Origin of the sequence: Pseudalkalibacillus berkeleyi, from assembly GCF_021608225.1 — a bacterium.
Lineage (GTDB): Bacteria > Bacillota > Bacilli > Bacillales > Fictibacillaceae > Pseudalkalibacillus > Pseudalkalibacillus berkeleyi.
The window spans coordinates 1-115,343 of record NZ_JAKIJS010000001.1; the positions used below are offsets into that span (position 1 = coordinate 1).

Genomic DNA, 115,343 nt, shown 5'->3' on the forward strand with positions numbered 1-115,343 from the left:
TAAGCATGAAGCCCCCCTCAAGATGAGATTTCCCATCGCGTTAAGCGAGTAAGATCCCTCAGAGATGATGAGGTTGATAGGTCTGGTGTGGAAGCATGGCGACATGTGGAGCTGACAGATACTAATCGATCGAGGACTTAACCAAAATATTGATCGCTGACTAAGTTCGTCACGTCCTGTGACAACGTCAGCACTAGCACATCCTGTGCGTCGTGTTTTCAAGAGTAAGTTATCTAGTTTTGAGGGAATAGATTCCTCAACTAAATAAAGATTTGTCAGAATCAAGAGGTTCGAGGAAGCAAGTGAACGATCACCGGAGTGTACTTTCTTGTACATGAGGATGAGAGTGAACGCAGCTGACAAAGAAACTCGAAGGTTATCACAAATCGTAGTCTGGTGACGATAGCGAAGAGGTCACACCCGTTCCCATGCCGAACACGGAAGTTAAGCTCTTCAGCGTCAATGGTAATTGGGGGCTTCCCCCTGTGAGAGTAGAACGTCGCCGGGCAATTTTTTTCTTCGATCCACAGTAGCTCAGTGGTAGAGCTATCGGCTGTTAACCGATCGGTCGCAGGTTCGAGTCCTGCCTGTGGAGCCATGGAGAGCTGTCCGAGAGGTCGAAGGAGCACGATTGGAAATCGTGTGTGCGGTTTAAACCCGTACCGAGGGTTCGAATCCCTCGCTCTCCGCCATAACACAGCTTTACATAACTTATATCGGCCCCTTGGTCAAGTGGTTAAGACACCGCCCTTTCACGGCGGTAACACGGGTTCGAATCCCGTAGGGGTCACCATTTCATATCGGAGGATTAGCTCAGCTGGGAGAGCACCTGCCTTACAAGCAGGGGGTCGGCGGTTCGAACCCGTCATCCTCCACCATTTATACTTTATACCGTCGCGGGGTGGAGCAGTCTGGTAGCTCGTCGGGCTCATAACCCGAAGGTCATAGGTTCAAATCCTATCCCCGCAACCAAAATAATTCATTGAACAACGTCGAATCGACATTCTATCAATGAATATCTGGAGTACCCGTGAGGGTGCAACCAATTTAAAACTTACTACGTCGATCAAACATCGTAGCTAGTTTTAGACCGTAGTACCTTTAGGTGCAACCAATTTAAGTTCATTGTACTACGTCGAGATTACATCTTGCTCAATGAACATATGGAGTACCCGGAAGGGTGCAACCAAATTAACTTTCAAGATGGACCCGTGGTGTAGGGGTTAACATGCCTGCCTGTCACGCAGGAGATCGCCGGTTCAAATCCGGTCGGGTCCGCCATCTTGGCTCGATAGCTCAGTCGGTAGAGCAGAGGACTGAAAATCCTCGTGTCGGCGGTTCGATTCCGTCTCGAGCCACCATTTTTATGCTGGCCTAGCTCAATTGGTAGAGCAAGGAGCATATCCTCTAGGATTTAGCTGCGACTTGTCTCGACGCAGCAAGCATCATAGCAACACATGTAGAGGAAGAGACACAAATGGATATACTTCTTATAACAACGCTGGCCTAGCTCAATTGGTAGAGCAACTGACTTGTAATCAGTAGGTTGGGGGTTCAAGTCCTCTGGCCAGCACCATTGATCTTTTAGGAAGAGATTGGTTTTAAAACCTGAAATTAGGGCTTGAAACAAAACTAAATCTGTACTAAAATATTAATTGTCTCTTTGGAGGGGTAGCGAAGTGGCTAAACGCGGCGGACTGTAAATCCGCTCCCTCCGGGTTCGGCGGTTCGAATCCGTCCCCCTCCACCATTGAGATAGGGGTATAGTTTAACGGTAGAACAGAGGTCTCCAAAACCTCCAGTGTGGGTTCGATTCCTACTACCCCTGCCATTAAACATTAGAAGTAAGATTTTTATGGCGGTTGTGGCGAAGTGGTTAACGCACCGGATTGTGATTCCGGCATTCGTGGGTTCAATTCCCATCAGCCGCCCCATCTAAATATTGGGCTATAGCCAAGCGGTAAGGCAACGGATTTTGATTCCGTCATGCGTTGGTTCGAATCCAGCTAGCCCAGCCATTTAAGCGGAAGTAGTTCAGTGGTAGAACACCACCTTGCCAAGGTGGGGGTCGCGAGTTCGAATCTCGTCTTCCGCTCCATTTTTATAATTAGAACTGCCGAAAGTGGTACTCCAAATTTTAGTGCACGCATAAGATAGAGTACGGCGGCATAGCCAAGTGGTAAGGCACGGGTCTGCAAAACCCTTATCCCCCGGTTCGAATCCGGGTGCCGCCTCCATTTAAACTACCCAGCCGGGGTGGTGGAATTGGCAGACACACAGGACTTAAAATCCTGCGGTAAGTGATTACCGTGCCGGTTCAAGTCCGGCCCTCGGCACCATACATTTTCTTTTATAGTAGTACCAAAATGCCGGTGTGGCGGAATTGGCAGACGCGCACGACTCAAAATCGTGTTCCTCACGGAGTGTCGGTTCGACCCCGACCACCGGTACCATTACATAAGATATTTAGACATTCACTTTTGTGGATGTCTTTTTTGTTGTACATACATTCTTGTTTTTGTGTAATCCTAAACCTGCATTGTTGTTTGATAGAAATAATGGAGGGATCAAAGTTGGAGTTAGCAAAAGATCTACTCATCCTACTCGGAAGAGTCGTCACCATTCTTCCCTTACTCTTAGTGGTTGCTTTGTTCATGGGAAAAAGGTCCATAGGTGAGCTTCCTGTTTTTGATTTATTGATTTTGTTAACATTAGGGTCTGTTGTCGGTGCGGATATTGCAGAGCCTGACGTCGTACATATTCATACCATTGCAGCGATTATTTTGATAGGCCTCCTTCAGAAACTTGTTGCCATATGGAAGATTAAGAATCGGAAGTTCGGTAAGCTAGTTACGTTTGAACCTACAGTCGTCATTCAAGATGGATCGTTCATTATTGAAAACCTTAAAAATATGCAATATTCCATCGACAATATCCTTCTTATGTTACGAGAGAAGGATGTGTTTGATATCACACACGTGAAGCTAGGTATCATTGAAGCGAATGGACAATTGACAGTACTGAGAAAACCTGAGAAATCTCCAGTCACCATAGAGGATTTAAAACTCAATAAGCCCTATGTTGATCTAGCTTACCCGTTAATTGTTGAAGGTAAGTTGTATCATGACGTGTTAAATGCCGTTTCGGTCAATGAGAAGTGGTTAAGGTTAAAACTTGAAGACCTTGGAATTACAGATTATGATGATGTGTTTTTCGCGTCGGTTGATGAACAGAAGAATTTACACGTGTCATTGAAATCACTAAATGCAAAAAGTGCTCCGCCAATCTATCATTGATCAAACGTTTCGTTTCAAATATACAAGGGTATATCTAAAGTACAGATAACAAAGGAGGAAGAAACAAACATGATGTATTTATTAGCACTTTTACTTCCACCTCTTGCAGTTCTATTTTCTGGTAGTAAAACACAAACGTTGATTAATATAGTCTTGACGCTCATTGGTTGGCTGCCAGGTGTAATTCATGCGTTTTTCGTTATTCACCAGAAAGGTTCTGTTAGTAAAGGGAGCATAGCGTAATAAAAAAACCTCCATTTTGGAGGTTTTGAGTACATAATTTTTGAACGCTCGACTTATAATGATAGAAACTTGATTAACGCAGTGCTTCGTTTAAAGAAACGAAGTGTTGCGTTTTTATTTTTATACGTTAAGTATAAATTTTCAGATTAAGGCTCACATTGCGCCAAGGCTTGGTTTTGCCAAGTTTTCTTTACTTGATGATTTTATATTCTGATGAGCCTCCATGAACTTGAATAAACATCTTTCCAATCGCATGTAGCATTTCATTCGCCTCTTCATCAGGTAAGGATGGCTGAAAATAAACAACATGAAGCGCATGCTTCGTCTCTTCAGTAACCATCGAACGTTTAGAATCTACGATAGGACTGCCGAATGCACCTTTATCATCCTTTGTAAGGATCTTTCCGCTCATATCCAGCTCTCGGCCATTGATTCCTTCGTACGAGTCCTCTTGTGTGCCTATGTCCACTAGAACGTCTCCTGATAGCTTAGAGACGTCATATATTCCGAGTGGTATTTGATACTGCAATGAGAAAAAGTTGTTTGTATCCACCGCAGAATGGATTGAACCTAGTTGTGAGCCTTTATAGACACGGCGAAGCAAAGCTTCTGAAGATGGTCTGTATCTTGATGGATCTGTACCGACTTTCTTGAAAATTTGTCGCCACTCTTGGATGGGTTGGATTTCTGAAATGGGTTGGTCATCTGCATCGAGCATTAAGGATTCTTGAAATAACTGTAATCTTCCTGCTAACATTTTAGGTGGCTCGGCTACAGTGATATCATGATAATGAATGGTTCCAACCTTGAATTCAGGAACCATTTGTTTAAGTTTTTCTGAAATGGTGATGTTCATCCATGTCACCTCAATGATATGTATTTTTTCTTAGTGTACCATAATAGATTTTGCAACAGAAAAAGGAGTGCTTGTGTACATGAATAAGCTAAGAGATATTCTAAAGCGTATAGATGGTAAGGGATATAAAGCGTATAAAGACATTCGTGGACAGTACAGTTTCCATGACTTTTCACTACATTTAGATTATATACAGGGAGATCCCTTTGCTTCACCATCAAAAATCCGACTAGAAGTACCAAAATCAAGGACGATATTAAAGCAAGATTGGGAATCGACAGACACTCGTAAAATCAGAATAGAGGATACAGTTGCGAGAAGTGTTGCAAATGCAATCCGTCACATAGACGCACGGGCTGGAGGATCAGGTAAAAGTGGAGTGATTTCTATTGATCGACCGGCTCAGGAAGTACTCCAACGCACAGCTGTCCAGCTAACGGAAAAATCAGTGATTATTTGTCTTTCTGTTGGACTACCTGCTCAAGGGAGAAAAGTGCTAGGGAAGCAAGCAGAGAAGATGTTATTGACGATTATCCCTCAAATTTTACAAGACTCGATATTTTCGATGAAAGAAAAGACATTAGTAGAAGCAGTTGAATTGTGTGATCAGCAAGATGCGATTCGTGATTATATGAAAGAGAATAACCTTATTACTTTCATTGGGAATGGTTCTGTTCTTCCGAGGGAAAGTGGAATCAGTGACCGGCCACTCAAATCGCGTGATGTAGTCGCATTTGAAGCACCTCAGTCACTTACTATTTCAATTCCAGTCCCACATAGACAGGAACCTTTAAAAGGAATGGGCATTCAAAAAGGCATCACGTTAATTGTTGGTGGCGGTTATCACGGAAAGAGTACGGTTCTAGAGGCGGTTGAACGAGGCGTCTATAATCATATTAGTGGGGATGGAAGAGAATTCGTGCTAACCGATCCTCAAGCTATGAAAATACGTTCCGAAGATGGAAGAAAAATTACGAACGTGGACATATCACCGTTCATTCAGAACCTTCCATTTGGTAAGGCAACCAAAAACTTCACATCTGAAGATGCTAGTGGGAGTACATCTCAGGCAGCTACGATTATAGAGTCGCTTGAGGCTAGAGCGAGTACGTTGTTGATTGATGAAGATACAAGCGCAACGAACTTTATGATTCGTGATGAGCGAATGCAACAACTCGTTGCAAAGGAAAAAGAGCCGATTACGCCATTTATTGATAAAGTGAAGCAACTTCACGAAGAGCATGATGTGTCTACGGTTCTTGTGATGGGCGGTTCGGGAGATTATTTTGATGTGGCTGATACGGTGATTTTAATGGATCAATATCGTCCATGGGACGTGACATGTGAAGCAAAAGATATCGCTAGGAAATCCAAGACCCATAGAGAAAGGGAAGGCGGGAATTTATTTGGAACGATTCAGACAAGAAAACCGCAAGTAAGTAGCCTGGATAGCAGAAAAGGTAAGCGATCAAAAGTTGCTGCTAGAGGACTTCACACAATCCAGTATGGTACGACTGATCTCAAATTGGATTTTGTCGAACAATTAGTTGATGCGAGTCAGACGAGAGCTATAGCTGAAATCATTCATTTCATAGAGAAAAACAAATGGCTTGGATCCCTTTCAATCGATGAATTGCTTGATCGCGTCATATTGCAACTAAACGAGAAGGGCCTTGCTTCATTTACAGAATTTCCTAACCAGCATCCTGGTGACTTGGCGCGGCCCCGTATGTTAGAATTAGCTTCAGCATTGAACCGATTACGGACGTTAAAGATAGAACAGTAAAAAACACTGTATGTATTGATGGGATAACTTATTTATTGATTTTCATAGAAATTTGCGACACTCCTCGAAAATGAAATTCGCATTTTCTTCGTGCGTTGTATCGCTTCCAAAGCATTCCTTGTCCTGCGGATCGGCCACGGAAATGGAGTGAATTTAGAAGAAGTCAATAAGATCAATTAAAAGCTTTTTAAAGAAAGGGGGTCAAACGGTGACAGGTGCCCAGTTAAAAGAAAAAGTAGTTGCATATAGTAAATCAATTGGCATTGATAAAATTGGATTTACGACTGCCGACCCGTTCGTAGAGTTGAAAGAACGTTTACGCACACAACAAGAACTCGGTTTTCAATCAGGCTTTGAAGAGGCTGACATCGAAAAGCGAACGGAGCCGGAGTTATTATTGCCAAAAGCACGATCGATTATATCAATCGCGCTTGCTTACCCATCCAAAATGAAAGATGCGCCTAGAAGCACGAAGGAAGACCGTCGGGGAATTTTCTGTCGTGCATCATGGGGGAGAGACTATCATGATGTATTACGGGAACGCATGAACAAACTGCAACAATATATCCTTGAGCTGGATCCAGAAGCGAAGGTCGTTTCTATGGTGGATACAGGTGAACTATCTGATCGTGCAGTCGCAGAACGGGCAGGGATTGGCTGGAGCGGCAAAAATTGCGCAACCATAACACCTGAGTTTGGCTCCTACGTTTACTTAGGCGAATTGATTACAACAATCCCTTTTCCCCCTGATCAACCGATTTCAGATCAATGTGGGACTTGTAACAAGTGTGTGGATGCCTGTCCAACAGGAGCACTAGTTACAGGGGGGCAGTTAGACTCTAATAAATGTATTGCCTTTTTAACACAGACAAAAGGCTTTTTACCTGAACAATATAGAGAAAAGCTTGGAAATCGTCTATATGGCTGTGATACATGCCAACAAGTGTGTCCTGAAAACAAAGGGATGGATTTTCATCATCATGCTGAAATGGAGCCAGATCCTGAACTTGCAAAACCGAAACTCAAACCACTTCTAACCATTAGAAATCGCGAGTTTAAAGAAAAGTTCGGTCCTGTTTCAGGTTCTTGGAGAGGGAAAAAGCCTATCCAGAGAAACGCGATTATTGCTTTAGGAAACTTTAAAGACGAAACAGCTTTACCTGAATTAATCTATGTCTTAACGGAAGATCCACGTCCGGTCATTCGTGGGACAGCGGCTTGGGCACTCGGTAAAATAAAGGGTAGCCAAGCAGAAAATGCGCTTAAACAGGCGAAAGAGAGAGAAAAGGACAAAGATGTACTAGATGAAATAAATAGAAGCCTTAAAATGGTGGAAAATCAAGCTATATCGTAATGGTTTTATATATATACGTTAAGTATGATAATGCAAAAGGGTTAAAGAAGGGATAAAATGGAGACGACACTTAATATACAATACGGGGAAATAGAAAGTCCTGTTGGTCCCCTTACAATACTCAAAACTGAAAAAGGTTTATGTCGAATACAATTCGGATCTGCTGAGGAACATTTTCCGTTGATCAAAGCTTGGTTGAAGAAGCTTGGATTAAAGACTGATTTAGTTTTTAATCAAAGTGCGGTTGAGCCGATTGGAAAGCAGATTAACGAATACTTTGCCCGGGAGCGTAAATCTTTTGATCTTCCACTTGATCTTTTCGGAACACCTTTTCAGAAACAAGTGTGGGAGGGACTTAGTAATATTCCTTATGGCGAAACGTATTCGTATAAGGATGTTGCAACAATGATTGGCTCACCCAAGGCTGTAAGGGCTATTGGGAATGCGAATAATAAAAATCCGGTTCCGATTGTCATTCCATGTCACCGTGTGATTGGTAGTAACGGTGCCTTGGTCGGATATGGCGGTGGACTTGATAAGAAGGAAGTATTATTAAATTTAGAACAACAACAGACTAAAATTTGTTTGTGATGCCACAATTCCATAAATATTAGAGCTAAATCATAGCATCATCTACAGTGCTCAAATTGTACAGAGCATTCGGAAGTAAGCACTTTGGCGTACGAAATGATATTTTCCGATCGAAAACATCGCATATCGCGGTGTTTTTTCCTTTTTGAGTAATTTTTTTAACTTTTTCTATGTTTATGATCGCTTCCTAAATGAGAATATAGCGTTTATCTAGAAAAATACAATATTATCTAGAAAAAACGAGGTTTATTTAGAATTACGCAAAAGTATCTAGAAAAATACGAATTTATCTAGAATTCCCACTCGTCAGTCACGAGAGTAACTCCCTTTGAATCCTTGTCTTTTTGAACGCCTCTTTGAGTTCTTTTTTTATGTTCATAACATAAATATGGAAGGAGAATGAGGGAGGGGGTTGTTGAATGGATTGGCTCACAATACTACAGCAATATATAGAAGAACACAATGCCTCCTACACGACCGATATCACAGGTGACAAACGAATAACTACACCGGAAAGCAATGCTATTATACGTAGAGCAAGAAGCATGAAAGATCGGAATGCGGTCATTGTTAATGCTCAAGTAAAAGCGAAGATTGTTGATCGAACGACAGAAGCGGATAAAGAGATCATCACTTATTGGATTCAACGTTCTTACTTAATCAAGCAGACGTTGAAATTTTATGTGGAAGAGTGTCTCGAAAAGAGAAAAGCAACGATTAAAGAAAACGAGATTATTAAAGATGAGTCTGCAATAACGGAAGGATTCACTGGAATCAATCTACCTGAAAGAGAGAGGGATGAAGAGGTTGTTCCGATGCCTCGTTATCGTTATAACAGGCTGGAGGCCGTTAAATATGCGGAGCGTTGGTGGAATTCGCATAATCCTGTCTATAAATTGTTTGAAAATGATTGTACAAACTTCATATCACAATGCTTGCATGCAGGCGGAGCGCCAATGAGAGGATATCCGAATCGTTCAAAGGGATGGTGGTACCGTAGTAATAATTGGAGTTATAGTTGGTCAGTTGCCAACACGATGCGTTGGTATTTAAGTGGGTCTAAGCAGGGTTTGCGAGGGGAAGAGGTAAGAGCTCCTGAGCTTCTCATTCCTGGAGATGTCATATGTTATGATTTTGATGGCGATGGTCGTTGGCAGCATAATACGATTGTCGTTGCAAAAGATGAGATGGGAATGCCGCTTGTCAATGCTCATACGCATAATAGTCGAATGCGGTACTGGGATTACACCGATTCTACAGCATACACACCTGAGATTAAATATAAATTCTTTAAAATTGTTGATGGTTAATTAATCAGCTCTAGAATATTCGAACGATTAAAGCATCTTTTCAAGGTGCTTTTTTTTAGTTGCACGAGCACTCACTTTTTCTAGTATGTTTCGTCAGGTGAAGTGTAAATAAGGACATGCTATAATAGATAAGGTTTTATTAGTTTTGTATAAGAGGTGAATGAAATTGTCAGTACATATCGTATTGTTCCAGCCGGAGATTCCAGCTAACACAGGTAACATTGCAAGAACGTGTGCAGCTACAGATACAACTTTACATTTAATTCGTCCTTTAGGGTTTTCTACAGATGATAAGATGCTGAGGAGAGCAGGATTGGACTATTGGGAATTTGTAAAAGTTGAATATTATGATTCAATAGACGAGTTCTTCGAGAAGACAGAAGGACAGTATTTCTATTTGACGAAATACGGTAAGAAGCCACATACGACGTTTGACTACAGTAATCCAGAAGAGAATTACTATTTTGTATTTGGTAGGGAAACGAACGGTCTTCCAGATGAAATCATCGAAAATAATATGGACCGTTGTTTGCGCATACCTATGACGAATAACGTCCGTTCCTTAAACCTTTCTAACACAGCTGCCATTCTTGTATACGAAGCACTAAGACAACAAGATTATTTGCATTTAAAGTAAATAAAAAAACGACTGATTCCTAAGAATGAGTCGTTTTTTTATAATGTCCTTTGTGGTATGTAAACCACTGTTATTTTTTTGTACCTGGACGATCATTATATCCAGCTGTGAAAATTGCTACCAAAAAGGCTAAAATAACACCTAAAATGAGGACAAAGGTCATATAGCATCCCCCTTTAGAGAATAGTATGTCCATACATACATCCCATTATAGCAAATCATACAGAAATGTGTATGAAAAAGTGTGACAAAAATGTAATAATAGATAAATAATATGATTTTTTTGGGAGTTTAGCATGCTTGGGAAAAATACATACTTAACGGGTTATTTTCCGTTATTTTCAATCATTATATTTAGCGCTGCATTTGGTTATTATGGTGAGTCTTATTTAATTGTACAATTAAAGCGGTTAGGGATTTATCGGGGAATGACTGAATTGTTTTCAGAAGTGCAAGTTCAAATGGCAATGTGGTTCATTTGTACGTTGTTATTTTTCATGTTGTTTGCTGCTTTAAAATTGATTTCGGATACCTTATTTGAACTCTCTTTGTTCTTCTTTTCGAAAGAAAGTGAAGGGGACACATTAAACAGGGTTCGTTCTGGTACTTTAATTTTCCTTTTAGGTAGTTTAGGGTCAATATTCTTGATTAAGACTACGATCCTTTTACCTTCTTTATTTTTATTATCATGTTTTATCTACTTTTTTTATTTCGTCTATAAAGCCAGTGCAGCTTTAACAACGAGTGGGATGTTCGGTCTTATTTTCATGCACCTACTGTTTTGGGTATGCTTTGTAATGGGTGTTGTGTATTCAGTATTGAAAGTATATGAGGCTCTTATGTCAGGTTTACTGCCGGCATAAACAAAGGCAGACTTGGATAGCTCAGTCTGCCTTTTACTATCTAATCATTAAGATCTGCTTCTTCAACAATATATTTGATTTTCTCTAAGTCGGCTACTGAATAAAGGTTCGTCTTATTTTGTATTTCTTTAATAAAAAACGCGTAAAGCTCATTTCTATCGTTTATAAGGTGTAGCTGCTCTTGGGTTGAAAAGTTGATGAGATGATGATCAGGGTGGGCGAAATAAAGTAAATTGTTAATGGTAATGTTTTCAACCTGATCTTTGAGCAAGTTATTCAGTTTACTCGTAGCAACATTGAGATTTTTAGTCGGCTCATCATGCATTAAGGCCCTTAACTCGTTTTGTTTATTCTTTTCGAATACGAATGTCTTTTCAGCTTCACTATGCAAGGCAGGGTAGAAAGTATCTATGATGAACGAAAATTCTTTGGCTTTCTCCTTTGTCAATCCGTAAAGTATGTTTCCTTGCCAATCCTTCGTGTCAATAATGTAGATGCCTTTGTTTAGTAAGACAATATGAGCGATTTTTGTAGATTGAATGTCTCCATCCACGGATTGATAGGGAATGAATACATTAGGAAGAATCATCATTTGTAAAGGCTTGATGACATCATTTTCTACGAGCTCATTTTTGATTTCGAGTAAGGTTTTATACGTATTTACCTCAAGTTCATCACGAGAGAATCTTTTAACACTGTCGATGTATTCTTTGTAATCGTTAATTTGTTCCTCATAATCTCCTTTAACTTCCTCAAGCTTTTCCTTATTTTCTTGTTTTAATTGATTTTCAGTTTTCGCTAAGCTAATCGCAGCTTCTTTTTGATATTGGTCGATTAATCTATCGTATTCTTTATGCTTCTTCTTAAGATAGTAGACAAGCCAAACGCCTGCACATATTAATAAAATGAAAGCCGAAAATAATAAAATCTCCATAAAGACTCCTTTCCACACTCACAGATATCTTTTATACATTTCGATTGATTTACCTGAGTTAAGGACGTATAACATACATTGGCTTGTATCTATAGTATAAAAAAGCCACAACATCACATAGGTGCATGATGTGGCTTGAGACATGGTCGTAGAGTCTTACACTTCTTAAGGGGTGATATTCTCCATGACTTGTTTCCATATTTTCAAATGTAGCGCAGATCTTTGAATGTGTGGAATTGGTGCTGGTTGGTCTTTGCCGACCCAAATGCCGGCTGTATATCTATCCGTTATGCCTACGAACCATAAGTCCTTCACATCATTGGTTGTTCCAGTTTTCCCACCTATAAATGAAGTATGCAGTACGTTGGCTTGACGTCCAGTACCGCTCGTCATCACGGAATTAAGTAGCGTTCTCATGCTGTCATTCGTTTGTTTTGACCATACGGGCTGGGATTGATCTTCCCACTGATACAATTCGTTACCGTCTAAAGAGAGGACTTGTTTAATGGCTCTCGATGGTTTATATTGTCCATTGTTACTGAACGTCGAGTAAGCATTCGTCAGTTCAACAGGTGAAACGCCGTGTGTAAATCCCCCAAGAACAGCCGAAATATTTCTGTCCTTTGGGAGAACTCTTTGAAAGTCGAATGGGCTTAAATAATGAAAAGCTTTTTCAACGCCAACTCTATCGACCATTCTAACTGCAGCTGTATTAATGGATTGACTGATGGCTTTGCGAATTGAAACATTGCTGTATTTGGCATTCCCGGAGTTCTTTGGACAATAACTTGGTTTGCAGTAAGGAGCAGCGCTTATTGGAATGCTGAGCGGCGTTTTCGTTTCGTTCAGGAATGGTGCAAAAGCGAGCAATGGTTTGATCGTCGAACCAGGCTGTCGATAAGCTTGATAGGCTCTATTAAATTCATTTGCCTCCATATCTCGACCACCGACGATTGCATTGATCTGATGGTTGTTGTGATCTAAGATAACAAATGCTCCTTCAACGCTAGTAGGTATTCGTTTGATGCCTTTCAAAGCTTCGTTTTGCATCTTTTGGTCAAAGTGTGTTTCGATTTTCACACCTTTTTCATAAATCAAATTCATGACTAATTGATCAACCTGCTTGTTGAGTTCCGCTTTTTCAGCTTCAGTAGAAGCGTCCTTGTAGTTTTTATCGAATGGTTCTGAGCTTTTAACGAGTGCTTTCAGTTCATGAATGACATAAGACGTGTAATCTGGATAGCGGTATTGTGCCTTTTGGATGTTCAATTTGATTTTTTCTTGGCGTGCTTGCTCGTAATCGCTTTTGTTTATGTATTTGTTCTCAAGCATCTTTTTCAGGACATGTTGTTGCCGGACAATAGCGGCATCCATATGTTTAATCGGTTCATACTGATTGGGATTGTTAGGAATCCCCGTTAATAGAGCGATTTCCGCTAGCGTTAATTTCTGAACGGACTTTCCGAAATAGTACTGGCTGGCTGTTTCTATTCCATAAACACCATTACCGAAATAGATTGCATTACTGTAGAGCTCAATGATTTTTTCCTTCGAGTATTTTTTCTCAAGTCGGTATGAATAGAAGGCTTCATTCAGTTTTCTTTTATACGTTTTCGTATGGGTTAAATATAAATTTCTTGCTAGCTGTTGGGTGATTGTACTACCGCCTTGATCTGTTGATTGGGAACGTGCATTGACGATCAATGACCGTACTATGGCAGACCCGTCTATACCTGTGTGTTCGAAGAAATGCTGATCTTCAACGGCGATAAAGGCATTAATAACACTAGAAGGTATTTCCTCAAAGGGGATATAAGTACGTTGTTCAGGACCATATAACGTCGCAAATGTTGATCCGTCTTTTGCATGAATTGTCGTACTTTGGGTGAGTTCCGTTGAGTCAATTGGTACGTGCTGCTTAATCATATCTGCTGGATTTTCTACTTGCTGAAGAGCAGTCCATACATTATCTGAAAACAAATATACCCCTAGAAATAAACAAATTGTCAGGAGATAACCTGCTATAAGTTTCAAATCATATCCTATCCTTCTCTTGAATAATTTTCTCTGTCTCGCGTTCATAAAAGCTAGTCCTAGCTCACTTTCCTACATTTTACCATGTATGAGTAGGATTCAGTTTAAAAGAACATCGAATGTATGTGAGTGTCCGGGCATAGGATGTATTACATGTACGATTATTCCTTGGAGGGGGTACTCATGGATATTTTAGGTAAATTGCAACAGTTTCGTGAAGAAGAGAAAAGATTGGTTTGGGAAGGTACCTTCGCTGAATATTTGGAGATTTTACGAGAGCGTCCTGAAGTTGCTCAATCTGCCCATTCTCGTGTTTATAATATGATTAAAAGCCATGGAATTGAAGAAGTAAATGGGAAGAAACGTTTCAATTTCTTTTCAGATCAGATCTTCGGGCTAGAAGATTCAGTAGAGCGACTTGTAGAGGAATACTTTCACCCATCTGCAAAACGATTAGATGTCCGGAAACGGATTTTGCTGTTGATGGGTCCTGTCAGCGGAGGTAAATCGACAATTGTAACGATGTTGAAACGGGGGTTGGAAGCCTATTCTAAAACCGATGAAGGAGCTGTTTATGCAATAAAAGGCTGTCCTATGCATGAAGATCCATTGCATCTCATTCCGCATAATATGCGCGAGGAATTCCGTGAAGAGTATGGTATTCGAGTAGAGGGATCTTTGTCACCTCTGAATATGATGCGACTGCAAGACGAATATGATGGTCGAATTGAAGATGTCATCGTTGAAAGAATCTTTTTCAGTGAAGATAAACGTACTGGAATTGGAACGTTCAGTCCTTCTGATCCGAAATCACAGGATATTGCAGATTTGACCGGCAGTATTGACTTTTCAACCATAGCTGAATTCGGGTCTGAATCAGATCCGCGCGCATATCGATTTGATGGAGAATTGAATAAAGCAAACCGAGGGATGATGGAATTCCAGGAAATGTTGAAGTGTGATGAGAAATTCTTATGGCACTTACTATCACTCACTCAGGAAGGGAATTTCAAAGCAGGTAGATTCGCTTTAATCAGTGCAGATGAATTAATTGTCGCTCATACGAATGAAGCTGAGTACAAGTCATTCATCTCGAATAAGAAAAATGAAGCGCTACACTCAAGGATTATTGTCATGCCGATTCCGTATAACTTGATGGTCACCCAGGAAGAAAATATATATGAAAAGATGATCAACGACAGTGACATAGGTGAAATTCATATTGCACCGCATGCTTTAAGGGTTGCTGCGATTTTCTCGGTCCTAACAAGATTGAAAGAATCAAATAAGCAAGGCGTAGATGTCGTAAAGAAGATGCGTCTATATGATGGAGAAAACGTTGAGGGGTTCAATTCTGCTGACGTGGAGGAATTGAAGAAAGAGTTTAATGATGAAGGGATGAGCGGGATTGATCCGCGGTATGTCATCAACCGAATATCATCTGCTATCATTCGTAAAGAAGTACCTGCAATTAGTCCACTTGACGTGTTGAGGTCCTTGAAGGATGGGCTTGATCAGCACGCTTCTATATCAAAAGAAGATCGCGAAAAGTACATCAATTTCATATCAGTAGCTCGTAAAGAGTATGATGATATCGCTAAGAAAGAAGTGCAAAAGGCATTCGTATACTCTTATGAAGAGTCTGCGAAAACATTGATGGATAACTATCTAGATAATGTCGAAGCCTATTGTAATAAGAATAAACTTCGTGATCCACTGACTGGTGATGAAATGAATCCAGACGAAAAACTGATGCGTTCAATCGAAGAACAAATCGGAATATCGGAAAATGCGAAGAAAGCATTCCGAGAAGAGATACTCATCCGTATTTCCGCATATGCTCGAAAAGGAAAGAAGTTCGATTACAAATCACATGAGCGGTTAAGAGAAGCGATTCAGAAGAAGCTATTCGCTGATCTTAAGGATGTTGTGAAGATCACAACATCTACTAAGACGCCAGATGAATCTCAACTTAAGAAAGTGAATGAGGTTATCGCTCGACTAATCGATGAGCATGGATATAACTCTATATCAGCAAACGAGCTCCTTCGATATGTTGGCAGCTTACTTAACAGATAAAGAATAAAAAAATGAAAAAAATGTCTAGGGGCTGTCCAGAAAGTCAGTGAACACTGACCTTCTGGCAGCCCCTTGTTAAATATAGATATTGATTTCTTAGAAGTACACTCCCCTTTTGATTGGTGAGAAGAGACAATGAAGCGTACAGTTCCCTATGAACTGACACCCAAACGACATAATGAGAACTTTTTAACAAAAGTTTAATCTCTTGAATACTTGCGAGGAAATTGTATAAAATGGTAGATTAAACATATCAAAGAAAAAGGGTGTGTAAGTTTACATGACCAAAACAAAGAATAGTTTTTGGGAATGGGTTAAAGCAATCGGTATTGCACTTTTGATTGCAATCGTCGTCCGTCACTTTCTTTTTACAAACTATGTGGTATTTGGTGAATCCATGATGCCGACCATTCAGGAAGGCAATCGTTTAATTGTAAATAAAATCAACTATGATATTTCTGATCCGAACAGATTTGATCTGATTGTTTTCAAAGCTAATGAAGAGGAAGATTACATTAAACGAGTGATCGGCCTTCCAGGTGACAAAATTGAATACCGGAATGATAAATTATTTATTAATGACAAAAAAGTCGAAGAGCAGTATTTAGAACGTTTTCGTGAAGAGATCCAACAGGGATCTCAACTTACCGGAGATTTCACTTTAAAAGATATTACCAAGAGGGAGAGGGTTCCTGAGGGAACAGTCTTCGTATTAGGTGATAACAGACTTCACAGTATCGACAGCCGTCATATCGGATTTGTTCCGATGGAAAATATCGTGGGTGAAGTGAACCTGAGGTACTGGCCAATGTCAGAGTTCAAATTGATTAAGTAAGGTTTATAGTATGAATATATTGGGAATCGATAATTCCAAGAGGTGGTAATCATGACAAAGAACAAAGGTGAAGATCCAAAGAACAGTTCAATGGTCAATGATGAAAAGGAATTAAGAGAACACAGCAAAGTGATGGAGAATGTATCATCGAATGAAGAAGTAAAGAAAAGCGGAAAAACGCCAGATCCTGTGCAGCATGAACAGGAAGCAGACGATAAAGACAACGGATAAATGATGAAGAAGCTTGCCGAGTGGCAAGTTTCTTTTTTTTGAAACTTTTCCCTTTTTCTTTCGTAAATTAATTATAGAGAAGATAGAAGGGGGAGTATTAATGTTTCTGATTTTGGGATTCGTTATGTTGAGTTTAGTGGCGCTATTTGTCTTCTTATACTTTTTCGCTCCACATTCTGAAATGATGCATGCATTCAAAACTACGAAAAGCTTTGTGATTGCTCAAGTTATCCTTGTTTCTTTTGCTGCTTATTTAATTGGTGCTCATTTCAACGGACTCCATGAAGACAATTGGCGAACAAGTGGGATCTATCCAATTACACTAAATGCTGAACCCGTAATTTACACAGGAAGCAAATCTAGTGTAGGACTCGTACTAGAGAAGAAGCCAAAAGCGGGGGAAGCTTTCGATAGTAATATCATCACATGGACTGCTTATGATGATGTGACCGTAGAAGCTACGAAAAAATGGGGTGGCGTGGACCCGATTGAAAAAGAATTAGGATCCAAAACGAATGATCAAGTACCGTATACTTATCCTATCTCCATAACATTTCCTAAAGATGGGACATGGAAATTAAAGGTATTTTCCGATGGCACCCCAATTAAAACAATCATAATAGATGTAAAATAGTTGAAAGACGACCTAACGTTAACGGGTCGTCTTTTTCTATTTAGAAACTTTTTCATTACAAATCTCTTGAATAGCGCGGAACTTTTGAGACAAGCACCTTTTTGTTCGAATTTAATGGCAATTCTGAACATTTACTGCATAGGATAGAGTAATCCCCAAAAGTGAACGTGCTATCTCATTATTTGGGGAAAATAAATAAGGAGGGGAATCATATATGACCGTCAACAAAAAAGGAAACTTCGTCGTGTCACAGGAGAACTGGTCCCTCCACCGTAAAGGTTATCAAGACCAACAGCGACACATGGAAAAAGTACAAGAAGCATTAAAGAACAATTTACCGGACTTAATTAGCGAAGAAAGTATTATTCTTTCTAACGGTCACGATGTCATTAAAATTCCGATCCGTTCCCTGGATGAATATAAAATCCGCTACAATTACGATAAATCTAAACATGTCGGGCAGGGAGACGGAGACAGCCAGGTAGGCGATGTCATTGCGCGTGATGGAAATGCCAGTGGAAAGAAAGGAAAGGGCAAAGGGAAAAAAGCAGGCGATCAAGCAGGCGATGATTACTACGAAGCTGAGGTATCACTTCTAGAACTTGAAGAATTACTATTTAAAGAGCTAGAGCTTCCTAACTTGCAGCAGAAGGAACAGGAAAATATTATTCGAGAAAAAGTCGAATTTAACGATGTCCGCAAAACTGGATTGATGGGGAATATTGATAAGAAGAAAACCATTTTGACTGCATACAAGCGAAATGCATTAAAAGGTGATCCAGCCATTACACCAATTTATCCAGAAGATCTTCGGTTCAAAACGTGGAATCAAACTGAAAAACCTGAATCTAAAGCAGTCGTTCTTGCGATGATGGATACATCAGGGTCAATGGGAATCTGGGAAAAGTATATGGCAAGAAGCTTCTTCTTTTGGATGACACGTTTTCTCCGTTCAAAATATGAAACAGTAGAAATTGAATTTATTGCACATCATACAGAAGCCAAAGTTGTTACGGAAGAAGACTTTTTTTCTAAAGGGGAAAGTGGTGGAACAATTTGTTCTTCGGCGTATCGAAAAGCGTTAGAATTAATTGACAATAAGTATCCACCTAGTCGCTATAACATATACCCATTCCACTTCTCTGATGGTGATAACCTTACGAGTGATAATGCTCGATGTATCAAGCTAGTTCAACAAATCATGGATGTATCGAACATGTTTGGTTATGGTGAAGTGAATCCATACAATAGACATTCAACCTTGATGAGTGTTTACAAGAACATCAATAACCCTAAGTTCTACCATTATATTCTAAAAGAAAAACGAGATGTGTATCATTCGATGAGAAGCTTTTTTAACAAAGGCGAAAAGGAAATGGCATAAGCCAGACTAACCCTTCATCAATGGATGGAGGGATTTTTATGGAAAAATAATCTCCCGAAGCTTACATAAACTAAGGAAAATTCGTATCGGGAGGTTCATGAAGAAGAATGCGACAATTGGTTCTTATTTTTTGTATACTTGTTCTATTTCCACAACCGGCTGAAGCGCTTTGGAAAACGAACCTCGAGCTACATGTGATTGATGTAGGACAAGCAGATTGTATTTATATTGAGACCTCAAATGGTAAACACATTCTTATTGATTCCGGGGATGAACATGATGGAAAGAAGGTCGTTTCTTACCTGCAAAAGCGCGGAATTGAGCGGATCGACTATCTTATCGCCACACATCCCCATCATGACCACATCGGAAGTATGGAAGATATCTTTCAATCCTTTGAGATTGAGCGTGTCTATATGCCAGATATTATGTACCATACGCGGTACTACAAACGGATGGTACAATCGATTGCCAATTCAGGTGTCGATCAATTTGTAGCCAAAGCTGGTGTGAAAATCAAGCTAGCGAGGAATATTTCAATGGAGTTTGTTGCACCAGGAAAGAAACGGTATAAATCTTTAAACGACTATTCTGCTGTCGTTCGTCTTCAACATGGAAAGAACTCATTTCTGTTAATGGCGGATGCTGGAGTCATATCAGAGAATGAATTAATTAAAAAGTTGGATGATGAAAAAGTGGATGTCTTGAAAGTTGCGCATCATGGTGCAAACACAGGGACAGGTCACGCACTTTTAAAGAAAATCAAACCTGATTACGCAATCATCTCTGTTGGGAGGAAGAACAAATACGGATACCCATCAAAAGATGTCCTGAATCGCCTTAAATCAAATGATATTCAAGTGTACAGGACAGATAAATTAGGAACGATTATTTCAAAAAGTGATGGGAAGTCTGTAAAGTTTTTTACAGAAGTACCTCAATCATGATTGGGTGATTTCCGAACAACATAAATTGCTTTTACGATATGTTTATTTAATGCCGTTCTCATGAATGTTTGATTATATAATCGAAAAATGATCTCGCGTTTCTCGGGTGTGGTTATGTAACGAGCAGGGATGCTGTTTAACGTGAGCGCAATAATATCGTTTGTACAGGTTTGACAGCGGCACACGGTTTGATAATCTGGGCTGTTTAACGTCACAGTAACGAGGGTGGGTATAATCTCCTCAAGGACGTTGAAATATGGTTTCGACATTCTTCCACCTCATAGGGTCAATTGATTTTATGTTCAAGCTTAATTGTATTTGAACTCGTGTGAAATTGAAATAGGTAGAAACGTTGAAAATAAAGGAAAAATAATCTTTCGGATCACCGGCTAAACTATGGGAGAAAGGAGGATATGCTTACTATGAATGAACAACAACAATTACGTTCGATCATGTCCAATAACATCGCTTCTGTAACTCCTCAGCAATCGTTGAAGGAGGCTGCAGCTTTAATGAGTCAATATAATATCGGTTCCCTACCTGTTGTAGAGAATGGCCAAGTTAGAGGGATTATCACGGACCGTGACATTACGTTGCGATCAACTGCCCAAGGCTTAGACGGGAATACTCAGGTGGGACAGTGTATGTCTAATAACCTCATCACGGGTAATCCGAATATGAGTGCTCAAGAAGCTGCGCAGCTTATGTCTCAAAATCAAGTGCGCCGATTACCGGTTGTTGAAAACAATCAAGTCGTCGGAATGGTATCATTGGGTGATTTAGCTACAAAAGATGGAGATCCTAATGACGCTGGACAAGCACTATCAAGCATTTCCAATCCTTCCAATCCAAACGCACAACAATAACACAGGAAAGCGCCTGTCCGCAGGCGCTTTTTTACATAAATGCTTTCAAGTATAAGTGCGATTAGGGTTCTGGCGGCGTTAATAGGCTCTATCCTCTCTCAAAATAGGAGAAACGCCGATATGAGGGTAAGATAGGTGCTCTAACCTCTCTCAAAATAGGAGAAACGCTGAAATGAGGGTAAGATAGGTGCTCTATCCTCTCTCAAAATAGGAGAAACGCTGAAATGAGGGTAAGATAAGTGCTCTATCCTCTCTCAAAATAGGAGAAACGCTGAAATGAGGGTAAGATAGGTGCTCTATCCTCTCTCAAAATAGGAGAAACGCTGAAATGGGGGTAAGATAAGTGCTCTATCCTCTCTCAAAATAGGGGAAACGCTGATATGAGGGTAAGATAAGTGCTCTATCCTCTCTCAAAATAGGGGAAACGCTGAAATGAGGGTAAGATAGGCGCACTATCCTCCCCGAAAAAAGGAGAAGCGCAGATATGAGGGTAAGATAAGCGCTCTACCTGGCTACGTTACACTTGCAAGTCGACAAGATTTCTTTACACTTATGTCTGATCTCTTTTCAGCAGGAAAGTAACTCGACGTAGTGGAAAAGTGTAGGAACAAGTATAAGCGCATCTAAGTCTCTGGCTACGTTACACTTGCCAGTCGACAAGATTTCTTTATATAGATATAGTGGGGGTAGTATAATCTGTTCGAAGGGGATGTATAGTGAAAATGATAAAAGCAGTTGTGTTTGATTTTGATGGAACGATTTTAGATACGGAGTCATGCGAGTATAACGTATTACAAAAGATTTATAAGGAGCATGGTGCAGAACTCCCAATTGAAGTTTGGGGCGAATGTATTGGAACACATTCTACATACTTTGATGCACATGAATATTTAGAAGAACAAATCGGTAAGAAACTGGACAGGGATACGATTAAGCAGCAAAGACTGGATATTTTCCAAGAACTCATAAAAGATCGAGAAGCTCTGCCCGGTGTAATGGAATATCTAGAGGCAGCCAAGCAATTAGGATTGAAGATCGGCTTGGCTTCAAGTTCTTCATATAAGTGGGTTTCAAAACATATCAAAAACTTAGGTATAGAACACTATTTTGAGTGTATTAAAACGTCTGATGATGTAGAAACCGTCAAACCAGACCCTACACTTTTCCTGAAAGCTGTTGAATGCTTAGGTGTAAAGCCTGAGGAATCAATTGCTTTTGAAGACTCAGTTAATGGCGCAAAGGCGGCAAAACGTGCTGGTCTTCATACAGTCGTTATTCCGAATTTGGTGACCCAACACCTTACCTTTGAGGAATATGATTTAAAGCTTGAATCATTAGCTGAATTAGAATTACAAGAGATGATTAATCAGTTTACAAAGCAATAGGGAAAGGGAATATGAACATTACGGGTATCAATCATATTACGTTGAACGTGAGAAGTCTTAAAGAGTCGCTTGCTTTTTATGAAGACATTCTTCTTATGAAACGAGTTCATTTGGGTAGAACTGATGCGTATTTGGAGAGCGGTACCGCTTGGATTTGTCTCCTTGAAAAGGGGAAGGATGAGAAGGACGATTTTAGTTCGAAATTAGGACTAGATCATTTTGCATTTTCGATTGATGAGAAAGGCTTTCATGAAGTAGTACGCCGACTTCATATAAATGAAGTTCAGATTGTTCGGGGACCTGTTGAACGTGGCGGTGGGCTCGTTGTTAATTTCCTCGATCCAAATGGCATTCAACTTGAATTGAACACTTCTGATTTACACACACGGATGAAACACTGGCAGTAAGGAAGGTGGTAGCAGTATGTCATCTATTGATGAATCAAAATTTGAAAAGAAGATTATACTTCGAAACATTGAAGAAAAAGATATTGATGAACTTCTTGCCCTTCAAAAAATCTGTTTTCCAAATATGGACCCTTGGAAAAGAGAACATCTAGAAAGTCATTTAGATGTTTTCCCTGAAGGACAATTTTGTGTTGAATATGATGGACAAATTATAGGGTCATGCTCAAGTTTAATTGTTAACTTTGATGAATATGATGAAAAGCATACTTGGGATGAGATAACGGATGAAGGATATATCACCAATCATGATCCAGAAGGATACAACTTATATGGGATTGAAGTGATGGTACATCCAGATTTCAGAAGAATGAAGATAGGCCGTCGCTTATATGAAGCTCGGAAGGAAATGGCGGAAAAATTAAATCTAAAGAGTATCATTATCGGTGGACGTATACCGAATTACCATAAGTATGCGGATCAAATGACACCTAGAGAATATGTGAAAGAGGTTGTACACCATAACATATACGATCCTGTATTAACATTTCAGTTGATGAACGGTTTTACATTGATGAGGATCAATCAAGAGTACTTACCTGATGATAAAGCTTCTAATGCACATGCAACCCTAATGGAATGGAACAATATCGACTATAGAGCTACCTCTAAACGTCACTTCAAAACGTCATTCCCTGTCCGTATTACGACCATTCAGTATATGATGAGACAAATCCATTCGTTTGATGAGTTTGCGAATCAAGTGGAGTACTATACTGATGTCGCTTCTGACTACGGATCTGATTTCGTCGTATTCCCTGAAATCTTTACGACGCAATTGATGAGCTATCTTGATGAGAAGAGTCCAAGTCAAGCCGTGCGTAGACTCACGCAATATACAGAAGACTATATTGAACTGTTTACTGAATTTGCTGTCCGTTACAACGTGAACATAATCGGAGGCTCGCACTTTGTTGAAGAAGAAGGGAAGATATACAATATCGCTTATCTTTTCCGACGAGATGGTACGATTGAGAAGCAGTATAAGCTTCACATAACGCCAAACGAACGTAAATGGTGGGGTGTCAGTCCAGGTGACAAAGTGAATGTATTTGATACAGATTGTGGTAAAATCGCAATTTTGATTTGTTATGATATCGAGTTTCCAGAGCTCTCAAGATATGTGACAGACAAAGGTGCAAGGATTATCTTCACGCCATTCTGTACAGATGACAGACAAGGATACCTAAGAGTTCGGTATTGTTCCCAAGCTCGAGCAGTTGAGAACCAAGTGTATACTGTCTTATCAGGGACAGTAGGGAATCTACCACAAACTGAAAACATGGACGTTCAATACGCACAGTCGGGTATTTTCACACCATCCGACTTCACCTTCCCTAGGGATGGGATCATCGGAGAATGTAATCCCAACATCGAAACGCTCGTTGTGGGGGATGTCGATTTAGAGATTCTTCGAAGACATAGAAGATCTGGTAGTGTTATGCAACTCCGAGATCGAAGACGTGACTTATACGAAGTGAATATGAAAAAACAAGATGAACAATAATTCTACATGAGGAAAGACAGGCATTCGACCTGTCTTTCTTTTTCTACTTTATTTTCCGGGGAATAGTGACAGATCTTGTATGCATAAAATGTAAAAAGGGGATTTCGACAGTATTATGGTTGTATACGATCAACATCAGACGAATGATTTGAAGGATACAGTATGATGTTGTTGAAAATAATACAAAGTACGAGAACAGTGGTTGAAAACGTGGAATTCTTATACAATAAGGAAGTGTAGAGTTTTTATTTATAGGAGGAAATTATGAGTTGGAAAAATAGTTACGAACGATGGAATACGTATGACCAATTAGATGAAGAGCTAAAAGACCAGCTTCTTGCTATCAAGGGCCAAGAAGAAAAGCTTGAAGATTGCTTTTATAAAACATTAGAATTCGGAACCGGAGGAATGCGTGGGGAGATTGGCCCGGGTACGAACCGTATGAACAAGTATACGATTCGTAAAGCATCTGAGGGTTTGGCACGATACATAGAACAATTTGGCGAAGAAGCGAAGCATCGAGGTGTTGTCATCGCGTATGATTCTCGTCATAAATCTCCAGAGTTTGCGATGGAAGCCGCGAGAACACTTGGTAGTCATGGCATTCAGACGTATGTGTTTGATGAGCTACGACCTACGCCTGAGCTTTCGTTTGCTGTTAGATATTTGCATGCCTTTTCAGGCATCGTCATAACGGCGAGCCACAATCCACCGGAATACAACGGATTTAAGGTTTATGGAAATGATGGTGGCCAACTACCTCCGAAAGCAGCGAACGAAGTGATCGATTGTGTGAATCAAGTGGAAAATGAGCTGGACATCCATATCGCAACTGAGGAAGAATTAAAGGAATCAGGGCTGTTAACGATCATTGGCGATCAGATCGACCGTGCCTACAATCAACAACTTGTGGGGATTTCAGTCAATTCCGATTTGATAAAAGAACAAAGTGATTTGAAAATTGTCTTTACACCGTTGCACGGGACAGCGAATAAGCCAGTTCGAGCTGGTTTGGAAGCACTTGGATTTAACAACGTGACAGTTGTGCGTGAACAAGAGTTACCTGATCCTGAATTCTCAACAGTTAAATCTCCAAACCCTGAGGAGCATGCTGCATTTGAACTCGCGATTCAATATGGAGAGAAGGAGAATGCAGATCTTCTCATTGCAACAGATCCGGATGCTGATCGTGTAGGGATTGCAGTGAAAAATGAAGAGGGCAAATATGTCGTCCTTACAGGTAATCAAACGGGTGCGCTTATGCTGAACTATTTGTTGAGCCAAAAGAAAGCAAATGGAAACCTTCCTGACAATGGTGTCGTCCTTAAAACGATTGTCACCTCTGAAATTGGCCGAACAATTGCTTCTAAGTACGGTCTTCGTACAGTAGATACATTGACTGGGTTCAAATTTATTGGTGAAAAGATGAAGGAATATGAAGAAACGGGTGAACACACTTTCTTATTTGGATATGAAGAAAGTTATGGTTATTTGATCGGGGATTTCGTTCGTGATAAAGATGCTGTCCAAGCGTGCTTAATGGCTGCAGAAGTTGCTGCTTATTACAAATCAAAAGGGAAAACACTTTATCAAGGGTTACTTGAAATTTTTGATGAATACGGATATTACCAAGAGGGATTGGAATCATTGACACTCAAAGGGAAGAAAGGGGCAGAAGAAATACAAGAAATTCTTGCAACTTTCCGTTCACAAGCACCATCTGACTTTGGGGGAATTCCAGTTTCAATGGTTGAAGATTACTTAAGCTATGAAAGATTGATCGTAAAAACAACTGAAACTGAAGAAATCACATTACCACCATCAAATGTCATTAAATACATTCTTGAAGATGGATCGTGGATTTGTTTACGCCCATCTGGGACTGAACCTAAAATCAAGTTCTACTTCGGCGTTCAGGCTTCTTCATTACAAAAGAGCCAAGAGATTTTAGCGACGTTAAAAGAAGACGTTATGGATAAAGTAAATCATATTAGAGCATAAAAATAGGGATTGACCGATTATGGTCAATCCTCTTTAATATGTTCACAGATTGTAGAGACATTTTCTATTTTGTTTTGAAGAGGTTTCGTTTTGATTTAATCTTACCTGTTCCTTTACAATTTGGGCATGTTTTGTTTTTTGCGAAAGGGAGGAAGGAAGAGAGTGTTCCTGTTCCTTTGCATTTCCGGCAAAGTACGAATATCGCCATCTTCGTCTCCTTTCTCACCTTATTCATTACTATCATTCTATGTTGAAAAGGCTTATCTTAAACGTCTATAAAGGAGGACACTATAAATGGTACAAGCAATATTATTTATCATAGCAGGGCTCGCTGAAATTGGAGGGGGTTATTTATTCTGGTTATGGCTAAGAGAGGGTGGTCCATACTGGTTTGGGATCATTGGAGGGCTCGTTCTGATTGTCTATGGTGTGGTCCCTACCTTTCAGACCTTTCCTACATTCGGACGAGTATTTGCAGCTTATGGAGGGGTATTCATTGTGCTCGCTCTATTATGGGGTTGGTTAGTCGATAAAGAAACACCGGATCGGTTTGATATTCTTGGAGGGATGATCTGTTTAATCGGAGTCTCAGTCATGCTCTGGGCACCGAGAATGAATTAAATAGCCGGTTGTGTGCGTTTTGTTATCGTGATGAAGGTCGTGGTGATGCCGACAGCAATAATTGTAATCAAGGAATAAACAAAAGACTCTCCTCCTAGAAGGAGACCACCACAAATAATGACGATACCATCTATGAGGAAAATTATAATGCCGACGTTCAAGTTGGTCAATTTGGAGATAATTAAAGCGAGTAAATCAGTCCCTCCTGTACTCGTATCTTGTTGTAGCATTATACCGATACCTGTCCCAACAAGAAATCCACCAATCAATGCGCACAAAAGTAGCGGTGGGTGTGTCCAATGACGAATCGGCGAAAATGCATCAATAAAAAAAGAAGAGATCAGCATGCCATGAAGACTATTATAAAAGTATGAGCGATGATAAAACCAAGCGAGCCCATAGAGCGGTAGACTTAAAATGATAATGACGAGACCCGGTTGGAATCCCCAAGTATAATTGGCGATTAGGCTAATTCCGATCATTCCCCCATCGAGAAGATGGTGGGGGGCTAATAAACCGTTGATACCCACACCTATGAAAATGCTCCCGATCAGGATTGCATTCCACTTTTTCATATGAACCTCTCCCCATACTTTCACTCATATACTAAACTATATGTACAAGTTATCAGTGATATGAGAAAGGATAGTTTAATGAATATTCGGATTAGACATGCAAACAAGAATGACCTGTCCGCTATGCTAGAGATTTATAATGAAGTCGTTCTCAACTCGCCTGCTACGTTCGACCTTGTTGAACAGTCACTAGAAAGTCGGGAACAATGGTTTAAACAATTTGATGAGCAGTATCCAATTATAGTGGCTGAGCAAGCTGAAGAGATACTCGGTTATTCATGCTTGACGAAGTTCCGCCCTAAACCTGCATATGCATCAACAGTTGAGGACTCTATATACATAAAAAGTAAGGCAAGAGGTCACGGTGTTGGATCAATGCTATTAGAAAAATTAATTAATGAAGCTAAGAAAAACAATCATCATTCCATAATCGCTGTGATTGCGAATGATGAACGCTCTAGTGTTCAACTTCATGAGAAATTCGGATATGAAAAGACCGGATTGATTAAGGAAGCTGGCTACAAATTTGATCGGTGGCACGACATTCATTTCTATCAGTTGATATTGGAATATAAATAATAAAGTGAGAGAAGATGGGCGCAGTTAAAAGGTGAGAGTAAACTTGGCAAGAGAGGATGTAAATATAGTAATCCTGTTCATGTTTTCCCATAAGAAAAAGCTCAGCATAATTGCTGAGCTTTCATTTTATCGAATCTGTCCAGTTCCTGTCATTTGGTACTTCACTGTTGTTAGTGCTGGTAATCCCATTGGACCACGTGCATGTAGTTTCTGGGTTGAAATACCGATTTCTGCACCAAATCCGAGTGCACTACCATCAGTAAATCGAGTAGAAGCATTGTGGTAAACAGCTGCTGCGTCAACAAGTCCTAAGAATGTTTTCGCTGCAGTATGGTCTTCCGTAACAATCGCTTCAGAGTGCTTCGTACCATACGTTTCAATATGCTCAACAGCTTCTGTTACGTCAGTGACTGTTTTTACAGCGATATGCTTTGAAAGATACTCGTTCGCCCAGTCTTCTTCTCCAGCAGGGATTGCACCAGGAAGAATAGAGACTGCATATTCATCACCATGTGGTGTAATATCATGTTCGTTAAACGTAGCGATCAATTGGTCTTTATTCGCATCTAGCCATTCTTTATGAATGATGACCGTTTCTGCAGCGTTACAAACGGCTGGACGATCTGTCTTAGCATTGACTAGAATGTTGAGAGCTTTCTCAACATCAGCTGCTTTATCAATATAGATGTGGCAGTTACCAACACCTGTCTCAAGCACAGGTACAGTAGCGTTATTGACTACCGCTTGAATCAATGAACCACCCCCACGTGGAATGAGTACATCGATATGCTCTTTCATTGTAAATAGTTCTTGTGTAGCAGAACGATCAGTACTTGCGATAAATTGTACGGCATCCTTAGGAATCTTCGTCTTTTCTAAACCACGGTGCATGACTTCAACAATTACCTGGTTTGAAGAAAGGGCAGAAGAACCACCTTTCAAGACGATTGCATTACCAGATTTCAAAGCAAGACCTGTTGCATCTACTGTTACATTTGGGCGTGCCTCATAAATCATACCGATTACACCTAGAGGAACGGTAACTTGTTGTACATTTAGACCGTTCTCAAGATTCCAGTCAGACTTTACAAGTCCAGTCGGGTCTTCTAAGTCTGCGACTTCTCGTAGCCCTTGTGCGAATTCATAAATTCGTTCCTTCGAAAGTGACAAGCGATCCATGAAAGCTTCGTCATAACCTTTCTCACGGCCTTTATTTAAATCTTTTTCGTTTGCTTGTAGAATCGTTTCATACTCTGCTTCTAACACTGATGCTACAGTGTGTAGAGCTTCGTTCTTATCTTCAGTAGAAAGCATGGACAGAGTCTTTGCTGCTTTCTTTGCATCTATTGCTTGCTGTTCAACGTTTGTTTTTTCAGCTGTTAACGTCATCAAATCCCTCCAGTAATTGTTGTCGTTCAATGTGCTAATCTTCCAGCTGTTCTATTGTTATACACCTACAGGTACGGCAACATCTAAGTGACAAACAAGATCTTCACTTTCAACCGCTGCTTCTTGGAAATCCTGTAGTTTAATTTCTTTTTGATTAATCAATCGCTTCAATTCGTTTGATGAATAGTTCATCACACCAAGACCGATATCTTCACCACTAATGTTCTTAATGCGTACGACAGCTCCTTTATCAAAGCGTCCGGTTACACTATGAACATCAAGTGGGGCTAAGCTCTTGTTATCTTCTTGTATAGAAGCGCCTGTTAAGTCGTTAATGGTTATTTCACCTTCAGGACCTGAATTAAATGCAATCCATTGTCTCTTTTGATTCAGGTTTTCATTTTCTTCTTTAGGATCAAAGTAAGTGCCAGTAGCTTCGTGATTTACAGCGTCATATACAATATTTGGTGTGCTAGCTTTTCCTAGGAATGAAGAGATTCCAGATGCTAGAGAAATCTTGAACGCATCAATCTTGGATTTCATTCCACCTGTACCGACTGCACTACCTGGATCTCCAGCTACGGCTTCGATTTCAGGCGTAATTTCGTGCACCTGATCGAGAAGCTGAGCATTTTCATTCTTTCTAGGGTCGTCGTCGTATAATCCATCAATATCTGATAATATAATCAGTTGATCAGCGTTGACTAAGCCTGCAACTTTTGCAGATAAAGTATCGTTATCACCGAACTTTAAGAAATCCATCGTGATCGTGTCGTTTTCGTTCACAATTGGTATGATGCCACGTTCGAGTAGCACGGTTAATGTACTACGTGCATTGTTGTAACGATTCTCATCTGAAAAGTCATCACGTGTTATTAAGATTTGTGATCCAACATAACCGTGAGAGATGAATAGATCTGAGTAAGTTTCAATTAGAAGTCCTTGTCCGATTGAAGCTGCCGCTTGCTTTTCCGGCAAAGTATCAGGTCTTGAGATAAAGCCGAGCTTACGATATCCAGCTGCTACTGCTCCAGAGGATACAAGCAAGACTTCATGCCCATCATCTTTTAAACGTACGACTTCGTCGACGAGCTTTTCAATTTTTCTACGACTCAATTCTCCATGTAAGCTTGTTAATGAACTGCTTCCTATTTTTATGATAATTCGTTTTTTATCCATATCAGGTGTCACATTCACTCCTATTATGTTGCGTTTTTTTGTTGGTTAATTAAATTTATTTATAATTACTTTTGTTCAGCAAATACTTTTTCAAGCTCTTCACGCATTTCTTTCGAACGTGAAGCAGCTCCTTTAACGGCTTCTGCAATTGCTTCGCCACCGCCGTGTTCATCTAGTGCGTCTAATCCTGCTGCTGTTGTTCCATTCGGTGATGTTACATTTTTGCGAAGCTGAGTTGGCGTTTCTTCACGCTCAAGCATCATTGTTGCTGCGCCTAAGATCGTTTGTGCTCCAATTTTGCGAGCCATTTCACGATCCATGCCACCTTCAACCCCAGCTTGCTCAATGTGTTCCATCAAGTTGTAGAAGTAAGCAGGACCACTACCAGCGATACCAGTAAAGATATCCATCTGACTTTCTTCAATAATGTAAGCTTCACCAATACAATTCATCAACTCTTTTGTAAACACCACTTGATCCATAGATACATGGTGTCCAGGTGAAATAGCAGTTGCAGATTCTCTAAGCATGCTAGAAGTGTTCGGCATGACGCGAATCACTTGTTGACCATCATTTAGTTTTTCTTCCATATAAGCTGTAGAAATACCAGCTAGTACGGAAATGAGAACTTGTTCTGGTCTAAGTCTGTCTTTTAAATCTTCCATTACAGTGTCGATATCTTTCGGCTTCATCGCAAGAATGAAAACATCAATTTGTTCAAAATTCAATTCATCTTTTTTTATCGCTTCAATTCCATATTTCACTTTCATATCATTTAAACGTTCTTGGTTACTACGGTTCGTAACAATGATTTGTTCAGGAGCTAATTTCCCTGATTCAACGATTCCTGAAATCATTGCTTCTGCCATATTACCAGCGCCTAAAAAGGCAACACGTTGTTTTAACAAAGTAACCTCTCCTTTGAATACCGTCCTTATTTCAACGTTTTTAATCGTAACATTCAGGCAAATTAATTCAACAATATAGACCAAATAGTCCGAATAAGGTCGAAAAACCCTAAGTAAGCGTTTACATTACCTTTTATATGTTTCACATCCGTTCTAAGGAAGTGTCATCTTGTCTGAGGAGGGTATACGAAGACTGGAAATCACAGAATTTCGTAATGTCTAATTAATCAGAAAATTTAGTCATGTCAATGGGTTGAGGACATGCTTGTTTGGACAATCGATCATTAAGAACGATGTTTTGTGCATTCCACTCATGAAAAGGGAAATCAGACATACATTGTCTTATATAGAGTTAAAATTAGGAGGGGCCGGAATGAGCATTGAAGAACAAAAAGAGTTAATTAACGCGATTCATGAAATTACGGAGATTGCTGAGGGGTTCGGTCTTGACTTTTATGAAATGAGATATGAGATTTGTCCATCTGACATCATTTATACATTCGGAGCATACGGAATGCCAACTCGATTTGCACATTGGAGCTTTGGTAAGCAATTTCATAAAATGAAGCTGCAATACGATCTTGGATTAAGTAAAATCTATGAACTGGTCATCAATTCAGATCCTTGTTATGCCTTTTTGTTGGACAGCAATACATTGATTCAGAACAAACTAATCATTGCCCATGTTCTTGCGCATTGTGATTTCTTTAAAAACAACGTCCGTTTTTCGAATACTCGCAGGGACATGGTTGAAAGTATGACATCGACAGCTGAACGGATCGCACATTACGAACGCTTACATGGAAAGAAGGAAGTCGAACATTTTCTAGATGCGATTCTTTCCATTCAAGAACATATAGATCCGTCCATTATGAGACCGAAACTCAACTATCAATTTGAAGATCAAGAAGAAGAACTTGAAAAGAAACCAACGCCTTATGATGATTTATGGTCCATAGACCAAAGAGGAGAAAAGAAAGACGATCAAAGAACGGTAAAGCGCAAAATTCCACCTCACCCTGAAAAAGACCTTCTATTATTTATAGAAGAATACGGACGTGAGCTAGAGGAGTGGCAACGTGATATCCTGTCCATGATGCGTGAGGAAATGCTTTATTTTTGGCCTCAATTAGAAACGAAAATCATGAATGAGGGCTGGGCATCTTTCTGGCATGCTAGAATCCTCCGTGAAATGGATTTATCGACAGATGAGGTCATAGAATTTGCTAAATTGAATGCTGGCGTTGTCCAACCTTCGCGTACTTCAATTAATCCTTATTATTTAGGATTGAAAATTTTCGAAGACATAGAAGAATGCTATAACAATCCTTCAGAAGAATTGAAGAAACAAGGCGTCAAAAAAGGTGATGGAAGAGAGAAGATTTTTGAAGTACGAGAAATTGAGTCAGACATTTCATTCATCCGGAATTATTTGACGAAGGACTTATGTGATAAGGAAGACCTTTATTTATTCCAAAAGCAAGGGAAGGATTATCGTATTACAACGAAACAGTGTGATGAAGTACGGGATCAACTCATCAGCAGTCGGGTGAATGGTGGATTCCCATACATTACCGTGAACGATGGAGACTATTTGAAAAATGGCGAGCTCTATTTGGTCCATCATTTTGAAGATGTTGAACTAGACCTTAAATACCTAGAAAAAGTTCTTCCTTATATATATGACCTATGGGGTAGAGCAGTACACATGGAAACGCAAATAGAAGGCAAACACGTTGCCTACACCTATGACGGCAAAGGCATACACAAAAGGAACTTATAGGGTCATGGGGACAGGTACCTCGTCCCACTTTAATAAGAGAGTGACATTTACTAGTCACTCTCTTTTTGTTTTTAAAACAATTTGCATTTATGTAAACGTTGAATTAATATGTTTATAAATAAGTAATCAAATTATCGGAGGGTTTGTTTTGGATTATCAAGAAGATCGATTTTGGGATGCTAGTAGTGAAGATTTGAAACGAGGTTATACATATGAACATGAAACTGAGCAATTTACTTGTCTGATATGTGGTAAAGCATTTCAAAAAGGAATCATCTATAAATGGACAGAAGACATGTTGATGGAAGCAGAGAAAGCCATTAAACAACATATAAAGGATGAACATGGCTCCGTACTTGAGTATTTGCTGACTATGAATAAGAAATACACAGGACTTACCGAAGTCCAGCGGACGCTGTTATCTTGTTTTAAAGATGGTCAAAGCGATAAAGAAATTGCAAAACAACTAGATGTTGGCAGCACGTCAACTATCAGAACGCATCGTTTCAAACTGAAGGAGAAAGAAAAACAGGCTAAGGTGTTTTTAGCGATCATGGACTTGTTGAAGAAGACAGACCAACAAGATGATCTCGTACAAATACATAAGGGGGCTACGCAAGTGGACGAAAGGTATGCAATAACAACCAAGGAACGTGAAAAAGTTTTGAACACATATTTTAATAAGGGTGTGGATGGTCCATTAACTAAATTTCCTAGTAAGGAAAAAAGGAAAATCATTGTCCTTCAACAAATCATTCGTCGGTTTGATTCCGACAATAAGTACACAGAAATGGAAGTTAATGAGGTTTTGAAACCGATTATTGATGACTTTGTTACCGTCCGACGATACCTAATTGAATATGGATTCCTTGATCGAAGTAAAGACTGTAGCGAATACTGGGTTAAAAAGTAATAATTAGGTCAAATGTTAATTATGGGTCAAGGGACCTGTCCCCCTGACCCACTAAATTGTAAAAAAATTTTAAAAATAGGCAAAAGTCTATTGCCAAATGGAAACTGTTGGTATAAACTTTTAAAGGAATTAATAAATTATGAAAAAAGGAGGTAGCGTCATGCAAAACTACATTGTTCTTTCTCTGAAACAAGATATCATCGTTTCGACCGCATACAACTTCATAAAGCATGGCGTGGACCGATAGGCACCTCTATATCTATTTTTACTTTTTATTTGTGTTGATCCAGCTCACGCCACCAAACGCGTGAGCTTTTTATATTTCTTTTGTCCGAAAACCAAGGAAGAAGTATGCCGCTTACGAGTGGCATACTTTTTTATTTTTCTGGAGGACAGTTTGATCGTATCAAACTTTCTATAAATCATTTTAAAAGAGGAGTTTTGCAGATGATTATTTATTTCAAAAACAATGTACACAAGATGGATCGGATGGAAGGCGGCTGACAAAGCAAACCAAACAAGGGACAGCAGGAAAGGGGATAAAGCATGTTTACAGTATTATTTAAACTAGGTTGGTTTTTTAAGAAGCATTGGAAACGGTACACCATCGCAATTATTCTTCTACAAATCGTTAATGTAATGGAAGTCATCCCACCTAAGTTAATCGGGATGGCCATTGACGAAATGTCGATTGGTTCATTGACGGCTGAAAGGTTATTTCAATTTATCGGCATTTACGTAGTGTTATTAATAGCGAACTATGGCATCAACTTCGTATGGATGTCTCAATTATTTGGCGGTGCATTCTTAGTTGAACGAACGATGCGTTCAAGTTTCATGCGTCATCTATTGAAAATGACCCCAACATTTTATGAGAAAAACAGAACGGGAGACTTGATGGCTAGGGCAACGAATGACTTGAAAGCCATCTCGATGACCGCAGGATTTGGGATCTTAACGTTAATCGATTCTACATTTTTCCTCATTACGATATTATTCGTGATGGGTTTCATGATCAGCTGGAAGTTAACGCTAGCGGCATTATTACCGCTACCGATTATGGCCATTCTTATGAACAGATATGGCAAGCTGATGCATAAACGATTTACGACGGCACAGGACTCATTCGGGGATTTGAATGACCAAGTGCTAGAATCCGTTTCTGGGGTGCGCGTCATCCGTGCATATGTACAAGAAAAAGAAGACCATAAACGATTTGAGAATTTAGCGCACGACGTTTATAAGAAGAACATTTCTGTTGCGCGTGTCGATTCACTATTCGAGCCGACGATTAAAGTACTCGTTGGCATCAGTTATATGATTGGTCTTGGATACGGTGCATACCTCGTCTTTCATAAAGCGATTACGCTAGGAGAATTAATTTCATTTAACGTATATCTCGGAATGTTGATCTGGCCGATGTTTGCGATTGGTGAATTAATCAATATCATGCAGCGTGGTAACGCCTCTTTGGACCGTGTCAATAATACGTTGGACTATGAACCGGATGTGAAGGACAAAGAAACGACAACACCGGTTGCAAAAGCGAAGGAAATTAAATTTGAAGAGGTAACATTTAAATACCCGAGCTCTCAAGTGGATAACTTAAAAGACGTTTCTTTTACGTTAAATAGAGGGCAAACACTCGGGATTGTAGGGAAGACAGGAAGCGGAAAGACGACATTAATTAAGCAACTGCTAAGAGAATATCCAGTAGGTGATGGGAAGATTACCATTTCCGGAGTGCCTATTGAAGATATTCCGATTTCTCAGCTACATGGCTGGTTGGGCTATGTGCCTCAGCAACAAGTTCTTTTCTCTCGTTCAGTTAAAGAGAACATTACTTTTGGTGTAAACGAGACATCCCAAAAGCGATTAAATGATGTGGTCGACTTATCATCACTGACAAATGACATTGAGAATCTTCCACAAGGGATGAAAACACTAGTAGGCGAGAAGGGTGTCGCCTTATCGGGTGGACAGAAGCAACGCATTTCCATTGCACGCGCACTTCTCGTCAATCCGGAAATTCTTTTGTTGGACGATGCGATGTCTGCTGTAGATGGTAAGACAGAAGCTAAGATTATTGAAAGTATCCGAAACGAACGATCAGGTAAAACGACGTTGATCACGACGCATCGATTGTCAGCTGTACAACATGCGGACTGGATTCTCGTAATGGATGAAGGTCATGTGATTGAAGAGGGTACACATGAACAACTATTGGAAAACGGAGGCTGGTACAAGGAACAGTACGATAGACAGCAATTAGAAGACGGCCTCTCAGAAGGTGTGGTGTAATTATGAACGTAGGAAAACGATTATTTCAATATGCATTAATCTATAAAAAAATGATTATCTTCGCCCTTGCGATGTTGACGGTAGCGGTTGCTGCTGAGTTGACGGGGCCTTTCATAGCAAAGAAAATGATCGATAACCATATTCTTGGAATTGAAAAGCCATGGATCCAAGTCGAAGGTCCCGGTGAAGATACCGTAGAGTACAAAGGCAATCACTATATACGAACCGAGTATTTTGATGGTGATGCCTCAGAGTACCCTGAAGTAAGAATTCTTCAAGTGAAACGAGATTACTTTTTTATAAATGAAAGTGTTGAGTTCGATGGAAAGCGTTCACTCGATGGTAACAACATTGTAATTGAAAAAGGGGATAGAAAGGCAGTGCATCCAGCAGAAGAATTATCTGGTGATCAGCTGCTTGGTTTCTATCAGCCTGAAGTCAAATGGCTCATATACTTGAGTGCCTTTTATCTTGGACTACTTGTGATTTCGGCCTTCTTTACGTATTGGCAAAAATACGTACTACAAAAATCTGCAAATGGAATCATTCAACATATGAGGACGGACGTTTTCGGACAGATTCAAAGACTTCCGGTGAATTATTTTGATAACTTACCTGCAGGGAAGGTCGTATCTAGAATCACGAATGATACGGAAGCGATTCGAGAATTGTACGTCACGGTTTTGGCTCAATTTTTCACTGGGATCATTTATATATTCGGGATCTTGACGGCGCTCTTCCTATTAGATGTCCGATTAGCAATGATCTGTTCAATCATTATTCCGATTATGTTTGTTTGGATTATCATGTACCGTAAATATGCGTCCAAGTATAATCATCTTATTCGCCAGCGATTGAGTGATTTGAACGCGATGATTAATGAATCCATTCAAGGGATGCCAATTATTCAAGCGTTTCGAAGACAAGATAAGACAACTGAGGAATTTGAAACGATTAACCAGGAGTATTTTCAATACCGCAATAAGCTGCTGAGTTTGGATGCGTTGATGTCACACAATCTAGTAGGTTTGCTGCGTAACATTGCGTTTGTAACCTTGATCTGGTACTTCGGTGGTGCGTCACTTACTGCGACAACTGTGGTTTCCATAGGGGTTTTGTACGCATTTGTCGATTATTTAAACCGATTGTTTCAGCCGATTATGGGAATTGTGACACAGCTTGCGAACTTAGAACAGGCACTCGTTTCGGGTGAGCGTGTATTTCGACTTCTTGACCGTGAAGGTGAAGATGTTTCGGATACAACCGTTCCTCGTTATGAAGGGAATGTCGTGTTCGATGATGTCACTTTCGCTTATAAAGAAGACGATTATGTGCTGAAAAATATTTCATTTGAAGCAAAACAAGGTGAAACAGTCGCACTCGTAGGCCATACCGGTTCAGGTAAAAGCTCCATCATGAACTTGTTGTTCCGTTTCTATGATATTGAACACGGAAAAATTATGATTGATGGTCAAGATATTCAGAAGATGACTCGACAGGACTTGCGAAAGCATATGGGGATTGTCCTTCAGGATCCATTCCTTTTTACAGGAACACTTGCTACAAATGTTAGTTTAGATGACCCAACGATTAGTCGAGAGACGGTTGAAAAAGCACTTCGCGATGTGGGAGCAGAGCCGTTCATTCAGCAACTTCCGAACGGATATGATGAACCCGTCATCGAAAAGGGGAGCACGTTATCTGCTGGTCAACGGCAATTAATTTCATTTGCCCGAGCACTCGCTTATAATCCGTCTATATTGATTTTAGATGAAGCGACAGCCAACATTGATACTGAAACAGAGGCGATAATTCAGAAAGCATTGGACGTCTTGAAGGAAGGACGTACAACGTTTATCATTGCTCATCGTTTATCTACAATTAAAAGCGCGGATCAAATTTTAGTGCTCGACCGTGGTCAAATTGTCGAACGAGGATCACATGACGAGTTAATGAAGGCAAAAGGAAAGTATTTTCAAATGTATCAATTACAGCAAGGATCCAAACAATCACAAGCTGTATGAAATGAAAATGAATAGAAGAGAGGACTGTCTAGGAAATCAGTAATCACTGATTTTCAGACAGTCTTTTTTCATGGTTGGAGTAGTAGATATGTACTAAATTCCCCAAGAGAGAAGCAAAGTTCCACAAGTGAGAGCAGAAGTTCCTCGAATGAAGAGCAAAACCTCAGAAACGAACTGAAAATCATTTAAAATTCTCCAAATACCTATCTTCATCACCCGCTAGACTCTTTAATACAACATAAAAGGTGAAATCGCGAACTAAAGCGAATATAGAGATGTATGAACAATCATGTACATACAATGAAGTAAGCTATAGTTGATGAGATTGAGGGGGGATTTCATGAAAAAGAAAGAGGTCTACTCGTGGACGATGTATGATTGGGCAAATTCCGCGTTTGCGACGACAATCATGGCAGCGGTTTTGCCAGTGTTCTATTATGATGTAGCAGCAAAGAATATTGATAAAACGACTGCGACAGCCTACTGGGGCTACTCTCAATCAATCGCGGTCTTACTCGTTGCATTGCTAGCACCCATTCTAGGTGCGATTGCAGACCACTCTGGTTCGAAAAAGAAATTCTTGAGATTCTTCGCATATATGGGGATGCTCGCCAGCGTTTTGCTCGCTTTCGTTGGGGAAGGGGACTATATCTTAGCTTCCGTTCTACTCATATTCGGTACAATCGGATTTTCTGGAGGAAATGCATTTTACGATGCTTTCTTACCTGAAATCGCTTCGAGGGATGAAATCGATCGGATTTCAGCTAGGGGTTATGCGTTCGGATATATTGGCGGGGGGTTACTTCTTCTTATCAACTTGATGATGATCATGAATCCATCGTGGTTCTTCTTACCGAATTCGTTAGTTGCTACGCAAATTTCTTTCGCAAGTGTCGGTGTATGGTGGTTTGTGTTTTCTTTACCATTTTTCAAAAATATTAAGGAAAGAAAGCAAGATCAGCCTGAGATAAATGGATCGTATGTCACGATCGGATTTAAAAGGTTAAAGACGACCTTTAAAGAAATCAATCAGTTCAAACAGTTACTACTGTTCCTTGTCGCCTTCTGGTTATTTAATGACGGTATTTCTACGATTATCAAAATGGCTACGATCTACGGGAGAGACATAGGAATTGGTTCAAATGATTTGATTGCTGCCTTACTGATTACACAGTTCGTCGGCATTCCTTTTGCCTTCCTATTTGGATATTTAGCAAAAAAAATACAAGCGAAACGTGCGTTGTATATTGCTTTATGGACATACGTCGTAATTGTTATGCTCGGGTACTTCATGGAAACGGCCGCTCACTTTTATGCGCTGGCGGTTATGGTCGGTTTCGTGCAGGGAGGCGCGCAAGCATTAAGTCGGTCAATCTTCGGGAGTATGGTTCCTGACAATAAACGCGCTGAGTTTTTTGGATTTTACGGCATATCTGCAAAATTTTCAGCAATCTTTGGTCCGTTTGTGTTTGGTATCGTCGGTCAGCTAACAGGCTCAAGCCGAATGGGAATCGCATCGCTTATCATATTCTTCCTACTCGGGATTTTCTTCTTATCTCGTGTTGATATTGATAAAGGGAAGAAAGAAGCTCAGTTGAATACTGATGTGACAATGTAACATAAAAATTAAATAACCTGAGTGGTATCATGCGCCACTCAGGTTTTATTCTTACAATATCGGATCGAAATGTTTGTTCTCAAGTCTAAGGGATAGTTCTTTACCAGTGTCGTAGCAAAAATTGCCGATGTTCTCCTTCAACAATTCTCGTGCCCCTTCATTGTTATCAAACCAATACGATTTAAGCAAATTGAGAATGTCGATGCCTTCCTTTTCAGCTTGCTCAATTAAATCCATGAACGTTTCATCATGTTTTTCATCAGGTTGGGCTGGATGATACCAAGGGGTTTGTTGTTCGTTTAAATAATCAGCTTCAGCAATTTCTTTCTGATAAGAGAACGGATCCACACGGTCTTTCAGAAGTTTGTTTTTCCATCCTAAAGGATCGAACAACACACGGAGTGCAGTCTGCATATGACGATAGGACTGATTGATATATCCTTCTGGCATCTTTTCATGAAGATCTGGAAATGTTGTCACAATCGTTTCCTCGAGCATCTTTTCAATTGGTTTGTGTAATGTCTTTCCGATTGCCAGTTGTTTATTTACAGGTGTATTCCACGTCTCTATGCCTTTTTCACGTTTCATAAGGAGGGTATCAATAATGATCTCGAGTTTTTGATGCCGATTGCCTTCTGTTCCTGAACGATAATTGATGTAAGGATGCGCATTACGATCGAGAATATGGTGCGTTAGAAAACCCGTTGTAAAAGCAACCAGCTTATCGTCATGGGTATGTTGTTTCGTATATTCAATTAGCTTCATGAGGAAATCGCCACAATTTTCGTGGTGAATCCGATCGCCAACCTCAGTTACATAAGAAGACTTCCATGGCCAGAAATTATGATAAAAGAAAGGATCAGGACCTTGGGTGCCGAAATTGAAATAAGGTCTTGTTTCATCAGTTAAAGTAAAGATTCTCGTCTTTTCTAGTAAACGTTCCCCAAAATAAATGTGCGTCCATACATTTGGCATTATCGACTTCACCTCTCACAGTATGTATATTTTAAATTATATATGATTTCCAGATTAATGAAAATGAATGGGAGGGGTTACCTTGGCTAACATTTATTTTATGACCGGGTTTCCAGGATTTTTGGCAACGAAAATGGTTGAATACATATCCGAACAAGAACCGAAGTCTACCTTTTATTTACTTGTTCATCCATCCCAGGTAGAAAAAGCGGATACAGTTGTTAAGCAATTCGAAGAGAACAGCCGATTTACAATTTTACAAGGTGATATTACAAAGGAAAATCTAGGGTTAAAAGGAATCGAGTTGGATCGAGTTACACATGTGTTCCATTTTGCTGCCATTTATGATCTAGCTGTAGCGTTAGAGGTAGCTGAGCTTGTGAATGTGACTGGAACAGAAAGAGTTCTGAACTGGTTAGAAACCTTACCTAGTTTAAAAAGGTTTGTCTATTTCAGTACAGCTTATGTATCAGGAGATCGTGTTGGTACTGTTTATGAAGATGAGCTTGTGGAAGGGCAAGGATTTAAAAATCATTATGAATCAACAAAGTATGAAGCAGAAATACTCGTTCAAGGAAAAATGGAGAGCATTCCAACTACGATTATCCGGCCAGGTATCGTTGTTGGCCATTCACAAACAGGGGAGACAGTGAAGTTTGATGGACCGTATTTTATTATGCGGTTTTTAGATAAATTCTCTCGACTTCCAATCCCATATATTGGACACGGACGAGTACCTGTTTACCTAGTGCCTGTTGATTATATTTTGGAAGCTGTCTATCATTTTACTCATTTAGAAAAGAGTGAAGGGAAGGTCTATCATCTGACTGATCCAAATCCTTCTGAAGCAAGAGCGCTGTATAAAGAAATTGTAGGCCATTTATTGAACAAACAGCCTACTTGGTTCCTACCAACCTCATTTGTGAGCGGGATGTTGAGGATATCAAAGTTCAGGAGATGGGTTCAGGTCGAACGAGAAACCATCGATTATTTTCAGTGTGAAACGTATTATGATACGACGAATACGATCAATGATTTGCAAGGGTCTGGTATCGAGTGTCCGACATTCAATGAGTATGCAGGAAATATCGTAAAATATTATAAAGAAGCGAGACATGATCAAGATAAAGCGGTTCCTGTAAAATAAGGATTATGAAAGGTTCAGTTGATCTTTTGATCGAGTTCTTTCAATCTGTATCCGATCAGCTCACCCATTTTGACGGATTCACCTATTTGTACTGTTTCGATAAACTCAACTTGATCTTTGTCAAATAAAAGAATAACGGTTGAACCGAACTCAAAGTGTCCGATTTCTTCCCCTTTTCTAATGAACTTAGGGGTTTCGAATGATTCTTTGTGTCGCTCACCTTTGTGCCGCTGCTCAACGTGCTCCAAATAGGCGAGTTGGACACTTCCAACAATTAGCGCGCCAACCTTCACGATTGCCATCTTTCCATACGGTGTATCCAAAAAGGTGGACAACCGTTCGTTTTTAGTAAAAAGTCCATTAATTGAGCTTACACCAAGCTTGTTTACAGGATAGAGGCGACCCGGGATATATGAATAGCCTGTAATATCACCATCATAGGGAACATGAATGCGATGGTAATCCTGAGGACTTAAATAAATTGTCATATATGAACCGTATTTAAAAAGGCTTGCTTTGTCGGAGTCTGCAAGTAACTGTTCAACATCATAAGCTACGCCTTTTGCTTGAATGATTTGTCCGTCTTCAATGCGACCGAATTGGGATATCACGCCATCTACAGGGCTTACGAACGACTCTTTATGTGAGTCGATGGGTCTTGCATGTGACTTTAAATGACGAGTAAAGAAATCGTTCAAGCTTTTAAATTCTTTTAAAGGACGTTTAACCGTAGCCGTTTCAATGTTATAAGCTCGAATATATAAGGGAATTGCGTATTTACTTATCCTTAATTTCATAAAAGAACCAACTAGGAAAGTAATGCCATGGTGAGGTAGTAAGACTAAGATGTATTTCAAAATTAACTTCATTAACCATCTTCCTATCAACAAATTGAATGTAACATTCGTTCAGATTTTGAAAACAATACCAATAGTATACTTCTAAATACATGCGATGTTAATACAAAATTTGTACCGAGCAGTTCGTTAGGTTCTGAAAAGCTGGGAAAACTAATTCAGAAAATAGGGTTTTCAGTTATGCATAATTTAGGTACGATAGACTCATTCCATAAAGAAAATTGTAGAAGGTTGTTAGAACATGAGAAAAAATCGACCATATCGCAGAATACGTTTAACATCAGTACAATTAATCGTTTTGTTCTACCTTGGTGCAGTTATTATGGCAACTACATTACTTAGTTTGCCGTTTGCACATCGAGGAGGAATGGAATGGTCATTTATCGATGCATTATTTACGGCAGTAAGTGCTATTAGTGTAACGGGTTTGACCGTTGTTAATACAGCTGAAACGTTTAATGAAATTGGCTATTTCTTGCTAGCCTTCGTGCTACAATTCGGCGGAATTGGTATTATGACCCTAGGTACATTCATATGGTTATTAGTCGGAAAAAGAATTGGATTAAGAGAGCGACAATTGATTATGACCGACCAGAATTTGTCGACACTCCAAGGTTTAGTCCGATTGATGATCCAAATTCTCTACTTAATTTTAATTATTGAAGCAATTGGAACGGTCATTCTAGGGGTTTATTTTCTAAATTACTTCCAAACCGCACAAGAGGCATTCATCCAAGGTTTCTTTGCTGCAGTAAGTGCAACGACTAATGGTGGTTTCGATATAACCGGTAAATCATTACATCCATTTGCTGCCGATTATTTTGTCCAATTTATCAATATCTTACTTATGATTCTCGGAGCAATCGGCTTCCCTGTATTGTTAGAGGTAAAAGAATATATCACATCGAAAAAAGGGAAATATCAGTTCTCATTATTTACGAAAATTACGACCGCGACATTTTTCGCACTGGTTGTAGTGGGAACGCTTTTAATTATTTTATTGGAATCGAACTTATTTTATGAGGATAAGAAATGGCACCAAGTCTTGTTCTATTCTTTGTTCCAATCTGTTACAACGCGTAGTGGTGGACTTTCAACGATGGATATTAATTTGTTTTCTGAGCCGACTCAGCTGTTAATGTCTGCTCTCATGTTTATCGGTGCTTCACCAAGCTCAGTAGGTGGGGGTATACGTACTACGACCTTTGCAATCGTCATATTAGCGATTCTTTCTTTTGCTAAAGGAAATCAAACCATTAAAGTATTCAAACGAGAGCTATTATCAGAGGATGTTCAAAAGGCGTTTGTCGTACTGAGTGTTGCCGTCATGATGTTCGGCACTTCAGTAGTCGTATTGATGTACACGGAGTCTGCGCCTTTAATGACAGTTATATTTGAAGTGGCATCAGCCTTCGGAACGTGTGGCCTCTCGATGGGGCTCACACCAGACTTGAGTACACCAGGCAAGCTTCTCGTTATTTTCCTCATGTTCATAGGTAGAGTAGGGATATTGTCATTCCTGTTCATCATACGAGGAAAGATCGTGAAAGAAACATACCGTTATCCGAAAGAGCAAGTCATTATCGGATAGACATTATGAAAAAACGATTGAGCGCATAGCTCAGTCGTTTTTTTTGTTAATCAGTGGATATGAATGATTCAAAAATCATGATCAATGATGAAAAACTCCAAAGTGTAAAAAATTCCAATCAAATAATATGAATAACCGATTCTCAATAACGCAAACTATGTGTACCAAGAGGAGGTGAGATACATGGCTCAAAATCAAAGTAATCAATTAGTAGTACCAGGTGCTCAAGCTGCTTTAAATCAAATGAAGACTGAAATCGCTTCTGAATTTGGCGTACAACTTGGACCAGACACAACTTCTCGTGCTAACGGATCTGTTGGTGGAGAAATCACTAAGCGTCTAGTTCAACAAGCTCAATCACAACTTGGTGGAAAATAACATTCATAAAATGGCTTAGAAGGGGTGGACAAGTCCACTCCTTCTTTCAACATTTTAATTAATAGGGTTTAATCACAACATATATGGACGAGAAACCGAAAATAAGTGGTGAAGAGAGATTTCCGTTAAACCATACTGAAACGACTTTTAAAAGGAGAAGAGAGCTATGTCTATATGTCCTGTCTGCAACCAGCTTAGTGCAGCACAGTATCGTTGCCCATCTTGCTTAGGGAATATGAAAGATAGCGGTAGAGTGATGGATTATTATGATGATTATAGTCCGTACTTTGATATTGATTCATTGAAAATGGAGGATGGATACCCAGACGATGAAAAGGAAAAGCAATGTCCGCATGTATTTTATTGTGTACATTGTGCTTCAGAAAATGTACTTCTTATCCATGAGTGGCGTTCAGAGTGTAACTAAAAAAAGCAACAGCTCAGAAAATTGAGAGCTATTGCTTATGCTTGCAGATTGACATCCAGTTTCTTCTCTAAATACGTTTGAAGTAAGCTTAGCAAGGTTGTTAATCCCCAATAGATAAATAAGACCTCTACGAAAATCCAAAATACATCTAAGTTTGAGGCTGCGATTTGATCCGCTAGACCTGTAAGTTCTTCCACAGCTAATACCGAAGCAAGTGAGGATGCTTTGACGATATCAATTAAGGAATTCCAAACCGGTGGAATTGAACGGCGCCAAGCTTGTGGCATGATGACTTCCTTAAACACCCTCGCAGTGCTCATTCCTAACGAGTATCCGGCTTCCCATTGACCCTTTGAAATAGATTGTATGGAAGCGCGATACGACTCGGATATATAAGCACTAAAGTGTAAAATTAACCCGATAATAGCAGCTTGAATACCAGTGAAGGCATAGAGCCATGTTAATCCAAAATAAATTAATAATAATTGCGTTAATAAAGGTGTGCCTCTAAAGAAAGATACATAAAATCGTGCAAGCCACGAAAGAATTTTTATATTTGAAATTCGCATAACGGCGATGATCAGTCCGATAAACAATGCGCCAAAAATGGACACAACACTTAAGAAGATCGTAATTTGAGCTCCCTCCAGTAACAACGGGAGGGAGTTTACAAGGAGATTAATGACGTCGTTATTCACTTACATCTTCTCCAAAATACTTTTGGGAGATTTCTTCAATTGTTCCGTCCTTCTTCATTTCTTCTAACGCATTGTTAACTTTTTCAACAAGATCTTCTTGATCTTTACGGAATGTAAAGGCCATTTTGTTTTTGTTGAATGGTTCTCCGACTGGCTTCACCTTGTAGCTGTTATCTTTAAGCTCTTGTTGAATGAATAGGCGGTCGTTTAGCGCTGCATCGATTCGATTAACATTTAAATCAGTAAGCACTTGCGCAACACCTTTATAATATTTAAGCTTTGCTCCAGCCTCTTCAGCTGCTTCTGCATAGTTACTTCCTTGAGTAGTACCTACTGTCTTACCCTTCAGGTCTTCAATCCCTTTAATGTCATCCGTTTTTTCATGTACAATGACTTGTCCTCCGGATACTGTGTAAGGCTCGGAGAATGCATATTTTTTCTTACGATCATCTGTAATCGTTACTTGGTTTGCGATCATATCGATTCGTTCTGTATCAAGTGCTCCGAACATCCCTTTCCACTCAGTAGGAACAAATTTAGCTTTCATTCCAAGTCGTTTGGCCACTTCACGAGCAATTTCTACATCATAACCAGTTACTTCATTAGATTCTGAATCGCGAAAACTAAAGGGAGGATATGTAGCTTCCGTTCCAATTGTTAATTCCTCTCGTTTATCACCTGTTGCTTTATCTTTGTTCTTGTCCATACCACAAGCTGCTAATACACCGATTGCAAGAACGAAGACAAGTGCATATATCCAATTATGTTTCATTTATTTTACCTCCTGAAAGTTATTTTTTAATCCCGACAAAATAGATGGGTTAACTAAGTCACTTTTATATTGTAGTGAGCGATTGGAACGAAGTCAATCATAAAGTATTATGTTCATTTTTTTACCTAAAAATTACAAAGGCGATACGATAAATTTAAATGCAAAAAGAAAAGGTTGACCATAAAGGCCAACCGTTCACCATTCTTATTCATGTATTCGTTTTTCTGTATCTGGATCGAAGAAATGGGATCTGTCCATATTGAATGTTAACGGAAGCGTTTGCCCGCTCTGGATGTCTGTACGAGAATCTACTCGTGCGATAAAACTTTGATCTTCAATCTTAGAATATAGATAAGTTTCTGCACCCATCAATTCAGCGACATCGATGACAGCCGTTACCCTCGTGTCAAGTGAAGCATTAGTAGATGGTTCATCGTGAATATCTTCAGGTCGAATGCCAAGTATAATTTCTTTACCTGCATATCCGTTCTCTTTTAATATTTTCATTTGTTGGTCCGGTATTGTTAAATTCACATTTCCGGTTACAAAACGATTTTCCTTAAGCTTTCCATGTAGGAAGTTCATAGCAGGTGAGCCGATAAAGCCACCTACGAAAACGTTATCTGGCGTATCATACACTTCCTTAGGTGTACCAATTTGTTGGATGAAGCCGTCCTTCATTACAACAATTCTTGATGCCATTGTCATCGCTTCTGTTTGATCATGTGTAACATAAATGGTCGTTGTTTGCAGACGTTGATGAAGTTTAGAGATTTCTGCACGCATTTGCACACGTAATTTCGCATCTAAGTTGGATAATGGCTCGTCCATTAGAAACACTTGAGGATCACGGACGATAGCTCGCCCTAATGCAACCCTTTGACGTTGTCCACCAGAAAGTGCTTTAGGTTTTCGGTTTAAGTAATCCTCTAAACCAAGAATTCGTGCAGCGTCCTTTACTCGTTTTTCAATATCTTTTTTGTTAAATTTACGAAGCTTTAAACCGAACGCCATATTGTCATAGACATTCATGTGGGGATACAGTGCATAATTCTGAAACACCATCGCAATGTCTCTGTCTTTCGGCGCTACGTCATTGACGCGTTTTTCACCTATGAAGAGATCTCCCTCAGAAATTTCCTCTAACCCAGCAATCATCCGAAGCGTAGTAGATTTACCACAACCTGATGGCCCGACGAAAACAATGAATTCCTTATCTTTAATGTTTAAATTGAAATCTTGAACAGCAGTGACGTCCTTTTCATAACGCTTAACGATTTTATCCATTGTAATATTCGCCATAATCTTGTTCCCCTCTCATATGTACAAAGTTTACTTAAGACTAGTGTAGTTGGAGAAGGGTTCAAATGTATATTGGAAGGTTGAACAAAGATTGACTAATCAGTTATGCACTTCGTACAGTGATTATATTTCTTGTGATAGTAATAGGAGGTGACAAGTAATGGCATCTTTAAATGTTTTCGGATCTAGTCCTGTAAGGTCAGTAAATTTTTCAAGACGATATTGTAGACTGTTTCGATGTATGAATAACTTTTTGGATGCGGCTGTAAGGTTCAAATCACAATCAAGCAATACTTTTACTGTGTTTAACAATTCAGGTTCTACCTTGCCTATGATTTGATCTTGATAGTATTCTATATCTTCATTTCTTGATTGATGTAAAAGGAGCGTGGGTAGTACAGACGTTAGAGAGAATATGTTGATACGTTGCGTCGGTTTTGCGATTAAATCATAATAGGAAGATTCTATATCGAAGCTACTTTTCGCTTCTGTAATGGACGAAAACGGTGAACCAATGAATAAGGATGCATTCATGTAAAAGTCACTTTCGATTGTGAGCAAAAGTTCATTCAATTCGTTTGTCGTTGCAAATGGCTCACGAACACCCTCAACAAATACACCAGAATAGCGGTCTTTCCAAACTGGGATGAGTTTATTTGAAAGCATGTTTTGAAACGCCTCTACAAATAAATCATGCTCAATATCCTTACTGTTAATTTGAAAGTGTAGGAGCCTTCCTTGTTGAATTTGATAATGATCTGATGTTCTGTTGTTGAAAAGGAGTTCGTACCAGGCTTGTTGAATTTCATCTTCTTCAGTAGGACGATCGGCTAACGGTGTTAAGAACACTTGCAGAAGCTGTTCAGATTCAGTAGTTAAGAATGCTTTATTCACACCGAATTCTTCACCCTTTGCGGTGCGATACCACAAGAAATCCTCTCGATTTTTTTCATCTGTATCCTCAATGATATGTTCTTGTCCAAACAAAGTACGTAATTTATGTATTTCAGACATCATCTAACTCCAATCGATTCATCGTTAGTCGTATTATAACCATACCTCATACAAGTTGGTCAAAGGAAAATGACCTCATTGAAAAACTGAACCCTCATTCTCAAAAAAGAAGAGAAGGAAGGTCCAGTCACGGAAATAAGTTTACTTAACTTGATTGTCTGATTTCTTTTGTTCAACAGGCGGTTCTTCTTCATACAGTGGAAGACTTTCCTCGATTTGCTCATGACCATATCGACCTGTAACAGTTCCGCCAGCCATACCTTCATTAATCATCCGATCAATATCCATATAAGATTTGTCGCGTCCTTCATATTGTGAACCTTTATCAGTCATATTCGACCCTCCTTACAAGTTAGTATGAGTGGTAGAGGGCGGAAATATGTTTGATTCTTCAAATCCTGTAAGTGCTAAAATCTGTTCGTACCAACGGATTTCCCATGTTTTTTGGATATCTTCTTCATCGAAGATCATTGGCTTAGAGTTCACTTCAAAAATCCAGCAATGATTTTGTTCGTCAATCCCTAAATCGATTGAAAATTCACCTATAGGACCTAGTGAAGCGTCAAGGATCGACCCGATATAACTCGCTAATCTGTTTAATTTCTCCTTATTTAATGGTGCAAGTATGGCTGGTAGATAGCTACCACCTGTAGGAACATGTGTGGTGAGCTTTCCGCTGCCAGCCCAACGGATCCCGTAACCAGTGACGTCCCATGTTTCTGCTATTTTTTGAACGAGAATCCGATAATCAAAAGGTCTGCCTTCATATTGTTTCCGATTGATATACGGTTGAACGATATATTCGTCATTGGCGAATTGTAATGAATGCCATACTTCATTTATGTTTGAGTAAATGAATTCCCCTTGATTTGAATACGAATGCAGACGCCCTTTTAAGTCTCTCTGGAGCATGAAAATCCCTTCACCTTTTGACCGGTGTGTAGGTTTGACCATTACGGATCGGTAGTCGTTCAACATGCTTCGCAACACTTTACTAGTGCGTAATTGCTTCGTCTCAGGAAGGAATTTCTGGAGTACATGACATTGATTAAGAAGAAGGTAGGCACGCCATTTTGAAAGAAAGCTCCGATTGAAATACGGAATTGAATGGTCATTGAACGAATCGATTACTTTAGCATACAATTCGCTCACTTCATGTTCGGAGTAAGGAATTCGGTTGTAAACAAAGTCAGGCAGAGGGGCTCTGAATTTAATCCACTGCTCACTTGATGGATGGAGTGTATAGCCCTCTATATTTGCCTCCTGAAAACGGGTATAAGAAAAAACATAGGCAAGACCGCCACGTTGCTGAACATATCGAATGAGTCTCTTAAACGTGTGGATATTACCGATAATAGGTAAGCCATCCCTTGAAGAAGCCATGATGCCAATGACAGGACCAATCTTCGAATTTTTTACTCTCAGTTGAATCGATGTTAATTGATGATTAGGTTCCGAATCATAAGGGATGGAAGTTAACTTCGCACCCCATGAGAGGTTCTTCCCTTTTTCTCTGTGAAACCATTGACCTTTCTCTTGATGAAAGAACAAAGATATCATTGTTTAACAGCTACTTGGTTTAGAACATTCTGCTCAAATAAGTAAATAGAAAACGCAAAAGGAAGGGAAAGGGTTTTTCGATCATACGCATTCATGTTTGGATGTTGAAAAATGCTTCTACCCGGCTTTGAATTGGCTTCAAACAACCAAACAGACCCTTTTTCATCAATGCCAATATCAAATCCAATTTCGCCAATCAATTCGTCATGACGAGATGATAATGCTTCACTTAATAACAGGGCAGCAGTCTTAATTTCTTGGACGATCTTTTGAGATTGACCAAGGTCATGAATGATTTCTGAAAGGGTTAACGTTTTGCCGCCACTCGTAATATGAGTAGTAATACTACCTGTACCTGCCAGCTTAGCTGCAATGGCACTGACTTCCCAGTCACCATTTCTACCTCGATTCGTGTGTACTCTGAAATCAATCGCATTACCGTTGCAATTAACGAGGTGAATGCCTTGCTGGGCAATATAACCCTTTAATCCATTTGGAAATTGCTTGTGCAACAATCGTTTTAAGCTAGAATATCGCCTGAGCCGATTACAATCCTCATGACGAAATCTGATGTAATAATAAGGATCGTTTTTTCGTCTCAGGATTTGTTGAATGCCATTTCCTAAACTCCCGCTTGATGGCTTGACATACACATTTTTATATCGGTTAAGCATCCGCTCGATAGACTTGTAATCTGGAGAGAACAACGATTCAGGTAAGTATTTTTGAATCGTGCGATCCTTCATTAAATAATCATAGACCGTCCATTTATCAAAAAAGCCTGGATTGAACCAAAGGAGATTTTCCATCGCTTGGAGCTTTAAATTTGTCTCAACAGTTGAAGGGAGTGCTTCAATTTTACGATTTGGGAGGCGATCGTAAATAATATTTGGAAGGGGTAGTGTGGAGCGGACCCATCCAGTCTTCTTATAAAGATAGCCGTATACCTCTTGACGATCCCAATTAATATGATTGGATCCGAATACATAACATGTAACCCCTTGTTTTCGTGCATGTATCAACATTTTTGCAAACATCTTAGAACGTTCGCCGAACGGTTGTTGTAGATGATTCGTAAAACCTGCTGTGTAAATGCCTACAACTGGGCCGACATGAATAATACCATTTTGCTCATATATATGGTGGGACTGATTTTCTAATAGCGCAAGGTTCTCTCGTAAACTTTCCGTCACCATGTAGAGTTCTTTTTGATCGGGATGAGGCTGGACATGAACATCATGCAATCTATGTCCATACTTCAATTTAGTAGGAAATGATTGATTGTTATACCATTTGCGGAATAAACTGATCGGTACAAACAACGTGTCAGCGTTACCCTTCGTTACTGAAATAGCATGTAGATTAGACATTCAGTTACTCCTTTCGGATCGAGACTTTTAAATTCTCATGAGAAGTGTACAGATAATTTGCAAATAAAAATATCCCTTTTGCTGAAGGACGAATATCAGAACTATGAGGCGATAAACGCTCATGTTTGGATGGTTTCGTATTCACTTCTAAAATCCACGGGTGTCCTTGTTGATCGACACCAAAATCTATGCCGAATTCTCCAAATAACCCATCGGATTTTGCATCTATCGTCTTGCAAATTTCGATAGCAAGCTCGAATAATTTAGAACGAATAAACTTTGCTATAGAAGCTGTAAATTGATCCTCTAAGATGACATGTAAAGGATAGACGGCAGCTCCCATAGACACATTTGTAACAATGTAATCCTTTAAGCCAACCCTTGCAGTACTTGAAGTAACACACCATATACCGTATTCGTTTCGGTTACAAAGTATACGGAAATCTACTTTCCCTTCTTTATATTTAATTAATTCGATGCCTTGTTGTAGGATATACTGCTCACAAGGAACAAATTGATCAATAAAATGAAGGACGCCGTCTTTTGAAACAGTTGGTAAAGGAGGATCTAAAGCTTTTGAAGCTTCCATTTCGTATTTGTCTTCCAATGCTTGAGTAATTCGTAAAATGCCTCTACCTTCGCTACCATGAATAGGTTTTAGAAACGTAGTAGGGTAAGTATTTAATACACTTTCAATAATTTCCGTATCGATTACCTTTATGGTTTTCGGGAGATGGGCGGCGAATAGATCTTGATCAACTAATAAGTTGAAAACATCCCATTTGGAGAGGAATCGATCATTAAAGTAAGGAATTCCATACTCTTGGCAATGAACGAAAAAGTTCATTACGTTTTCAGATTGTTCCAACGTCCGACTTGAAATGCGGTTATATATGATATCTGGAAATGGGACGACCTCTTGAATCCAATCATGTTCATGGTATCGATAACCGTTAATATGCTGTTGTTCAACATCATCGATTGAAAATAAATAGAAGTCAGTATGATGCTGAAGACAATATTGATTTAATTCATAAGCGAACCCAGATATGTTTCCAAATGGATTCGATTGGGAACTGCGTTTTTCAACTAGCATGGCAACAATTGGACCTATGCGGAGCTCTTTGTATTCTCTTGAGAAGGTAGCCATATATACTCGGTTAGGAGGTGGCAGGGGATGATTCAAAACTAGATCAGCTTGTAGTTGGATCAAACCAACAGTGTCCTCAAAGTTTGCTTCACACGTTACGAGGATTCGTTCTGAGCCAAAGCGTAACCATATTTTCTCTGATGGTTGAATGTGATAACTCGTCATTAAGGAATTGCTCATCCAAATCTTATACGGGTTAGAGGAAGGCTTATTTGTAAAGTTGATAAGGACTGGATCTCTTTTGAACATTTCTCTCCCTCATTTGTAAATGCTTTTCTAGGCGCTTGCGGATATCGTATACTATGGTAAGATATGAAAATTGGTGACATCAGTATGGAAGGTTGAGATAGATGCAATTATTTTGGATGATGGCGATGATGATTGTGATTGGAGCGGCAATTGGTGGATTTACGAATTCACTAGCGATTAAAATGTTGTTCCGACCTTACAATGCAATAATGATCGGAAAGTTTAAGTTACCATTTACCCCTGGGTTGATTCCGAAAAGACGAGAAGAGCTTGCTGTTCAACTTGGGCAAATGACTGTGAATCATTTAATTACTAAAGAGGGGCTGCAACAGAAACTTCAACAATCAGAGTTTAAAAACGAACTTGTTACATGGGCTCAAGGTGAACTAAAAAAACAACTAGAGCAGGATTGTACATTGAATGATTTAGGTGCTTTTTTCTTAAAACAAGAAGATCTTGATGTGCGAGTGGAAGGACAGCTGAAAACGTATCTAAATCAGAAGATATCTGAGAAAATCACTGCTGTTGAAGCGAAACCTTTGAATGAGGTCGTTCCAGAAGCGTTCATAAATAATGTAGAGGCGTACATACCAAAGACAACAGATTTCATACAGAGTCGCTTAATTGCGTTTGTTCGAAGTCCTGAAGGGAAGCAGCAACTGAAGTATTTAGTGGATGATTTCCTTGCAGATCGAGGTATGTTAGGAAACATGATCAATATGTTTCTTGGGAATGAAAGCCTAATCGATAAAGTGCAGTCTGAGCTAGTGAAATTGTTACAAAGAGATACCGTTTCAGCAATGCTAGAGCGCGTATTGAAGCAAGAGTGGAATGAATTGAAAGAAAAACCTGCTTCGGACATTATTGATTTCTTAAAATTAAAGAGTGGGCAGGATTATGTAATCGATTATCTTGTCCGGCAGGTTGATATGAAATCAATCTTCAATACGCCTGTACGCGATTTAATCGCACAGCATATTCCTTACTTAGAAGAAGACTTAATTCCACACGTAACCGATCATGCTCTTAATTGGGTTGGGAATAATGTTGAACAGATTATGGAAAAGATGCAGCTATCTGAACTTGTTCGACAGCAAGTGCAGACCTTCTCTGTCCAGCGTCTCGAAGAAATGGTTCTTTCTATTTCAAGGAGAGAACTGAAGATGATTACGTATCTTGGCGCATTACTTGGCGGAGGAATCGGCTTTATACAAGGTTTATTGGTTTACTTCCTCACCTAAATCTTGTTATAGTTGAAAAGGTGCTTAATAGAAACGGCATAGAAGATATTATATTAGGAGGCTAATTATGAGTAAAAATGTCCATGATGCGGCATACAATTTAGAAAATGCGTTGCGTGAAAGTGATGACTTTAAGGAGCTTCAAAGCCTTTATGATCAAGTAAATGCGGATGAAAGTACTAAAAACATGTTTGACAACTTCCGTAACTTGCAAGTGGAGCTTCAACAGAAGCAAATGCAAGGTCAACAGATCACAGAAGAAGAAGCTCAACAAGCTCAACAAACTTTCGAGCTCGTTCAACAAAACGAAGTGATTTCGAAGTTGATGAACGCTGAGCAACGTGTAAGCCAATTGATCCAGGACATTAACAAGATTGTGACGAAGCCTTTGGAAGAATTGTACGGTAACCCAGAGGACCCACAACAATAAATTGAATAATTCTAAGTACAACGGCTGGCACTTCGGTGTCAGTCGTTTTTTATATACTTGGATATGGAGTTTGCTTGGGTCAATTTTACTAAAATGGTCAGATTAATCCGGGAAATGGGCGAATAAATCCATGAAATGATCAGATTAACTCGTGAAATGTCCAGATAACTGAATAAGTAGATAAAAACACCCTTCAACAACCTCTCCTATACCATGAAAAAAGCCAACCCGCCTAATAGGTTGACTAAATTGCATTGGATATAATGTTACTCATCCCTCTTTAATGTTTTCTTTCATCCACTTCACGCCAAAGTCTACTGAAGATCGCATTTTGAACAATTTACATGATGCTGACCCGACTTTCCCACCATATACAGGAAATTCAGATTCAAAAGCTTTACCAACTTCTCCGAATTGTTCGTCATCATAGTCAATTTCTAAAAAGTTTTTCCATACACGTTTGCCATTTTCGATAATCGGTGCACCTTTGGATATTGCCTTTCTTACACTTGAACGATGTTCAGATAAATGAAAGGAAGTATGTGTATCAAAATCGGTGCCGAGGAACAATACATCAGCATCAAGTTCATACGCTTTACCGAGCGGTGACTGCTCACCGAGTCCATCATCTAATGTGTGTCCATTTGTAACATACGCTGCTTTTTTCCCCCAAGCGGAAAAGGACATCGTCGGATGGTAACTTCGTAAAACTTCAGGGTATGACCTAAATCTTTCAGCGATTACTCCGAGCCCGCGGGTAGGTGTTTTTTTCGGATCAAAAGCTGGCATAGTTTTACGGATCGTCTCCCACCAATTTTCAGGTACAGGAGGATTGATCCAATCAGCAGGATCTGATAGAGCTGCAGAATGTGCAGGTAAAATCAGTGTCCCATCAGCTGTAACGGCATCCATCAACGCATCAATAACTGCTTGAGAGTCTCCACAAACCCATCCTATCGATTTTAAAGATGAATGTACGATGAGTGTCATGCCAGGTTTAACACCTAATAACTGCAAATCTTTGCGTAAGGATTCGGTTGTTCTAGGGGTATCTGTTTGTTCTATAAGTTGCTTTTCCATATAAGTTCCTCCAATGTTTCTTCTTAATCCACGCTATTACTTCGATTACGACATATGTAATTCCTGTATTTGCAGAGTTCTACTTTGTTCCTCTCATTCATACAGTTGATATGAGGACAGCTTAAGATTGGGGGGATTATCCTGGTTTACCGCCTACTTGCATTAGACATCGACGGAACCCTGTTAAGAAGTAACCACAAGATTGATCGCTCAACGAGAGAAGCCATCAATTATGTGAAAAAGAAAGGCGTCTACGTGACGTTGGCAACCGGAAGAAATTATCCATCTGCCAAAAAAATCGCAAAAGACCTGAAGTTAGACACAACGCTCATTACCCACAATGGTGCTCTAGTAGCGTCAACAGTTGATGAACCACTTTACGAAATGAGAATTTCTGCCGAAAAAGTAAGGCATATCGTAAAAATTGTGGAGCATTATGATGCACATATCCGACTCCTACATGAAAGGTATGCAGTCGGAAATCAAGTTCAACAGAAGTCCCAATTGGTTGCAAAAATGACAATGGGAATTGGTGATCCATTGTTCTATCCAGTTACATTCACAGAGAAATTGGGCAATCATTTAGAAGAAAAACCGATGTCCGTTCCAAAGATTGATATTCAATTCTTTAATGAAGAAGATCGTGAAGAAGTACGGGAACAATTGATGGCTGAGGTTGAAGGTATCGATATTACAGCTTCGACAAGATGTAGCTTTGAAATAGGTCCGAAATCAGTAAATAAAGCATCTGGACTTAAGGTGCTCGGAAAGCATTTAGGCATCTCGATGAAAGAGATGGTTGTAATCGGTGACTTTACAAATGACATAGAAATGATTAGGCAAGCGGGTCTAGGAGTAGCGATGGGCAATGCATCTAAATCTGTGCAACAAGCAGCTGATTGGGTGACACGATCTAACGACCAGCATGGAGTAAATTATATGGTGCGAGAAGTTTTTAGAAGACAAATGAAAATGCAAATCGAACAATCTATGAGACATTAAAAAGACGAGTCGATCCTAATAAAGGGTCGACTTTCATGTATATGTTTGAAATGCCGACTTCTACAGCCTTCTCGTTATATTACAAATATTACAGATTGGTAGATTCCTTTGAAATTTTGAAATTCTTTTATCATATAAAACTGACAAATTTCGAGACAAATCGAGGGATGCTGTTGTACCTTCATCCCTTAAATAAAGGCATTTTTCTACGTTCTAAAGAAAGCGCTTGCAGAAAATGTTGAGATCCCTCGATAAAATGAATGTTAAAAAAATGTTAAGCGGTAGGAATCTTCCTCCTTCTTCGAGAAAGTATGACATGCATCTTAAAATTTGAAGGAGGATTATGATGGAAAAAGTATTAGACGCTCAGTTAAAGCCGAAAGTCGCGGAGTTTTTGAACGGTACGAAGAAGTTGTACATTAATGGGAAATTTCAACCTTCTGTATCTGGGAAAACATTCAAAACCTTAAATCCCTCCAATGGTGAAGTCCTAGCTGTTGTTAGTGAGGCTGAACATGAAGATGTCGATCGAGCTGTAAAAGCTGCACGTAAAGCATTCGATGAAGGACCTTGGTCGAAGATGAGTGCTGCTTCTAGAAGCCGACTAATTTATAAGCTTGCAGATTTAATGGAAGAAAATAAAGAAGAATTAGCTCAATTAGACACATTAGATAACGGGAAACCAATTCGTGAAACGACCAATGCAGATGTGCCGCTAGCAATCGAGCATTTCCGCTATTATGCTGGTTGGGCAACAAAAATCATGGGCCAAACGATCCCTGTATCCGGTAAGTTTTTCAACTATACGCGCCACGAAGCACTAGGCGTAGTTGGACAAATCATTCCTTGGAACTTCCCGCTCCTTATGGCTGCATGGAAAATGGGGGCTGCGCTCGCTAGTGGATGTACAATCGTATTGAAACCAGCTGAGCAAACACCATTATCAGCGTTATACTTAGCAGAATTAATTGAGGAAGCAGGGTTCCCAGAAGGTGTCGTAAATATCGTAACAGGTTATGGAGAAACGACCGGTGGACCACTTATTGAACATAAGTTAGTTGATAAGATCGCATTTACTGGATCAACTGAAATTGGTAAGCATATCATGCGTACAGCTTCTAACGACTTGAAGCGCGTTACATTGGAGCTTGGTGGTAAGTCTCCAAATATTATTCTACCTGATGCCGATATGTCCAAAGCAATTCCAGGTGCTTTCTCAGGTATTATGTTTAATCAAGGACAAGTATGTTGTGCGGGATCACGACTATATATCCAGAAGAAGGCATTTGACAATGTCATGGCTGACCTTGTCTCTCATTCTGAGAAATTGAAGCAAGGACCAGGATTGGATCCTAATTCAGAAATGGGACCACTCGTTTCCGAAGAACAACATAACCGAGTATTGAACTATATTGAAAAAGGTAAGAGTGAAGGTGCTGAGCTATTAACAGGAGGAACGAAGCCTTACGATCAAGGTTACTTCGTATCTCCAACGATCTTCGCTGACGTAAATGATTCAATGACGATTGCAAAAGAAGAAATTTTTGGTCCAGTTGTATCGGCTATGCCTTTCGATGATTTGGATGAAGTGATCGGTCGTGCAAACAATTCTGAGTACGGATTGGCTGCTGGTTTATGGACTGAAAATCTAAAAAGTGCCCATTACGTTGCAAACAAAATTAAAGCTGGAACAGTGTGGGTGAACTGCTATAACGCATTTGACGCAGCTTCTCCGTTTGGAGGATATAAGCAATCCGGAATCGGACGTGAAATGGGATCATATGCACTAGATAACTACACTGAAGTGAAGAGTGTATGGATTAATATGGGGTAAAGTAGATTTCTAAAGAAACAGGCTGGCTTGGCTAGCCTGTTTTTTTATGTGGGTTATGTTTTATAAATACTTTGTCGGGAAGTATAATGATATTAAAAAGTTACAAAGAGGTGTTTATGATGTTACGATTTTTGTCATTTCTTGCATTGTCATTTTTACTAGTTATTGGGTTAGCAGCTTGTGGCGGAGGAGAAGAAAGCGAAGATTCTTCAAATGGAAACGAGGAAACTGAACAAAATGGAGACCAAGCGGACGGTACTGTTGATGTAGCAACTGCTGAAAAATTGTATAACAAAAGCTGTGTAGGCTGTCATGGCCAAAACTTAGAAGGAAAGAGCGGACCACCGTTAGACAAGATTGGTGCAAAACTGAGTAAAGATCAAATCCTAGCAAAGATTAAAAATGGTGGCGGCGGAATGCCGAAAGGACTTCTAAAAGGTGAAGAAGCTGAAAACGTAGCTGCATGGCTTGCAACGATGAAATAAAATGAGGAAGGACTGATCTGTTTGGATCAGTCCTTTAATAATCCTTTTAACTTACATAATAAGATGGCGTAACCTAATTCACCGTCTTGGAATCGACCTTCTTTAATTCTATTGAGAACATCGTCAATAGGCATCTGGTGAACTGTTATTTGTTCATCTTCATCTAAAGATTGTTCACCAAAGTTTAACGTGTCCCTTGTAAAAAATAAATGTGAATAGCGATTAATAAAATAAGGTTGAGGATGAAATGTGCCGAGATAGACCATCTCTTTCGCCTGAATACCCGTTTCTTCTTTTAATTCCCGTTTAGCACCTTCAATAGGTTCCTCGTCGACTTCTAATCCACCGCCAGGCAATTCGTAAGTATGCTGTTCTAATTGATGCCGATATTGTTCGACGATCATCATGTCTTCTCCACGGATTGCAACGACTGCCACCGAAGCATCACCAACCTCTTCGATGAAAAGTGAGCCTGATTTTGTTTCGTGAATAGTCGTATCGTTGTGTACGAATAATGGTTTAAAGCTCATTCGCTGCCTCCTATACGTCCTTAAATATTAAGAAAAACGGCATCTTTTGGATGCCGCCTTATCTGTGGAATAAAACCAATTCTCCTGCAGGAGATGTGACTCGATGTGTCATGTTCTCATATTTATTTTCCTCTAAAACTTTTTGGCCGATTTTTTTTGCTTCATCATTATTCGGGGCTTCAAAGGATTCTTCGTAGAGTTTTTCGCCTTTTTTGTCAAATGCTGTAACGATATACATTTTCATAAGTTTATTGAGCCTCCCTTTCCTGCATATATTCGAGGGATATGTCGGAAATCCTTCTTAAATATTCATTACCTAAAATTTAAAAAGTGAAACCTTTTCCATTTGTATCCGTTATAGAGGGAGAGAGGAGCGATTCGATGACTTTACATATAGAAAATGTTACGAAGAAATTTGGAAGCTTTACTGCAGTTGATCACGTTTCATTTGAGATTCCTGAGCAACAAATATTTGGCCTGTTAGGTGCGAATGGTGCAGGAAAGACGACTACTTTTCGAATGATGATCGGTTTGTTGAACCCAACTCACGGTCAAGTAACCTGGAAGAATAAGCGTCTGTTGGAAAAAGACTCGCAGTTAATCGGCTATTTACCAGAAGAAAGAGGACTGTATCCAAGCTTAAAGGTGTCAGATCAACTTCTATATCTAGGCCGGTTAAAAGGTATGAAGAAAGCTGAAATTATTCCAGAAATGCGTAAATGGTTAGAAAGATTTAAAGTGCCAGAGTATGAAAGTAAAAAGGTAGAGGAGTTATCCAAAGGTAACCAACAGAAGATCCAATTTATAGCTTCTGTTCTTCATAAGCCGAAAATTTTAATATTGGATGAACCGTTTAGCGGATTGGATCCCGTTAACGTTGAAATGCTGAAGGAAGCTGTCCTGGAGTTGAAACAACAAGGTACTACAATTGTCTTTTCAAGTCATCGAATGGAGCATGTAGAGGAATTGTGTGAGTATTTATGTATCTTGCATAAAGGGAGTCCTGTCGTTCACGGTTCATTGAAAGATGTGAAAAGGTCGTTCGGGAAGAAGAATGTCTCTGTGCGTGCTGATTTTGATTTATCCTACATGAAAGATTTACCTGGTGTCGTCCGGTATAAAGCTTCTTCAGAAGGTGTCACGCTACAAGTTGAAAATGAAGAGATTGCAAAGGACATTTTTGAGACCATACAAGGAAAAGGGTTTGTTCGAAAGTTTGAGTTAGAGGAGCCATCCTTGAATGACATCTTTATTGAAAAAGTAGGTGCTTCTTATGTATAAGTTATGGATTGTTCTTGCGCATACGTATAAATCTAAAGTACGTTCAAAAGCATTTATTATCACAACGATTGCCACATTGTTACTAGTCGTAGGACTAACAAATATGCAAACGATCATATCGACTTTTGACAAGGACGAAGCTCGCCAAGTGGCAGTTTTGGACTCATCTGATCGTTTCTATGAACAGTTGAAATCTCAGGTTGTTGCGGCTTCAGATGATGTGGAACTTGTAAAAGTTAATGGATCGGAAAGTGATGCAGAAAAGAGTGTACGTGAAGGCGATTATGAAGGTCTTTTAATTTTAAATGAAACAAAGGAAGGGTTACCCGAAGGGGTTTTAAAAGTCGAGAGTAATACAGAGTCCGGATGGATCAGGATGATGGAACGTAGTCTTCAACAAACGAAGGTTATGATTGCCACGCAGAACCTTGGAGTTAATCCTGCAGAGTTATCTGATTTGTATGCCCCAGTATCCTTTGAAATGCAAGCATTGAAGGAAAATGCAAAGACTGCAGAAGAACTAGATCAAGCACGTTCTATCGTTTATGTTCTATTGTTCATCATCTATTTTGCGGTTATTTTCTATGGATCGATGATTGCGACAGAAGTTGCCACAGAGAAATCGTCAAGAGTCATGGAAATTCTCATTTCTAGTGTTTCTCCTGTTAAGCAGATGTTCGGGAAAATATTCGGTATTGCACTATTAGGACTGACACAATTCGCATTAATTTTTATCGTTGGTTTTATTTCAATGAAATTTGCGCCTGAGCCAGAAAATCCAACTTCAATGGAAAGTTTTACAGACTTTATAACGATTGACCAACTACCGGTATCAACGATGGTTTATGCGGTAATTTTCTTCTTACTAGGATTTCTTCTATATGCGACATTGCTAGCTATGCTAGGATCACTCGTGAATAAAGTAGAAGAAGCGAATCAAGTCATTACACCTGTTATTCTCATTATAGTCGTAGCATTTATGATTGCGATGTCAGGTCTGGCGAACCCTGAAGCAAGCTTCGTAACCATTACATCATACATTCCGTTCTTTACGCCAATGATCATGTTCTTGCGCGTCGGAATGCTTAATATTCCTATTTGGGAAACGTTGATTGGTATTGTCGTCTTAATCGCGACAATTGGGATCTTCGCTGTTATAGCGGCTAAAGTATACCGTGGTGGTGTGCTTATGTATGGTAATGCTACGAGTTTAAAGAACTTAAAGAAAGCGCTAATGTTTTCAAAGAATTAGTCCGTGAACCATCTATACTCAATAAAGAACAAGACCGAGAAGCGTTGAATCACAACTCTACGAGGTCTTGTTTTTTCTTTTAGATAATGAACAAGATGAAGTGCGACAACTATGTTTTGTTGATAGGTTGATGGACGAACAAATGCTCGTATGAATATGATAAAATATTTGTAAGAATACATGATACGAAAGGGTGGACGTTATGCGGAAAGTTCGCTTCATACATACAGCCGATTTACATTTAGATACGCCATTTAAAGGTCTTGGTCATTTGCCAGAGTCGATCTTCACCCAAATTAAAAATAGTACATTTCTATCATTTGAAAGGATGATTACGAAAGCCATTCAATTAGAGGTAGATTTCGTACTTCTAGCCGGCGATTTATTCGATGGTGCGAACCGTAGTTTAAAAGCTCAACTATTCTTAAAAGAACAATTTGAAAGGTTGAGCGAGGTCGGGATTGCTGCATATGCCATTCATGGTAATCATGATCATTTGGAAGGGAAATTTGTACAGCTTTCTTGGCCTGATCATGTTCATTTCTTTGGAAGTTCAGCTCCTGAAATGATCCCATTTTACAAGGATGGTCAGTTATGTGCTCATATATATGGCTATAGTTATCCGAAACGTTCGGTTACAGAAAACATAGCAGCACGTTATGAAAAAGTGGACGGTGCTCCCTTTCATATTGCATTACTCCATGGAACAGTAGGAGGGAATACCGAACATGATCCATATGCGCCATCTTCACTCCAAGAGCTGCTCGATAAACCGTTTGATTATTGGGCGCTCGGCCACATCCATAAAAGGAGTGAGTTGAATCATGAGCCGCCAGTCGTTTACGCCGGTAATATTCAAGGACTTAATAGGAAAGAAGAAGGTGCTAAAGGTTGTTACCTAGTAGAATTATCGGATGAGAAACCTCAGTTACAATTTATTCAAACAGCACCTATACAATGGACGAGTGTATCGGTATCGACTGAGGAGATTGATGAGGTTGATGATTTACTGCGATGTATGAAAGATGTGATTGAAACACACAGGTCAACAGATGCCCACACGATATTATCTGTAGACTTGAAAGTGAATCAGACATTAGGTTCTATTTTACAAGATCAATCAACTCTTGATGACATTTTAGAACATTTACAACAATCCGAAGAGGAGGAAACGACATTCGTTTGGATCAATCGTCTTAACGTCCAACACAACAGTGGAGACCTCTTACAAGATATTGGAAGCTCCCACTTCATAGAAGAAGTTATGGACGTATTTAATAACGAACTAGAAGACTTAGAAACTGTTTTACAGCCATTAGTTAAACACCGTAAAGGCAAACGTTTCATTGAACAAGATTTAGATCAGAATGAAATTAAGCAGGCTGCTCAATATCTTCTTTTTGATTCAATGATGAAAGACTCAGAAAGGTAGGTGAATCCTTTTGAAAATCAAGAGCTTACATATTTATGGATTTGGACGTTTTGAAAATGAAAGGATTGATTTTGAGACAAATGGTGTTCAGGTCATTATAGGTGATAATGAATCTGGTAAATCGACGCTTATGGCTTTTATTGAATATATGCTTTTCGGGTTTCCAAAAAAGACTGAAAAGCGTCTACGTTATGAACCGAAAACAACTCAAGCATATGGTGGCAAGCTAGTAATCGACTCGGATCGTCATGGTCTCGTAACGATTGAGCGAAAAGGGGGTGCATCAGGGTCCATTCACGTCGTTCGGTCTAATGGACGAGAAGAGGATGAATCCTTTTTGCAAGAAATCCTTTCAGAGATCAACCTCTCAACCTATCGGAATATCTTTTCCTTTAATCTAGATGGCCTGCAAAGAGTAGGTGAAATTAGGTCAGAGGAGCTTGGTGAGTATCTTTTTAACGCGGGTCTGACTGGTGCACAACAATTAAATGGGATATCGAACCGATTGGAAAGTGAGCAAGGAGAGCTGTTTAAACCGAATGGACGAAATCCTATACTTAATCAAAAAATCGAACAACTGACTGATTTAGAAGATAAAGTGAAACGATGGAGCAACAAGCTAGATGAGTATAATGACATGAAATCAGAGCATGAAAAGATTTCACTTGAACTGGCTCAACAAGAACAGCTAAGAGACAAATGGAAAGCAGAAGAGAACAAGCTGAAGGTTTTTCAATCTATTCATCCTATAGTAGATCAAAAGAATGCATTACAAAGCCAACTAGAACAATTACCTCAGGCAACGCCTTTTCCCGAAGAAGGACTTGAAAGATTCCGTCGTTTAAAAGAACGTATTATAGAGTTATCAAGCGAAGGTCAGCATATAGAAGATTTAAAATCGCAAAATGAGGTAAATCGAAAATCGATTCAATTAGATTATGAATTGCTAAGCCATGAAAAGGAGATACGAGATTTAGAATCCTCTTATGGACTCATTAAAGCTAGACAAGCTGATCTTGATAAACTGCAAGAACGGATTAATCAGTCAGAACGAGAAATTGAAGAAGAGTTGTCCTTAATCGGCAATGAATGGACAGAAGAAAGAATCCGTTCAGTTAGCACAGATTTAATTACGAAGCAACGACTAGTTTCCATACTGAAGCAGAATAATGAATTGGAAAATGAACAAAAGAGACTGGATCATGATTTACAGCATGCACGTACACAGATTGACGACAATGAAGAAAAACGAGCACAGTTAAAAGAGAGACGATTAAATGATGAAACGGTAAAATCATATCAAGAACAATTGAAGAACCAGACGAGTCATTCACCGACTCGGCTGAAAGAACAGCTAGCTAACATGAAGCAAATGAAAGACACACATAATTCAAAAAAGACTACAGGGATGATGAGCTGGCTACTGATAGGATTAGGTATATTGTTAGCGGTTGTTTGGGTCCTAAATGGCGATTTAATTGCAGGATTAGTGATCGGCATTAGTCTAGTAGGAACCGGTGTGGTTCTCGCTAATAAGAAGAATTCAACAGACATCAACGGACTAGATGAACAAATTCAAGCTTTAGAGAACGAGCTTTCACAACAAACCTTCGATGATACAGAAGTAGAGCGTTTAGAGAAAATCATATATGAACAACAACATCTTACTCTGCAAGGTAGGCACTTAGAAGAGCAAGCGGTTGAACTAGAAAAACGTTACCAGAAAATCGCAAGACAATATGATAACTGGGAGCTAGATGACCATGAAACGAAAGACCAATTAGCCGAAATTCGGCAACACATTCAAATGCCAGACCATATCCCTAACGACATGATGTTGGAACTGTTTGAAAGAATAGACCGGTTAAAGCGTCGGTTTTCTGAATTGAGTAACTGGAAAACTGAACGCGCAAAGAGACTTGAAGAAGTAGAAGCTTTCTCTACACGACTAAGTCGGTTAACCGAATTTGAAATCACTGATCACCATTCAATGGATCAGGCAATGCGTACACTTGCTTCAAACTGGAAAAGAACACAAGATCAGCAGAACAGCTTGTTGAAATTGAAGGATGAACAAGAAGATTTGATGAAAAGATTTGAGAGTGTGAAGAAGAAGATAACCCTTTACGAGAAAGAAATACAAGAATTGTTTGATAAAGCAGATGTAAATGATGAAGAAACCTTTTGGGTAAGGGGAAAAGCGAATGAGAAGTTTCGGCAACTGAATGAGCAGTTAGAAATGCGAAATGCCCACCTTAAACATACTACTACTGAACAATTGATAAAAGAGCTTGAGGAAGCTTACCGAAGCTCAGACCAAATAGATACTGACTTAACTAATGTTCAAGAGCGTCTTGATCAGTCAGACAAGACAATAGACGGTTTAAGAGATGAAGGAGCGAAAATTCAAGCCCAAATTGCCCAACTAGAAAAAGACGGTTCATACTCTCATCACCTACATGCTTTTGAAGCTGCAAAGAGTGAATTCAATGAACAAGCCAAAAGGTGGGCAATTTTGAAAACTGCACAATATGCACTAGAGGTTGCGAAACAAAATTATCAATCTGAAAAACAACCAAAAATCATACAAAGAGCAGAAAGTTACTTTTCAGAACTGACCGAAAAAAGGTATCAAAGATTAATTGCTCCTAAGGATGATGAAAGTTTTCTAATTGAAAGAAACGATCAAATGCTATTTAAACCCGAGGAATTAAGTCGAGCAACGATGGAACAGCTTTACCTTGCACTTAGATTTGCATTAGGAGAAGAATACGAACATCGGGGTTATTTCCCATTTATTATGGATGATATTTTTGTAAACTTTGATCAGAAGAGAAGATTACTTGCGTCAAAACTAATTAATAGAATTGCTGAGAATAGGCAAATTCTATACTTTACCTGTCATGAAACGACAGGTAAAAATCTGTCAGATCACTGTCTTTATCTTCCGCAAGCAAACACAATGCAACCACAAGCATACTGAGGAGTTGAAGAATCTTGAGCACGTACACCATATACTTGGTTGAAGATGAAATAGACCTATCTTTACTTATGAAAGCGTACATGGAGAAAGAAGGATGGAGTGTGAGAGTTTTCTCAGATGGTAACAGTGCGGTAGAAGCAATCGACCAGCCACCTCACCTTTGGGTGCTCGATATTATGCTTCCTGATATTGATGGATACGAGATACTCCGTAGGATTAAAGAGAAGTCAGATACACCGGTTATTTTTGCATCTGCCAGAGATGAGGACCTAGATCGTGTGAAAGGCCTTGAACTCGGGAGTGATGACTATTTATCCAAGCCGTTTCTTCCGAAGGAATTAGTCATCCGTGCAAAGAAACTTCTCCAACGAATATATGAAGGAACGAATGGTAAGTTTCAGACTCGGTGGATTAATCATTACCGGATTCAACCGATCGAACGAAAGGTTTACTATGAAGATCGTGAAATTGATTTGACGTCTAAAGAGTTTGAAGTTGTCCTATACTTAACAGAACATGTGAATGAATTAAAAACCCGCACAGAAATTCTTGAAGGTGTATGGGGAAATGACTATGTCGGGTCTGAGAGAGCGGTAGATGATGTCATTCGCCGTATCCGAAAGAAGATGCCACGGTTAAACTTGGAAACATTGTATGGCGGCGGATACAGGGTTGAACATCCGTGAAAATGTTAAGTATCGCCCAACGGATATGGCTTTCATTTTTTTTACTCGTATTCGTTGTAGGCTTAGCAGTCGTGATCATCTATCCACTTTCTATGAGAGAGGCGTTGACGGACGAAACGTATCGTTTAATTGAAGAACAGCAGAATTTAATTATTCAAGGATCGGATCCCGAACAAGAATTGCCTGACTCCAATCTAAACTTTATTGAAAGAAGAGAAGCAACGAGGTCGGTAGGACATCTTCTATTAGGGAATCAATCTTTTATTCTAAAAGGAGATGTTGTACCAGATGTTGTTTTAAGGCGAATGTGGGAAAATGCTTCTACACTCGGTGAACAAGCAGGTGAATATCAGCTGACCTATAGGGACGCATCACTCTTTTATGTGATAAGAAAGATTGAAGTGAACGGCACACCGACGTTCTTAGTTTCCTATATGTGGGATACGTACAGAGATCAACTCGTCCAAAAGCTTTGGGAGAGGTTAATCTGGATCCTGATCATTGGCATAATCATTAGTATCATTCCAGCGATTTGGCTATCAAATTATTTAAGAAAACCGCTCAAAGTACTAGGCAAACGATTTGAGCAAATTGGGAGCCGCAATTGGAAAGAGCCTCTCCAATTGAAAGGAGATCAAGACTTTGAATTGCTGTCCAATCAATTTGAGCGAATGCGGCAAAGCTTAATCCGAAACGATCAGTCTCAAAAGATGTTTATCCAACATGCGTCACACGAATTGAAAACACCGATTATGACGATAAAAAGTTACGCACAATCGGTTAAAGATGGCGTCATGCCTGAGAAAGATTTAGAAGGAATGATGAATGTCATTATTCATCAGTCTGGTAGGATGGAAGAGCGGGTCAAGGATATGATTTACTTTTCCAAACTAGATACTTTAAAGGATTCCGAGCCGAATGCAGAGATTATCCGCTTCGGAACACTGCTGGATGAAGTACTCGACAGGTTCCGCTATCAACGAGAGGATTTACGCATTCATATTGAAGGAGAAGGGGTTACTTTTAAAGGAGACCGTCAGCAATGGGAAGTTGTATATGAGAACTTGATTCAAAATGCTTTCCGTTATGCAGAATCATTCATTGAGATTAAAGCGATTAATCAGAATGGTCATACATGGATGGAGGTTCGAAACGACGGTGAACGAATACCAGAAGAGGATCTTGCGCATATCTTCGAACCTTTTCAAATGAGTCATAAAGGACAATTTGGGCTTGGTCTAGCTATTGTCAAACGTATCGTAGAACTTCATAATGGTAATGTAGAGGTCCAAAATTATAAAGATGGTGTATCGATTACGATGATTATATAATGTCTGGACTGTAAGACTTAGAAGGATGATTGTATGAAAGAAACAAAGAAGAAAAAAGTAGCACCACTACTATTATTAATGATTAACTTATTTATTATCATGGTTGGAATTGGGCTTGTCATTCCAATTCTACCGTATTATGTTGAAGCTTTTGACGCTTCTGGAAGAGATCTTGGTCTTTTGGTAGCCTCGTTCGCTTTTATGCAATTTTTGCTTGCGCCTGTGTGGGGGAGATTATCAGATCGAATAGGTCGGAAGCCTTTGATTACATTAGGGATGTTTGGATTTGCATTAGCTGAATTTATTTTCGCATTCGCGACAGACCTATGGATGTTGTACGCCTCGCGCATTCTTGCAGGGACATTCGGATCCGCTATAATGCCAACAGCAATGGCCTATGTAGCAGATGTGACCTCTGAAGAAGATAGAGGAAAAGGCATGGGATTAATGGGCGCCGCCATGGCATTAGGAATTGTCATCGGTCCAGGTATCGGCGGATGGCTTGCAGAAATTGATCTATCACTACCATTTCTCATTGCCGGATTTGCGGGTACGCTTGCTGCCGTGGTATCTGTTTTCATGCTAAAGGAGACCCTTTCAGACGAGGCAAGAGAAGAAGCGAAAAATGAGGAAAAGACGAACCATTTCGTTAGGATGGGAAATGCACTGAAGAGTCCTGTAGGCTTCCTCCTCGTGCTCGTTTTCGTAATGAGTTTCGCTTTGGCTAATTTCACGTCCATTTTCGGTTTCTATGCACTGAAAAAGTACGGGTACGATCCAGCTGAAGTTGGGGTGATTGTAGCCATAACAGGTATAATCGGTGCAATTGCGCAAGGGACGTTAGTTGGTAGGCTCACAAAGCGCTTCGGTGATAATAGGGTTGTGTCTGGCTCTTTATTACTGAGTGCAATTGGATTTATTTTGATGGTCTTTGCTTTTAACTATGTAACGGTTTTGATCACCGTTTCGATTTTCTTTTTAGGAAATTCAATTTTGCGCCCGTCACTGAATTCGTATATTTCAAAATTAGCGGGAAAACAGCAAGGGACAATTATGGGACTAAACAATTCTTTCTTAAGTCTTGGGAATGCAGCAGGACCTGTTCTTGCAGGATTCTTGTTTGAAGTGGATATACATATTCCGTTTTGGCTTGGTGCTGTAGTGTTACTAGTAGCTTTAGCCGCAGTGAAAGTATGGACTTCAACGAGAATGGGAAATGCAGTAGAAAATAGTGGGTAATAAAGGAGGCAATGAAATGAATAGAGGAATACAGCAATACGAGGTAGGAGATGTCTTTGATGACTTTCTTCTAATCAAATCAGCTACAAAAGGAGTTACGAGTACAGGAAAACCTTTCATGACGATTATGCTTCAAGATCATACGGGTGATATCGAAGCAAAGTTATGGGACTCTTCGCCTGAGGATGAAAAGATGTACCAGCCTGAGCTGATTGTAAGAGTCACAGGAGATATTACGAGTTACCGTGGTAAAAATCAATTAAAGGTCAAACAAATTCGGTTATCGAATGAACAAGATAGCGTTAGTGTACATGACTTTGTGGAGACAGCTCCAATCCCGCAAGAAGAAATGATTGAAGTGATCACACAAGCGATATTCGAAATGAAGAATCCAAATATCCAGCGTTTGACAAGACATCTTGTGAAGAAGCATCAGAAGGCATTCTTAGATTATCCAGCTGCAACGAAAAACCATCATGACTTTGTCTCTGGGCTTGCCTTCCATGTCGTATCCATGCTTCGTTTAGCTAAATCCATCGCTCAATTGTATCCTTCACTTGATACGGATCTCTTATATGCGGGCGTCATTTTACATGATCTCGGTAAAACGAGAGAGTTGTCTGGTCCCGTTGCGCCGAGCTATACGCTAGAAGGGAACCTACTAGGTCATATTACGATGATGGTAGAAGAGATTAAAGAGGCAGCGCAAGAGCTAGGGATAGAAGGTGAAGAAGTGTTAATCCTTCAACACATGGTTCTTAGTCATCATTCGAAAGCGGAGTGGGGAAGCCCTAAGCCACCATTAGTAAGAGAAGCTGAAATTCTTCACTATATTGATAACATTGATGCAAAGATGAATATGATGGACCGTGCTTTAAGTAAAGTTGAACCAGGAGAATATACAGAACGAGTATTCCCGCTTGAAAATCGTGCCTTTTATAAACCTTTAACTGAGAAGAAAAATTCAGTACCAACCAATATGTAATCAGTCATAAACAACCGTGTTCCTACATACCTTTGTAAAAAGAATGCTTGTCTACAAGGGAGGAATTTAGATGCGTCGCCTTTACGTAGCCGCAACGGTTGTTTTGTTTTTTGTTCTATTGCAATGGACAGGAATATACAGCAACTTATCACCCGTGTTGTCCAATGTACCATGGTGGATGTATTTCTTAGTCGCTGGAATCGGTTATTCGGGTTATCGCGCTTGGCATCATACAGTTGAGGATAGAAAGCTAGACCGTGTTCATATTGAAGAAGAAGGAAAAGTCTATATGGAACGGATTGAAGAAGAGAAAAAGCGAAAAGATCAAGCATCAGGGGAATAAACTATATATTGGTGTTTGGAATGAAAGAGGCTGGCTTTGAGGACGATGTGTCCTTAATAAGTCAGCCTCTTGCTATATTTGAGCAGATTGATGATCATTTTTGTGAAATTGACGAGAAAAATAATCGGAAATGAGCTATTCAGACACTTTTTGAATTGAAATGAGTGTACATTTGTCCAAGTGCAGCCGTTATCTAGAAAAAAACGAAATTATCTCGAAAAATCTGAAATTATCTAGAAAAAACACAAATTATCTAGAAAAAGCGTAAATGATCGAAAAAAAAGGAGTGACATGGCGAGATCGGCTCTAATCAGCCCTCCTCCAGGTCACTCCTACATTATGCTTTACTTTTCATCTTCTTTTTCTTTGTTATCATCTTGTTTTTTGAACAAGTCTTTATACTCGTCCACTTTAACTTTAATATCTGCATCTTCTAATGCTTTATCAATTGGGTTTTCATTTGGATTCTTTTGTGCTTGTTCTTGTGCTTTTTGCTGTAATATTGTTTTCTTGATTTGATATTTAGCATCTTCAAAGGATTGTGTTTTCTGTTCAAGGACCTCAATGATATGGAATCCATGTTGAGACTTAACAGGGTCAGAAATCTTTCCTTTTTCTAGTGAAAACGCAACTTGTTCGAATTCAGGAACCATTTGGCCTCTTCCGAAGCTACCTAATTCCCCACCCTTGTCTTTTGAACCAGGGTCAGTAGAATATTCTTTCGCTAATTTAGCAAAATCTCCACCATCTTCAAGCTTTTGCTTCACTTCTTTAGCTGTTTTTTCTTCTTTTACTAAGATGTGGCGAGCTTCTACTTCTTCCACTTTGTATTGCTCTTCATACATTTTCTTCATTTCTTTTTCTGAGACTTCCATACCGTCAGTTTGAGCTTTAAAGAAGACAAGGTTTCGCTTCACTACGTCACGTAGTTCATCTTCACCTTTAATACCGCTTTGTTCTAGAGCATTTTTAAATCCATCTTCTCCACCAAATTGACTCTTAAGATAATCAATTTCTTTGTCTAATTCTTTGTCACTAACTTTATATTTTTCTGATAAAACTTTGTATTGTACAAGTTCTTTGAGCATTTGTTCTGATTGAGGTTGCTTCTTCAGTTCCTTGTAGAAATCATCTTGCGTTACATTACCTTCACTTGTTTCCACTAGGACTTTGCTATCTCCTGACTCACCATTATCATTGCTGCATGCTGCGACACCGAATATTGCTGTAGCGGCAGCAACCGATAGGATCCACTTTTTCATCGACATACACTCCTATGAAGTAGAAATTTTTTCACATGTTCTACTATAGCATATCCGCTCATTAAAAATACACTCCATACTTCAAATATGAGAAAAAATACACAATTATTGGAATTGATTGTGCAGGTGCCCTTTTTTCAAAATAAGGGCATTGGTCTAATCAAAACCCCTACTAGACTTATACACTATATGGAATAACAAAGGAGGGATTGCAATGGGGTACGGACATGGAAATAGTTTCGCATTAATCGTAGTACTGTTCCTTTTGTTGATCATCATAGGAGCTTGCTACCTTTATTAAATCAATGAATTTTTATGTATTTGAGGATAAGAGCCTATGCCTTGGCTTACGTCCATGCATAGGATAAAGCAACACCGGAATAGGGGGTGACATCATGGGTGGATACGGATATGGAAAAGGATTCGCTTTGATCGTCGTATTGTTCATCCTATTGATTATCGTAGGCGCAGCTTGGATCTGCTAATACGTAACATAGAATGATATAGGGAAGAGGCTGACATCACCTGTCAGCCTCTTATTTTTGTTCTCCTATACACATTTACTTAAATTGCGGTAAAATAAAAGCTCAACCAGCTTTATAGCGTGGTTGAGTAAATGAAGACTCTTTGCGCACTGAAGGTTTGTGTGAGACCTCCTGTGGGTAATAATGAATTATTATGAGACATAAATAACTTCAATATATGAACTTACCAGAAGTATCGTAATCATAATATTAATCCAACGAAATACATTCACTTGCTTTTCAGCTGGAATGTTTTTTTGAATACATAAGCGATTCGTCAGTGAGTTGAACAAGAAAAGGACAACGCTTGCGAATGCTATATAATAGATTGCGATGAGTGTCATAATGGAACCTCCAACTTTAGAGATTGTATATTAAACATACCAAAAGATGAGGTAAAAGAACAGTGACAACTATTATCTATAGAGAGATAGGAGGAGAATTGAGTTGAAGTTAAGGTGGAAATCAGCCTTTTTTATTTTATTAACGATCATGATCATTGTACCTGTAATTGTCGTCTCACTCATTTTTGTGAACAATAATGATCTTGACAAAGCATCGAAACAAGAGCCAAAACAAGGGAAACCGATATTTAATATTGAATCATCTAAAGAGCAATTAAACTTTCTCATAAGCGAACAGTTAACAGATTTAAAGTCAGGTCGAAACTCTAAGTTTGATTATGATGTGAAGCTGAAGGACACAGTTCAAGTAAGTGGATATTTCACCTTTTTCTCAAATCAAGTAGATTTTACGATGGACTTTGAACCGCAAGTACTTGATAACGGTAATCTCATACTAAAAGAGGAATCAATAAAACTCGGGGCATTAAAGCTGCCTGGGGAAAAAATTCTAGAATTCATTAAAGGTAGTACGAAACTCCCGCCGTGGGTTGAAATCAATGACAACGAAGAAACGATTTTAGTAAAACTTACAGAGTATAAGTTCCAAGATCAATTGTTTCTTAAGGCTGAATCATTTGATTTAGAAAAGGATGATATTCGATTTAAAGTTTATTATATTACAGAATAAGAAAGGGTAGGCCACTATGGCCTACCCTTACGTATGGTATGTCTTTAGAATGTACGACGAACGATTATTTGAAAACCAGTAGCACTATCTTCTAAATACGAATCTTTTGGTGCATTCCACAGATGGAAGATATAAATCATATCCTTAAAGCAATAGAACATATTTACGGTTGAAATGATCGCGAATACATGCAAATATTCTGGATATAACAAAGGTCCAACGAGTGATAAAGATGTTAGGACAATTAGTGGAAACGATACCGAAATAAGCGCTGTTTTCTTAGGCAATACATTTGGAATTCGACAGAAAAATGAATAACGATTTTCTGCAAGCTCAATCCATGCTTTTTTACCTGTAAACCAAATTGGAATACAATGCAAAAGACTGTGTAATGGTATAACCATTATCACAAGTATTAGAATTGGGAGTAACCCTGTTTGAGAATAGATCGTTTCTGGGTGAAACATTCTAAAGAGCATAAAATAAACGATAAAATACGTGAGACTAAATAAAGTAGACATCAGACCTAGTCGTAAATTACCGTAATCTCTAGTTAAATTAATTGACTTGAAGCAATTCATATTGCATCACCTTCTTTGTCATGATGAAAGAGTGGGAAAAGGTGAAAACCTTACATTTTCAAAACCACGTACATACAATACGATTTTTCCAAGAAGAAATCAATAGATTTTACAAAAAAATAATAAAGTAAAAAGTATTATTTTCAGAATTAAGGAAGAGGGGGTAAAATAAAGAATAAGGAAAGTTGATTTTGCGATTAGGATAGGGTGTGTTTGGATGAACAGAAGTGAAGAAGAAAAGATGGAGCGTCTTATGTACTACCAACAAATTATGGTGGATACGATCGATCCAAAACGTTTTCCGTGGTATCGGTTCATTGTAGAAGCAGAACTAGGAAAAGACGAAGTAAAAGAAGTATATCAATTAATGAAAGAATTAGAAAAAGAGAAGGAAAGCTTAAGAGAAGCCGGAATGGTGGATCAGACTTCTCTGCTCCTTCATTATGTAGGAATGCTTAATTCGACTTTAAATCCTTTCACTACTGCCTCCGCGCTTAAACAGCAAGGTATGTTTGTGGATATAACAGCGGAGTTATTAGAAATGATGAAAGAGAATGAAAGTCCAACTAAGTAGTCGCCAATTTCTCCGGCTTTTCTCCTGGTTCATCATTTTGTTCAGTATCTTTAATAAGTTTGTTTGGCATCAATTGCCCATCAGTTTCGTCTAGTTCTTGATCAATTTTTGTAACAGTCGTATCAAGGATCGACATGAATTCACTTCCATAAACACTTCGAATGATCGCTACTAACTCATCGAATTCTGGAAACTTTCCATATAAATCACGAATTTTAAGTGATGCACCGAAAATTCCATATTCTTCAGGGTCATAAGCTTCAATTGTACGCATAAGCAAATCTCTTCCTGAGTTTGTTAGCTTTACATACGTATTTCGCTTGTCATTTTCTTTCTTAGAGAAAGTGAGGTATCCTTGTTCTTCTAGCTTCTTAGAGAAGTTAAATGCGGTGGATACGTGCATGACACCATACTTTGAGATGTCAGAAATCGAAGCCCCTTCTAAGTGGTAAGCGATCCAGAGGATATGATGTTCATTAATATTCAACCCAAATGGTTTAATCCAGCTTTGCCAATCTTTTTCTACGCATTTCCACATGGCTTTGCTGAGTTGAGCAACTTTATGACTAAACATCATGGCTTCCTTCATTGAAAAATCTTTCTTGTTCTCCATAACGAGCCTCCATTCTGATTATATTATGACAGGAATTGTTAGATTTATAAAGCTAAATATCCAACTTTTCACAACTTCTTAACAGTAAGAAGTGGCTATATCTATGTATAAAGGTACATACATTAGTGTTAATTCGACAGAAACAGACATTCACATTTATTTTTGTTGAAAAGTTTTAACCCCCACTCTTCTCGTTGTGATACGAACAAAAGTCTCACTCATTTATTATCGGTAATGTAGGAAGAAATTTAAATATGTAGCTCATTTTGCCACAAAAAAACTGAGCTGCCTCAAAAAGAGGCGACTCAGCTTTTAAAAATGAAGCCTTGAATTTCACTTTTATTTAGCTACAGGTTTTTTCGTATCTTCTTGTAGCTCAGATACGGATTCTTGAATCGTGTCCACTTCATCTTTAATGTGTTCAAGATTCGGTTCGATGTCTTTTTTCCATGTTTTGATATCTTCTTTTAAGTCAGTCGCAACTTCTTTAAATGCTTCTACACCTTCTTTAGAAACTTGAACAATTTGTTCTTTAAGGCTGATGCCTTCTTTCTTCACATCTGTCATCGTTTGTTTCAATTTATAGGTCGAATCTTTAATGTCTTTACGGAGCTCTCGACCTGATTTTGGTGTTGCTAATAATGTTGCTGCAGCCGTGACAATACTTCCTACCGCAAAGCCAATTAATACAGATTTCTGTTCGTTTTTCATTTTAAATTCATTCTCCTTTCATATCTTCCTCACTTGTTGAGAGGGTATAGGTGCTCACAAACAAATAAGGTAAGTCTCTTAATACATAATTCGTTAGAACCTCTTATAAACCTTTATTAATCGTTCGACCATTTCTACAAAACATTCCCATGAAATCGACATTCTTAAACAATTTTCGGGGAATAAAATGTCCTAACCATTCATAGGATGGTATGGGGTGATAAGTGATGATCTATGGAGTTATTGTACTTGCTATACTTGGTTTACTTTTACTCTTTTTCATGATTCGAATGTTTATGGACACGAAAAGGTACTCATTCAGAAATGTAAGTGTTCATAAGAAGCAAAGTGTAGGCAAAATCTTTGGTATTGTCGGTAGTCTATGTCTGTTGCTTGTCGTGCTTTTTATTGTAATGAGTAATTAAAGACAAGACCGTAGTAGTTTAACCTATTCATGCTTGAGATACTTATCATTGTAAAATGTTAGACTTGGCAAACCTCCCTTATCTGATTAAGATTAAGTAAGATGTGGAAAATAAAAGGTAAGTAGGAGGCGAGTAGAAATGCTGAAGAAAATAAAAGTTTTCATGTACTTCAGAAAAATGTTGAGGAGAGCACGTACAATAATTTCTGATCAATCGCAGAGTGGTAATGTTGTTCAGGATGTGCGTGCTAAACTTCAAAAAGATGAAATACAGGAATCTTTAAAAGGATTCATGGACAAGATACAAGCTTTAATTCGACTTGTCGATCAGTATCGTCTCGGAAACTATAGAGAGATATCCAAAAAATCAATGATAACCGTATTGGGCGGGCTATTGTATTTCCTTAGCCCAGTGGATGCGATTCCTGATTTTATTGCAGGTCTTGGACTAGTTGATGATGTAGCAATTATTGGATACGTATGGAAGACAGTTAATCAAGAAATTCATCAATTTTTAAGCTGGGAAAAGGATGAGGTCATAAAGGAAAACGATACCATTACCTAAATGGCAATAAAAAATGCTGAACCATAAGTGGGTTCAGCATTTTTGAATTGCTTATTTACGTTTGATAAATCAAGTTAGATCTTTTCGTAATCGTTTGTAGGATTGGATAGAGCACTGTCATAACAATCGTATTAACAACGGTTGTAGGTAGAACTACAGTTAAGAACAATGCTACAAATGGTGCTGGTAATCCGGTGATTACTGCAGCAGATGTTAAGAATATTGTCCCACTGATTAAAGTACCAATCGCTGTAATCGTTGCTACTAGCGCAACATGTCCGTGATATTTCTTTAATAGACTATATAGACCGAAAACAATAATGGCAGTAATCGGTTTGTCAATCATATTTGCAAGCTGGCCACCAGGGAATGTAGTTGTCAACGCTGAGATGACACCTGTTGCGAGCGCTGTAACAGCTACGCTTTTTATATTTGGAAATAGGATGATCGCTAAGAACATCATTGTTAAGAGCATGTCGAATTTCATTGCCCCTAATATTCCTGGAATGACAGCATGTAGGACTAATCCTACAGCAAGTAGTACACCTGATAAAGCTAATTGAATCGATTTCATTGTAAAACCTCTCCTCTTCTCAACTCGTCTCGTCTACTCCAATAGTGCGCTAATGCCCATTGCAAGTAATACGGATGAACTTATTTTAACAATAAGGAAGAAGGATGGAAAGGAAATTGTTCTATACACTTTTTGGTAACTAATTAGAATGAACTTGTTTAAAGGTTTCCATAAAATGCGCAAGCTTCTCACAAGCTTCCATTTCAATTCCGTTGTATAAAGAGATGCGACAGCCACCGATCGAACGATGACCAGATATGCCAACAAAGCCAGCCTCATTTGCTTTTCTTAGAAAGGCCTCATTTAATTCAGATGTTGGGAGTTTAAATGTGACGTTCATTTTGGAACGGCTAGATTTTTCAGCATGGCCCTTATAAAAGTCATTACTTTGATCAATTATTCTGTAGAAGAGTTCTGATTTTTTATTACTTCGATCTTCAAACTCTTGAAGACCACCCTCTTGGTTCATCCATTGAACCATTAACCCTAATACATAAATATTAAATGCAGGAGGCGTGTTATGAAGAGAGCCTTTCTTCGCATGTGCATTGTAATCGAGCATAATAGGGCGCTCGGTGTCGTGATCTACAAGTAGTTCCTTATTTATAATAATGACCGTAACACCTGCCGCGCCTAAATTCTTTTGAGCTCCTGCATACGCAAGCGTAACCCGATCCCATGGAATGTCTTTCGTTCCTACGTCGCTTGAAATATCCATCACAATAGGTAAATCAGGTAAATCCTCATAATCTTGCCATTGTGTACCGTAAATCGTGTTATTACTCGTAATATGGAGGTAGCTTGGAGTGTTAAATACATCCACATTCCAATCAGAACGTTTAGGGATTCGGTCGAATGTAGTATGTTTACTGCTGGCTAGAAGTTGTGTTTTTCCGATTTTCTGAGATTCATTAAACGCTTTCTCAGCCCATGATCCCGTAACAATGTGATACGCTGTATTGTATTTTGATAACAAATTCATCGGTACCATCGTAAACTGGAGACTAGCGCCACCTTGTAAAAATAGAATGTCATGACTTTCTGGCACAGCAAGGAAATGACGGAGTTCGCTTTTTGCATTGTCATGAATCAATTGATACTCTTGACTACGATGACTCATTTCTAATATGGATATGCCTGAGTGAAGCTCTTTATTGAGACCAGTTTGAGCTTTAGTGAGTACCTCATCTGGGAGAGCAGTTGGTCCGGGATTGAAATTCATTTTCTCGTTCATAACGACACTCCTTATTTCCTTTGTTTATGGGTAGTTTGTATTCGTAATGCGTCTGAAAATTCATTATACTTGAAATGCAACTGAGATATAAGGGGATGAAGCTATGTACAAAGAAAATAAACCAATCGATGTAAGTCCATATGATCATCCAGACATATATCCTGGACCGAGACCTGATTCATCATTCATCTATTACGAAGGAAAAGCACACCGGATTGTTGAGGAAAAGGGCGTACCAATAGAAGATCTGCCTGTAGAGGTATCCGAATCTAATTCGTTAGCAGGATCATTTCAGGAGTCGTCTCAATCGATTCAGTCGATACGAGAATTTTTGAATGCTCATGATTTACTCCCTTTAGAAAAGCGGGTACCTTTAGTCGCGTATGGATCTAACATTTGTCTCGCACAATTACGTTATAAATTCAGTTTAAATAAAAATTTGAATGATTTTGTTCTATGTATGAGAGCATCCATGGTTGATTCAGATATCGTTTATGGATCTTTCTTAGCGCCATATGGTGCGCTGCCAGCGATTATTGCCCCAGTGAAGAACGCAGTTACAGAAATTTGGCTTACCTTCGTGGACCCCGAACAACTAGAACACATGAACCGTACAGAAGGCGGATATGTGTTACGAGAGCATAAAGGAGAGAAGCTTGTGACGACAAATGGAGAAACGTTTGACTCCATTTATGCGTATTATTATCCTCATGCACTTCAGTTTGATGAGCAATGGTTTCGCTTTAAAGATATAAGAGGGGAGTCTGTATTGCCTTCTGAATGGCAAGCGGACATGCTCAACCTTCTAATCGAGCGATTTAATTTTGAGGGAACACGTGAGGAATTCATTCATCAGCTTCGTTGGAATCGGGCATTCTTTGGAGAGATGAGTGAGTGGTTAACCCAATTTGATGGTCATTTTGATCATCCAGACTGGCATGAGCCGGAACTTATCCAAAAAGTTGGCGAATTGAAGAGATCTCATGTGAAAGGACATGACCTCGAAAAATTATTAGCCATCTATCAAAGGTAAATTGAATCAAACAGGACCAAGTAGAGTAATTTTCTTCTACTTGGTCCTAAATTTTGTCTTATTGTTGCTTTTTACAATAATGGTTCTGATATTGTGTTTGCGATTTCTTGTAATTGTTCTGAACTGTAGTCGCTTTCGTTTGTTTTCCAAACGGCTCCGAATCCGTCGCCTTTACCATACCGCGGAAGAATATGTACATGATAGTGGAAAACAGACTGACCAGCAGGCTCCTCATTATTGTTTAGCAGATTCAAACCGATAGGCTCATAGGCATTTTTAATTGAATTTGCTATTTTCGGAACGACGGAAAAGACTTTTTCTGCAACATCTTCAGGCAGTTCGTATAGGTTCTTGTGATGGTCTTTAGGGATGACAAGCGTATGCCCCTTCGTAACCTGGCTAATGTCAAGAAACGCGAGAACATGCTCATCTTCATACACTTTTGCAGCAGGAATATCACCATTTACAATCTTACAAAAGATACAATTATCCATGAATCGCTCACACCTTTCAGAAATGATGGTTTAATGTTGTCATTGTATCATAGCCTCATTACATCATGGAATGCTTACTCCAAATGATAGATTACAGGCTCAACTTTGGAAAATCCTCATAAAAAAGTGAAGAGCCCTACCATTAGATAGAGCTCTTCGGAGAGGTCAGAGAAGAAAAGAGAAACAAGAGATCATGAACAATGGCTTGGGAAAGTGGTCATTGTTGAGAGAGTTGTCCGTAAACAAAAATATAGCCTCACGCCATATACTCTCCATTGAAGTTGGATTTACAACATCAATCTCTGTCTCTTTTCTTTTGAAGAAGAGGGGATGTCTTCTTCACTCCCCATCCTTTCCAATTCAACATTAAAACATACCCAAGGACCAATCATTTAGGCGGATGGGAGTCGAATTTGGTATGATAGATGAAACGACAGTTACAGGGAAGGGGTACAAAATGGAACGTGTATTAGAGGTAGAAGAACTGACAGGTGGTTATAGTCAACAACAACCTGTTCTACATAACGTGAAATTCCATGTCAATCAAAGAGAGATCGTCGGCCTTATCGGATTGAACGGTGCTGGAAAGAGTACCTCCATCAAACACGTCTTAGGGCTGATGGAGCCTATCTCAGGAACGGTTAAAGTAAGGGGTCAACGGATAGACGAAGGTCCAGATCAATATCGCTCACAAATTGCTTACATTCCTGAAACACCTGTATTATATGATGAACTGACTTTATGGGAGCACCTTGAGCTCACAGCAATGGCATATGAGATAAAATCTGAAGACTTACAAAAACGTATTGATCCACTCCTAAAAGAATTCCGTATGGAAAATAAATTGAAGTGGTATCCAAGTCAATTTTCTAAAGGGATGAAACAAAAGGTGATGATTATGTGTGCGTTCTTAGTGCAACCATCGCTATTTGTTGTAGATGAACCTTTTGTTGGACTTGATCCTCTTGGCATTCAATCGTTCCTTGATCTCATGATCCAAGTGAAGGAGAAAGGTACCGGTATATTATTATCTACACATATTCTTTCGACTGCTGAGCGATATTGTGATCGATTCATCATTTTACATGAAGGAAAAGTTTTGGAAAGTGGTACGTTGTCTGAAATTCAGCAAAAAATGGACATGCCGAATGCTACGCTAGATGAAATCTATGTCCAGATTACAAAAGGAGCGTAAATATGGGTGTTCAGACACTTTGGAAAGAAAGAGCCAATGCATTTTGGACGATGGCTATCAAATATTTGAGATATATTGGGAATAGTGGATTTCTCTTTTCGGTATACGTTGCAATTATTGCAGGAAGCTTTTATTATGGAAAGCTGCTGAAAGCATTACCTGATTATTTTCCTGCAGTTGAGTTCATGACGGTTCTTCTATTGTTTTTTGTAGGAAGAGGAAAAATTAGAACCTTCCTAAAAGAACCAGACGCAAATTTCCTATTGCCACTTGAGCAAAGGTTTCGACCATATATACAACGGTCATTACTGTACAGTTTAATTATGCAAGCCTTTAACGTTCTCGTCATTATGCTCGTGTTAGGTCCGTTGTATTTTGCGCAAATCACAACAGATCGTGCATCCTATTTTGCAAGCTTGTTTCTAATCCTATTACTGACGGGATGGAATTTGTTCGCGAGGTGGGAAGAGCTAAGGGTGCCTGACGGACCGAAGCGAACCCTGTTACCTATTACGCGTTACATCATGGTGTTAGTGACACTGTATGCGATTTTAAGTAGCGCGTGGATCATTACGGCCATCTTTGTTATCGGATTAGCCGTTCTCTATTTACTTCAATTTAGACCTTTAGCCGCAAAGCATACGTTAAAATGGAACCGGCTCATCTCGTTAGAAAACGATGCGCTCATGCTGTTTTACCGGATCGCTAATATGTTTGTTGAAGTTCCTCAGTTGAACAGGAAAGTGAAGAACAGAGCTTGGGCTACTCCTTTCATCACATTTTTGACAAAACCGTCAAGTAATATTTACGCATATATGTATGCAAGAGCATTCATTCGTTCTAATGATTATTTCGGGATATTCCTGAGGTTGACGGTGATCGGCATCCTACTCATGGTTGTTTTACCTTCAGGAATGATTTTATGGACAGCCAATGTATTGATTTTATATATGACTGCGATCCAGCTTACGACATTGTGGCCGCATTTTGACTTGAAAGTTTGGGTCGATCTTTATCCTGTTCCTAGACACATTCGATTTGGTACGTTTCAAGGTCTAATCACGCGGATTATGTTCATACAAGTCCTTTTATTTTCAATAGCAAGCTTTGCTCGATACGGTTCAGTCATCGAATCTGGAATCATCCTTGTATCAGGCTTATTCCTTGTAATCGCTTTTGTGAAAATAGTGCTCTATAAGCAGTTAAGTAAGCGGTTTGAAATCATAGAAGCGAAAAGCTCTTAATTCGAAAGGGTTGGATGACGTCGTGGATAGTCAAGTAAAACGCGAGTTAAACGAATGGGAAAAGAAAATTTTGAAACGTTCCCCTTTATATAAACGTGCTGCGAATAAGATTCAAAAGCAAATTAATCAACGTATTCCAGAAAAAGTACACAACGTCGTTACGAATAGTATCATGCATATGATAAAGGCAACTTTAACAGGGACTGAATATACAACAAAACGACCACCGCTGTTAGGAAAAACACTTCAAGAGCGAGATGGATTGCTATTAGAAAGGAAGGAAGCTTACAAAAAGACAGCCATGGCAGAAGGGGCTGGAACTGGTGCAGGCGGAATTCTTTGGGGACTCGCTGATTTCCCGCTGTTGGTTGGTATAAAGATGAGGTTCTTGTTTGAGTCAGCTAGAATTTATGGATATGATACGAGAAATGACCAAGAGCGAATTTTCCTTTTGCATATTTTTTTACTCGCTTTTTCAAGTGATGACATTCGCAAAGAAACCTATGTAGCCATCAAAAACTGGGAGCAAACAAAAGAGAAGTGGGCAACGAAAGAATCGATACAGGATTATGATTGGAGAACGTTTCAAATTACGTATCGGGATCATATCGATTTGGCAAAAATGCTTCAAATGGTTCCTGGATTCGGTGCAATCGTAGGCGCTTATGTAAATTACCACTTTTTAGATCAACTAGGTGAAACAGCTATGAACTGTTACCGGCTTAGATATTTACATGAAAAAGGAGACTGATCCAGATAGGGATCATGTCTCCTTTTGTTTTACTTAGATTCAACCTTATTTTCAGTGCTGTATTTTAAATGTGAAAGCGTAGCTTCACCGAGCAGTTTTGCAGCGATTGGCAAGGAACGCTCATCAATCATAAATTTCGGGTGGTGGTGAGGAGCGACTTCACTTGCGTTTGGATCCTTCGCACCAACAAAAGCGAAGCTTCCGGGTACATGCTGTAAGTAATAACCGAAATCTTCTCCACCCATTTGTGCTGCCTTTTCACTTACTGAAAGGACACCTGGAATTCGAGATGCGACTTGCTTAATATGCTCGGTTTCTTCTTTATGATTTACGAGCGGAGGATAACCTCTTGTATAGTTGAATTCGTAATCCGTTCCACAGGCATCACAAACTCCTTTAATGACTTCTTCCATTCTGGATTGCATCTTACTACGTACAGATTCTTTAAAGGTACGAACGGTTCCCTTTAACTGAGTTGTATCTGCAATCACATTAAAGGCATTGTTCGCGACAAATGAACCGACAGATAAGACAGCAGATTCAAGTGGATCGACATTACGACTTACGATTTGTTGTAATGAAACGACCAGTTGAGAAGCTGTCATAATGGAGTCCTTTGTAAGGTGAGGTTGAGCGCCGTGCCCGCCGCGACCGATGATTTTAATTTCGAACTGATCAGCAGCTGCCATGAATGGTCCTTCTTTATAGTATACTTCGCCGACATTATCAGTTGCCCATAAGTGGACGCCATAAATGTAATCGACACCTTCAAGACAACCATCTTCAATCATAGAGATCGCTCCACCAGGGACGAGTTCTTCTGCATGTTGGTGGATAAGAACAATATTTCCTTCAAGCTCATCCTTCAATTGATTCAATACCTTCGCTAGAACGAGCAAGGTTGCAGTATGACCGTCGTGACCACAAGCATGCATGACTCCATCGTTTTTGGAGCGAAATGGAACCTCGGATTGTTCATGAATCGGTAAAGCATCAAAATCTGCTCTGAGGGCTACCGTTTTCCCAGGCTTACTACCCTTGATCGTTGCAACAATCCCATTTCCGCCAACATTCGCACGGTAAGGAATACCAAGTTTCTCATAGTATTCAGCTATGTAAGCCGCTGTTTGAACTTCCTCAAAAGAAAGCTCGGGATATTGATGAAGGTATCTTCGAATTTCGACCATTTCATCAAAGTGCTGATCAATGAGCTCATAGAAATTTTTCATAGTGCGCCTCCTCATCCAGGTAAAAGTTTGAAAAATCTGTCTTTTCCTTTGTCACAGTATAGCACGATTAAAGGATATAACGAAAGCTTGACACAGCCATTCTTTAGTTCTTTTTAATTAACATAAAAATGACACTGCTCACCGCAGTGTCATTTGATAATATGTCTCTTTATGAAAGTCGAGGGTCGCTTAGTAGACGATCCATTTCCTCCATATGATGTGTTTCATCAGAAATTAAGTCTTCTAATTTTACGACAAGCTCTGTCATGTTCAGTTCAGCTGCTTGTTTCTTACGCATTTCATATCGTTCAATCGTATCTTTTTCAGCTCTTCTTGCTTCTTCAAGCATTTCACGTACATCTGTCAGTTGCTTCACGTCTGCAGGACGGGTTGTTGGTGTACCACCAAGCGTGCTGATTTTTTCAGATAGGTACATTGCGTGTCCTTGTTCATCTGTTATTTCACCTTCAAAGAAAGGCTTCAAGACCTGGCGATACATACCTGATACAACAGCGGCATTGTAAGTATACATGATGACTGCAGCATATTCATTGGCAAGGTCTTCATTTAGTCCGTCAATTAGTTCTTGTAAATCTTTGTCCATTAGTCATACATCCTTTCTAATGAAATATATCTTTTCTCACGTGTTTAATGTACCCTTTCGAATACAGCTTTAAACTTATGTTCCAATAAAATACAAACAGGTTTAATAGAAGCGATTTCGGGAATAAAAACTACAGTCAAGTTAAATGTTAGAAAGGTTGTGAATACGTTTTGAGTAAGATTGCAGTATTAATGACCGACATGTTTGAAGATGTAGAGTACACAGATCCAGCAAAAGCTTACGAGGATGCTGGGCACGAACTTACAATCATCAGCACGGAGCGAAAAGAAATACAAGGGAAGCAAGGTGAAGTATCTGTCCAAGTAGATCAAACCATTGACCAAGTGGATCCAGATGACTTTGATGTTTTATTTATTCCAGGAGGTTTCTCACCAGATATCTTGAGAGCAGATGACCGTGTCGTAGAATTTGCGAAAAAGATGGTCTATCAGGAGAAACCCGTTTTTGCAATATGTCACGGTCCCCAAATTCTGATTACCGCCGACGTATTAAAAGGACGTAATATTACGGGATTCAAGTCTATACAGGTGGATTTGAAACTCGCAGGCGCGAATGTGTTTGATGAACCAGTCGTCGTTTGTGGAGGCAACCTTGTTACAAGTCGCCAACCTGATGACCTACCAGTATTTATCGAAGAATCAAAAAAATTATTAAAACAAGGAGTGACTACAAGTGTCTGAAAACAAACATATGGTAGATAAAAATGATCGATTACATGAGGAAGAAGTAAAATCAACAGTTGACCGAATACCTGAAGAAGAAAGAGGAAAGATTCTTGAGAACTTTGACGTATTCAAAAACTATTTAGGTAAGAGAGTGCGCATTGGTGAAAAAATGGGTATGTCTGAGGAACAGCTAGCAAAAACAGCGGAAAAAGTAGCAGATTATTTAGCAGAAAATGAAGAACCTCGAAACAGAGAGGAAAAACTACTGAAAGAGCTTTGGAATGCGGGTACTGAAGAACAGCAGCACATGCTTGCACACATGCTCGTACGGATGGTTGATTAATTTAGGGAAAGAAATACTTTTTAAACACATTAAAATACGAGAAGATTGGCAGGCCAAAGAGTAAAAACTTTGGTCTGCTTTTTTGTATACCACTAGAATGAATTGAAGTATATAACATCTAACGAGCCTTATTCGTACCGCGAAAACGGAGAAAAGCTGAAATGGCGGATGGAAAGAAGCTGTTGTGATTAATTTACAAGTCTAAAATAATACAAAAGCCGCACCTTTTTCCGTGAAGGATAGAGATGCGGCTTATATATTATGGTCTTGCCCATATGTAATAAAGGAACCCGTTTAATTTACGTTCTACCTTTTCTAGTTGGAGATTTGACTCGTTTACAAATCGGGTGATATCCCGGTCTTGATGACATCCAATCATTTTGTAAGCAATCGGATCGATCTTTTTTTGTACCCAACCGAGTGCACTACTTTTACAGATTCCGTGCTCCATCATTAAGATTCTTCCGTTTGGTTTGCACCATTTTTGAAAACGATTCAAGAGTTCAACAGGTGACTCATAAGAGCAGAAGGAGAGAGTGGAAACGATTGTATCAAATGTATTTTCCTCATACTCAACCGTTTCTACATCAGCTTCTTCTAAATAAATGGGAAATGGAAATTGGTCTGAAGTATTTCGCGCAGCTTTAAGCATTTCCTTACTAAAGTCAATTCCATTTAACTCACTAATCCCCACGTAGTGAGGGAAGTTGAGCCCAGTACCTACAGCAACCTCAAGTACTTTACCCTTTGCATCTGGAATGAGTTTCTTCCGAAAACGAGCTGTTGGATCTTTTTGTTGGAGCTTTTCATATCCTTTCGCTTGCTTTTCAAATATCTTGATATGTTTATTTTTATCCATATAAACGCCTCTCGTCTTGCTTATTCCGTCGTCGACCTTTTATTGCAAAGGAGGATAGTTTCCTACAGCCATTTGGATATGCCTCGGTAAGATAGAAATGGTTGATGGCGTTTCATAATCTCGTTCGCCATCACAGTCAATCGTTTGATTAGGTTCTGTTTCGATGGAAATGTGGTCAGATTGAAAATAGAGGATATCCTCACTATTCGGGATATCTTGCATGACTTTAGCGCGAATCATGTCCCAAAAGGTTTGTAAACGATTGGACTCGATAATGAGTACCTCAAGCTTTCCATCCTCAATATTTGATTCTGGGAAGAAGGCTCTGATACCACCCGTAAAAGGGCCGTTTCCGATGAGAACCATTGCTGCGTTTCCCTCGTAAGCGCATTCATCTGATTCCAGTTTCAATTTAAACGTACGGTCACGATTTACGGATTGAATTGCACTTAGATAATAGGAAAGACGGCCAAAACTTTCTTTCATTCTAGGATTTATATTGGTTGATACTTCTGTAATCAAGCCTATACCCCAGAAGTTTAGAAAGTACTGGTGATTACATTTCCCTACATCAATTGCTCTAAATTTTTGATTACATATTTGTTCTACTGCTTCTAGTGGATTTTGTGAAATTCCAAGCGCTCTAGAAAAGTCATTGCATGTCCCACCAGGAATAATTCCGAACGCTGGACGATTTTGTAGTGGTGCTAGTGCATTTATAATTTCATAAACTGTTCCATCACCGCCAGCTCCGATAATCAGATCTGTCTCATTGTCTAGGTCCTCGATGTAAGAGGCTGCATCTCCAGGTTGATAGGTTTCATGTACACTAACATGTGGGAAATGACTTTCAAGAGTCTTTACAACTTGTTGTAACTGTTCTTTCAATCTTCCATTTCCAGCATTCGGATTTATAATCAGGTCGACCCGTTTAATTTTCAATGCCATTCTCCTTTCTAACCGACATCTGAACGATATTTACTTTTCTGCTTTTTGTTCTAGATGAAACGATCGAAGGAATGGTTTTCCTGTGAAAATCGTTTGAGGGAGTCCTTCACTAGTTCCTTTACCTTTATGCGCTTTCTCATATGATTTTGATTCTTTCCATGCTTCAAAATCTCTTTCGTCGACCCACATACTTGAAATGATATAGGTCTCGGTATCTTTTGGACGAAGAATGAGCAACCCTGCACAACCTGGTTCCTTTTCTACTAAGCCTGCACGTTGCTTAAATCGATCTTCAAACACGGGGCGACCTTCAGAGGAAACCGGAATATTGTTAAATACGATAAAGTTCGCACCTTCGAACCCACCAGATTCTTCGATGACTTCATATGTGTGCCCTGATTCGAACAGCGTTTCATTTGATGTTTTATGTAGTAATACAGAATCTTCATGTCCTTCTAGCAAATAAAAGTCACCTTGTTCATTTTCGTATTTTTTCATTAACGTTTGCAAGAAATCCTTCGTTCCATAAGCAATATGATAATACATAGATTAATCGCTCCTTTTTCTCATAAGTATACACAAAAATGGTTTTATTCATGATTTACCCCTAGTCGTGAGATACTAAACGAAACGAAAAGCTGGTAACATACGTAATTATTGGGTAAAGTGGAAAAGTAATTTTTACTTCGATAGGAGTTGATGCGTTGTGTGGAAAAAAGCAACGCGCATATCGCTTTGGGCAATGGCAGTCGTCCTATGTTCCTTGCTCGTATTCATAGCGATTGTGTTCGCAGGCAATTATGTTATTGATGAAAAGGATCTTGTCATGAGTTCGGCTTCTTCTCTCGTTGATGAAGAGGGCAATACGATCACAAAGCTATTCGCTCAAAACAGGGAGCTTGTTGAAATTGATCAAATACCGGAACATGTACAACAAGCATTCGTAGCAGTTGAGGATCGTCGATTTTACAAGCATCCAGGTATTGATCTTCAGGCGATAGGACGAGCACTGTATAAAGATATTAAATCAGGCTCAAAAGTGGAAGGCGGCAGTACGATTACACAACAGCTAGCTAAGAACATCTTTTTATCAGATGAAAAAACGCTGTTGAGAAAAACGAAAGAGGCAACCATTGCCATAAATTTGGAGCGGAAATATACAAAGAAAAAGATTCTTGAAATGTACATGAACCAGATCTATTTTGGCCATGGTGCTTACGGGATTCAAGCTGCCTCTCATCTCTATTTTAATAAAGATGTAAGTGAGTTAACGGTAGAGGAAGGGGCATTACTAGCAGGTATTCCTAAAGCACCCTCACATTATTCTCCAATTCGTCATATCGACAAAAGTAAGGATCGGAGAAATACCGTTCTCTCATTAATGGAGCGGCTTGATTACATTACACCCGAAGAGGCGGTGCGTGCACAAGGAAAAACGATTTCTCTAGATGTGAAGCGACTAGAAAAGAACCCGTCCTATTCTACTTACATTGATATGGTACTGAAGGAAGTCTCTGAAAAGTATTCGCTATCCAACATGGAAGTGCTACAAGGCGGATATAAAATTGTCGTCCCAATGAGCAAGGAAGCCCAAGAAGCTTCATTTAAAGCACTACAAAACGACAAGTACTTTAGAGGATCCAATGTTAAAAAATCTCCACAAGGGGCATTCGTTCTAATGGATTCACGAACTGGAGGTGTAATGGCTGTACAAGGTGGTCGGGATTATGTGAGGCAAGGCTTTAACCGAGTGAATGCCAAGCGTCAACCTGGTTCGACCTTCAAGCCGATTGCCGTTTATGGACCTGCAATGGAAGTTGGTAAATGGGAACCGTACTCGATTTTAAAGGATGAGCGTTTAAAGTATAACAACGACTATACACCTGAAAATTATAACGGTCAGTACAAGGGTTCTGTATCTATGTATGAAGCGATTGAAGATTCATTGAATGCACCAGCTGTTTGGTTACTGAATGAAATCGGTTTGTCAAAATCCTTAGGGTATATACAAGAAATGGGGATGAATGTAGAAGAGCGGAAACTTGGAGTTGCCCTAGGTGGATTAGATGAAGGCGTTACACCATTGCAGATTACGCGTGCATTTTCTGCATTCGCTAATGACGGAAAGATGGTTGAGCCTTATTTTGTAAAAGAAATATATGATCGTAAAGGCAAATTAATTGGTGAGGCCAAAACCGATTCTCAAAAAGTGTTTTCTAAACAGAATGCTTGGTTTATGACAAGAATGCTTCAATCTGTTGTAAATGAAGGCACTGGACGAAGAGGTAAGGTTAACACTGAATTAGCTGGGAAAACGGGAACAACGACCTTTGATGCAGTAAATGGTGCGAATAGGGATCTCTGGTTTGCGGGCTATACCCCTACGGTTGTTGGAGCTGCATGGATCGGTTATGACCAAACCACCACATCCCAATACATGAAAGGGACAAGCTCAGATGCAACATTGATGTTTAAAGATATCATTAATGAAATTCCTGAGCAACAAGGTTTGGCTTTCAAAAAGCCTAAAGGAGTCAAGGATTTAGAACCACCGATCCAGATGGTAGAAATCGATAATTTAAGTGCACAATATGCGTTTAATCGGTTCGGGGTTCCTGGTATGCGACTTTCGTGGAAAGCATCAGACGACAATCGACTCATGTATAAAATTTATATGCGTACAGATAACGGTGATCAGAAAATTGACACCGTAGTAGGGAAAGGTAGTTATACCGTCGTTTCTCCGAAGCTATTTACCTTTCCGGAATTTTACGTCGTACCTTATAATCCACTCACAAAGCAAGACGGTAAACGTTCTAATATCATCTCAACATCATTGTTTTAAAAAGATAGGAAACACCCAACAATCTACCCTACCACGGATGTTGGGTGTTTTTTTGATAGTAAGAAGGTGCTGAGTTCCACAAGCCGAGCAGAAAGTTCCACAAGCCGAGCAAAAAGTTCCCCAAACCGAGTAGAAAGTTCCCCAAGCCGAACAGAAAGTTCCCCAAGCGGAACAGATCATTCAACATTCTAAGCAGAAACTCCCCTAATTAAGTAAAAAACACAAGGTAAAATGGAAAAATTCCTGCACCCAGGAATTAATATCATCATCATGATCAAATAAAGTTCTGAACATTTCGTTAAATAGGGATATTGTCCTAAGGTTTTAATGTAAATATTTTGTTCGAAACGTCGATAAGAAAGAAGACAGATGGTTTTATTACCACAGGGGGTTAGGGATATGTTTAAGAAGTTGCAGACAAAGCTTATGCTTGTTATGGCTTTGATTTTGTTCGTCTCATTATTTGCGGTTGCTTTCCTTACATATGATCGTGTGAAGGACACGATGGAATCGAATGTAGATACGCAATCTGAAGCGAAAGTCGATCAAATGTCGAGTCAAATTAGTATGTATTTAAGTGGAATTGAACAAACAATGTTGCGTTATAGTCAAGATGAAAGGGTGATTGCGGCCCTGAAATCTTCTAACGAAGGCGGAGAGAATGAAGACAGCGATTGGAAAATCGTTGATCGAGATTTCTCTCAATATTTGGGGCTCAATGAGAATGTTGCGTACCTTTATTTAGCTAGTCCGAACAAGAAAATGAAGATTACACCTTTTCTAGAGCTTCCAGCAGATTACGATCCAACATCAAGGCCTTGGTATCAAACCGCGACGGAGAAACAAGAAAAAGTAATTTGGACTGATCCTTATGAGGACGCAGCCACCAAAGAGTATGTATTAACGACGGCGAAAACAGTTGTTGATCCAGAATCAGATCAAGTATTAGGCGTCATAGCGATGGATATGAGCTTGCAAAACCTTGCGAACGTCGTCAAGAATACAGATGTTCAATACGATGGTTTTCCTTTTCTTTTTGACCAATCTGGATTAGCGATGGTGCATCCGACTTTAAAAGGTGAAAAAGCGCTTGAAAAGAATGCGTTTGTGAAGGATATGTTTGCTTCAAAAGATCGTACTGTTCAAGACGAGAAAGAAGATCGTTTCATTAAGTTCGATACGATTGAATTGACAGGTTGGAAAGTAGGAACGTCGACGCCAAATGAGGCTTTGACTCAAGAGGCAGGCAATATTCGGAATGTCATTCTCATTATCGCATTCGTAATCGTCATAATTTCTATTGCAATTAGTTATTTCGTAGCTAGAGGCATTACGAGACCCGTAAAACAACTAAGAGATCAGCTCACATTGGTAGCATCAGGTGATTTGACGGTAAAAGCTGAAACGAAGAGTAAAGACGAAATCGGAGAATTGACGACTCATTTCAATTCTATGGTCGATAAAATGAGAGGCTTACTCTACTCAGTTAAAGATTCATCGTTCCAAGTTACGGAATCTGCAGAAAGTCTGAGTGCTGTAGCGGAAGAAACGATTGCCTCAAGTGAAGAAGTAGCCAGAGCAGTGACAGATATTGCAACTGGTTCATCTCAACAAGCTTCAGATGTAGAATCTACACATCTAAGAGCGATCAACTTATCTGAGGATATTGAACGAATTAGTGAGCAAACAAAATCAATGCTCATATTATCTGAAAGTGCGAACCATGCAAATCAACAAGGCATGGATCAAATAACAACACTACGAACGAAAAATCAACAATCAAACGATGTACTAGAGTCTGTTGAAACAGTTATTAATGGCTTGAATGATAAAATTAAAGAAGTTGAAGAGGTCATCAGTACGATTACAGAAATCTCGGAAAAGACGAACTTGTTAGCGTTGAATGCCGGGATTGAGGCAGCACGAGCTGGGGAAAGCGGAAGAGGCTTTGCGGTAGTTGCGACAGAAGTACGGAAGCTTGCTGAACAATCAGCAGTTGCTACAGAGCGTGTGAAAAGTATTTTAAAAGGCATCGAGAATGAGTCGAAACGCGTTGGCGTTGAAATGGATCATACAAAAGAAATTTCACAAGAGCAAAGTGAAGTAGTTGAAGGTACAGAAGCAGCGTTCAAAGTGCTGGCTGAATCATTAAATGAAATGATTACTTCAATTACATCTGTTGGCGATGATGTGACAAATCTCAGCGCGCATAAGGATGCTGTAATGGAGTCCATTCAAAACATTTCAGCAGTCGCTCAACAAGCAGCAGCATCTTCTGAAGAAGTGAGTGCATCTACAGATGAACAACAACGTGCACTTGAATCAGTTGGACACTCAGCTGAAGCATTGAATACAGCTAGTAACGCTTTGATTGAATTAGTACAACAATTCAAGGTAGAAGCTGTAATTGAAGAAGATGAAATAAAAGAATAAAGTTGATAGAAGGCTTAATCGATTCTCTAGTTGGAGGAACGATTAAGCCTTCTTCTTTATATTTTACCAAGGCGGTTAGACGAAAAAAGGACCCTTCCGGACGAATTTGTCCAGTGGGGTCCCTTTTTACATTATCAACCTTCAGATTCTTCCTCTTCAATGACTTGATTCGACCTACTACTTCGGTATTTTTCAACGAGTAGCAGCCCGAACATTAACATGACTAATCCGTTTCCGATGAATTGGAATACGAGTTGATAGGAAGGTTGAAACTTAAACACAATCAGAACGCCAAAATAAAATAAAATGAATGGCAAGAAAATCAATTGCTTTGTTCGCCTCTTTACAATTAAGAAGAAGCTTGAAACCCTGTCAACGACCAAGAAGACAACTGCCCAATAAAATAAGGAATACGATAAATTCAATGATCCACCTGTTCGCTGAATGAATAATGTAGTAAAGATCAAATGAATACCTAAAAGCGAAAGTATAATCAGAAAGTAAAGACACGTATACAAAATCATCCGTAGCATGAATAGATTTGGGAGTTGATCAAATAAGATCCGTTCCTTGTGCCTCAGCTGTAACTTTCCATATCCAAACATGAAAATGATCGTACCTGCAATGATACTGAAAATATAAGATGAATCTAAATCACGTAAATATAGAGATGATATGTCTTCAATCGTTAAAGATGAAAAGAATAGCTTCTTTACAAAAACAATCAAGTAGACAATACCGTATCCGATGAAGAAAGTGGCAGCAAATTTATTCCACTTTGGCCCGGACTTTTCTGTCTTATTCAAATTTCTTCTCTCTTGACGTAATGAGCTCAATGTTAGGTCCTCACTTTCAACCCTTCGAACACACAGAAGGGATTTTTGTATGATGCTAATTGGATATTGTACAACATTTTTTAAGTTTATGCTCATTTATGCTTATAATATGGAATTTATTGTTATTATTTGTGTTGGGTTTTAAGTATACCCTACATTTGTACCATTGAAACGATAGGTACAATTTACGACTAATTTATGACAGATTTCTTGATGGTGTATACATAATAGAACAAGACAAGTATAGTTATAATGGTTATAATATGACAATGTTTTTATTTTCTTTTACAATAATGATAACTGACTATAGTTACGGACTATTAATTGATAAGGCTTTTAACGAAAGGTGATTAGTCATGGCGAAACAATTCAACGATCAATTTCTCAGAGCATGTAGAGGGGAAGAAGTTACACACGTACCGGTTTGGTATATGAGACAAGCTGGGCGCTCTCAGCCTGAATACCGAAAAATTAAAGAAAAATACTCATTATTTGAGATTACTCATCGACCAGAACTTTGTGCAGAAGTAACTCGTCTTCCAGTTGAGCAATACAACGTGGATGCAGCTATCCTTTACAAGGACATCATGACACCACTCCCAGCGATTGGAGTAGATGTAGAAATTAAATCAGGCATTGGACCTGTCATCGATAACCCGATTCGTTCAAAGGAAGATGTAGAACGACTAGGCGAGATAGACCCTTCTAGTGATGTTCCTTACGTACTTGACACAATTAAACTTTTACGTGAGCAGCTTTCGGTACCATTGATCAGTTTCAGTGGTGCACCTTTTACACTTGCGAGCTATATGATTGAAGGCGGACCTTCAAAGAATTACTACAAGACGAAAGCATTCATGTATTCTGAGCCTGAAGCATGGTTTAAACTAATGGATAAGCTTGCCGACACAGTGATTCGATATGTGAAAGCTCAAATAGCTGCAGGTGTACAAGCGATTCAGATATTTGACTCTTGGGTAGGTGCGTTGAATGTAGCGGATTATCGCATCTTCATTAAACCTGTTATGGAAAGAATCTTTACGGCTTTAAGAGATGAGAACGTTCCATTGATCATGTTTGGTGTTGGGGCAAGTCATTTAGCAGAAGATTGGAATGACCTTCCGTTAGATGTAGTCGGGCTTGATTGGAGACTACCAATAAAAGAAGCACGTCAACGTGGCATTGACAAAACTGTTCAAGGAAATCTTGAGCCAGCATTGTTATTGGCGCCATGGGATGTTATAAAGGAACGTACGAAGGAAATTTTAGACCAGGGAACGGAATCCTCGAAGTTCATTTTCAACCTAGGGCACGGTGTATTCCCTGAAGTCAATCCAGATACGTTAAAAAGGTTAACAGCATTTGTTCATGAATATACTGCAAAATAATTGATTCGTTTAAAACAAAGACGGGGTGACTCATTTTGGAAAAGAAGAAAGTAGGGGTTCTCGTGATGGCGTATGGTACGCCAAGGAACCCAGATGAAATTGAATCTTACTACACTCATATCCGCCGCGGGAAAAAACCACCCCGAGAAGACTTGCAAGATTTAGTGGATCGCTATGAAGCAATTGGAGGCGTATCTCCACTCGCTAAAATTACAAATGAACAAAAAGATAAACTAGAAGAAAAGTTGAACGAATGGCATGATGATGTAGAATTTAAAGCCTATTTAGGTCTGAAGCATATTGATCCATATGTGGAAGATGCTGTTCAACAAATGAAAAAGGATGGTATTGAAGAAGCGATTAGTATTGTCCTCGCTCCTCATTACTCTACTTTTTCAGTTAAATCTTATAATGGCCGTGCTTTAGAGGAGTCAGAAAGAATTGGTGGGCCGAAAATTACACCTGTTGATTCTTGGTATGATGAGCCTGGGTATTTACAGTATTGGGCTGATCAAATCAAACCGATTTATGAGCAAATTCCTGAGAAAGAACATAAATGTACGATCGTCATATTTTCAGCTCATAGCCTGCCTCAACGCATTATTTCTATGGGAGACCCATACCCAGAACAACTGGAAGAAACAGCTAAGTTGATTGCAGAAAGAGCAGGCATCAAGAACTATACAACAGGATGGCAAAGTGCAGGGAACACGCCCGAACCATGGATTGGACCAGATGTACAGGATTTGACACAGGACCTGTTTGAGCAAGAAGGTTTCAAGAACTTCATATATTGTCCGATTGGTTTTGTAGCTGAACATCTAGAAGTACTTTATGATAATGATTATGAGTGTAAAGTCGTAACCGATCAGCTTGGAGCGAATTATTATCGACCTGAAATGCCTAATGCCAAACCCGAATTTATTGAGACATTAGCAAGGGTCGTATCGAAAAAGTTAGAAAGCCGGGATTAATCATGAAACATATCGTTATTATTGGCGGAGGGATTACGGGTCTTTCTGCCGCTTTTTCTTTACAAAACAAAATCGATCAAGAACAGTTACCCGCAAAAGTCACCCTACTAGAAGCTAATAATCGATTAGGTGGTAAAATCGAAACTATCCACCGAGATGGTTTTACGATTGAAAGAGGACCCGATTCTTATCTAGGCAGAAAACCTGCGATGACTGAGTTAATTAAATCATTAGGGTTGGATCATGATCTTACTTACAACAACACAGGACAAGCTTACATTTTACATGGGAAGAAACTTCATCCTATGCCTGAAGGGGCAGTGATGGGCATCCCTACAAAGTTAAGCCCATTCGTAACGAGTGGTCTTTTTTCAATGAAGGGAAAAGCTCGTGCGAGTTATGATCTGTTTCTTCCAAAAAGCAATACATCTGGTGATCAGTCTGTCGGTGCATTTTTCAAAAGAAGACTTGGAAATGAAGTGGTTGAGAACTTAATCGAACCTTTGCTATCCGGTATTTATGCTGGAAACATTGATCAGATTAGCTTGAAATCTACGTTTCCTCAGTTTGAAAATATTGAATCTAAGCATCGAAGCTTAATTCTTGGTATGAAGAAAACGAGGCAGCCGAGTAAGAAAGGTAAATCCTCTAAGGGTGTTTTCCTGACGTTAAAGCAAGGTCTTTCATCATTAGTTGATGCACTTGAAAGCAATTTAACGAATCGAATTGATATCCAAACAGGGGTTACTGTAGAAAGTATTTTGAGAAAAGGTGAGGGTTATTCGATTTCAACATTAGATTCAGTGATTGAAGCGGATCAAGTGATTGTAACGACACCTGGCAGAAATGCTGCAAAGTTTTTCAATAATGAGATTCGAGAACTTATTGGTGAGGTGCCTGCCACTTCTGTTGCAACAGTGGCGATGGCTTTTCCTGAATCAGCAGTGCCAAAGGACATTGAAGGGACAGGGTTTGTCGTTTCAAAAAAATCACCCTACACGATTACAGCATGTACATGGACGAATCAAAAATGGCCGCATACGACTCCAGAAGGTTCTGTACTTTTGAGGTGCTATGTCGGAAGAGCCCATGATCAAACCATTGTAGATGAATCTGACGAATACATTCTTTCAAAAGTATTAGAGGATCTAGAAGAAGTGATGGGTGTGAAAAGTGAACCAGACTTTTACTATGTGACACGCTGGAAAAAGGCGATGCCTCAATACTTGGTTGGTCATCAAGAGAATAAGGACAAGGTTCACTCTATTCTTGGAAGAGACTATCCAGGCGTACAGCTTGCTGGTGCTTCTTTCGATGGGATAGGATTACCTGATTGCATCGTTTCAGGTAATCAGGCAGCTGAAAATGTTGTTCGTTCGTTAATGGAATAGGAATAAAATTGATGGAAAGCTGGTGCTTGTCTGAATCACTTTAGGATGTGATTTTAGATGAATGTGCTAGCTTTTTTTCTTATTGAGGGTGCATGGGACGTATTCCCAACATATATTCGGAAATCGCACTAAATAAGTGGTGATTAGACGTTATTCCCAACATATATTCGGAAATCACACTAAAAAAGTTGTGAATAGGAGATATTCATCACCTTACACAATCTAGTTATTAAATTGGTCAAGCACCTTATGTTATAATGACAAATGGTACATATTTCACATAAATGGAAGTCAGAATTACAGAGGTGTATCCATGATAGGGCTCATCAAACCGATTTTCGTTAACATATCTATAATTGTTTCATTAACGTTTATTGCGAATATGTTTTTCCCTTTTTCTCATAAAGGGAGATTAACGATAAAAGAGAAGTTGTTTTTCGGCGTCTTAAGCTCGATCGCTGCACTTCTATGTATGATCTATCCTATAGAAGTGTTGAGGACCACAGTTTTTGATTTGAGAACCGTTCCTTTGCTCGTCGTTACACTGTACGCAGGACTAATTCCTGGAGGTATATGTGCGCTTGTGATCATTATCGGTCGAATGAGCATTGGTGGAGAGTTTGCGTGGATCGGTGTGTTAATTACTGTCGTTGCTTTATTTACAGGCTTCGGATACTCCAGAATGTTTAAAGATGCTAATAAAAAGTGGAAGCCAGGTTTACTGGCCATGTTTTTATATTTTCTTTTTTACATATTGATTTTGAGTATTTATATTGATTTTCTACCTATATCTTTTTATATCGCATACTTCATCCCGTTATACATTACGTTCTTTTTATTGATTTTCCTTATTGATCGATTGATTCGTATTAACATGCAGTTAGAAGAGACGATCTATCTTGGAAAGCTATCTATTCTAGGTCAGATGGCCGCATCTATTGCTCATGAAATCAGGAATCCTTTAACGACTGTCCGAGGGATGATCCAGTTCCTCTCGAAAGATACAGACGATCAACAATTGAAGCAATACGGGCCACTGTTGATTGAAGAGCTTGATCGGAGTAACAAAATCATTTCTGATTATTTAGCGCTCGTTAAACCAAACGAAATCAACTTAAAAGAAATAAATTTGAAACAAGTCGTAGATGATACCATGGCCTTATTAGCTCCTTTAGGTGTCTATAGCAATGTAGTGATCCAATCAAATTTAAAGCATTACCATAGCGTGAAAGCAGATGAACAACATCTTAAACAATGTTTGATTAATCTCATTAAAAATGCAATTGAATCTGTTCAAGATGAAGATGGAGGAACGGTTTTCATAAAAGAGAAAATTACAACGCCAGGTCATATTGATTTGATTATAGAAGATGACGGTAAGGGTATGACGAATGAAGAACTTGAAAAGATTGGCCTCCCTTTTTATACAACGAAAACGAAGGGGACAGGTCTAGGAACAATGATTACATATAAATTGGTGAAAAATATGAAAGGCTCAGTCTTTTATAATAGTATCCCGAACAAAGGGACAACAGTGACTTTACGAATTCCGCTTGCATGATTAATATAGAATGATATTTATATAGAAAAAGAAGCAGAGGGGACGAATCCCATCTGCTTCTTTTTAGGTTGTCTTATCTTTAGTGTTTGAACTTTCAGTTGAACCATCTTCAGTGCCAGTACTGTCTCCAGTATTACTTCCATTACTGGAACCAGAACCAGTGCTGTCCCCAGATTCAGTAGTGTTGTCTTCATTAGAAGTATCGCCACTACTAGAACCAGAACCGTCACTAGAACCATCTCCGTCACCAGAGCCATCACCGCCACCAGAGCCAGTCCCGTCGCCAGAACCATCACCGTCGCCAGAACCAGATCCATCACCAGAACCGGAGCCGTCACCGTCACCAGAGCCGTCACCGTCACCAGAGCCGTCACCGTCGCCAGATCCATCACCGTCACCAGAGCCGTCACCGTCGCCAGATCCATCGCCGTCACCGGAGCCGTCACCATCACCAGAGCCGTCACCGTCACCAGAGCCAGTCCCGTCACCAGAGCCATCACCGTCGCTAGATCCGTCATCTTCACCAGATCCGTCATCTCCGTTGTTGGAATTCTCATCCTCATTAGATTGATCATCTGAGTTTTCTTCTGAGTCCTTTTTCTCTTTCTCTTTCTCTTTCTCTTTATCCTTATCTTGATCTTGTTCTTTATTGTTTTCAGGTTTTGATTTTTTTACTGGCTTGTATGCACTAGGAATATCTGTTCCTTTTACGTAAAGCTCAGTGATTATACTTGAACTTGGTGTATAGCTTGATGCTTTCTTACCATTTCGTTTATCAATCTTTACTTCTTCTACAGTTGAAGGTCGTTCAAAATCAGCCGTTTCTTTATCTTTAGATACATAGCTCATTATCTCTTTAAATAGTAGTTTTGAGATTTTAGCATCTTGATCTGTGAGATATTGTTCTGTGCTTGTTTGTTCATAACCGGTCCAAACTGCTGCCGTATATTGTGTTGTATAGCCAACAAACCATGAATCTGTCGAACCATCCTCAACGCCTTCGGGAGCATTTGTTGTACCTGTTTTTCCAGCAACAGGTAATCCTTCAATTCGTGCGAGTGTACCCGTTCCTTCTTTAATGACGTCCTTTAACATATCGGTGATCATGTATGCCGTATATTGATGCATTACTTTCTTTGATTTAGCCTTATAGGTTTTCGCTTCACCATTCGGGTATTCAATCTTAGTAACTGTATAAGGCTTCGTGTATGTTCCTTTATTGCCAAAAGCAGCATATGCACCTGCCATTTGAAGTGGTGATACTCCGCCTCTAAATCCTCCTATTGCATGTGAAGGGAATGCTTCCTTAAGTGGGATGCCTAATTGGTTTGCAAATTTGAGTGCGTTTTCGTTTCCTACCTCTTGGAAGGTTTTAATAGCCGGAATATTATAGGATTGAACAAGCGCTTTACGCATTGAAACCATACCATGGTGTTTTTCATCCCAGTTTTGAATTTCCTTTCCATCAATGATCAATTCTTCGTCTTTTATTTGATGGTTGGTAGACCATTTCTTATATTCTATTGCCGGTCCATAATCCAAAATAGGTTTAATCGTCGATCCAGGTTGCCTCTTTGTATCCGTGGCAAAATTAAAACCACGTTTCACTTTCTGTTCAGAAGTTTGTCGGTCGCCACCAATCGCTCTAATTGCACCTGTCTTCGTATCGGTTAGAACGACGCCAGCTTTGAAGTCGTCGTTAGGGTAGGGAATCGTATCATTTTTTGCTAGCATTTCTTGTGTATGAGCTTGGGCTTTCGGATCCAAAGTTGTATGGATTTTCAAGCCGCCAGTGTAGAGCTGTGCTTCATTTATACCTTTTTCCTTTAACTCATCAAGGACATAGTCAATAAAAGATTGATACTCTGGATCCTCTGATTTTTTATGAAGTAGTTTTTCTAGCTTTGTAGACTTTGCTTTCTTTTCTTCTGATTTGGTTATAAATCCATGCTTATTCATGAGTGAAAGGACGATACTTCTACGTTCGATTGCTTTGTCAGGATGTCTGGTTGGATCATATCCACTAGGTCTCTGGGGGAGTCCCGCTAACAATGCAGCCTCAGCAATGGTTAACTCATCTACATGCTTGTTAAAGTAAACTTCAGCTGCTGCCCCAATCCCATAAGCATTATTTCCAAAATAAATCTTATTCAAATACATTTCTAAGATTTGATCTTTGGAATATTTTCTTTCCATTTTTATAGATAGATAAGCCTCTTGTACTTTTCGTTTAATTGTTTTTTCGGGAGATAAATATGTATTCTTAACAACTTGCTGTGTAATCGTACTACCGCCTTCAGAACCCCAGCCTTCCTTTAGGTTTGATAATGCAGCTCCCGCAATCCGCTTCATATCAATTCCCGGGTGTTCTTTGAAACGTACATCTTCAACTGCAATAAAGGCATTTTTGACGTGTTCAGGTACGTTTTCAATACTGACTCTAATTCGATGTTCGTCCCCTGCAAGATCTGCTACCTTGTTGCCATTCATGTCATATATAGAAGAAGATTGAGCGTTCTTTAATTGTTCTTCAGTTAAGTTTGGTGCGCTTTGTATAAAGGCTAATCCTGTCACTCCTCCCGTAACGAGTAGAAGGAAGAAGACTAAGAAGGTAGCTAAGAGTACCTTTACATAGCCCTTACTTTGTTTATGTTTTTGTTTATTTCTTCGCATTTTGAATCTAGACAACATGCGATTCAACCCCTCTAGTTATAAAATTATTTTGTATTGAAAAGTACCCTGAAAATTCCACATTTAAACATGCGCTGAGCAAGATGCTTGAATTTTATACTTATGTGTTTATTAATGGGTACTGTGGGGAATCTATAATGATGGTAAAAAAGATTCAAAAAGGGGGGACAAAGATGATTGAATTTAAACAAGTCAGCAAAACGTTTGCTGATGGATTTGAAGCATTGAAAAATATTGATCTTCACGTACATAAAGGAGAACTTCTAACTCTAATTGGTCCGAGTGGATGTGGGAAGACGACAACCATGAAAATGATCAATCGACTTCTTGAACCGAGCAGTGGTGAAATTTTGATAGATGAACAAGATATCAAAAACCAAAACCCTGTGGAGCTTAGAAGAAACATAGGATACGTCATCCAACAAATCGGGTTATTTCCTCACATGACCATCGAAGAAAATGTTGCACTCGTACCGAAGCTGAAAGGTTGGTCGAAAGACAAATATATTAAGCGAGTCGATGAGCTGTTAGAGCTAGTTGGACTTGAGCCTCATATTTTCAAAAAGAGATACCCATCAGAATTAAGTGGAGGACAACAGCAAAGGATTGGTGTTATTCGTGCATTAGCAGCAGAACCGCCCGTTGTGCTAATGGATGAACCATTTAGTGCGTTAGATCCGATTAGTCGTGAACAACTACAAGATGAACTAGTTGCACTTCAAAACAACATTCATAAAACCATTGTTTTCGTCACGCATGATATGGATGAAGCGCTGAAAATTGCAGACCGAATTGCGATTATGAATCATGGTGAAATTATTCAACTAGATACACCTGATCAGATCTTAAGACACCCTGCCAATCAATTTGTAGAAGAATTCATAGGGGAAGAAAGAATGAATAAAGAGCTTGGCGGTAAGACAGCGAGCTCATTAATGATGTCTAAAGTAGCTACAGTCAAAGATAAACGCGGCTTAGCCGAGGCTTTAAAAATTATGAAAAGTTATACTGTGGATAGCTTAATGGTCACCAATAGCGATGGAGTCCTTGAAGGTGTGCTAGAGCTTGAGATTCTTGAAGACCACTTTGGTGATGAAACAAAGAAAGTAAAAGACGTCATGGTACCTGTTACAGTATCTGCTACGACTACTACACCCTATACTGAAATTGCAGAGAATTTCGCTAAGTATGATGTGAAAACTGTGCCGGTCACTGAGGATGGAAAATTAGTTGGATTGATTACAAAGTCGAGTATGATGAGAGGGCTCGCAGGCATGAAACAAAATGTTTAGGAAGGGGGTAGTGCTATGGATTGGAGTAAATTTATAGATACCTTCATATTAAGATGGCCTACAATTTTGGAAGCGCTACAAGAACATTTGTATTTATCATTTGTATCCATATTTATCGGAATTTTGATTTCCGTTCCTTTAGGGATCGTCATTTCAAGATTGAAGAAGATTGCTGAATTAGTGATTGGAATTACAGCGGTATTTCAAACGATTCCTAGTTTGGCCTTATTCGGATTTCTACTTCCTGTCTTTGGGATTGGTAGTACCCCTGCCATTATTGCACTGATGGTTTATGCATTATTACCTATCTTAAGAAATACATATACCGGGATCGTCGGTGTCGATGATTCACTTATCCAGGCAGGAAAAGGTATGGGTATGACATCTGGGCAAATACTATGGAAGATTGAACTGCCACTCGCATTACCTGTGATCATGGCTGGTATTCGGACAGCGACCGTATTAACGATTGGTGTTGCAACACTTGCGACTTTCATTGGGGCAGGTGGCCTAGGCGATATCATTTATAGAGGATTAAGTACATTAAATAACGAGTTAGTTCTAGCTGGTGCGATTCCTGCTGCGTTATTAGCCATCTTTTTTGATACAATTTTGAAAGGTATTGAACGAATTGTTACCCCTAAAGGGTTGAAAAAACAAGACTAGGAGGCTCATATGTTAAAGAAGATCGTCATTCCATTTTTCATGTTAATCTTGATTGTAGCTGGTTGTGGTGGTAACGGAGACTCTGGAGACAAGCTTGTAATCTCTGGTAAAAAGTGGACAGAGCAATATATCCTTCCACACCTTCTTGCAGAATATATTAAAGGCAACACCGATTATGAAGTAGAAGTGAAGGAAGCATTAGGTGAAGTCGATGTCCTGACCAAAGCGATGGAAGGCGGAGATATTGACATGTACGTTGAGTATTCAGGTACGGGATATCTTGCAGTCTTGAAGGAAGAATATAATCCAGACCAAACAGCTGAAGACATTTATGAAGCTACGAAAAAAGGTTATAAGAAGGAAAAAGGTATCGTTTGGTTACCACCTTTAGGGTTTGAAAATAACTACGCTTTAGCGATGACGGAAGAGACGTATAAAGATCTTGGTGTAAAGACAACTTCTGAATTAGCAGCAAAATCTGATGGACTTATCATTGGAGCACCACCAGAGTTTTACGAAAGACCTGATGGAATGGATCCATTCGTTAAGAAGTACGATTTAAGTTTCAAAAAGGAAGAGAGCTTAGACCCTAACTTGATGTACAGAGCGGTTAAGGATGGAGAGGTTGATGTCATTACGGCATTTACGACAGACGGTCGAATTCCGCGTTTTAACTTGAAAACAGTTGAAGATGATAAGAATTTCTTCCCACCTTACTATGCAGCGCCAATCATTCGTCAAGAAGCTTTAGACAAGTTTCCTGATGTTGAGAAAGTGATGAAAGAGCTAGAAGGAAAGATATCGTCTGAAGACATGGCAAAAATGAATGCAAAAGTCGATATCGATAACGAAGATCCAAAACAAGTCGCAATTGACTTCCTAAAAGAAAAAGGATTAATTGATTAATTCTTACGTATGAAAGAAGGAGCTGACCCAAAAGGACTTTAAAGCTCCTTTTTTTGTGTAAACCCGGTTATGCACGATAAATCAGATATATGCACGATAATCTTCATAAATGCACGATAAATCAGATATATGCACGATAATCTTCATAAATGCACGATAAATCAGATATATGCACGATAATTTTCATTTATGCACATTAACCCATTTGCAACTAATAAAGGCTAGCCCTTACATCAATTTCCATTGATGTTTTGGGTCAGCCCTTTTTTGGTTAATTTAGACAATCGTGTAATTAAAATACAATCTTTGTATCAGATGTGTACTAATTTTACAGTATGGCATAAACCGTTGGTACTATGGAATAACCGTTTTGGACCTACATAAAATTTGTGTCGTATGCATGATTGTTATGACGAAAAGATTACGGGAGAATTGAAATTGTAAGAAAAGTTAGACAAAAAGTACTTGGGGAGGAAGAAAATGAAGAAATTTAGCTCGATTATTCTAAGCTTATCTTTGATTGTTGGATTGTTCTTCGCAGCACAGTCTAATAACCGTGTAGAAGCATCATCCATTGAAGTGGGTGAAACACTATCCAACGTATTGAACTCTGCAGGTAGTCAGTTCAAAGTGGAGGCTGTCGTCACGTATCCATCAATGCCGACAAGTTCACAAGTTCAAGCGCTTGATGACTTGGGGTTAATCACGAAAACGTACAAGAATCTCCCGATGGTAGCTGTGCAAGGAACAGCGGTTGAGGTAGAGTCAATCCTATCATCAGGTGTCAGCGCGACATCTTTATTTTATAACAAACAATTAGATTACAAGCTTCGTGACTCTAGACAATTAATTGGAGTCGAGCGCGTTTGGAACGACCTTGGATATACAGGAAAAGGGACAACTGTAGCTGTCATCGATAGTGGAATTGATGCGACACACCAAGATTTACCCTTTGGTGACAAAGTTGTTCAAAACGTAAAGTTTCTTGCAGGTAGCATTTTCTCTGGCGGATCTGCCTTATATCAAGAAGATGTGTTGAACACGGATACATCTTCAGGACACGGTACGCATGTAGCAGGTACGATTGCTGGGTTAGGAACAGCTAGTGATGGACTATATAAAGGCGTAGCACCAGATGCGAAACTAGTTGGACTAGGAACAGGAGAAGCTATTAGTGTGCTATGGGCACTTGAAGCATTTGATTATGTACTTGAAAATCAAGAGAAATACGGCATTAACGTAATCAGTAATAGCTGGGGCACAACTGGCGATTACTCTCCTAACGACCCGATCAATGTAGCAAGTAAGAAAGCACATGATGCTGGTATGGTTGTGGCATTCGCAGCAGGTAATGAAGGACCTGAAAACGATACTTTAAATCCTTATTCTGCAGCACCATGGGTCATCTCGGTTGCAGCTGGAACGAAAGATAAGAAGTTAGCAGACTTTTCATCTAGAGGGATTCCAGGGGATAATCTCGTTCATCCTGATATCACAGCACCTGGTGTAGATATCGTTGCCACAAAATCTTCAACAGGACTCGTTATGAACACACTAGGAACTACGAAAGATATTAATTATATTGCAGTAGAACATTTACCATATTATACAACAGCTAGTGGAACGAGTATGGCAACGCCACACATTTCTGGTGTAGCAGCGTTAATGTTAGAAGCAAACAGTACTTTGACGCCAGACGACGTGTTAAATACGTTAGTCAACACTGCTGAGCCAATGGCTGGATATGAACTCCATGAAGTCGGAGCAGGATATGTAGACGCTTATCAAGCCGTTAACACTGTGAAATAAAATGTCATTTGCAAAAGGCTGGTCCACTCAGATCAGCCTTTTTGCATTTCTGTCCAAAAGTATATTTAGTGTTGCTTTCAAAAATAGAGACAAAATGCTTATATCGTAACCAGTTTCCTCCTTCACCTCCCTCATGCAAGCTTCAGCAGGTGTTTCATTACGTTCAATTTCACCACCAGGGAAGTTCTATACAATCGCGCCCCTATTGACATGTTGCTTCATCATCAATATTTAAGTGCCATCAATAATGATTGCTTGTGCAATCAAATCGTCAACTCGAGTACAAATGGTTAAATGATACCATTTTACCATTTCAAACAAAATTCTAATGAAATTATATTGTTAACCATTCGAACATTCTGAATTTTCGTTAATTGGGATTGACAGCGAATTGTCGTTTCCTTACTATGTAGGATAAACAGTCAACAATGGGAAGGGGTAGGGAAAAATGAATAGTTTAGTTTTGGCGATAGTTGGAATTACCATATTTTTGTTAGGATATCGATTTTATTCGAAATATATAGCAGACCGTATATTCCGTTTGGACCCGAATTACGTCACACCAGCTCATAAATATAAGGATGGGGTAGACTTTGTTCCTACAAACCGATTTGTATTATGGGGCCATCACTATAGTTCAGTAGCCGGGGCAGCTCCGATTATTGGACCAGCCATTGCAGTTTATTGGGGTTGGCTCCCTGCCGTCTTGTGGGTGATTCTAGGCACAGTATTCGCAGCTGGTGTTCACGACTTCGGAACACTCGTACTTTCTGTCAGAAATAAAGGTCAATCCGTAGGTACACTAGCAAATAAGCTAATAGGAAAGCGCGCGAAGTTATTGTTCTTATTCATCATTCTCATCCTTGTGTTAATGGTTAACGCTGTGTTTGCATGGGCAATTGCGAATCTTTTCGTGACATTCCCAGCTTCGGTATTATCTATTTTCATACAAATTCCATTAGCGATTTGGATTGGTTATTCGGTCTATAAGAAGAAAGGGAGTATGCTCATCCCTTCCATCTTGGCATTGGCAGTTATGTATGGAACGGCAGTACTGGCTTCTAATGTTCCAGCACTTCAAATCGATTTAGTCAGTTGGTTCGGAGGTAAAGATGCAACTGTCATGTTTGGCTTAAACGGTGTATCAATGGCTTTCCTTGTATGGATCGTCGTGTTGATGGTTTATGTTTATATTGCATCAACGTTGCCAGTATGGAAGTTATTACAGCCGAGGGATTATATTAATTCTCATCAATTAGTGATTGGATTATTGATTCTTTATGCAGGTGTATTATTTGCGCGTCCTACGATTACAGCACCAGCAACAAATCCAGATGCTTCTATGTCAGTGTTCCCATTGTTGTTCATTACAATTGCTTGTGGTGCGATATCAGGCTTCCACGGACTCGTTTCTTCAGGAACATCATCTAAGCAACTTGATAAAGAAACGGATGCACGTTTTGTCGGTTATGCCGGTGCTGTAGGTGAAGGTATGCTTGCACTACTTGCCATTATTGCGGTAACGACTTTATTCTCTTCAGGAGCAGATTTTAAAGCCGCTTATAGTAGCTTTGCTGCAGCAAGTAGTGGTGGATTAGGAAACTTTATTGAGGGTGCTGCGATTCTCGCTTCAGGCATTGGCATCCCAGCTAATATTGCGGCAACGATTGTAGCTGTCATTGTCATCAGCTTTGCTGCAACTTCCCTTGATACGTCCGTTCGATTGATGCGCTATATCATTGCAGAGCTTGGTACAGAATATAAAATTCCAGCACTAACGAAAGCGCATGTCGCAACAACGATCGCTGTTGGTACAAGCGCTATGCTTGTATTGCTACCTGAAGGACCAAATGGTTTTGGTTCTGGTGGATACCTATTATGGCCGTTGTTCGGGACTTCCAATCAGCTGCTTGCAGGCATCAGCTTGTTGCTCATATCCATTTGGCTCAAACAGCAAGGAAGGAATTTCATGCCTACCTTTATTCCGATGGTCTTCCTTTTGATTATGACGATTTGGGCGATGACGAAGCAGGTTGTATTTGATTGGTCAGGACTCGGTGACACCGACGCCAATCTACTACTCTTTGTTTTCGGAGCGGCAATACTCGGATTTGCAATCTGGATTATCTTAGAGGCGTTAACGATATTAACGAAAAAACAATCGCCATCAGACATGGACAAGTCCGCATAACAATTTGAGAAGGTCGGGTTCCGGCCTTCTTTTTTCCAAACAACCACAACTAAGGGAGGTGCCGTCATGAAGGAAGAGTTACTCATAATTCGTGTATGGCCTGAAGTCGGCGGCGGCTGATGTGGGGGTGTTTCTGGTGACGGGTTCATCAGTATGGATGATCAATTTAAGGATGATTTAGCTGAAATGAGAGAAACAGGAGAAGTTTATCGAAACATAGTAGAACAGTTTGGAGATCAGATTGAAGTTATTTTCGTTGATCCAAGAAACTCCATCTCTATTATGGATTATATGTTCCGTCAGTTAAGAAAAAGGAAAATCAATGTATGGACGATGTTGAAAAATACCTTTGTCGGATCGAGAAGAGGGGCCATTTTTCTTAATGGTCACTGGTTGAATTCGAATGCTAGGTCTAATGAAGATATTTATTTGAATATCAGTGAGGAATTAGGTGTTCATAAATGAGTGAAACAAAGTGGTCGATCAAAAAGCTGATTGGACTTTACGATGAAATATTGAGTCATCCACACAAACATGAAATTAAGCGAGAGCTGAGAGATGAAGACGATCTGTTCTTACTCTTATGTGTTTCAGAGCTATTAGGCATTCCGAACCCCGTTTCGTATTATACACTGGAAATCTATCCAGTGATTGTGGAGCGATTCCATGAATGGCATTTACGAATGGGAATGGAAAAATCACCATTAGAAGGCATAAGGTGTTGTTAGTCAGAAGGGTAGGGGTATATGGTGAAGAAGATTTTGAACAAAAGCATTGTATTTTTCGGTGGTAAGGGTGGCGTCGGAAAGTCAACGTCAGCTTCGGCCTTTGCATTAACACTCGCTAGACAAGGCAAGCGAACGTTGCTCGTTTCGACGGACCCTGCTCATAATGTAGGGGACATCTTTCAGAAACAACTTTCTGGGAAACCTAAGCGATTAACAGACAATTTGTCGGCGATTGAAATTAATCCTGATGAAGAAACGAAACGATATTTAAAAGGGGTAAAAGAAAATCTGAAAGGGCTTGTGAAATCGAAAATGATTGAAGAGGTCCATCGTCAAATTGACCTTGCTGCAGGATCTCCAGGTGCGGATGAAGCCGCTCTGTTTGATCGTCTCGTTTCAATTATTCTGGATGAGAAAGAGTCCTTCGATACAATCGTGTTTGATACTGCACCGACAGGTCATACGATTCGACTTCTCACGTTACCAGAGCTCATGGGTGCATGGATAGATGGCATGTTAAAGCGTAGGGAGAGCATGAATGAGAATTACTCTTCGTGGATGGGGGATGGTGAGCCTGTTGAGGATCCCATTTACGATATTCTCCATAAGAGGAAAGAACGTTTCGCTTCAGTTAGGAACGTGTTACTAGACGACAAACAAACAGAATATGTTTTTGTTTTGAATCCAGAGCGATTGCCTATCGTTGAAACAGAGAAAGCAGTGCAAACTTTACAAAAGCATGAAATTGATGTGAGGACGTTAATCGTAAATAAGCTTCTACCTAAAGAGGATACGAGTACCTTTTTCCAAAAACGGATTGAACAGGAGAAGCATTATTTAGAATGGATCAACCAATCGTTTGATCAAGAGAAAATTTATATTCCATTGCTAGATGGTGACGTTTCATCCTTAGAGGCTTTACATCAAGTGAGCGAGAGGATGGAGGAGGAGCTTTTCATCGGGCAATGAGAGGACTGGCATAACGATAATAATTGCGAGGAAGAAACACGTATTTCAAATTGAAATGCGTGTTTTTAAATTGTGTGATTACCATTAAAAAACATTGTAAAAGGTTTTTCGTTTATGTTATTTTATGTGTAACCGGTTACATACATATGAAGTTGAGCAGGGAGTGAAAGACGTGGTGACGATTAAGGATGTTGCAAAAGAAGCAGGCGTTTCAGTCGCGACAGTTTCTCGTGTATTAAATGAAAATGGATATGTGGGCGTTGATACAAAGAAAAAAGTATTACAGGCGATTGCAAAATTGAATTACAGCCCAAACGAAGTTGCACGCTCTCTATATAAACGGAGGTCAAGATTAATCGGACTGCTTCTTCCTGATATTACAAACCCATTCTTTCCTCAACTGGCAAGAGGTGTAGAGGACGAAGTTAGTGAGGCCGGCTTTAGGCTTTTACTCGGTAATAGTGATGAAAACGTTCAAAAGGAACTAGATTACATACAAACATTCGCGCAAAACAACGTAGTTGGTATGATTTCAGCTACGAGTCATGTAGATTATGGGATTTATGATGCATTAAATCTTCCGCTCGTCCTATTAGACCGTATTTCTGACGAATACCCTGCCGTTTATGCTGATGGTGAAGAGGGAGGCCGACTTGCTGCCGAAACATTAGTAGAGAAAGGGGCAAAACAGATAACAGTGATGAAAGGGCCTTCTCACATTAAACCAGCTCAGGATCGTTATCGCGGAGCTGTTGAGGCACTTAATAGGAGTGAAGCAAGCTATACTGTTATGTCTACGACTTCCTTTTCGTTTGAGGATGCAAAGGGATGGGCAGAGGAACTCTTTGCAAAGTATCCTGAAACGGATGCGGTTATTGCAAGTAACGATATGGTTGCAATCGCGATTCTACATGAAGCGCTTCAGTTAGGAAAAAGAATACCTGAAGACCTTCAGATTATAGGGTATGACGATATCCCACAATGCAGCCTGTCCTACCCAACACTTTCAACAGTTAGACAACCAGCATATGAAATGGGAAGGCAAGCAGCAAGGCTTTTGATGAAAACGATTAATAAAGAGCAGGAAATTGAAAAGTCGATTCAGCTCCCAGTTCAATTAATAGAAAGAAATACAACGCGAAAGGGATGAAAAAGATGAAGAAAGCAAAGATAGCGGTCATTGGAAGCGCCTCTATGGATCTTGTCGTATCCTCACAAAAGCGTCCTCAAGCTGGAGAGACGGTGCTCGGTGATTCTTTTAAAACGATACCAGGAGGAAAAGGGGCAAACCAAGCAGTCGCAGCGGCTCGACTTGGAGCCGATGTTTTTATGATTGGTCGTGTCGGAGATGATTCATATGGCACAAATATCTTAGAAAACTTTAAAAGAAATCGTGTTTCCACGGATTATGTGGAACCGGTTACAGGTGTTGAAACAGGAACCGCACACATTATCCTTGCTGAAGGGGATAACAGCATCGTAGTCGTTAAGGGTGCTAATGAATACGTCACACCAGCATACGTGGAAAAAGCAGTACCTTTGATCAGCACATGTGATCTCGTCATGATCCAACAAGAAGTACCTGAAGAAACTGTTGAATATGTCGCAAGTATTTGTAAAGAACTTGGAATCCCGCTACTGTTGAACCCAGCTCCAGCACGAGAGCTTTCTGAGCGTGTTTTAGAACAAGCCACTTATATTACGCCGAATGAACATGAGTCAGAAATCCTCTTTGATGGATTACCTGTATCAGAAGCTTTGAAAAGGTTTCCTAATAAACTGATCCTTACAGAAGGAGCAAAGGGCGTTCGTTACTTTAACGGAGAGAGTGAGATTCTTGTTCCAGCATTTCCTGTGAAAGTTGTAGATACAACTGGTGCGGGCGATACATTTAACGGAGCATTTGGTACTGCGATTGCGGAAGGGAAACGGATGGAAGAAAGCCTTCAGTTCGCGAATTTAGCTGCATCTATTTCGGTGACAGGACTTGGTGCACAGAGTGGGATACCGATGAGAGCAGAAGTAGAAAGGAGACTTGCAGAATGAAACGAAATGGCGTACTGAACAGTCATATTACAAAAGTGTTTGCAGACCTAGGCCACACCGATACCATCATAGTTGCTGATGCAGGTCTACCAGTACCTGCTGGAGTTCTTAAAATTGATATTTCCCTTAAAGAAGGAGTGCCATCATTCCTTGATGTTGTAAATGTATTAAAAGAAGAGATGGTAGTCGAGAAGGTGACACTGGCAGATGAAGTCATCGGAAATCAGGACATCGATCAAGAGATGAAGGTCCTTTTTGAACAAATTGATTACACACCACATGAAAAGTTTAAGGAACAAAGCCGACAGGCGAAAGCAATCATAAGAACAGGAGAGGTCTCACCGTTTGCGAACTGTATTCTCCACGCAGGAGTAACTTTTTAAGGAGGTGTAACTGCATGCAAATAAGCATGAACAACATTCATAAAGCATTCGGTAAAAACAAAGTTTTAGAAGGTGTAAACTTAGACATTCATGAAGGACAGGTCCATGCTCTTATGGGTGAAAACGGAGCTGGAAAGTCAACATTAATGAACATTCTTGTTGGTCTTCATAAAAAGGATAAAGGAACGATCGTCATTGATGGTGAAGAAAAGACCTTCGCTGATCCAAAGAAAGCAGAGGATTTTGGGATTGCATTCATTCATCAGGAGCTCAATATTTGGCCAGAGTTAACGGTATTAGAGAATTTATTTGTTAATAAGGAACCGGTTACACCTTTTGGACTTATTCATACAAGTAAGATGAAAGCGATTGCAAAGGAACAGTTCGATAAGCTATCGATTTCCATTCCACTTCATATGGAAGCTGGTAAATGTTCTGTAGGTGAACAACAAATGATTGAGATTGCTAAAGCGTTAATGACAGATGCAAAGGTCATTATAATGGATGAACCAACAGCAGCCTTAACAGAACGGGAGATACAGAAGCTATTTAACGTCATCCGTTCCTTGCAAAAAGCAGGTGTAACGATCATTTACATTTCACATAGGATGGAAGATATTTTCACTATTTGTGACACGATCACAGTTATGCGAGACGGTCGATCTGTGGATACATCACCAATAGCAGAAACGAATTTTAATGAGGTTGTACGGAAGATGGTTGGTCGAGAACTCAAGGATAGATTTCCTACACGGGAAGCAAAGTTAGGAGACACCGTACTAGAGGTTCAGAATCTTACGCGGAAAGATGTGTTTCAGAATGTCAGCTTTAAGGTTCGCTCAGGTGAAATTGTTGGAATAGCAGGCTTGATGGGAGCAGGGCGTACAGAAATCATGCGAACGATATTTGGCCTTGATGGCAAGTATACAGGGGACATCTTTGTGAATGGTCAAAAGGTCTTCATTAAATCACCTGATCAAGCTGTACGTCTCGGAGTTGGATT

General features: G+C 39.4%; 110 protein-coding genes, 16 tRNA genes, 2 rRNA genes and 1 pseudogene (1 of these 129 running past the window's edge). 92 read left to right on the forward strand and 37 right to left on the reverse strand.

Annotated elements, in window-relative coordinates:
• The 20 genes from L2716_RS00005 to L2716_RS00100 all read left to right on the forward strand — a co-directional run.
• Window positions 1-145: ribosomal RNA gene (locus L2716_RS00005) — 23S ribosomal RNA — on the forward strand; the annotation flags it as partial.
• A gap of 247 nt (window positions 146-392) precedes the next feature.
• A 5S ribosomal RNA gene (rrf, locus tag L2716_RS00010) occupies window positions 393-508 on the forward strand.
• Between the two features lie 15 nt (window positions 509-523).
• Window positions 524-598 (forward strand) — tRNA-Asn (locus L2716_RS00015).
• Window position 599: 1 nt separating this feature from the next.
• Window positions 600-692: transfer RNA gene (locus tag L2716_RS00020), tRNA-Ser, on the forward strand.
• Between the two features lie 26 nt (window positions 693-718).
• Window positions 719-793: transfer RNA gene (locus L2716_RS00025), tRNA-Glu, on the forward strand.
• A gap of 9 nt (window positions 794-802) precedes the next feature.
• Window positions 803-878, forward strand: a tRNA-Val gene (locus L2716_RS00030).
• Between the two features lie 17 nt (window positions 879-895).
• A tRNA-Met gene (locus tag L2716_RS00035) sits at window positions 896-972 on the forward strand.
• A gap of 233 nt (window positions 973-1,205) precedes the next feature.
• A tRNA-Asp gene (locus L2716_RS00040) sits at window positions 1,206-1,281 on the forward strand.
• A 4-nt stretch (window positions 1,282-1,285) separates the two neighbouring features.
• Window positions 1,286-1,361: transfer RNA gene (locus tag L2716_RS00045), tRNA-Phe, on the forward strand.
• A 139-nt stretch (window positions 1,362-1,500) separates the two neighbouring features.
• Window positions 1,501-1,576 (forward strand) — tRNA-Thr (locus tag L2716_RS00050).
• An 89-nt stretch (window positions 1,577-1,665) separates the two neighbouring features.
• A tRNA-Tyr gene (locus tag L2716_RS00055) sits at window positions 1,666-1,750 on the forward strand.
• A gap of 7 nt (window positions 1,751-1,757) precedes the next feature.
• Window positions 1,758-1,831: transfer RNA gene (locus L2716_RS00060), tRNA-Trp, on the forward strand.
• Between the two features lie 27 nt (window positions 1,832-1,858).
• A tRNA-His gene (locus L2716_RS00065) sits at window positions 1,859-1,934 on the forward strand.
• 9 nt (window positions 1,935-1,943) lie between these two features.
• Window positions 1,944-2,018, forward strand: a tRNA-Gln gene (locus L2716_RS00070).
• Window positions 2,019-2,023: 5 nt separating this feature from the next.
• A tRNA-Gly gene (locus L2716_RS00075) sits at window positions 2,024-2,098 on the forward strand.
• 64 nt (window positions 2,099-2,162) lie between these two features.
• Window positions 2,163-2,237, forward strand: a tRNA-Cys gene (locus L2716_RS00080).
• A 13-nt stretch (window positions 2,238-2,250) separates the two neighbouring features.
• Window positions 2,251-2,339 (forward strand) — tRNA-Leu (locus tag L2716_RS00085).
• Between the two features lie 29 nt (window positions 2,340-2,368).
• Window positions 2,369-2,453 (forward strand) — tRNA-Leu (locus L2716_RS00090).
• A gap of 120 nt (window positions 2,454-2,573) precedes the next feature.
• Window positions 2,574-3,296 carry a DUF421 domain-containing protein gene (locus L2716_RS00095; RefSeq protein ID WP_236330232.1) on the forward strand — a complete coding sequence of 241 codons (723 nt, stop codon included), beginning with the start codon at window positions 2,574-2,576 and terminating at the stop codon, window positions 3,294-3,296.
• A gap of 69 nt (window positions 3,297-3,365) precedes the next feature.
• A complete protein-coding gene (locus tag L2716_RS00100; RefSeq protein ID WP_236330235.1) occupies window positions 3,366-3,539 on the forward strand; it encodes a YqaE/Pmp3 family membrane protein in 174 nt (57 codons plus the stop codon).
• A gap of 190 nt (window positions 3,540-3,729) precedes the next feature.
• Here L2716_RS00100 and L2716_RS00105 read toward each other — a convergent pair whose 3' ends face one another.
• Entirely contained in the window at window positions 3,730-4,395 is a 666-nt protein-coding gene (locus L2716_RS00105) for a B3/B4 domain-containing protein (protein WP_236330237.1), read from the reverse strand.
• Window positions 4,396-4,474: 79 nt separating this feature from the next.
• Here L2716_RS00105 and L2716_RS00110 point away from each other — a divergent pair, with 79 nt between their 5' ends.
• The 6 genes from L2716_RS00110 (at window position 4,475) to L2716_RS00135 (ending at window position 10,936) form a co-directional block, all read left to right on the forward strand.
• Window positions 4,475-6,181, forward strand: a complete 1,707-nt coding sequence (locus L2716_RS00110) for an ABC-ATPase domain-containing protein (RefSeq protein WP_236330240.1) — start codon at window positions 4,475-4,477, stop codon at window positions 6,179-6,181.
• Window positions 6,182-6,389: 208 nt separating this feature from the next.
• Complete coding sequence (queG, locus tag L2716_RS00115; protein ID WP_236330243.1) at window positions 6,390-7,535, forward strand: tRNA epoxyqueuosine(34) reductase QueG; 1,146 nt, start codon at window positions 6,390-6,392, stop codon at window positions 7,533-7,535.
• 57 nt (window positions 7,536-7,592) lie between these two features.
• Complete coding sequence (locus L2716_RS00120; protein WP_236330246.1) at window positions 7,593-8,126, forward strand: methylated-DNA--[protein]-cysteine S-methyltransferase; 534 nt, start codon at window positions 7,593-7,595, stop codon at window positions 8,124-8,126.
• Between the two features lie 419 nt (window positions 8,127-8,545).
• On the forward strand, window positions 8,546-9,436 hold the full coding sequence (locus L2716_RS00125) for an amidase domain-containing protein (RefSeq protein ID WP_236330249.1): 891 nt from the start codon (window positions 8,546-8,548) through the stop codon (window positions 9,434-9,436).
• 166 nt (window positions 9,437-9,602) lie between these two features.
• Window positions 9,603-10,073, forward strand: coding sequence for a tRNA (uridine(34)/cytosine(34)/5-carboxymethylaminomethyluridine(34)-2'-O)-methyltransferase TrmL (trmL, locus tag L2716_RS00130; RefSeq protein WP_236330252.1), 471 nt, complete (start codon window positions 9,603-9,605; stop codon window positions 10,071-10,073).
• 296 nt (window positions 10,074-10,369) lie between these two features.
• Window positions 10,370-10,936: a DUF5366 family protein gene (locus tag L2716_RS00135; RefSeq protein WP_236330255.1), complete on the forward strand. Its 567-nt coding sequence runs from the start codon at window positions 10,370-10,372 to the stop codon at window positions 10,934-10,936.
• A gap of 40 nt (window positions 10,937-10,976) precedes the next feature.
• Here the strand turns inward: L2716_RS00135 and L2716_RS00140 are convergent, their stop codons facing one another.
• Window positions 10,977-11,870 carry a nuclease-related domain-containing protein gene (locus L2716_RS00140; RefSeq protein ID WP_236330258.1) on the reverse strand — a complete coding sequence of 298 codons (894 nt, stop codon included), beginning with the start codon at window positions 11,868-11,870 and terminating at the stop codon, window positions 10,977-10,979.
• 165 nt (window positions 11,871-12,035) lie between these two features.
• Complete coding sequence (locus L2716_RS00145; protein WP_236330262.1) at window positions 12,036-13,850, reverse strand: transglycosylase domain-containing protein; 1,815 nt, start codon at window positions 13,848-13,850, stop codon at window positions 12,036-12,038.
• Between the two features lie 237 nt (window positions 13,851-14,087).
• Here L2716_RS00145 and L2716_RS00150 point away from each other — a divergent pair, with 237 nt between their 5' ends.
• The 6 genes from L2716_RS00150 (at window position 14,088) to L2716_RS00175 (ending at window position 20,014) form a co-directional block, all read left to right on the forward strand.
• The gene (locus tag L2716_RS00150) at window positions 14,088-15,983 is read left to right on the forward strand and encodes a PrkA family serine protein kinase (protein ID WP_236330265.1); all 1,896 of its coding nucleotides are present in this window, start codon (window positions 14,088-14,090) and stop codon (window positions 15,981-15,983) included.
• 280 nt (window positions 15,984-16,263) lie between these two features.
• Complete coding sequence (lepB, locus tag L2716_RS00155) at window positions 16,264-16,818, forward strand: signal peptidase I (RefSeq protein WP_236330268.1); 555 nt, start codon at window positions 16,264-16,266, stop codon at window positions 16,816-16,818.
• Between the two features lie 51 nt (window positions 16,819-16,869).
• Window positions 16,870-17,049, forward strand: a complete 180-nt coding sequence (locus L2716_RS00160; RefSeq protein ID WP_236330271.1) for a hypothetical protein — start codon at window positions 16,870-16,872, stop codon at window positions 17,047-17,049.
• Window positions 17,050-17,149: 100 nt separating this feature from the next.
• Complete coding sequence (locus L2716_RS00165; RefSeq protein ID WP_236330274.1) at window positions 17,150-17,683, forward strand: hypothetical protein; 534 nt, start codon at window positions 17,150-17,152, stop codon at window positions 17,681-17,683.
• Between the two features lie 214 nt (window positions 17,684-17,897).
• Window positions 17,898-19,067, forward strand: a complete 1,170-nt coding sequence (gene yhbH / locus L2716_RS00170; protein WP_236330276.1) for a sporulation protein YhbH — start codon at window positions 17,898-17,900, stop codon at window positions 19,065-19,067.
• 107 nt (window positions 19,068-19,174) lie between these two features.
• Complete coding sequence (locus L2716_RS00175; RefSeq protein ID WP_236330279.1) at window positions 19,175-20,014, forward strand: ComEC/Rec2 family competence protein; 840 nt, start codon at window positions 19,175-19,177, stop codon at window positions 20,012-20,014.
• Here the strand turns inward: L2716_RS00175 and L2716_RS00180 are convergent.
• Entirely contained in the window at window positions 20,005-20,283 is a 279-nt protein-coding gene (locus L2716_RS00180; protein WP_236330282.1) for a late competence development ComFB family protein, read from the reverse strand. The genes L2716_RS00175 and L2716_RS00180 overlap by 10 nt on opposite strands.
• A gap of 144 nt (window positions 20,284-20,427) precedes the next feature.
• Here L2716_RS00180 and L2716_RS00185 point away from each other — a divergent pair, with 144 nt between their 5' ends.
• The 6 genes from L2716_RS00185 (at window position 20,428) to L2716_RS00210 (ending at window position 26,858) form a co-directional block, all read left to right on the forward strand.
• Window positions 20,428-20,880, forward strand: a complete 453-nt coding sequence (locus tag L2716_RS00185; protein WP_408005276.1) for a CBS domain-containing protein — start codon at window positions 20,428-20,430, stop codon at window positions 20,878-20,880.
• Between the two features lie 722 nt (window positions 20,881-21,602).
• Window positions 21,603-22,265, forward strand: coding sequence for an HAD family hydrolase (locus L2716_RS00190; RefSeq protein ID WP_236337748.1), 663 nt, complete (start codon window positions 21,603-21,605; stop codon window positions 22,263-22,265).
• Window positions 22,266-22,276: 11 nt separating this feature from the next.
• Window positions 22,277-22,672: a VOC family protein gene (locus L2716_RS00195; protein ID WP_236330287.1), complete on the forward strand. Its 396-nt coding sequence runs from the start codon at window positions 22,277-22,279 to the stop codon at window positions 22,670-22,672.
• Window positions 22,673-22,688: 16 nt separating this feature from the next.
• A complete protein-coding gene (locus L2716_RS00200; RefSeq protein WP_236330290.1) occupies window positions 22,689-24,236 on the forward strand; it encodes a bifunctional GNAT family N-acetyltransferase/carbon-nitrogen hydrolase family protein in 1,548 nt (515 codons plus the stop codon).
• A 264-nt stretch (window positions 24,237-24,500) separates the two neighbouring features.
• Window positions 24,501-26,237 (forward strand): phospho-sugar mutase, encoded by a 1,737-nt coding sequence (locus L2716_RS00205; protein ID WP_236330293.1) that lies wholly within the window; start codon window positions 24,501-24,503, stop codon window positions 26,235-26,237.
• Between the two features lie 294 nt (window positions 26,238-26,531).
• Complete coding sequence (locus tag L2716_RS00210; protein WP_236330295.1) at window positions 26,532-26,858, forward strand: YnfA family protein; 327 nt, start codon at window positions 26,532-26,534, stop codon at window positions 26,856-26,858.
• Here the strand turns inward: L2716_RS00210 and L2716_RS00215 are convergent.
• Window positions 26,855-27,433, reverse strand: a complete 579-nt coding sequence (locus tag L2716_RS00215) for a YitT family protein (RefSeq protein ID WP_236330298.1) — start codon at window positions 27,431-27,433, stop codon at window positions 26,855-26,857. The two genes, L2716_RS00210 and L2716_RS00215, sit on opposite strands and share 4 nt — an antisense overlap.
• Window positions 27,434-27,511: 78 nt before the next feature.
• Between L2716_RS00215 and L2716_RS00220 the strand changes: the two genes are divergently transcribed.
• The gene (locus tag L2716_RS00220; RefSeq protein WP_236330301.1) at window positions 27,512-28,012 is read left to right on the forward strand and encodes a GNAT family N-acetyltransferase; all 501 of its coding nucleotides are present in this window, start codon (window positions 27,512-27,514) and stop codon (window positions 28,010-28,012) included.
• A 126-nt stretch (window positions 28,013-28,138) separates the two neighbouring features.
• On the opposite strand, the gene L2716_RS00225 is transcribed toward L2716_RS00220, so the two are convergent.
• From L2716_RS00225 to proC, 3 genes are all read right to left on the reverse strand, one after another.
• Window positions 28,139-29,401, reverse strand: a complete 1,263-nt coding sequence (locus tag L2716_RS00225; RefSeq protein ID WP_236330304.1) for a glutamate-5-semialdehyde dehydrogenase — start codon at window positions 29,399-29,401, stop codon at window positions 28,139-28,141.
• Window positions 29,402-29,458: 57 nt separating this feature from the next.
• The gene (gene proB / locus L2716_RS00230; protein ID WP_236330306.1) at window positions 29,459-30,580 is read right to left on the reverse strand and encodes a glutamate 5-kinase; all 1,122 of its coding nucleotides are present in this window, start codon (window positions 30,578-30,580) and stop codon (window positions 29,459-29,461) included.
• 65 nt (window positions 30,581-30,645) lie between these two features.
• Window positions 30,646-31,449 (reverse strand): pyrroline-5-carboxylate reductase, encoded by an 804-nt coding sequence (gene proC / locus L2716_RS00235; RefSeq protein ID WP_408005314.1) that lies wholly within the window; start codon window positions 31,447-31,449, stop codon window positions 30,646-30,648.
• Window positions 31,450-31,861: 412 nt separating this feature from the next.
• Here proC and L2716_RS00240 point away from each other — a divergent pair, with 412 nt between their 5' ends.
• From L2716_RS00240 to L2716_RS00260, 5 genes are all read left to right on the forward strand, one after another.
• A complete protein-coding gene (locus L2716_RS00240) occupies window positions 31,862-33,271 on the forward strand; it encodes a SpoVR family protein (protein ID WP_236330313.1) in 1,410 nt (469 codons plus the stop codon).
• Window positions 33,272-33,419: 148 nt separating this feature from the next.
• Window positions 33,420-34,184 carry a DUF2087 domain-containing protein gene (locus tag L2716_RS00245; protein ID WP_236330316.1) on the forward strand — a complete coding sequence of 255 codons (765 nt, stop codon included), beginning with the start codon at window positions 33,420-33,422 and terminating at the stop codon, window positions 34,182-34,184.
• Window positions 34,185-34,730: 546 nt separating this feature from the next.
• Window positions 34,731-36,485: an ABC transporter ATP-binding protein gene (locus L2716_RS00250; RefSeq protein WP_236330319.1), complete on the forward strand. Its 1,755-nt coding sequence runs from the start codon at window positions 34,731-34,733 to the stop codon at window positions 36,483-36,485.
• 2 nt (window positions 36,486-36,487) lie between these two features.
• Window positions 36,488-38,509: an ABC transporter ATP-binding protein gene (locus L2716_RS00255; RefSeq protein WP_236330322.1), complete on the forward strand. Its 2,022-nt coding sequence runs from the start codon at window positions 36,488-36,490 to the stop codon at window positions 38,507-38,509.
• Window positions 38,510-38,849: 340 nt separating this feature from the next.
• Complete coding sequence (locus L2716_RS00260) at window positions 38,850-40,127, forward strand: MFS transporter (RefSeq protein WP_236330325.1); 1,278 nt, start codon at window positions 38,850-38,852, stop codon at window positions 40,125-40,127.
• Between the two features lie 51 nt (window positions 40,128-40,178).
• Here the strand turns inward: L2716_RS00260 and L2716_RS00265 are convergent, their stop codons facing one another.
• The gene (locus L2716_RS00265; protein WP_236330328.1) at window positions 40,179-41,102 is read right to left on the reverse strand and encodes a zinc dependent phospholipase C family protein; all 924 of its coding nucleotides are present in this window, start codon (window positions 41,100-41,102) and stop codon (window positions 40,179-40,181) included.
• A gap of 82 nt (window positions 41,103-41,184) precedes the next feature.
• Between L2716_RS00265 and L2716_RS00270 the strand changes: the two genes are divergently transcribed.
• The gene (locus L2716_RS00270; protein WP_236330331.1) at window positions 41,185-42,249 is read left to right on the forward strand and encodes an SDR family oxidoreductase; all 1,065 of its coding nucleotides are present in this window, start codon (window positions 41,185-41,187) and stop codon (window positions 42,247-42,249) included.
• A 14-nt stretch (window positions 42,250-42,263) separates the two neighbouring features.
• On the opposite strand, the gene asd is transcribed toward L2716_RS00270, so the two are convergent.
• Window positions 42,264-43,118: an archaetidylserine decarboxylase gene (asd, locus tag L2716_RS00275; protein ID WP_236330335.1), complete on the reverse strand. Its 855-nt coding sequence runs from the start codon at window positions 43,116-43,118 to the stop codon at window positions 42,264-42,266.
• A gap of 229 nt (window positions 43,119-43,347) precedes the next feature.
• Here asd and L2716_RS00280 point away from each other — a divergent pair, with 229 nt between their 5' ends.
• The 3 genes from L2716_RS00280 (at window position 43,348) to L2716_RS00290 (ending at window position 45,502) form a co-directional block, all read left to right on the forward strand.
• On the forward strand, window positions 43,348-44,697 hold the full coding sequence (locus tag L2716_RS00280; protein ID WP_236330338.1) for a TrkH family potassium uptake protein: 1,350 nt from the start codon (window positions 43,348-43,350) through the stop codon (window positions 44,695-44,697).
• A gap of 183 nt (window positions 44,698-44,880) precedes the next feature.
• A complete protein-coding gene (locus L2716_RS00285; RefSeq protein WP_236330341.1) occupies window positions 44,881-45,075 on the forward strand; it encodes an alpha/beta-type small acid-soluble spore protein in 195 nt (64 codons plus the stop codon).
• Between the two features lie 166 nt (window positions 45,076-45,241).
• A complete protein-coding gene (locus L2716_RS00290; RefSeq protein ID WP_236330345.1) occupies window positions 45,242-45,502 on the forward strand; it encodes a hypothetical protein in 261 nt (86 codons plus the stop codon).
• A gap of 35 nt (window positions 45,503-45,537) precedes the next feature.
• Here L2716_RS00290 and L2716_RS00295 read toward each other — a convergent pair whose 3' ends face one another.
• From L2716_RS00295 to L2716_RS00330, 8 genes are all read right to left on the reverse strand, one after another.
• Window positions 45,538-46,200 carry an amino acid ABC transporter permease gene (locus L2716_RS00295; RefSeq protein ID WP_236330348.1) on the reverse strand — a complete coding sequence of 221 codons (663 nt, stop codon included), beginning with the start codon at window positions 46,198-46,200 and terminating at the stop codon, window positions 45,538-45,540.
• Window positions 46,193-46,972, reverse strand: a complete 780-nt coding sequence (locus tag L2716_RS00300; RefSeq protein WP_236330353.1) for a transporter substrate-binding domain-containing protein — start codon at window positions 46,970-46,972, stop codon at window positions 46,193-46,195. The genes L2716_RS00295 and L2716_RS00300 overlap by 8 nt, the downstream gene beginning before the upstream one ends.
• Window positions 46,973-47,176: 204 nt before the next feature.
• On the reverse strand, window positions 47,177-48,274 hold the full coding sequence (locus L2716_RS00305) for an ABC transporter ATP-binding protein (RefSeq protein ID WP_236330356.1): 1,098 nt from the start codon (window positions 48,272-48,274) through the stop codon (window positions 47,177-47,179).
• A 123-nt stretch (window positions 48,275-48,397) separates the two neighbouring features.
• Window positions 48,398-49,288, reverse strand: coding sequence for a PucR family transcriptional regulator (locus L2716_RS00310; protein WP_236330359.1), 891 nt, complete (start codon window positions 49,286-49,288; stop codon window positions 48,398-48,400).
• A 141-nt stretch (window positions 49,289-49,429) separates the two neighbouring features.
• Entirely contained in the window at window positions 49,430-49,621 is a 192-nt protein-coding gene (locus L2716_RS00315) for a hypothetical protein (protein WP_236330360.1), read from the reverse strand.
• A 12-nt stretch (window positions 49,622-49,633) separates the two neighbouring features.
• Window positions 49,634-50,848 carry a YheC/YheD family endospore coat-associated protein gene (locus L2716_RS00320; RefSeq protein ID WP_236330363.1) on the reverse strand — a complete coding sequence of 405 codons (1,215 nt, stop codon included), beginning with the start codon at window positions 50,846-50,848 and terminating at the stop codon, window positions 49,634-49,636.
• Window positions 50,845-52,218, reverse strand: coding sequence for a YheC/YheD family endospore coat-associated protein (locus L2716_RS00325; RefSeq protein WP_236330366.1), 1,374 nt, complete (start codon window positions 52,216-52,218; stop codon window positions 50,845-50,847). Before L2716_RS00325 ends, L2716_RS00320 begins: the two co-directional genes overlap by 4 nt.
• A gap of 4 nt (window positions 52,219-52,222) precedes the next feature.
• Window positions 52,223-53,617, reverse strand: coding sequence for a YheC/YheD family endospore coat-associated protein (locus L2716_RS00330; RefSeq protein ID WP_236330369.1), 1,395 nt, complete (start codon window positions 53,615-53,617; stop codon window positions 52,223-52,225).
• A 101-nt stretch (window positions 53,618-53,718) separates the two neighbouring features.
• Here L2716_RS00330 and L2716_RS00335 point away from each other — a divergent pair, with 101 nt between their 5' ends.
• Together L2716_RS00335 and L2716_RS00340 are read left to right on the forward strand one after the other, a co-directional pair.
• Window positions 53,719-54,858: a DUF445 domain-containing protein gene (locus L2716_RS00335; protein ID WP_236330372.1), complete on the forward strand. Its 1,140-nt coding sequence runs from the start codon at window positions 53,719-53,721 to the stop codon at window positions 54,856-54,858.
• Window positions 54,859-54,925: 67 nt separating this feature from the next.
• Complete coding sequence (locus L2716_RS00340; protein WP_236330375.1) at window positions 54,926-55,288, forward strand: YlbF/YmcA family competence regulator; 363 nt, start codon at window positions 54,926-54,928, stop codon at window positions 55,286-55,288.
• Between the two features lie 270 nt (window positions 55,289-55,558).
• On the opposite strand, the gene L2716_RS00345 is transcribed toward L2716_RS00340, so the two are convergent.
• Entirely contained in the window at window positions 55,559-56,368 is an 810-nt protein-coding gene (locus tag L2716_RS00345) for an AAC(3) family N-acetyltransferase (protein WP_236330379.1), read from the reverse strand.
• Between the two features lie 141 nt (window positions 56,369-56,509).
• Between L2716_RS00345 and L2716_RS00350 the strand changes: the two genes are divergently transcribed.
• From L2716_RS00350 to cccB, 3 genes are all read left to right on the forward strand, one after another.
• Window positions 56,510-57,370 (forward strand): Cof-type HAD-IIB family hydrolase, encoded by an 861-nt coding sequence (locus L2716_RS00350; RefSeq protein WP_268964000.1) that lies wholly within the window; start codon window positions 56,510-56,512, stop codon window positions 57,368-57,370.
• Window positions 57,371-57,716: 346 nt separating this feature from the next.
• Complete coding sequence (locus L2716_RS00355; RefSeq protein ID WP_236330381.1) at window positions 57,717-59,204, forward strand: aldehyde dehydrogenase family protein; 1,488 nt, start codon at window positions 57,717-57,719, stop codon at window positions 59,202-59,204.
• A 116-nt stretch (window positions 59,205-59,320) separates the two neighbouring features.
• Window positions 59,321-59,689 (forward strand): cytochrome c551, encoded by a 369-nt coding sequence (gene cccB / locus L2716_RS00360; protein ID WP_236330384.1) that lies wholly within the window; start codon window positions 59,321-59,323, stop codon window positions 59,687-59,689.
• A gap of 26 nt (window positions 59,690-59,715) precedes the next feature.
• On the opposite strand, the gene L2716_RS00365 is transcribed toward cccB, so the two are convergent.
• Both L2716_RS00365 and L2716_RS00370 read right to left on the reverse strand, forming a co-directional pair.
• Window positions 59,716-60,219, reverse strand: coding sequence for an NUDIX hydrolase (locus L2716_RS00365; protein ID WP_236330387.1), 504 nt, complete (start codon window positions 60,217-60,219; stop codon window positions 59,716-59,718).
• Between the two features lie 58 nt (window positions 60,220-60,277).
• Window positions 60,278-60,463: a YhzD family protein gene (locus L2716_RS00370; protein WP_236330390.1), complete on the reverse strand. Its 186-nt coding sequence runs from the start codon at window positions 60,461-60,463 to the stop codon at window positions 60,278-60,280.
• Window positions 60,464-60,600: 137 nt separating this feature from the next.
• Here L2716_RS00370 and L2716_RS00375 point away from each other — a divergent pair, with 137 nt between their 5' ends.
• The 9 genes from L2716_RS00375 to L2716_RS00415 all read left to right on the forward strand — a co-directional run bounded on the left by L2716_RS00375 (window position 60,601) and on the right by L2716_RS00415 (window position 71,751).
• Window positions 60,601-61,500 (forward strand): ABC transporter ATP-binding protein, encoded by a 900-nt coding sequence (locus tag L2716_RS00375; RefSeq protein WP_236330393.1) that lies wholly within the window; start codon window positions 60,601-60,603, stop codon window positions 61,498-61,500.
• Entirely contained in the window at window positions 61,493-62,752 is a 1,260-nt protein-coding gene (locus L2716_RS00380; protein ID WP_236330396.1) for an ABC transporter permease, read from the forward strand. The genes L2716_RS00375 and L2716_RS00380 overlap by 8 nt, the downstream gene beginning before the upstream one ends.
• Window positions 62,753-62,954: 202 nt before the next feature.
• Complete coding sequence (locus L2716_RS00385; protein WP_236330399.1) at window positions 62,955-64,184, forward strand: metallophosphoesterase family protein; 1,230 nt, start codon at window positions 62,955-62,957, stop codon at window positions 64,182-64,184.
• Between the two features lie 10 nt (window positions 64,185-64,194).
• On the forward strand, window positions 64,195-67,167 hold the full coding sequence (locus L2716_RS00390) for an ATP-binding protein (RefSeq protein WP_236330402.1): 2,973 nt from the start codon (window positions 64,195-64,197) through the stop codon (window positions 67,165-67,167).
• Between the two features lie 14 nt (window positions 67,168-67,181).
• On the forward strand, window positions 67,182-67,853 hold the full coding sequence (locus L2716_RS00395; protein ID WP_268963906.1) for a response regulator transcription factor: 672 nt from the start codon (window positions 67,182-67,184) through the stop codon (window positions 67,851-67,853).
• 2 nt (window positions 67,854-67,855) lie between these two features.
• Window positions 67,856-69,184 (forward strand): sensor histidine kinase, encoded by a 1,329-nt coding sequence (locus L2716_RS00400; protein WP_236337751.1) that lies wholly within the window; start codon window positions 67,856-67,858, stop codon window positions 69,182-69,184.
• A 33-nt stretch (window positions 69,185-69,217) separates the two neighbouring features.
• Window positions 69,218-70,423 carry an MFS transporter gene (locus L2716_RS00405; RefSeq protein WP_236330405.1) on the forward strand — a complete coding sequence of 402 codons (1,206 nt, stop codon included), beginning with the start codon at window positions 69,218-69,220 and terminating at the stop codon, window positions 70,421-70,423.
• Between the two features lie 16 nt (window positions 70,424-70,439).
• Window positions 70,440-71,408: a 3'-5' exoribonuclease YhaM gene (yhaM, locus tag L2716_RS00410; RefSeq protein ID WP_236330408.1), complete on the forward strand. Its 969-nt coding sequence runs from the start codon at window positions 70,440-70,442 to the stop codon at window positions 71,406-71,408.
• Between the two features lie 70 nt (window positions 71,409-71,478).
• Complete coding sequence (locus L2716_RS00415) at window positions 71,479-71,751, forward strand: sporulation YhaL family protein (RefSeq protein WP_236330409.1); 273 nt, start codon at window positions 71,479-71,481, stop codon at window positions 71,749-71,751.
• A gap of 344 nt (window positions 71,752-72,095) precedes the next feature.
• On the opposite strand, the gene L2716_RS00420 is transcribed toward L2716_RS00415, so the two are convergent.
• Complete coding sequence (locus tag L2716_RS00420) at window positions 72,096-73,013, reverse strand: peptidylprolyl isomerase (RefSeq protein WP_236330412.1); 918 nt, start codon at window positions 73,011-73,013, stop codon at window positions 72,096-72,098.
• 214 nt (window positions 73,014-73,227) lie between these two features.
• Here L2716_RS00420 and L2716_RS00425 point away from each other — a divergent pair, with 214 nt between their 5' ends.
• A complete protein-coding gene (locus L2716_RS00425; RefSeq protein WP_236337752.1) occupies window positions 73,228-73,314 on the forward strand; it encodes a YjcZ family sporulation protein in 87 nt (28 codons plus the stop codon).
• A 94-nt stretch (window positions 73,315-73,408) separates the two neighbouring features.
• Complete coding sequence (locus L2716_RS00430; RefSeq protein ID WP_221568841.1) at window positions 73,409-73,498, forward strand: YjcZ family sporulation protein; 90 nt, start codon at window positions 73,409-73,411, stop codon at window positions 73,496-73,498.
• A gap of 191 nt (window positions 73,499-73,689) precedes the next feature.
• Here L2716_RS00430 and L2716_RS00435 read toward each other — a convergent pair whose 3' ends face one another.
• Window positions 73,690-73,881: a hypothetical protein gene (locus tag L2716_RS00435; RefSeq protein ID WP_268963907.1), complete on the reverse strand. Its 192-nt coding sequence runs from the start codon at window positions 73,879-73,881 to the stop codon at window positions 73,690-73,692.
• A 103-nt stretch (window positions 73,882-73,984) separates the two neighbouring features.
• Here L2716_RS00435 and L2716_RS00440 point away from each other — a divergent pair, with 103 nt between their 5' ends.
• A complete protein-coding gene (locus tag L2716_RS00440) occupies window positions 73,985-74,569 on the forward strand; it encodes a YpmS family protein (protein ID WP_236330415.1) in 585 nt (194 codons plus the stop codon).
• A gap of 44 nt (window positions 74,570-74,613) precedes the next feature.
• Here the strand turns inward: L2716_RS00440 and L2716_RS00445 are convergent, their stop codons facing one another.
• Window positions 74,614-75,150, reverse strand: coding sequence for a DUF3267 domain-containing protein (locus tag L2716_RS00445; RefSeq protein ID WP_236330418.1), 537 nt, complete (start codon window positions 75,148-75,150; stop codon window positions 74,614-74,616).
• Between the two features lie 217 nt (window positions 75,151-75,367).
• Between L2716_RS00445 and L2716_RS00450 the strand changes: the two genes are divergently transcribed.
• Window positions 75,368-75,724, forward strand: a complete 357-nt coding sequence (locus L2716_RS00450) for a DUF1878 family protein (RefSeq protein ID WP_236330420.1) — start codon at window positions 75,368-75,370, stop codon at window positions 75,722-75,724.
• Here L2716_RS00450 and L2716_RS00455 read toward each other — a convergent pair.
• Window positions 75,717-76,337 carry an HTH-type transcriptional regulator Hpr gene (locus tag L2716_RS00455; protein ID WP_236330423.1) on the reverse strand — a complete coding sequence of 207 codons (621 nt, stop codon included), beginning with the start codon at window positions 76,335-76,337 and terminating at the stop codon, window positions 75,717-75,719. The two genes, L2716_RS00450 and L2716_RS00455, sit on opposite strands and share 8 nt — an antisense overlap.
• Window positions 76,338-76,676: 339 nt before the next feature.
• A complete protein-coding gene (locus L2716_RS00460) occupies window positions 76,677-77,048 on the reverse strand; it encodes a YtxH domain-containing protein (RefSeq protein ID WP_236330426.1) in 372 nt (123 codons plus the stop codon).
• Window positions 77,049-77,275: 227 nt separating this feature from the next.
• Here L2716_RS00460 and L2716_RS00465 point away from each other — a divergent pair, with 227 nt between their 5' ends.
• Together L2716_RS00465 and L2716_RS00470 are read left to right on the forward strand one after the other, a co-directional pair.
• Window positions 77,276-77,473, forward strand: coding sequence for a hypothetical protein (locus L2716_RS00465; RefSeq protein WP_236330429.1), 198 nt, complete (start codon window positions 77,276-77,278; stop codon window positions 77,471-77,473).
• Window positions 77,474-77,611: 138 nt separating this feature from the next.
• Complete coding sequence (locus L2716_RS00470) at window positions 77,612-78,037, forward strand: YkvA family protein (protein ID WP_236330431.1); 426 nt, start codon at window positions 77,612-77,614, stop codon at window positions 78,035-78,037.
• 55 nt (window positions 78,038-78,092) lie between these two features.
• Here L2716_RS00470 and L2716_RS00475 read toward each other — a convergent pair whose 3' ends face one another.
• Window positions 78,093-78,611 carry a tryptophan transporter gene (locus L2716_RS00475; protein ID WP_236330435.1) on the reverse strand — a complete coding sequence of 173 codons (519 nt, stop codon included), beginning with the start codon at window positions 78,609-78,611 and terminating at the stop codon, window positions 78,093-78,095.
• Window positions 78,612-78,750: 139 nt separating this feature from the next.
• The gene (gene serC, locus L2716_RS00480; protein ID WP_236330437.1) at window positions 78,751-79,845 is read right to left on the reverse strand and encodes a 3-phosphoserine/phosphohydroxythreonine transaminase; all 1,095 of its coding nucleotides are present in this window, start codon (window positions 79,843-79,845) and stop codon (window positions 78,751-78,753) included.
• 103 nt (window positions 79,846-79,948) lie between these two features.
• Between serC and L2716_RS00485 the strand changes: the two genes are divergently transcribed.
• Window positions 79,949-80,878: a hypothetical protein gene (locus L2716_RS00485; protein WP_236330440.1), complete on the forward strand. Its 930-nt coding sequence runs from the start codon at window positions 79,949-79,951 to the stop codon at window positions 80,876-80,878.
• Between the two features lie 71 nt (window positions 80,879-80,949).
• Here the strand turns inward: L2716_RS00485 and L2716_RS00490 are convergent, their stop codons facing one another.
• On the reverse strand, window positions 80,950-81,372 hold the full coding sequence (locus L2716_RS00490) for an HIT family protein (protein WP_236330444.1): 423 nt from the start codon (window positions 81,370-81,372) through the stop codon (window positions 80,950-80,952).
• Between the two features lie 457 nt (window positions 81,373-81,829).
• Between L2716_RS00490 and L2716_RS00495 the strand changes: the two genes are divergently transcribed.
• From L2716_RS00495 to L2716_RS00505, 3 genes are read left to right on the forward strand one after another with little or no spacing between them, the layout of a single operon-like run.
• The gene (locus L2716_RS00495) at window positions 81,830-82,567 is read left to right on the forward strand and encodes an ABC transporter ATP-binding protein (RefSeq protein ID WP_236337753.1); all 738 of its coding nucleotides are present in this window, start codon (window positions 81,830-81,832) and stop codon (window positions 82,565-82,567) included.
• A 2-nt stretch (window positions 82,568-82,569) separates the two neighbouring features.
• Complete coding sequence (locus tag L2716_RS00500; RefSeq protein WP_236330447.1) at window positions 82,570-83,811, forward strand: ABC transporter permease; 1,242 nt, start codon at window positions 82,570-82,572, stop codon at window positions 83,809-83,811.
• Between the two features lie 22 nt (window positions 83,812-83,833).
• Window positions 83,834-84,562: an EcsC family protein gene (locus tag L2716_RS00505; RefSeq protein ID WP_236330450.1), complete on the forward strand. Its 729-nt coding sequence runs from the start codon at window positions 83,834-83,836 to the stop codon at window positions 84,560-84,562.
• A gap of 29 nt (window positions 84,563-84,591) precedes the next feature.
• On the opposite strand, the gene L2716_RS00510 is transcribed toward L2716_RS00505, so the two are convergent.
• Window positions 84,592-85,791: a M20 metallopeptidase family protein gene (locus L2716_RS00510; RefSeq protein WP_236330453.1), complete on the reverse strand. Its 1,200-nt coding sequence runs from the start codon at window positions 85,789-85,791 to the stop codon at window positions 84,592-84,594.
• Window positions 85,792-85,960: 169 nt separating this feature from the next.
• A complete protein-coding gene (locus L2716_RS00515; RefSeq protein ID WP_236330455.1) occupies window positions 85,961-86,395 on the reverse strand; it encodes a ferritin-like domain-containing protein in 435 nt (144 codons plus the stop codon).
• Between the two features lie 170 nt (window positions 86,396-86,565).
• On the opposite strand from L2716_RS00515, the gene L2716_RS00520 reads away from it, so the two are divergent.
• A complete protein-coding gene (locus L2716_RS00520) occupies window positions 86,566-87,096 on the forward strand; it encodes a type 1 glutamine amidotransferase domain-containing protein (protein ID WP_268963909.1) in 531 nt (176 codons plus the stop codon).
• On the forward strand, window positions 87,089-87,424 hold the full coding sequence (locus L2716_RS00525; RefSeq protein ID WP_236330458.1) for a DUF3243 domain-containing protein: 336 nt from the start codon (window positions 87,089-87,091) through the stop codon (window positions 87,422-87,424). The genes L2716_RS00520 and L2716_RS00525 overlap by 8 nt, the downstream gene beginning before the upstream one ends.
• 259 nt (window positions 87,425-87,683) lie before the next feature.
• Here L2716_RS00525 and L2716_RS00530 read toward each other — a convergent pair whose 3' ends face one another.
• Genes L2716_RS00530 through L2716_RS00540 form a run of 3 tightly spaced genes read right to left on the reverse strand, consistent with a single transcriptional unit; the run spans window position 87,684 to window position 89,777 of the window.
• Window positions 87,684-88,283: a class I SAM-dependent methyltransferase gene (locus L2716_RS00530; RefSeq protein WP_236330460.1), complete on the reverse strand. Its 600-nt coding sequence runs from the start codon at window positions 88,281-88,283 to the stop codon at window positions 87,684-87,686.
• 39 nt (window positions 88,284-88,322) lie between these two features.
• On the reverse strand, window positions 88,323-89,231 hold the full coding sequence (locus L2716_RS00535) for a diacylglycerol/lipid kinase family protein (RefSeq protein WP_408005278.1): 909 nt from the start codon (window positions 89,229-89,231) through the stop codon (window positions 88,323-88,325).
• Window positions 89,232-89,261: 30 nt separating this feature from the next.
• Window positions 89,262-89,777, reverse strand: a complete 516-nt coding sequence (locus L2716_RS00540; protein WP_236330465.1) for an antibiotic biosynthesis monooxygenase family protein — start codon at window positions 89,775-89,777, stop codon at window positions 89,262-89,264.
• 160 nt (window positions 89,778-89,937) lie between these two features.
• Between L2716_RS00540 and L2716_RS00545 the strand changes: the two genes are divergently transcribed.
• Window positions 89,938-92,076 carry a transglycosylase domain-containing protein gene (locus L2716_RS00545; protein ID WP_329610091.1) on the forward strand — a complete coding sequence of 713 codons (2,139 nt, stop codon included), beginning with the start codon at window positions 89,938-89,940 and terminating at the stop codon, window positions 92,074-92,076.
• A gap of 399 nt (window positions 92,077-92,475) precedes the next feature.
• Window positions 92,476-94,509 (forward strand): methyl-accepting chemotaxis protein, encoded by a 2,034-nt coding sequence (locus tag L2716_RS00550; RefSeq protein WP_236330468.1) that lies wholly within the window; start codon window positions 92,476-92,478, stop codon window positions 94,507-94,509.
• A gap of 134 nt (window positions 94,510-94,643) precedes the next feature.
• Here L2716_RS00550 and L2716_RS00555 read toward each other — a convergent pair whose 3' ends face one another.
• Window positions 94,644-95,345, reverse strand: a complete 702-nt coding sequence (locus L2716_RS00555; protein ID WP_236330471.1) for a hypothetical protein — start codon at window positions 95,343-95,345, stop codon at window positions 94,644-94,646.
• Window positions 95,346-95,701: 356 nt separating this feature from the next.
• Between L2716_RS00555 and hemE the strand changes: the two genes are divergently transcribed.
• From hemE to L2716_RS00575, 4 genes are all read left to right on the forward strand, one after another.
• A complete protein-coding gene (gene hemE, locus L2716_RS00560) occupies window positions 95,702-96,733 on the forward strand; it encodes a uroporphyrinogen decarboxylase (RefSeq protein WP_236330473.1) in 1,032 nt (343 codons plus the stop codon).
• A gap of 35 nt (window positions 96,734-96,768) precedes the next feature.
• Window positions 96,769-97,707 (forward strand): ferrochelatase, encoded by a 939-nt coding sequence (gene hemH / locus L2716_RS00565; protein ID WP_236330476.1) that lies wholly within the window; start codon window positions 96,769-96,771, stop codon window positions 97,705-97,707.
• On the forward strand, window positions 97,707-99,098 hold the full coding sequence (gene hemY, locus L2716_RS00570; protein WP_236337756.1) for a protoporphyrinogen oxidase: 1,392 nt from the start codon (window positions 97,707-97,709) through the stop codon (window positions 99,096-99,098). The genes hemH and hemY overlap by 1 nt, the downstream gene beginning before the upstream one ends.
• A gap of 313 nt (window positions 99,099-99,411) precedes the next feature.
• Window positions 99,412-100,659: an ATP-binding protein gene (locus tag L2716_RS00575; RefSeq protein WP_236330479.1), complete on the forward strand. Its 1,248-nt coding sequence runs from the start codon at window positions 99,412-99,414 to the stop codon at window positions 100,657-100,659.
• A 63-nt stretch (window positions 100,660-100,722) separates the two neighbouring features.
• Here L2716_RS00575 and L2716_RS00580 read toward each other — a convergent pair whose 3' ends face one another.
• Window positions 100,723-103,350, reverse strand: a complete 2,628-nt coding sequence (locus L2716_RS00580; protein ID WP_236330482.1) for a transglycosylase domain-containing protein — start codon at window positions 103,348-103,350, stop codon at window positions 100,723-100,725.
• Between the two features lie 173 nt (window positions 103,351-103,523).
• On the opposite strand from L2716_RS00580, the gene L2716_RS00585 reads away from it, so the two are divergent.
• The 4 genes from L2716_RS00585 to L2716_RS00600 all read left to right on the forward strand — a co-directional run bounded on the left by L2716_RS00585 (window position 103,524) and on the right by L2716_RS00600 (window position 108,023).
• Entirely contained in the window at window positions 103,524-104,642 is a 1,119-nt protein-coding gene (locus tag L2716_RS00585; RefSeq protein WP_236330484.1) for an ABC transporter ATP-binding protein, read from the forward strand.
• A 15-nt stretch (window positions 104,643-104,657) separates the two neighbouring features.
• Window positions 104,658-105,308 (forward strand): ABC transporter permease, encoded by a 651-nt coding sequence (locus L2716_RS00590; protein ID WP_236330488.1) that lies wholly within the window; start codon window positions 104,658-104,660, stop codon window positions 105,306-105,308.
• Between the two features lie 9 nt (window positions 105,309-105,317).
• Window positions 105,318-106,214: a glycine betaine ABC transporter substrate-binding protein gene (locus tag L2716_RS00595; protein ID WP_236330491.1), complete on the forward strand. Its 897-nt coding sequence runs from the start codon at window positions 105,318-105,320 to the stop codon at window positions 106,212-106,214.
• A 480-nt stretch (window positions 106,215-106,694) separates the two neighbouring features.
• Window positions 106,695-108,023, forward strand: a complete 1,329-nt coding sequence (locus tag L2716_RS00600) for a S8 family serine peptidase (RefSeq protein ID WP_236330494.1) — start codon at window positions 106,695-106,697, stop codon at window positions 108,021-108,023.
• Between the two features lie 27 nt (window positions 108,024-108,050).
• Here the strand turns inward: L2716_RS00600 and L2716_RS00605 are convergent.
• A pseudogene (locus L2716_RS00605) lies at window positions 108,051-108,194 on the reverse strand (NUDIX hydrolase); the annotation flags it as partial.
• 277 nt (window positions 108,195-108,471) lie between these two features.
• Here L2716_RS00605 and L2716_RS00610 point away from each other — a divergent pair.
• From L2716_RS00610 to L2716_RS00645, 8 genes are all read left to right on the forward strand, one after another.
• Entirely contained in the window at window positions 108,472-110,214 is a 1,743-nt protein-coding gene (locus L2716_RS00610) for a carbon starvation CstA family protein (RefSeq protein WP_236330497.1), read from the forward strand.
• Window positions 110,215-110,367: 153 nt separating this feature from the next.
• The gene (locus tag L2716_RS00615; RefSeq protein WP_236330500.1) at window positions 110,368-110,679 is read left to right on the forward strand and encodes a hypothetical protein; all 312 of its coding nucleotides are present in this window, start codon (window positions 110,368-110,370) and stop codon (window positions 110,677-110,679) included.
• Window positions 110,676-110,942, forward strand: coding sequence for a cory-CC-star protein (locus tag L2716_RS00620; RefSeq protein WP_236330503.1), 267 nt, complete (start codon window positions 110,676-110,678; stop codon window positions 110,940-110,942). Before L2716_RS00615 ends, L2716_RS00620 begins: the two co-directional genes overlap by 4 nt.
• Before the next feature lie 18 nt (window positions 110,943-110,960).
• Window positions 110,961-111,911 carry an ArsA family ATPase gene (locus L2716_RS00625; protein ID WP_236330506.1) on the forward strand — a complete coding sequence of 317 codons (951 nt, stop codon included), beginning with the start codon at window positions 110,961-110,963 and terminating at the stop codon, window positions 111,909-111,911.
• A gap of 172 nt (window positions 111,912-112,083) precedes the next feature.
• Window positions 112,084-113,061 carry a LacI family DNA-binding transcriptional regulator gene (locus tag L2716_RS00630; RefSeq protein WP_236337758.1) on the forward strand — a complete coding sequence of 326 codons (978 nt, stop codon included), beginning with the start codon at window positions 112,084-112,086 and terminating at the stop codon, window positions 113,059-113,061.
• Window positions 113,062-113,066: 5 nt separating this feature from the next.
• Window positions 113,067-113,957, forward strand: coding sequence for a ribokinase (gene rbsK / locus L2716_RS00635; RefSeq protein ID WP_236330509.1), 891 nt, complete (start codon window positions 113,067-113,069; stop codon window positions 113,955-113,957).
• Window positions 113,954-114,340: a D-ribose pyranase gene (gene rbsD / locus L2716_RS00640; protein ID WP_236330512.1), complete on the forward strand. Its 387-nt coding sequence runs from the start codon at window positions 113,954-113,956 to the stop codon at window positions 114,338-114,340. Before rbsK ends, rbsD begins: the two co-directional genes overlap by 4 nt.
• A gap of 14 nt (window positions 114,341-114,354) precedes the next feature.
• On the forward strand, window positions 114,355-115,343 hold the 5' portion of the coding sequence (locus L2716_RS00645; protein WP_236330515.1) for a sugar ABC transporter ATP-binding protein. 502 nt of this gene lie beyond the right edge of the window; 989 of the gene's 1,491 nt are visible here — the first part of the coding sequence; the start codon lies at window positions 114,355-114,357; its stop codon lies off the right edge, out of view.

What these genes read in the sequence shown, in the direction of transcription:
- L2716_RS00100 (WP_236330235.1), top strand. Translation starts at nt 3,366, where the DNA reads ATGATGTATTTATTAGCACTTTTACTTCCACCTCTTGCAGTTCTATTT.
- L2716_RS00105 (WP_236330237.1), bottom strand. Translation starts at nt 4,395, where the DNA reads ATGAACATCACCATTTCAGAAAAACTTAAACAAATGGTTCCTGAATTC.
- L2716_RS00110 (WP_236330240.1), top strand. Translation starts at nt 4,475, where the DNA reads ATGAATAAGCTAAGAGATATTCTAAAGCGTATAGATGGTAAGGGATAT.
- L2716_RS00120 (WP_236330246.1), top strand. Translation starts at nt 7,593, where the DNA reads ATGGAGACGACACTTAATATACAATACGGGGAAATAGAAAGTCCTGTT.
- L2716_RS00125 (WP_236330249.1), top strand. Translation starts at nt 8,546, where the DNA reads ATGGATTGGCTCACAATACTACAGCAATATATAGAAGAACACAATGCC.
- L2716_RS00135 (WP_236330255.1), top strand. Translation starts at nt 10,370, where the DNA reads ATGCTTGGGAAAAATACATACTTAACGGGTTATTTTCCGTTATTTTCA.
- L2716_RS00140 (WP_236330258.1), bottom strand. Translation starts at nt 11,870, where the DNA reads ATGGAGATTTTATTATTTTCGGCTTTCATTTTATTAATATGTGCAGGC.
- L2716_RS00150 (WP_236330265.1), top strand. Translation starts at nt 14,088, where the DNA reads ATGGATATTTTAGGTAAATTGCAACAGTTTCGTGAAGAAGAGAAAAGA.
- lepB (WP_236330268.1), top strand. Translation starts at nt 16,264, where the DNA reads ATGACCAAAACAAAGAATAGTTTTTGGGAATGGGTTAAAGCAATCGGT.
- L2716_RS00160 (WP_236330271.1), top strand. Translation starts at nt 16,870, where the DNA reads ATGACAAAGAACAAAGGTGAAGATCCAAAGAACAGTTCAATGGTCAAT.
- L2716_RS00165 (WP_236330274.1), top strand. Translation starts at nt 17,150, where the DNA reads ATGTTTCTGATTTTGGGATTCGTTATGTTGAGTTTAGTGGCGCTATTT.
- yhbH (WP_236330276.1), top strand. Translation starts at nt 17,898, where the DNA reads ATGACCGTCAACAAAAAAGGAAACTTCGTCGTGTCACAGGAGAACTGG.
- L2716_RS00175 (WP_236330279.1), top strand. Translation starts at nt 19,175, where the DNA reads ATGCGACAATTGGTTCTTATTTTTTGTATACTTGTTCTATTTCCACAA.
- L2716_RS00180 (WP_236330282.1), bottom strand. Translation starts at nt 20,283, where the DNA reads ATGTCGAAACCATATTTCAACGTCCTTGAGGAGATTATACCCACCCTC.
- L2716_RS00185 (WP_408005276.1), top strand. Translation starts at nt 20,428, where the DNA reads ATGCTTACTATGAATGAACAACAACAATTACGTTCGATCATGTCCAAT.
- L2716_RS00190 (WP_236337748.1), top strand. Translation starts at nt 21,603, where the DNA reads ATGATAAAAGCAGTTGTGTTTGATTTTGATGGAACGATTTTAGATACG.
- L2716_RS00195 (WP_236330287.1), top strand. Translation starts at nt 22,277, where the DNA reads ATGAACATTACGGGTATCAATCATATTACGTTGAACGTGAGAAGTCTT.
- L2716_RS00200 (WP_236330290.1), top strand. Translation starts at nt 22,689, where the DNA reads ATGTCATCTATTGATGAATCAAAATTTGAAAAGAAGATTATACTTCGA.
- L2716_RS00205 (WP_236330293.1), top strand. Translation starts at nt 24,501, where the DNA reads ATGAGTTGGAAAAATAGTTACGAACGATGGAATACGTATGACCAATTA.
- L2716_RS00210 (WP_236330295.1), top strand. Translation starts at nt 26,532, where the DNA reads ATGGTACAAGCAATATTATTTATCATAGCAGGGCTCGCTGAAATTGGA.
- L2716_RS00215 (WP_236330298.1), bottom strand. Translation starts at nt 27,433, where the DNA reads ATGAAAAAGTGGAATGCAATCCTGATCGGGAGCATTTTCATAGGTGTG.
- L2716_RS00220 (WP_236330301.1), top strand. Translation starts at nt 27,512, where the DNA reads ATGAATATTCGGATTAGACATGCAAACAAGAATGACCTGTCCGCTATG.
- L2716_RS00225 (WP_236330304.1), bottom strand. Translation starts at nt 29,401, where the DNA reads ATGACGTTAACAGCTGAAAAAACAAACGTTGAACAGCAAGCAATAGAT.
- proB (WP_236330306.1), bottom strand. Translation starts at nt 30,580, where the DNA reads ATGGATAAAAAACGAATTATCATAAAAATAGGAAGCAGTTCATTAACA.
- proC (WP_408005314.1), bottom strand. Translation starts at nt 31,449, where the DNA reads ATGGCAGAAGCAATGATTTCAGGAATCGTTGAATCAGGGAAATTAGCT.
- L2716_RS00240 (WP_236330313.1), top strand. Translation starts at nt 31,862, where the DNA reads ATGAGCATTGAAGAACAAAAAGAGTTAATTAACGCGATTCATGAAATT.
- L2716_RS00250 (WP_236330319.1), top strand. Translation starts at nt 34,731, where the DNA reads ATGTTTACAGTATTATTTAAACTAGGTTGGTTTTTTAAGAAGCATTGG.
- L2716_RS00255 (WP_236330322.1), top strand. Translation starts at nt 36,488, where the DNA reads ATGAACGTAGGAAAACGATTATTTCAATATGCATTAATCTATAAAAAA.
- L2716_RS00260 (WP_236330325.1), top strand. Translation starts at nt 38,850, where the DNA reads ATGAAAAAGAAAGAGGTCTACTCGTGGACGATGTATGATTGGGCAAAT.
- L2716_RS00265 (WP_236330328.1), bottom strand. Translation starts at nt 41,102, where the DNA reads ATGCCAAATGTATGGACGCACATTTATTTTGGGGAACGTTTACTAGAA.
- asd (WP_236330335.1), bottom strand. Translation starts at nt 43,118, where the DNA reads ATGAAGTTAATTTTGAAATACATCTTAGTCTTACTACCTCACCATGGC.
- L2716_RS00280 (WP_236330338.1), top strand. Translation starts at nt 43,348, where the DNA reads ATGAGAAAAAATCGACCATATCGCAGAATACGTTTAACATCAGTACAA.
- L2716_RS00285 (WP_236330341.1), top strand. Translation starts at nt 44,881, where the DNA reads ATGGCTCAAAATCAAAGTAATCAATTAGTAGTACCAGGTGCTCAAGCT.
- L2716_RS00290 (WP_236330345.1), top strand. Translation starts at nt 45,242, where the DNA reads ATGTCTATATGTCCTGTCTGCAACCAGCTTAGTGCAGCACAGTATCGT.
- L2716_RS00300 (WP_236330353.1), bottom strand. Translation starts at nt 46,972, where the DNA reads ATGAAACATAATTGGATATATGCACTTGTCTTCGTTCTTGCAATCGGT.
- L2716_RS00305 (WP_236330356.1), bottom strand. Translation starts at nt 48,274, where the DNA reads ATGGCGAATATTACAATGGATAAAATCGTTAAGCGTTATGAAAAGGAC.
- L2716_RS00310 (WP_236330359.1), bottom strand. Translation starts at nt 49,288, where the DNA reads ATGTCTGAAATACATAAATTACGTACTTTGTTTGGACAAGAACATATC.
- L2716_RS00315 (WP_236330360.1), bottom strand. Translation starts at nt 49,621, where the DNA reads ATGACTGATAAAGGTTCACAATATGAAGGACGCGACAAATCTTATATG.
- L2716_RS00320 (WP_236330363.1), bottom strand. Translation starts at nt 50,848, where the DNA reads ATGATATCTTTGTTCTTTCATCAAGAGAAAGGTCAATGGTTTCACAGA.
- L2716_RS00325 (WP_236330366.1), bottom strand. Translation starts at nt 52,218, where the DNA reads ATGTCTAATCTACATGCTATTTCAGTAACGAAGGGTAACGCTGACACG.
- L2716_RS00330 (WP_236330369.1), bottom strand. Translation starts at nt 53,617, where the DNA reads ATGTTCAAAAGAGATCCAGTCCTTATCAACTTTACAAATAAGCCTTCC.
- L2716_RS00335 (WP_236330372.1), top strand. Translation starts at nt 53,719, where the DNA reads ATGCAATTATTTTGGATGATGGCGATGATGATTGTGATTGGAGCGGCA.
- L2716_RS00340 (WP_236330375.1), top strand. Translation starts at nt 54,926, where the DNA reads ATGAGTAAAAATGTCCATGATGCGGCATACAATTTAGAAAATGCGTTG.
- L2716_RS00345 (WP_236330379.1), bottom strand. Translation starts at nt 56,368, where the DNA reads ATGGAAAAGCAACTTATAGAACAAACAGATACCCCTAGAACAACCGAA.
- L2716_RS00355 (WP_236330381.1), top strand. Translation starts at nt 57,717, where the DNA reads ATGGAAAAAGTATTAGACGCTCAGTTAAAGCCGAAAGTCGCGGAGTTT.
- cccB (WP_236330384.1), top strand. Translation starts at nt 59,321, where the DNA reads ATGATGTTACGATTTTTGTCATTTCTTGCATTGTCATTTTTACTAGTT.
- L2716_RS00365 (WP_236330387.1), bottom strand. Translation starts at nt 60,219, where the DNA reads ATGAGCTTTAAACCATTATTCGTACACAACGATACGACTATTCACGAA.
- L2716_RS00370 (WP_236330390.1), bottom strand. Translation starts at nt 60,463, where the DNA reads ATGAAAATGTATATCGTTACAGCATTTGACAAAAAAGGCGAAAAACTC.
- L2716_RS00375 (WP_236330393.1), top strand. Translation starts at nt 60,601, where the DNA reads ATGACTTTACATATAGAAAATGTTACGAAGAAATTTGGAAGCTTTACT.
- L2716_RS00380 (WP_236330396.1), top strand. Translation starts at nt 61,493, where the DNA reads ATGTATAAGTTATGGATTGTTCTTGCGCATACGTATAAATCTAAAGTA.
- L2716_RS00385 (WP_236330399.1), top strand. Translation starts at nt 62,955, where the DNA reads ATGCGGAAAGTTCGCTTCATACATACAGCCGATTTACATTTAGATACG.
- L2716_RS00400 (WP_236337751.1), top strand. Translation starts at nt 67,856, where the DNA reads ATGTTAAGTATCGCCCAACGGATATGGCTTTCATTTTTTTTACTCGTA.
- L2716_RS00405 (WP_236330405.1), top strand. Translation starts at nt 69,218, where the DNA reads ATGAAAGAAACAAAGAAGAAAAAAGTAGCACCACTACTATTATTAATG.
- yhaM (WP_236330408.1), top strand. Translation starts at nt 70,440, where the DNA reads ATGAATAGAGGAATACAGCAATACGAGGTAGGAGATGTCTTTGATGAC.
- L2716_RS00415 (WP_236330409.1), top strand. Translation starts at nt 71,479, where the DNA reads ATGCGTCGCCTTTACGTAGCCGCAACGGTTGTTTTGTTTTTTGTTCTA.
- L2716_RS00420 (WP_236330412.1), bottom strand. Translation starts at nt 73,013, where the DNA reads ATGAAAAAGTGGATCCTATCGGTTGCTGCCGCTACAGCAATATTCGGT.
- L2716_RS00425 (WP_236337752.1), top strand. Translation starts at nt 73,228, where the DNA reads ATGGGGTACGGACATGGAAATAGTTTCGCATTAATCGTAGTACTGTTC.
- L2716_RS00430 (WP_221568841.1), top strand. Translation starts at nt 73,409, where the DNA reads ATGGGTGGATACGGATATGGAAAAGGATTCGCTTTGATCGTCGTATTG.
- L2716_RS00435 (WP_268963907.1), bottom strand. Translation starts at nt 73,881, where the DNA reads ATGACACTCATCGCAATCTATTATATAGCATTCGCAAGCGTTGTCCTT.
- L2716_RS00445 (WP_236330418.1), bottom strand. Translation starts at nt 75,150, where the DNA reads ATGAATTGCTTCAAGTCAATTAATTTAACTAGAGATTACGGTAATTTA.
- L2716_RS00450 (WP_236330420.1), top strand. Translation starts at nt 75,368, where the DNA reads ATGAACAGAAGTGAAGAAGAAAAGATGGAGCGTCTTATGTACTACCAA.
- L2716_RS00455 (WP_236330423.1), bottom strand. Translation starts at nt 76,337, where the DNA reads ATGGAGAACAAGAAAGATTTTTCAATGAAGGAAGCCATGATGTTTAGT.
- L2716_RS00460 (WP_236330426.1), bottom strand. Translation starts at nt 77,048, where the DNA reads ATGAAAAACGAACAGAAATCTGTATTAATTGGCTTTGCGGTAGGAAGT.
- L2716_RS00465 (WP_236330429.1), top strand. Translation starts at nt 77,276, where the DNA reads ATGATCTATGGAGTTATTGTACTTGCTATACTTGGTTTACTTTTACTC.
- L2716_RS00470 (WP_236330431.1), top strand. Translation starts at nt 77,612, where the DNA reads ATGCTGAAGAAAATAAAAGTTTTCATGTACTTCAGAAAAATGTTGAGG.
- L2716_RS00475 (WP_236330435.1), bottom strand. Translation starts at nt 78,611, where the DNA reads ATGAAATCGATTCAATTAGCTTTATCAGGTGTACTACTTGCTGTAGGA.
- serC (WP_236330437.1), bottom strand. Translation starts at nt 79,845, where the DNA reads ATGAACGAGAAAATGAATTTCAATCCCGGACCAACTGCTCTCCCAGAT.
- L2716_RS00485 (WP_236330440.1), top strand. Translation starts at nt 79,949, where the DNA reads ATGTACAAAGAAAATAAACCAATCGATGTAAGTCCATATGATCATCCA.
- L2716_RS00490 (WP_236330444.1), bottom strand. Translation starts at nt 81,372, where the DNA reads ATGGATAATTGTATCTTTTGTAAGATTGTAAATGGTGATATTCCTGCT.
- L2716_RS00495 (WP_236337753.1), top strand. Translation starts at nt 81,830, where the DNA reads ATGGAACGTGTATTAGAGGTAGAAGAACTGACAGGTGGTTATAGTCAA.
- L2716_RS00500 (WP_236330447.1), top strand. Translation starts at nt 82,570, where the DNA reads ATGGGTGTTCAGACACTTTGGAAAGAAAGAGCCAATGCATTTTGGACG.
- L2716_RS00510 (WP_236330453.1), bottom strand. Translation starts at nt 85,791, where the DNA reads ATGAAAAATTTCTATGAGCTCATTGATCAGCACTTTGATGAAATGGTC.
- L2716_RS00515 (WP_236330455.1), bottom strand. Translation starts at nt 86,395, where the DNA reads ATGGACAAAGATTTACAAGAACTAATTGACGGACTAAATGAAGACCTT.
- L2716_RS00530 (WP_236330460.1), bottom strand. Translation starts at nt 88,283, where the DNA reads ATGGATAAAAATAAACATATCAAGATATTTGAAAAGCAAGCGAAAGGA.
- L2716_RS00535 (WP_408005278.1), bottom strand. Translation starts at nt 89,231, where the DNA reads ATGGCATTGAAAATTAAACGGGTCGACCTGATTATAAATCCGAATGCT.
- L2716_RS00540 (WP_236330465.1), bottom strand. Translation starts at nt 89,777, where the DNA reads ATGTATTATCATATTGCTTATGGAACGAAGGATTTCTTGCAAACGTTA.
- L2716_RS00550 (WP_236330468.1), top strand. Translation starts at nt 92,476, where the DNA reads ATGTTTAAGAAGTTGCAGACAAAGCTTATGCTTGTTATGGCTTTGATT.
- hemE (WP_236330473.1), top strand. Translation starts at nt 95,702, where the DNA reads ATGGCGAAACAATTCAACGATCAATTTCTCAGAGCATGTAGAGGGGAA.
- L2716_RS00575 (WP_236330479.1), top strand. Translation starts at nt 99,412, where the DNA reads ATGATAGGGCTCATCAAACCGATTTTCGTTAACATATCTATAATTGTT.
- L2716_RS00580 (WP_236330482.1), bottom strand. Translation starts at nt 103,350, where the DNA reads ATGTTGTCTAGATTCAAAATGCGAAGAAATAAACAAAAACATAAACAA.
- L2716_RS00585 (WP_236330484.1), top strand. Translation starts at nt 103,524, where the DNA reads ATGATTGAATTTAAACAAGTCAGCAAAACGTTTGCTGATGGATTTGAA.
- L2716_RS00590 (WP_236330488.1), top strand. Translation starts at nt 104,658, where the DNA reads ATGGATTGGAGTAAATTTATAGATACCTTCATATTAAGATGGCCTACA.
- L2716_RS00595 (WP_236330491.1), top strand. Translation starts at nt 105,318, where the DNA reads ATGTTAAAGAAGATCGTCATTCCATTTTTCATGTTAATCTTGATTGTA.
- L2716_RS00600 (WP_236330494.1), top strand. Translation starts at nt 106,695, where the DNA reads ATGAAGAAATTTAGCTCGATTATTCTAAGCTTATCTTTGATTGTTGGA.
- L2716_RS00610 (WP_236330497.1), top strand. Translation starts at nt 108,472, where the DNA reads ATGAATAGTTTAGTTTTGGCGATAGTTGGAATTACCATATTTTTGTTA.
- L2716_RS00615 (WP_236330500.1), top strand. Translation starts at nt 110,368, where the DNA reads ATGGATGATCAATTTAAGGATGATTTAGCTGAAATGAGAGAAACAGGA.
- L2716_RS00620 (WP_236330503.1), top strand. Translation starts at nt 110,676, where the DNA reads ATGAGTGAAACAAAGTGGTCGATCAAAAAGCTGATTGGACTTTACGAT.
- L2716_RS00625 (WP_236330506.1), top strand. Translation starts at nt 110,961, where the DNA reads ATGGTGAAGAAGATTTTGAACAAAAGCATTGTATTTTTCGGTGGTAAG.
- rbsK (WP_236330509.1), top strand. Translation starts at nt 113,067, where the DNA reads ATGAAGAAAGCAAAGATAGCGGTCATTGGAAGCGCCTCTATGGATCTT.
- rbsD (WP_236330512.1), top strand. Translation starts at nt 113,954, where the DNA reads ATGAAACGAAATGGCGTACTGAACAGTCATATTACAAAAGTGTTTGCA.